Source organism: Maribacter sp. R86514 (genome assembly GCF_044597005.1).
Lineage (GTDB): Bacteria > Bacteroidota > Bacteroidia > Flavobacteriales > Flavobacteriaceae > Maribacter.
In genome coordinates this window covers 2,718,056-2,833,398 of sequence record NZ_CP138999.1, presented here as the reverse complement: position 1 = coordinate 2,833,398, position 115,343 = coordinate 2,718,056, and the positions used below count along the sequence as shown (strand labels likewise).

The following is a 115,343-nucleotide window of genomic DNA, read 5'->3' as shown; positions in this document are numbered from 1 at the left end:
TGCGAAATCTGGAATTGAAGCTTTTTTAGAATCATCATTATAGATAAAAGTAATGTATAGAAAAGATTCTAGTCATTGACTTTAACTCTGTAGGTAATTCTTTTATTTGTAATTACCGTTTTAACATTAACGGTTAGTAATGCAGAACTTGAAGCCACTGCACTACAGGATGAGGAAGAATCTGAAACTAGAACTCTATATAGAAAACCTGTCATATTTTGTTTTGTGGAAATCAGGGTAAGTGTATTGCTAAGAGTGCCTGAATATTCAGCGCCGTTAGATATATCTACAAAAGAAACACCGTCTGTACTTACCTGCCATTGGTAGCTATTAGTATTGGTTGCACTAACGGTAAATTGTGCATTGTCTCCTGCAAATACTGTTTGGTCTGGTCCAATGGTTGCCGTTGGAGCAGCATCTTCACTAACACTTATGGCAGTTCTGGTGCCGCTTATACAATTTGTTGTTGTATTTCTTGCTTCCGCAAAATAAGTGCCAGGTCCAGAAGGAGTGTAGCTTGTATTGTTGGTAAGTAATAAAGTGCCTCCACTAGATGAGTCGTACCAATCAACGGTCTCTCCGAATCCGACGCTTGCCGTAATCGTTGCAACGGTATTGCCAGCACAATAGCTTTCATCACCGCCACTAACGGGTGCATTTACAACAGGACAACGACAGTCTGGTGCTGTAACAGGTAGGTCTGCCGTACAATTGTTTGCATCGGTTACGGTCACTACGATATCAGTTCCAGAAGGTACATTCGTAATGTCCCAAACGTTTCCTGATGAATTTGTAACCGTCCCTGCTGAACTTGTTACGGTTCCAGAGCTTACCGTTACTTCTAGAGAATATTCTGTAAAGAATAGATTACATGAAGGTGAACCTGTAACGGTTATTGTAGGTTCTGATACGGTCAAGGTTACTTCATTTGATGTTTCCGTACTACAGGCATACGATGAGCTTGTAACGATTACCCGATACTCGTTACCGCTATCTGAAAGTTGTGCGTTCGTAATGGTCAAAGTAGATGTAGCGCTCCCACCATGTATTCCAGAGTCTGAAAGATCGGTCCATGTTCCACTGGATAATATTTGCCATTGATAGGTATCTGAGTTAGACGCAACAACCTCAAAAGAAGTATTTTCGCCACGGCAAACAATTTCATCAGTAGGCTCTGTTGTTATTGCTATAGCAATACCTGATTCTAAGAAATCAAAATTTCCACTGGTATCGCCATCTGCAGGGGTTGCATAGGAAGCTGCCGTAACAGAACCATCAGCATTCACAGCCGGACTGCCCGAACCGTACTTGCCATTGTTGTCCAAATCGGTATTTGAATCGCCATAAGCTTCGTCTGTATCTGTACAGCCATCATCATCACTATCTGTATCTAAATGATCATTTGTGCCATCGTTATCACTATCTGCTGCACGGCATGCTGTAAAAACGAATGCCACATCGTCGAAGATTGAATACGTTTCTGTAGTATCATCGATTTGACCATAAATATAAAACCTGAATTTATATTCGGTGTTTGCATTTAAAGAAACGGGTGCGCCTGTATGATGTTGAAAGGTATCATAAACTCCAGATCCACTATACGTATGAAAAACATCGGAAGATAACGTTTTCCATGCATTAGAACTGGCTTCGGTATAGATCGTTGTCGAATAATAAGAGTCACCTCTGTTTGGTTCGTACCATCCTGACCTTATGTTGTTTAATAAGAGCGAAGAAACTTCTGACCCTGTAGTGAAAGATACTTCTATGTAATGTTTATTGGCCAAAGCCTCATTGTAATCAACAGCATTAAAAGCGTTTATACTTACTTGAGAAGCAGAATTATCATAGGTAGCGCCTTCTCCACTCAAAAGCATCGTTCCTGTAGAATTCAAGACCCAATCTGTAATTCTAGGATCATAATTCGTGTCCATATTTAGATTGCCAGAGGGACTATTTAGTGTCCACGCAAATTCTTCACTAAATGAATCTGAAGATTCAACGCAGTCGGTAACACCATCATTATCATCATCTATATCACAACCATCGGGTACGGAATCGCCATCGGTGTCTACATTATCATCTGAATATGGGCATACATCGTTATCATTGTCGACCCCATCACCATCGTCATCACAGATGCCTGCAGTTGCTGAAAGGTCATTACTGCTGCCCTTTGCTTGTCCGCCACTAGCGCTAATTGGTACACCATCTGCATCAACACTTCCGGTTAATACACCTGTACCATCAATATCTGTAAAACCAAAACCGGCTGCGCCTTCAATAGCATCAAAACAACCATCACCGTCGCTGTCTAGGTCCAAATTGTTGGCGATGCCATCACCATCCATATCACTACAATAATTATTTACTGTTAGGCTTACATTATCTAAGAAAAATTCATCGTGGGGCTGTGCCGCTGATACGCCCTCAATACTTAAGAGTACCGAATTGGACGTCGGTGTATAGGGTAACGTAACTACTGTGGTGTTAGATAAGTTGCCTCCGCCGGTATGTGCAGTATCGCCGCCACCATCAGCGTTAATTTGATCAGAGGTTCTGGAGTAAAGTAAAACTCCGTCTATATATACATTTAAAGTACTTGAATTTGGGTAGCTAGAAACTGTTCCTACTTCAAAAGAAAAGTTATAATCCGTTCCAGAAACTACGTTCAAGGTTTGTTGTAATGCTCTTGTGCCCGTATTATATTCTTCATAAAATGCATATGCATTTGATGGGCCAGGTTCTTGCCAGTTGCTTCCATCTGGTGTCCATCCATCGAAATAAAATGATGAAAAATCCCCATTATATACCAAGTTTGGAGCAGTACTGCCGCTACATTCCTCGGTATCCAATATTCCATCATTATCATCGTCTAAATCACATACATCATTTAATCCGTCAGCATCGCTATCTAAACCAGCGGGATCGGTACAAGGGTCTGGTACTAGGGTAGCCGTAAACTGTACGTTATCAACATAAATAGCATCGTTGTTTCTCCAGGTACCACTTCCGCTGACGAAGCGTATTTCAGAATTTGCTGACATTTCTGCAGCTGTTAAAGTATAGTTTATGCTTCCGGTACCGGCTAGAGTTGCTCTCGTGTTGAATGAGGTTCCGTCGAACAATTGTACAAAGATGGTGGAGTTACCTCTAGTTGTCTCGAAATCGAGAGTTAGTGTAGCGTCTGTAGCCCTTGATAAATCTAAGCTACGGCCAATACCTTTAGTATTAAGGGTTCGAAATCGAAGTTGGTTTAGATTTATTACGACATTACCAATTAATGGGTCCGTAGTTGGATCTGTCGTTTCATTTATTTCTATCCAATTTTCAGAAAAATTACCGGTTCCGTCATTGTTGCTGTACAACTCGGTTTCAAACTCATCTAAATAAGTAGTGACTTGAGCGTAAACTGAGTTTTGTGTTAATAAGAAAACACATAAGGTAAAAAATAGTGTTTTATATAAATTGGTTGGTTTCATGAACAAAAATTTGTTCTCTTCAAAAAGATGAAAAGTTTTGAATTTATCGGTTAGAGTAAAAATAAGTCAGTAATGTTCTATTGTAGAATTTATGTTGTGTAATGCAATTATTTAAGAGCGAGATCAAATAAATGTAATATTACGTGCTTGTAGTTTGTTCAATAAACATTGAATTTATTAACTAAAAATGCTATAAACCATTCACTTATACTTCGTCAAATAACATCTATTTTGGGTTTTTTTTATAAAAATCAGAGTGTAATTTGGTGCCTTATTTAATATTCTACGTATTCCGCTTCATGATATTCAAGGTAGAAAACGTCTTTTTTATTTGCTAAAATATATCCCCAATCTTTTCAATATCTTTGGGAAATACTCATATTGTTTTATTCGATCTTATATGTCAAACTATTTAATTACCGTAAACGAAGAAGAATTAAAATTCAAAACCAGTGATGCTGATTCTTTAGATAGTATTTCTGTTAGCACTCAGAAACTTCATGTTTTAGATGTTAATACTGCTTTTGAGGTAGGGATTCTAGATACAGATTTTTTGAATAAGACGATGTCATTGTCGGTCAACGGAAATAGATACGACGTAAAGATTGAAGATGAATACGATCAGCAGGTCAAAAAAATGGGATTGCTTGCGGTTACTACTCAGAAATTAAACGAAGTAAAAGCACCAATGCCAGGTTTAATTGTAGATGTAATGGTAGAGGTAGGACAAGAGATTGTTGAGGGTACTCCTTTATTGGTTTTGTCGGCAATGAAAATGGAAAATATTATTCTTGCTCAAGGCGAGGGTATCGTAAAATCTATTGAAATTAAAAAAGACGATACCGTAGAAAAAGGACAGTTGATTATTGAAATGGAGTAGAAAAATACGATAGTGATAAGAGGAAACTCTTAAAATTTGGATGCTAAATCGTTATGTAGTTAAATCTCGATTACCGAGTAAATTAAGTTTTAATGAAGAAAATACTAATAGCCAATAGAGGTGAAATAGCTTTAAGAATAATAAAGACTGCCCAGAAAATGGGTATCAAAACAGTTGCCGTTTATTCGGAAGTCGACCGCCATTCGCCACACGTAAAATTCGCTGATGAAGCCGTTTTATTAGGTCCAGCGCCATCATCGGAATCTTATTTGGTCATGGAGAAAGTTATAGATGCCGCAAAGGTGACCGGTGCAGAAGGTGTTCACCCAGGTTACGGTTTTTTAAGCGAGAATGCCGTTTTCGCAAAAATGGTTGAAGATAACGGTATTACATTTATCGGCCCTAAGCCCCATGCGATTAAAGTGATGGGGAATAAACTAGCGGCAAAAGAAGCAGTTCGCGATTATGACATCCCCATGGTGCCAGGTATTGAAGAGGCAATAACTGACGTTGCTTTAGCTGAAAAAGTAGCTAAGCAAATTGGATTTCCTATTTTAATAAAAGCTTCTGCAGGTGGTGGTGGTAAGGGAATGCGCGTTGTAGAGAACTTAAAGGATCTTCCGGAACAAATGGATAGAGCTATCGGCGAAGCACTAGCTGCTTTTGGTGATGGTTCCGTTTTTATAGAAAAGTACGTAGGCTCACCTAGGCATATAGAAATTCAAATTTTAGCCGATACGCATGGTAATACAGTTCATTTATTTGAACGGGAATGCAGTGTGCAAAGAAGACATCAAAAAGTAGTCGAAGAAGCTCCTTCAGCAGTTCTAACGCCGGAAATTAGAAAGCGTATGGGCGAAGCTGCCATCAAAGTAGCAAGAGCATGTGACTACGTTGGTGCTGGTACGGTAGAGTTCTTACTTGATGAAAACAAGAATTTCTACTTCTTGGAAATGAATACGAGATTGCAAGTAGAGCATCCCGTGTCCGAATTGATATCTGGTATTGATTTGGTAGAGCAGCAAATAAAAGTAGCCCGAGGTGAAGAGTTAGCTTTTACCCAAGACGATTTAAAAATAACAGGTCATGCGCTTGAAGTTCGTGTATATGCAGAAGATCCGTTGGCTAATTTTATGCCTAGTATTGGCACGCTGTCAACCTACAAAACACCGGTTGGTGAAGGTATACGTGTCGATGATGGGTTTGAAGAAGGTATGGAAGTGCCCATTTACTATGATCCCATGATTTCTAAGTTGATTACCTACGGAAAGAATAGGGAAGAGGCTATACAATTAATGATCAAAGCTATTGATAATTATAAAGTAGAAGGCGTTGCCACAACCTTGTCATTTGGCAAATTTGTGTGTGAGCATGAAGCTTTTACATCAGGTAATTTTGATACGCATTTTGTCAAAAACTACTATTCTCCAGAGCATTTAGAAAAGCAATATGCAGAAGAAAGAAGAATAGCAGCTTTAACAGCTCTAAAATTGTATTTGGATAACGATAAAGTATTAAAAATTCCGTCTGAGGTATCTTCTAACTGGCAGAAGAGTAGAATATAGAAGGCAATTAAGATTTTTTGAACGATTAGAATGAAAGATAATAAAGAGATATTAGCAGAGAAACTGGCATTGGCGAAATTGGGTGGTGGTCAAGAACGTATTGACAAACAGCACGCTAAAGGAAAGTTAACTGCTTATGAACGTATTCATTTTTTGCTTGATGAAGGCTCATTTGAAGAAATGGGTGCTTTAGTTACCCACCGTACTAAAGATTTTGGTATGGAAAAGCAAGTCTTTTACGGTGATGGCGTAGTAACGGGTTATGGTACAATCAACGGTAGGCAAGTTTGTGTATTTGCACAGGATTTCACTGTTTTTGGAGGGGCTTTATCTGAAACCCATGCCGAAAAAATCTGTAAAATTATGGAAATGGCCATGAAGATTGGTGTGCCAATGATTGGTCTGAATGATAGTGGCGGAGCACGAATTCAAGAAGGGGTTCGTTCATTAGGCGGCTATGCCGATATTTTTCATAAAAATGTAATGGCATCGGGAGTGATTCCTCAGATTTCTGCCATAATGGGTCCTTGTGCCGGTGGGGCGGTATACTCTCCAGCAATGACCGATTTTACCTTAATGGTAGAGAATTCTAGTTATATGTTCGTTACCGGTCCAAATGTGGTGAAGACCGTAACCAATGAAGAAGTAACCTCAGAAGAACTCGGTGGTGCATCAACGCATGCAACTAAATCTGGTGTAACGCATTTGACTGCAGCTAACGATATTCAATGTATCAATCAGATTAAGCAGATGATCAGCTACATGCCTCAGAATTGCGAGGATAAACCAACCGATATGCCATTTGTTCCAGGTAATGAAGTTCGTGATGTACTAGAGGATATTGTTCCTGAAAATGCAAATCAGCCTTATGATATGCGCAATGTTATCAACGGAATCATAGATCAAGATTCATTCTTTGAAATTCACGAAGCGTATGCTGATAATATTGTGGTAGGTTTTGCACGGTTAGGTGGTAAAAGTATTGGTATTGTTGCCAATCAGCCAATTAGTCTTGCAGGTGTTCTTGATGTTGATAGCTCTAAAAAGGCAGCGCGTTTTACACGCTTTTGCGATTGTTTTAATATTCCGCTATTGGTTTTGGTAGATGTACCAGGATTCTTGCCGGGCACCGATCAAGAATGGAACGGTATTATCACCAACGGTGCAAAATTACTTTATGCTTTAAGTGAGGCAACAGTGCCTAAGGTAACCGTAATTACCAGAAAAGCATACGGCGGTGCATACGATGTTATGAATTCTAAACATATTGGTGCTGATTTAAATTATGCTTGGCCAGGTGCAGAAATTGCGGTAATGGGAGCCAAAGGTGCAAGTGAGATCATTTTTAGAAAAGAAATAAGTGCTGCCGATGATCCAGAAGCGAAATTGGCAGAAAAAGAAGCAGAGTATGCAAAACTATTTGCAAACCCTTACAGTGCCGCCCAAAGAGGATTTATAGATGAGGTAATTCTACCTAAGGACACAAGAAGAAAACTTATAAAAGCCTATACTTTGCTTGAGAATAAAGTAGCGGCTTTGCCGAAGAAAAAACATGGTAATATTCCATTATAACATGTTGCAATAGGTTTAAGCATTTAATGACGAATCCCGTACAATTAAACTCGTTTTGATTTCTACGGTTTTTGTCATCACATCGCTAGTGGGGTTTTCAAGTTCTTGAATTAAGAAACGAACTGCAGTGCGTCCAATTTTGTCTCCTGGTTGATCAACTGTTGTTAATGCAGGGCTCACGATGGTAGAGTTTATGGAGTTGCTGAAACCTACTACGGCAATTTCTTCCGGTATTTTAATATTAAATTTATGTAGCGCTTTTATAGCTCCTATGGCAGCATTATCGGTAATGGCAAAAATGGCATCGGGTCGTTTTTTCATGCTTATTAGAATATTTGCCAATCGTCTGCCATTGCCCAATGAGATATCTTCTGTACTTAGAATCAACTTATCGCGTACCGGTATGTCATATTGATTTAATGCCCTTAAGTAACCAGCGAATCTTTTTTCTGAATTGTATGAGTTTTCGGTTTCCTTAATAATAGCTATTCGTTTCTTACCAAGTTCTATTAAATGTTCTACAGCATTAAATGCAGCCTCTTCTTCATTGATAACTACTTGTGTGCAGGGTATTTTACTGGAAACCTTGTCGAACAAAACAATAGGGATACGATTTAAAATCTTTAAAACCTCTTCTAAATCTTTTGTTTTTCGTGCCAATGACATTAATACGCCATCAACCCCAAACTGTGTCATGGTATTCAACATTTCTACTTGCTTGGTCTCTTCATTATTAGATTCTGATATAATCACACGATAACCGCGCAGTTCGGCTTCATCTAAAATTCCCTTCAAAATAGTTGAGGTAAACAAATGAGATATGTTGGGTACGATTACCCCAAGAATATGAGTTTCACGAGAGCGAAATCCTCTGGCAAATAAATTGGGAACATAATTCATTTGCTTGGCCAATTTTTTAACCTTCTCCTTAGTTGCGGGACTGATATCTGGGTGATCGTTAAGGGCTCTTGAAACTGTTGAAATGGATAAACCAAGTTCTTTAGAAAGTTCTTTTAATGTGGTATTTCTTTTTCTGCTCATGGTTGAAAATGAGTAATTTGTGATGATATTAAGCGTGTATCAATAATACAAAATAAATTGCAAACGTTTGCGGTATCGTTTGCATAAGTATTTGATTATTTTTTTGTAATTATAATAGCATATTCGCATAATTTGGTCTCAAAATCAACGATTTGATAATTTTAAATCGACTCAACTTAAAAAATTCAAACATTATGAAGAAAATTATTTTTGCGGTAATCGGACTTCTTATCAGTGCAGGCTCCTTTGCACAGACCGATATTTCTGGAACCGTAACAGACAATTTAGGAGAACCAATTCCCGGTGCTAATATTTTAATTACAAATAGTACATCGGGTACAACATCAGATTTTGATGGTAATTTTTCTTTTTCAACAGACCTAACAGGTACTCAGGTTTTACGTGTATCATATATAGGGTTTACATCAGTTGACAAATCATTAGACTTAAACGGTACGGCACAAACTGTTAATGTTGTGTTACAAGAAGGTGGTCAGCAACTTGATGAAGTTGTATTAACAGCTTCTAGTACATTTCGTTCTCAAAAGCAGGCTCCTTTATCTATTAGCTCTGTGAAGATGAAAGAAATCACTAAGCTTTCTGCAAATAGTCAAGCAGATATTCTTAGAAGTGTACCGGGTATTACCGCTGAAGGTGGTGGTGGTGAAACTGCAAGTAACATATTCGTTAGAGGTTTGCCTTCTGGTGGTCAGTATGTGTTCAACCCTTTGCAGTACGACGGTATGCCTTTGATCAGTTCTTTCGGTCTTAACTCTTCTGCACATGATGTATATGCTAGACCAGATATAGGATTTAAAGGTGTTGAATTTGTTCGTGGTGGTGCAGCGGTATTATATGGTGCAGGTTCTGTTGCCGGTATTATTAACTACACCAGTAAAACGGGAGATACCAACCCGGGTAACATTATTAATATAGAAGTTGCCAACCAAGGTAGAATTAAAACCGATTTCTATTCTGGTGGTCAGTTGGGTGGTGAAGATTCTAATACCTACTATGCTTTTACAGGTTTTGTGCGTCATGATAGAGGTCCTATAGATGTAGGTTTACCTACAAAAGGTGTTCAATTTAGAGGTAACATCAAAAAGAAATTCGATAACGGATCTTTTACTTTAAGCGGACAGTTTATTGACGATAAGGCTCAGTTTTATCTTCCTATTCCTTTAAGTGGTGGTAGCAGAGAGCGTATAAACGGTAATGACGGTAACCCAGTTGAACAATTGCTATCTGGTGATTTAGCGAATACTTCATTCAATACACCTGGCGGAACATATAACAGTCCGATTGCTGATGGTGTTGCTACTACAGGTGGTTATATAATGGGTGATTTTAATTACAGATTTGAAGATGATCTTAAATTGACATCTAAAATTAAATATGCCAACTACAAGCACAATTTTGCACTTTATGTAGGTGGTAATGGTACTAACGGAAATCCTATCACATTAGATAATTATGTAGAAAGTATTGCTCCTGGTAATTTAGGGTATACCGCAGCTTACCAAAGTGGATCAGGCGCTCAAATTAACGGTAACGATTTGGTTATTGATAACCTTCATGTAGATCGTTTACGCCCCATGACAGATTACTCTGGCGAAATCAATTTGACAAAATCAATTGAAACAGCAAATGGTGGTAATCATAACATTACCGTAGGTTCTTATATAGCTCGTACAGAAGCAGAAGATGTTAACTATCAATATAGAGTGTTGACAGAGTTCAATAACAATCCGCAATTGGTAAACTTAAATTATACCGATGCTAGTGGCGATAATGTAGTGTATTCTCAAGGTGGATTATACAACCGTATAGGGCAAACTGCTAATAACTTTCTTTCTCAAAATAGATTAGCGTTATACGTTACCGATGAGATGATCTTGGATAAATGGCGTTTTGATGTTGGTTTCAGATGGGAACATACAGATGGTATCAACAGTCGCGGTGGTATTATGAGCGAAACGGTTTATGCTACTCCAGATATTACCACTGAACTTAGTGATGTGCAAACTGCAGATGGTACGTTCTTAAGAACAGAGGTTAACGCAAGTGCTTGGGCATTGTCTTTAGCTGGTTTGTATGAGTTAACTGAAACAACGAATTTATATGCTAACTTTTCTAAAGGATATTTCTTTCCGCAATTAAGAGGTTTTGCTCCGGTACCTGGTATTTCTGAAAGCCCGTACGATGCTGAAAATATTATACAATTTGAAGCGGGTGCCAAATTTGGAAACGAAAAATTTTCTGGTTCTGTTGCTGGTTATTATGTAGGTCTTAAAGATCGTATCTCTATTAGACAAGCCATTGTTGGTGGTCAGTTAATAGATGAAACAAGAGCAGAGCAAAATACAAGAACTATTGGTATTGAAGGAACTTGGGATTATAGTCTTGCCCAATATTTAAACCTTCGTGGTAATGTTACCTACCAAAATCATGAGATTACAAAAAATACCGATTTTGATTTGGTGAACGGTACGTCTACAGAAGCTAATGTTGGTAATGAATTGGCTAGACAACCAAACTTGTTAGGTGGTTTAGGCTTGTACTATGACAATGCTGCTTTCGATGCAAACTTCGGATTCAACTATACTGGTGCTAAGTTTACCGATGATACCAATAATATAGAATTAGATGCTATTACCATTGGCAGATTAGGTGCCGGTTACACATTCTCTAAAGAAGATAACAACAATTCGGTTCGTTTAGGGGTATCGGTCTTTAATTTATTTGATAGTGACGGAATTACAGAAGGGAACCCAAGAGCAGGTTCAGCAGGTCAAACGGAATCTCAATTCTTTGTAGGTAGACCAATTTTACCTAGAAGATTGTTCGTAACGGCTACTTTCAATTTCTAAAAAATTTGTGTTGTTAGTTTAAGTTTAAATGATGAGCACATTGGTGGTTGGAGAATTACCAATGTGTTTTTTTACTCGATAATCGAGATTTAATTGCTCCGACGCTTGAGTCGAAGTGATAATTATTTTTCAATTCAAAACCTAGTGGGGTGGCCCCAAGGTTATTTATGAGATAATATGAAGCAAGAATTATATAAAAAAGCAATTGCAGTATTAGATGCAAATTTTCAAGATGGAGGTTTTACCATACCAAGCGCAGGGCTATATCCTTTTCAATGGAAGTGGGATTCTGGGTTTATCGCTATCGGTTTTGCCCATTATGATGTTGAAAAGGCAAAAACCGAAATGAGAACATTGTTAGATTCTCAATGGGGTAACGGATTTATACCGCATATCGTTTTTCATACGGATAACGATTCATATTTTCCCGGTGCAGATTTTCATCAATCTGAATTGCACCCTTTGTCCTCTAAAAAATATAGGTCTACGGGTATGACGCAACCACCTGTTTCTGGTTTTGTGTTGCAAGAAATGCATCGTATTGCAGAAGATAAAGATGATATGTTGAGCTTTATCAAAGAAGAAATCGATAAGGTTTTTGACAATCACGTATATTTCTATGAGAATAGAGATCCCAAAGATGAAGGTTTGGTATACATCTATCACAACTGGGAATCTGGTACTGACAACTCACCTGTTTGGGATGATATTTGGGATACTATGAATCCGCCAGAATATAATTTCGTTAGAAAAGATACCACCCATGTAGATGCTTCTCAACGTCCTTCTAAAAGGGAGTATGATCACTACCTGTATATCATAGATATTGCTAAACAGAATAATTATGACGATGGTAAAATAGCGGAATTGTCTCCTTTTTTGGTACAAGATCCATTGTTCAATGCCATGCTAATTAAATCCAATCAAGCTTTAATTGAATTGTATGAATTAATTGGGGGTAATGAAGATAAGATTAAAACCTTAATAAAATGGCAATCTAAGAGTATCGCAAGTTTTAACGAGAAGTTATTTGATGTTGAACTCGGTGCCTACGTGCATTATGATCTAAGGAATGAAAAAGCTATTCGCCATATAACGTCTTCATCTTTTTCACCTTTGTTCGCAAATATTCCTTCGCCCGAAAGAGCCAATGTTTTGGTGAATACCATGATGGATAAATTTGGAGGAAACGATAGATACCTCTGTGCATCATTCGATCCAACGAACGATCGATTTAACCCAAGAAAATATTGGAGAGGTCCTGTTTGGATCAACATGAACTGGTTGCTTTTTCTTGGACTTAAAAACTATGGTTTTTCAAAAGTTGCAGAGCAAGTTAAAAACGATAGTATTGAACTGATTGAGAGATATGGGTTTTACGAATATTTTGACTGTAGAAAAGACACGGGCAGTGAAAACCCTACCGGATACGGAGGTAATAATTTCTCATGGAGCGCAGCTTTATATATTGATATGGTGAATACCGATTAAAACTGATGTGTTATGAATTATATTGATTACTTTTTAATTGTATTCTACCTATTCGGTATTGTTATGGTTGGCTTTTTAATCAAAAAAAATAGAAACTAAGGTATGAATTACGTTGACTATATCATTATTGTTGTTTATTTAGCAGGCTTTTTAGGGTTGGGCTTTATGTTCAAAGAGAACAACTCTGGTGGCGATTACTTTTTGGGTGGTCGTAAAACATCATGGCTACCGCTAAGCCTTTCGGCAATGGCAACGCAATTATCGGCTATAAGCTTTATTTCCGCACCTGCATTTGTAGGTCTTAAAGATGGTGGAGGCATGCAGTGGCTAACGTACGAGTTTGGCGTGCCCTTGGCAATGGCTTTTTTACTTATTGCAGTATTACCTACATTATATAAATCTGGCATTGTTAGCGTATATGAATATCTGGAGAAAAGATTTGACTCCTCTTCCCGTCTTTTGATAAGCTTTGTATTTCAAATTAGCAGATCGGTAGCCACAGGGGTTATGGTGTATACTATGGCTCTAATTCTACAGGCAACCATTGGACTGGATTTTTGGATTTCTATATTAATCATCGGTCTTATCACCATGGTATATTCATTTCAAGGCGGAATGAAAGCGGTTATCTGGGGAGATGTAATTCAGATGAGTATTCTATTTATAGGTATTATTATTTGTCTGTATTTTGGTTTTAGTGAGCTTGGTGGAGTAGATAATTTTCTAACTCATGTGGATACTGATAGAATTACAGCGGTAGACTTCAGTAAATGGGGCTTTAATAATGCCGATGGAAATGATGAATTTGGTTTTTGGCCCATGGTCATAGGCGGATTTTTTCTATATGCGTCCTACTACGGCACAGATCAAACCCAATCGCAACGATTGTTATCATCAAGTAGCATGTCTAACCTTAAAAAACTGATGATGGCAAACGGATTACTTCGTTTTCCGTTTACATTGACCTATTGTATTATGGGGCTTGTATTGGGTACATTATTACTACAAGATGTAACTTTTCAAGAACAGATGGAAACTGTTTATCAGGCAAATATTGGCTCTCTAGCGGGTAAGAAGGCAGATTTAATGGTGCCGGTTTTTATCATAAAATATTTACCTAACGGGGTAATAGGAATTTTGATCGTGGCTATTATGTCAGCAGCTATGTCTACATTAAGCTCAACGGTAAATTCACTTTCTGCAGTAACTATGGAAGACTTTGTTAAAAGGTTCAATCCAAATATGCCAGATAATAAATACATGACCTATTCTAAGCTCTTGTCCATATTTTGGGGGCTTGTATGCTTGTTCTTCGCCTTTTTTGCAGGTAATATAGAGGGTACGGTTATAGAGGTGATCAATAAGATAAGTTCGGTTTTCTACGGTCCAATTTTGGCAGCTTTTATTTTGGCTATCCTGACCAAGAAAACACATGCGCTTGGTGCAAATATTGGTATAGTGGCAGGTGTTTTGTTTAATGTTTATCTATGGTTGTATGTACCACAGATCTTTTGGTTCTGGTGGAATGCTCTCGGTTGTTTGGTAACTGTTTTGGTGGCACTTGCGGTTAGCTACACTGTTGAAAGAACGGTAAACGAAGGGCTAAAAGTAGAATACTATTCAGGTAAAAAAGAGGTAATGATATTGATTGCCTATTTTGTAGCTATTATAGCGTTCAGTGTTGCACTACCGAATATTTTAAATTAATCTTACAACGATGAAATTTGTAATAGCACCAGATAAGTTTAAAGGCTCCTTAACCGGTTTCGAATTTTGCGATGCCGTGGAAGAAGGACTCCGAATGGTGTTCAACGATGCCGAAATTTTGAAAAGACCTTTAGCAGATGGGGGAGATGGTACAATGGAAGTCGCTAAACATTATATAAAAGGAGAAAAGGTTGCAGTTACGGTAAAAGACCCCCTTTTTAGGCCTATCAGTGCTTCTTACTTATATTCTGATGAAACAAAAATCGCCTACATTGAAATGGCAGAAGCATCAGGATTAAAATTGCTTTCAGAAGATGAGCGAAATTGTATGGAAACCACAACTTCGGGTACAGGAGAATTGATTTATGATGCACTGGAAAAAGGTGCTATTGAAATTATTTTAGGTATTGGCGGTAGTGCTACCAACGATGGGGGTATGGGCATGGCAAATGCTTTGGGATATCGATTTTTAGATGGGGAAGGACAAGAATTGTCACCGGTAGGTAAAAATCTCTCTGAGGTTAAAACAATTGATGATTCCAATAAACACCCGCAGCTTGACAAGATAACCGTAAAAGTGGCATGTGATGTTACCAATCCTTTTTACGGGCTTCAAGGTGCCGCTTATATTTATGGTGCGCAAAAAGGTGCTTCTGAAAATGAGATTATATTTCTGAATCAAGGTCTATGTAATTTTGCCGAAATTATTGAGAATCGCTATGAAATCGATTTACAAAAAGTAAGTGGCGCCGGTGCAGCTGGCGGAGTAGGCGGTGGTGCTCTTGTTTTTCTAAATGGGGAGTTAATTTCAGGAAATAATCTAGTAAAAGAACTGGCAGATTTTGATAAGGTCATTGATGGTGCAGATTGGATCATTACTGGCGAAGGTCAATTAGACGAACAAACACTTTCCGGTAAAACAATAGATGGGGTCGTGAAATCTGCAAAACTTAAAAAAATTCCTATTGCCGCACTCTGCGGATCAGTCAGTATAACCGTGGTACAACAACAAAAATTCGGACTGGATTATGTAGCCTCAATTGTGAGAGGGGTTTCTACGTTGAATGAAGCCATAGAGCATAGTAAAGACAATCTGGTAAACGCTAGCTTTAATTTTGCTAGTCTATTAAAATGATAAGGCTACTTAAAATTTTATAACTCGAATAATTTTTTTAGCTAGCTAACCTAGCCTATTCCCACTCATAGACATTATTTTAATACTTAATTCATGTTTTATAAAAATAATTCACTTTGTAACTTCTATATACATTAAAATAGGAATTAATAAACATTGCGTTGAATTATAGAATTCTACATAGGGAAATAGAAAAATTTTCAATTCTGTAATTCTATATGATGTAATATTTTTATAGTTATATTTTTAAGTAAATTATTATTATTTTTAACGTAAATACGTGTTAAATTTAATAAGTTGAGTCAATATCCCAATAATCCGGAGTATCTGGAAAAGTATCACCAAATTTTTATAGAACAAGCCCCAACTGCCATTGCCATGTTAGATAAGAACATGATATACTTAGCAGTATCTAAATGTTGGTTAAAAGACTATAAACTTGAAGAACAAAATGTTATTGGTCAATGCCATTATGATGTTTTTCCAGAAATTGGCGATGACTGGAAAAAAGACCATCAAAATTGTTTAAAAGGTGAAATAAATGTTTGTGAGGAAGCCCCTTTTAAAAGAGCTGACGGTTCTTTACAGTGGATTTATTGGGATGTACGCCCATGGTATAATACGGAAGGTGAAGTAGGAGGGCTACTTATGCATACAGGGGATATTACAGAGCAGAAAGAACGAGAACTCGAAAAAAAGCGATTTGAAACTATTGTAAGTGACTGCAGTGAGATTGCACGCATTGGTACATGGGAAATCAATACTCATACAAATCAAATTCTTTGGAGTGATATGCTTTATGAAATTCATGATGTTTCTAAAGATTTTAACCCTAGTTTAGAAATTTTATTAGAATTAATCGAAGAAGAACAAAAAAGAGATTTTTTAGAAAAATGCATGCTCGATTTACTCGAAAAGGGTATAGAAATGAATGAGGAGTTCAAGATTAGGACTCCAAAAGGTAACCTTAAGTTTATTAAGACAATTGGAAAAGCAGAATATGTAGAGGGCTTGGTTACCAAGGTATTCGGTATTGTACAAGATATTACCGCAATTAAAGAATCTGAACGTAAACTTAGTAAAGCTAACAAAGAATTAGAAGCAATATTTAATTCAAAATCCATTGCTGTAATTACTACAGACAAAGATGGTGTTATCAACAGATTTAACAGTGGTGCAGAAAAATTACTTGGATATAGTGCCAAAGAAATGATCGGTTTAAAAAAACCAAATACATATTTACTTCAAGATGAATTAGATAAGTTTAGAGATGAAATAACCTTAAAATTCAAAGGCAATACTTTAGATAACGATTTTAATTATAGAAATGCGGACATTAATGATACTAGGCAATGGCAATTCAAAAAAAAGAATGGCGAAAAAATACCTGTATTGGCAACTATAACCGCTATTAATAATTCAAATTCAGAAAACGAGGGTTTTATTTCGGTTGCCACCAACATAACTAAAATTAAATCCATAAAAGATGAATTGAGAACAAAGAACGATTTGTTGAACCTTGCTGAGCGTATTAGTTTAATCGGTCATTGGAAATGGGATCCTATTAATGATATAGGTTCTTGGTCAGATAATTTGTATTCTATTTTTGATTATGATAAAGAGCCTATCAAAATAACGTTCAAGTTATATTTTGATATGATACTCGATGAGGATAAAGAAATGGTGTTGAAACATTTTGAAAATGCCAACGAAACAAAAATTTTCCAAAAATTAACGCATAGGGTAAAAACTTTCTCTGGAAATATAAAAACTATAGATATTTTGGCTAAAGTTTTTTGTAACGAAAAGGGCGAATTATTGGAAATGATAGGTACATGCCAAGACGTTACAGAAGCTAAAGAGGCAGAAAGAAAGCTAATTGCAGCTAAGGAAGATTTGGAAATTTTCACTCAAAAACTTTCTTTCCAAAATCAACAATTGGCAGATTTCACCCATATAACTTCTCATAATTTACGAGCTCCTGTTGCAAACCTAAACTCGCTTTTAGAAATTTACGAATATATCGAAGATGAAGAGGAGAAAAAAGAGATATTTGGTAAGTTCAGTAACGTAATAGATCACTTGACAACTACTTTGAACACTCTTGTAGAAGCCTTGAAAACCAAAGTTGGTGATGCCTCAGAGAATTTGACTGAAATTGATTTAAATTCTGTGCATACCCGAACCATACAGATATTGGGTGGCGAAATTTTAAAAAATAATGTCAATATCAAGGCAGATTTTTCAGTTGTTTCCAATATTATTTACAATCAAATTTATATTGAAAGCATTTTTCTTAATTTGATAGGTAATGCAATAAAATATAAATCTCAGGATAGAGTCCCCGAAATATCGATTACTTCTGAATATGCGAAAGGAAAAACTATTTTAAAATTCCAAGATAATGGTTTGGGTATTGACATGAAAAAGCACGGACACAAACTTTTTGGACTTAATAAGGTTTTTCACAGACATCCAGACGCTAAAGGCGTTGGGTTGTTTTTGACAAAGACCCAGGTAGAAGCTATGGGAGGTACTATAACTGCTAATAGCGAGGTCAATGTTGGAACAACTTTTACAATAATTTTATAATCAAACTTGCTATGAATAATGTTTTAAAAACCTGTATTGTCGATGATGACTTAATTTATAGGTATACCATGGTCAAAACACTTAAATCAACAAAATTGCCTATGGAAATCATGGCATTTTCAGATGGCGAAGAAGCTATAGATTTTATGCTTGACAATCTTGATCAAGACTCGGTATTTCCTGATGTAATTTTTCTTGACATTGATATGCCGGTAATGGACGGATTTCAGTTTATGGAAGAATATGTAAAAATTAAACCTAGGGTAGGTAAAAAGATTACGATTTATATGGTGTCATCTTCATTAGACCCTATAGATATCGAAAGAGCCAAAAATATAAGCGCTATATCAGATTATATTGTCAAACCTATTGGTTTGGGAAGATTAAAAGCCATTATAGAAGAATTGTTGGAAGAAAGAAAGAATTAAGCCCAGGGTAAGAACTGTATTTTATTTTTTAAGTTATCATTCATTTTAAACGGGTTAAGCTAAATGGCTTAATGACAGTAATTTTGAGTGAACCTAAAAAATAAGAAAATGTCTATACTAACAATTATTTTAAATATTTTATTACCACCATTAGCTGTATTTATGAAACACGGTGTTGGTACAACTTTATTAATAAGTATCGTATTAACTTTATTGGCTTGGTTACCAGGTGTGATCCACGCTTTTATTGTTAACTAAGAGCTTATAATCATAAATATGTCTTGCCTACTTTGTTTTGGCAGTGACATTTAAAAACCGAATTGCTATTAAAATTATGATAGTTGTTCGGTTTTTTCTTGATATAATATAATTGTAACGCTTTTTTTTCTCTTCCTATATTTCAGCCAGTTGTTAACACTTATTGTGAAGAGAGACTATAAATTCATTCAATTAAGTAATAAATTTGATACGTTAGTAACTACTTTTTCAATCGACTATTTAATTTTTAATGAATGGTTGAGGTAATTACTGATAAGTCCAACCCTAATTTATACGCTGAACAAATGATCAAGTATCTTAAAATAGTAATCGCTTTGGTGGTTTTAAACATTGTAAGTTGTAAAGAAACTTCAAAAAAAGATGAAGCCAGTTCAAAACAGAATTCTAAAGTAGAAAGCCAAGAATTAAGTGCAGAGGCTATAGTTCAAAACGCTATTGTTGCTCACGGTGGTGCCAAATATGATAAAGCAAACTATGAGTTTGTTTTTAGAGATAAAATATACATGTTCAATAATACTGATGGTGCTGCTTATCGTGTAAATTTTAAGGATAGTATTGGTAATAGAATTGAAGATAATTTAAACAATGGATCTTTTAGTAGAACTATTAATGATGAATTGGTAGACCTCTCTGAAAAAGACGTTTCAATTCATAGCAATGCTTTGAACTCGGTTATATATTTTGCAACACTGCCACATAAGTTAAACGATAAGGCGGTTCATAAAGAGCTTATTGGCGAAACGGTTATTAAAGGTGAAGATTATGATATCGTAAGAGTCACTTTTGGTAAAGAAGGCGGTGGTAAAGATCATGATGATATTTTTATGTACTGGGTACATAAACAATCTCATTTTATTGATTACTTAGCGTACAGTTATAGTACCAATAATGGCGGTGTTCGTTTTAGAAGCGCATATAATCAAAGAACTATTGATGGTATTCGTTTTCAAGATTACATCAATTGGGCAGCTCCTGTTGGTACTCCATTAAAAGATTTACCTACTATGTTCGAAAAGAACGAGCTGAAAGAACTTTCTAGAATTGAAACCGAAAATGTGCGTAATCTTAACGCGACTGAATTGATAGAATAATCTTCATTCTAGAACACAGTTTACTTATTGTATCTTTGAGAGATTGCGTTAAATTCAGTTTTAATAGTATAATCAAAAAACTCGTTATTTAATTAAACTCTGTTTTGTATGAAGGGTGAAACCTTGTTTAAAAATTTTAAGACCATTTCTGAAAAAGAATGGAAACAGAAAATTCAGTATGATTTAAAGGGAAAAGATTATAATGAAGAGGTTGTTTGGAATTCTCCTGAAGGAATAAAGGTAAAACCTTTTTATCATGCGGATGACTTAGAGAATGTAAAGGTGAAGACTTCTCAAATCTCATCATGGAATATTGGGCAAATGATATATGCCGGTAATGCCATAATGGCGAATGAGAAAGCGCTTAAAAGTATTCAAAAAGGCGCTGAAGCTATACGGTTTCTAATTCCGGATACAACCATTGATATTGCCGTAATTTTGAACAATATTGATTTTAATGTTGTAAAAGTATATCTACATATGCAATTTTTGTCTAAAGAATATATAGACAAAATACTTACTAAGGTTTCCCGATCAAAAAATGTACATCTTCAAATAGACCCAATAGGTAATTTGGCTAGGTCAGGTAATTGGTACGATACAATGTCTACAGATATCGATTTGGTTGGGGGTTTAATTTCCAATGATTTTGAAAATTTACTTTGCGTTGATGTTTCGCTTTATGAAAATGCTGGAGCGGATATGGTTCAACAATTAGCATATGCCATGTCTCATGCTAATGAATACTTGAATATATTAGAAGAGAAAGACTCCCTCTATAAATTAAAAAATATAGATTTTAAGGTAGCGGTCGGGGGTAATTACTTTTTTGAAATTGCAAAGCTTAAAGCATTGCGTAACCTTTGGGAAGTTTTATCAAATGCTTATGAAATTTCCATTCCGTGCCATATAACAACAGAGCCAAGCAAGCGTAACAAGACTATTTATGATTATAACGTAAATATGTTGAGAACTACTACAGAATGTATGTCTGCAGTTTTAGGAGGGGCGGATACGGTGTTCAATTTAAATTATAATGCCGTTTATAAAAAGGATAATGAATTTGCCGATCGAATAGCTTTAAACCAGCTTATTTTGTTGAAAGAAGAAAGTTATTTTGATAAGGTAGAAAATCCTTCAGAGGGTAGTTATTATATTGAAACCATAACCAGTCAATTGGCAGAAAAAGCATTGATTTTATTCAAATCGATTGAAAAAGATGGCGGATTCTTAAAACAATTAAAGAATCATACCATTCAGAATAGAATTGCTGATGGTGCACGTAAACAACAAGAAAAGTTCAATGAAAAAAAGATTGTTCTGGTAGGTACGAATGTATTTCTAAACGAAGAGGATAAAATGAATCAGGAGTTAGAATTATATCCATTTGTAAAAAAGAATCCAAGGAAAACACTGATTACACCTATTATAGTAAAACGATTGGCAGAAGAACTTGAGCAAAACCGTTTGTCACATGAGTAGAAGAGACTTACAACATATTAATTTAGCTAATTCGGTATCGCTTAGCAAAGAGGAAAAAAGTAATAATAGAGAATCTGACGACGCTCCGTTTATTACTGCGGAATCTATTCCGTTGAAAAAAAGCTATACAAAAGAGGATATCAATGATATTGAGCATCTAAATTTTGCAGCAGGTATACCACCGTTTCTACGCGGTCCTTATTCAACAATGTATGTGTTGAGACCGTGGACTATTAGACAGTATGCAGGATTTTCAACTGCTAAAGAAAGCAACGAATTTTACAGAAAGAATTTAAAAGCAGGGCAGAAAGGTTTGTCCGTTGCTTTTGATTTACCTACGCACAGAGGTTATGATAGTGATCATGAACGTGTGGTTGGTGATGTTGGTAAGGCAGGCGTTGCCATAGATACCGTTGAAGATATGAAAGTACTCTTTGACGGTATTCCTTTAAATGAAATGTCGGTTTCTATGACTATGAACGGTGCAGTACTTCCTATCATGGCATTTTATATAGTTGCGGCAGAAGAACAAGGTGTACCGTTAGATAAGTTATCTGGAACCATACAGAATGATATTCTTAAGGAATTTATGGTGCGTAATACCTATATCTATCCGCCAAAACCTTCTATGCAACTGGTAGCGGATATTTTTGAGTACACGAGTAAACATATGCCTAAGTTCAATAGTATAAGTATTTCAGGATATCATATGCACGAAGCCGGTGCGCCTGCACATTTAGAATTGGCGTATACATTATCTGACGGCTTGGAATATATTAGAACGGGCATAAAAGCGGGATTACAAATTGATGATTTTGCACCGCGACTTTCCTTTTTCTGGGGCATAGGGATGAACCACTTTATGGAGATTGCCAAAATGCGTGCTGCAAGAATGTTATGGGCTAAAGTGGTGAAAGAATTTAATCCACAGAACGAGAAATCGTTAATGTTGAGAACACATTGCCAAACTAGCGGATGGAGCCTTACAGAACAGGATCCGTTCAATAATGTAGCAAGAACTACTATAGAGGCTGCTGCTGCCGTATTTGGAGGTACACAGAGTTTGCATACCAATGCATTAGATGAGGCTATAGCGCTGCCTACAGATTTCTCTGCGCGTATTGCTAGGGAAACACAGATATACCTGCAACAAGAAACCAACATGACCAAAACTGTAGATCCGTGGGCAGGTAGTTATTATGTAGAGAAACTAACGCATGATTTGGTGCATAAAGCTTGGGAGTTGATGCAAGAGGTGGAGAATCTTGGGGGAATGACAAAGGCTATTGAAACCGGTATCCCAAAAACTAGAATTGAAGAAGCCGCCGCTAGAAAACAGGCAAGAATAGATAGTCAGCAAGATGTAATTGTAGGCGTCAATAAATATCAATTGAGTGAAGAAGATGAACTTCAGATCTTAGAGGTCGATAATAAAGAAGTGCGCAGGCAGCAATTAAAACGACTAAAAGAAGTAAAAGCAAATAGAAATACAGCTGTAGTTGTCCAAAAACTGAAAGAACTTACCATTGCTGCTAAAAATAAATTGGACGATAGCGATTCGGAAGAAAATTTACTAGCTTTAGCAGTAGACGCGGCAAGAGAGAGAGCAACTTTAGGAGAAATTAGTAGTGCTTTAGAAGAAGCATTTGGCAGACATAAAGCAATTATAAATTCATTTACAGGGGTGTATTCAAGAGAAATTAAAGAAGATAGTAGTTTTAAGAAAGCACAGGAACTCGCAGATCAATTTGCAGAGCAAGACGGGCGTAGACCACGTATTATGGTTGCCAAAATGGGACAAGATGGTCATGATCGTGGAGCTAAGGTTATTGCTACAGGTTATGCTGATCTAGGGTTTGATGTTGATATAGGTCCGCTTTTTCAAACGCCAAAGGAAACAGCTAAGCAGGCAGTAGAAAATGACGTCCATATTTTAGGCATTTCATCTTTAGCTGGCGGACATAAAACCTTGGTACCTGAAGTAGTTAAAGAACTTAAAAGCTACGGTCGTGAAGATATTATGGTCATTGTTGGCGGAGTAATACCGAAACAAGATTATGATTTTCTAAAGGAAGCTGGCGCAACTGCTGTATTCGGTCCGGGAACAAAGATCAGTGATGCGGCGATTCACTTGTTGGAAATACTTTTAGAATAAATTGAGAATACGATAAACTAAAAATGCCCGAGCAATGAAATTGCGCGGGCATTTTTTATGTCATAAAAAGAAATTACGCTGTAGCAATTTCACCATTTGCTTCTTTGTTCTTCAACCAGAAATATAAAATGGTAAATAGCACTATAAGTATAGCTGGGAAAAGTACCATAGTACCTAAAGTTTCTTGACCAGATACTAGCTCTAATTCATCACCTGTAAAGCCTTGTGCTTCTGCAGCTGCTCTGTCAGCATCGATCCAACCACCAATAATAGGTTGAAAAATTGAAGATGAAAACATCCCTATTGCTCCAATTATTGACATACCCAATGCACCTGTTTTCGGTGTTTTTGTAGCAGCTAGACCAATCATGTTTGGCCAGAAGTAAGCAACACCCAATGCAAATATTACAGCGGCAACATAAGCCATTGCCCCTGTTTGCGTGCTAAACAAATAGACACCTAAAGTTGCTAGAATTGCAGATCCTAATAACACTCCCGTTTGGTTGAATTTCGCTACCATGCTGCCTCCAAAGAAACGTGCTACAGCCATTAAGCCTGCCGTCAGTGCTAAAATTAAAGTTGGTTCAGCTCCACTTTTAGAAAGAATAAGTCCAACCCATTGGTTAGGTCCAAATTCAGAAATTGCTGTTAGTGCCATACATATTGCAATGAACAAAAATAACGGAGTAAACATACCTTTTAAGTTTCCGCTAATGGTTGCAGCTTCTTCAATTTTAGCTTTAGGCCACGTTTGACCAAAGAATAAAAATGCATAAATAACCGCTGGTATTAGTAACAACCATACTTGGCTCTGACCAATGATTCCCATATCTGTCATAAAACCAGATAATAAGCTTCCTACAGCAATACCTCCTGGGAACCACATATGAAACCTATTTAGCATCGTACTCATTCTATTACCCTTGTACGCATCTGCGATCATAGGGTTACAAGCAGCTTCGGTACAGCCATTACCAAGTCCAATTAAGAGGTTGGCAACCAAAAGACCCATATAACTTCCTGAAAAAATTAAAAGTAAAATACCAATGGCATGTGCAAAGAATGCAAATTGCATAATGACTTTGCCACCTACTTTATGATAGATCAAACCACCGATTACCATAGCAATTGGAAAACCTAAAAACCACATAGAGGTTATAAGTCCCGCTTGACTTGCGCTTAGATCTAATTCCGTTTTTAATTGGTCTAATATACCTGCTGCAATGGCAAAAGAGAATGCCGTGGTAATTAAAGCGAAACAGCTGGCGTAAAAGAGCCTATTCGCATTTACTTTAGAAGTTACTGTAGAACTTTCCATATTTAAATTGATTTAGTTGTTGTTTTGTTAATTTGCTAAACTAATAAAAATGAAATAATATCAACGCTTTTTTAGTAAAATGATACCTTAACTACGACATAAAGCACAAAAAATAGCATTTGTATAATTTTTAATGTCTTTTATGCAATGAGCGGTTTGTAGGTTTGAACAGTATAGTGCTGATTATGAACTATTAGCTAACTTGTAGTCTAAATAACCACCTTTAATTATACAATATGAAATACGCTATTTATGTTCTTTTTGCTTTTATTTTCACAAGTTGTGCCGATGTAAATACAAGAACCGAAAATGATAAAAGCTCTAATGTAATTGCCAATGCAGATTATAACCCAGAGGCTATGCTTGATAGTTTAGATGTAAAGCTTAGGAATCAAGGAACGCCTGTTGCAAATTATGTACACGCTGCAAGAGCGGGCAATCTATTATTTTTGGCGGGTAAAGGACCAAAGCAAGCTAATGGTGAAAATATTGTTGGTAAGTTGGGCGATAGTTTAACAGTAGAACAAGGTTACCAAGCTGCACGCGAAGTTGGTATTAACCAGTTATCGGTTTTAAAAGCTGAATTAGGCAATCTTAATAAAGTAAAAAGGATTGTTAGTGTGCACGGTATGGTGAACGCTTCGCCAGATTTCAAAGATCATTCTAAAGTCATCAATGGCTATTCAGACTTGATGGTTGCTGTTTTTGGTGATAATGGAAAGCATGCACGCGCTGCGGTAGGCATGGGTTCTTTGCCAGGAAACATGGCAGTGGAGGTAGAAATGGTTGTTGAGGTGTACGAGTAGTAGCTTTGATAATATGTACGCGTTTTAAACCTAAATATCAATTTAATAACAAACGCTTGATGTTTACATCGCTTTTCAGCAGACTTGGAACTATAATTTTGCTGTGCCTCTAAAGAGAATACGTTCTTAGTTTGAGTTAGTTTGGTAAAGCCGATTTAGTCAATCGGCTTTTCTATTTCTATATAGTAATGAACAATCTCTTAATATGGTATTAGACTTTTGATTTAATGCTTGTTTTCACTAAAAAAGAATACCAATAAAAAGGCAACGATTAAACAAATGGCGAAAAATCCGAAAAGGTTAATGTAGTTAGACATATGTAGGAGTTTTCTACTAATCTATAAAAAGCAAGGCAGGCTAATGTTTTAGCAATGTTATTTTCGATGAACGGTAGCGTTTTTATAATCTCCTTCTAATATTCATGCCATCAGAATTTATATCAAACGTGTTTTTATAAATGTTTGTTGGCTGACCTTGCTTATTCTGTCAATAATCTTTTACTCCAAATTTCATACATGGGTTCGCCTTTGCTGTTTTTTCCTGTATGATGCCAGTCATCTCCTTCTAGCTTATAATTGAATTCTAATTGTGCTCCAACTCTAGTATTGTCTTTAGAGAAAAATGCTATGTGTTCTTTATAGATACCATTTACTGATGAGTAGGTGCCGCCACCAGTTCCTGAAAATCGGAAAGATTCGGTGTTATAGGCTATCCATTGAAATGTATTTTCCATTAAAAGCTTCATTGTTTTTCTTGAATTTTCTTCACCTCTTCTTTCTTGCCCGGTATCCGGTCCTCTAGTTGCAAAAAGCCAAGCACCTTCTAAATCTTGTGTTGTAGCATCAAGTGGTGTTAATGTCAGTTTTTGATTCCAATTCATTTTTAGATTTTCACCGTCCATTTCTATTGGTATTGATAATTGTCTTAAAGTATCATTCTTAAAATTAGAATTGAATTCTAACAATGCAACCAAAAGGGTATTTGATGCTGTATTTTCAATTTGAAAAAATCCGCCAACAGTCTTTATGAATTTTGCGGGTTCAATTTCATATGTATTATAGATGAAATAATCATCGTTTACCTTTACCTGATGCACCGTTTTTGAACCATTATTTTGAATAGTATCTATATAGACTCCGGACGGAATTTGATCGTATGAAACTAAACTAACGGCGAAAAATAAAAATAGAGACGATTGTAGCAATTTTAAGTAAGATTTTTTCATTTTTATGAGTTGCTAGTGAGTTGAATAATCAATTGAAAATAAGTTATTTATATTTTATTTTATACTATTCTAGGGTTGATTTACTTAAAAAACGTTAATTATCGTAAAAAAAATAAAAATGCTTGTTTTTTCATTTTTTTTGATTTCATTTGTCCTGTCCTAAGATACAACTTTGTATGTTGGATATTTCAGGCTTTTAGCTGAACATTATGTATCGTTATTCTATGTTCGGGTTTGAGGGAAATTGGAAGTATTTTTCTCAAATGGCTTATAAGATAGGTTGCCGATTAGTTAAGCAAACTTCCAACTCATATTCTACTATCATGCAAAGTCAGCATGATTACTTCTTTATTCCTACTACTCAGAAGCAAATTCTGGTGTGATGTCTTAACTTAAAATAGTTACGTTTTCTTAACTTTAAGTCTATAGGCTAGTTACTACATTTATCATAATCATATTTCATTATTATTTAATATTCAATTCATGAATACCAAATACATTGATCTTATTGATCAAACTTACTATTTCCCTCAGGAAGAGTTTAATTTAGATGGTGAGAACTTACAATTTCACGGCATTCCGTTGAACGATTTGGTTCAACAATATGGTAGTCCGTTGAAATTTACATACCTCCCCAAAATATCAGAGAATATTTTGAGAGCCAAAAACTGGTTCGCAAATGCTATAGAAAAGAATAACTATAAAGGTAAGTACCATTATTGTTATTGTACAAAGAGTTCGCATTTTCAACATGTAATGCATGAAGCTCTTAAAAATGAGATTCATATGGAAACCTCTTCTGCTTTTGATATTAATATTATTGAAAAACTAAAAGCAGATGGTAAATTAACGGATCAAACGTATGTCATCTGTAACGGATTCAAACGTGAAAAATACATTGATAATATTGCTCGATTAATTAATAACGGTCACCAAAACTGCGTGCCCATTATCGATAATTATGAGGAGATAGATTTACTTTCAGATGCCATCAATGATACTTTTAAAGTGGGTATTCGTATAGCATCGGAAGAAGAACCAAAATTTGAGTTCTATACTTCTCGTTTAGGCATTGGTTACAAGAACATTGTTCCGTTTTATGAGAACCAAATAAAGGATAATGATAAGGTAGAACTTAAAATGCTTCACTTCTTTATTAACACTGGTATTCGTGACAATGCGTACTACTGGAACGAGCTTGTAAAGTGTTTAAAGGTATACGTGCGTTTAAAGAAAATGTGCCCTTCATTAGATAGTTTAAATATTGGTGGTGGCTTCCCTATAAAAAACACATTGGCATTCGACTATGATTACCAATACATGATCAATGAGATTTTAAACCAGATCAATATTACGTGTTCAGAAGCAGATGTACCCGTGCCACATATTTTTACTGAATTTGGCAGCTTTACGGTAGGCGAAAGTGGCGGTGCTATTTATGAGATTTTATATCAGAAACAACAGAACGATAGGGAGAAATGGAATATGATAGATTCTTCTTTCATTACTACGTTACCAGATACATGGGCAATCAACAAAAGATTTATCATGCTGCCTATTAACCGTTGGAACGATGAGTACGAGCGAGTGCTGTTGGGCGGATTGACATGTGATAGCGATGATTACTACAATAGCGAACAGAATATGAATGCTATTTATTTGCCAAAATATAAGCGAGAAAAGCCATTGTATATCGGTTTTTTCAATACGGGAGCGTATCAAGAATCTATTGGTGGGTATGGCGGTTTGCAGCACTGTTTAATTCCGCAGCCAAAACATATATTAATCGATAAAGACGAGAACGGCAATTTCACTTATAAGCAATTTAGAGCCCAACAAAAAGCAGAAGATTTATTGGATATTTTGGGCTACGATGTAGCTTCTGATACTGAATAAAATTAATTTGATTACAAAGATTTACACTACAAAACCACTTAATAATAGCTAATATATCATGAGTACATCTAAGAATTATGCCGGTATTTCCGATGAATTCGCACAACTAGAGAAGTCCAAAATTATCTTGATACCTGTTCCGTATGACGGAACCAGTACTTGGGGTAAAGGAGCGGACAAAGGCCCGGAAGCTTTCTTGGAAGCTTCTGAAAACATGGAACTGTATGACATTGAAACCGACTCAGAGGTTTACAAACAGGGGATTCATTTAACCGAACCTATAACCGAAAACAGTTCGCCAGAGGCAATGGTCAATGAAGTACATGCTATAACCAAAGACTTTATTAAGCGTAATAAGTTCGTAACCTTATTTGGAGGGGAACATTCTATTTCCATAGGATCAATTCGTGCCTTTAATGAATGTTTTGACAACCTAACCGTGTTGCAGATAGATGCACATGCAGATCTTAGGGAGTCTTATGATGGTACCAAGTATAACCACGCTTGTGCCGTATATGAAGCTAGCCAGACCACCAATTTGGTACAAGTTGGTATTCGTTCTATGGATGTTATCGAAAAAACCGTAATGGATGAAGAAAAAACATTCTTCGCTCACGAAATGGTAGCCGATGAGTATTGGTCGGATAAAGTGATAGAGGCTATGACAGAAAATGTATTTATCACATTAGATCTAGATGCTTTTGACCCCTCTATTATGCCATCTACAGGAACTCCAGAGCCAGGCGGATTGCTATGGTACGAGACTTTAGAATTCTTAAAACAGGTTTTTGAAGATAAGAACGTAGTAGGTTTTGACATCGTAGAACTATGCCCTAACAAAAATGATAAATCGTCAGATTTTTTGGCGGCTAAATTATATTACAAAATGCTCAGCTATAAGTTTGCAGGGCAAGATATTGATCAAGAGTATGACAATACTTTTGATGTTGATTATAAAGCAAACACAAATTCAAGATTCGAAGATGACGAAGACTAAAGGTGCAATCACCAATTTTATAGAAAAATACTATTTACATTTTAATGCAGCTGCTTTGGTAGATGCTGCAAAAGGCTACGAAGAGCAGTTGGAAAATGGTGCCAAAATGTTGGTTTCATTGGCAGGTGCTATGTCTACTGCAGAATTAGGTAAAATCTTTGCAGAGGTTATACGCCAAGATAAGGTGCAGATCATTTCTTGTACAGGTGCAAACCTAGAAGAAGATATCATGAACTTGGTAGCACATTCGCATTACAAGCGTGTTCCAAATTACAGAGATTTGACTCCGCAAGACGAGTGGGATCTATTGGAAAAAGGCTTGAACCGAGTTACGGATACTTGTATTCCAGAAGAAGAAGCTTTTAGAAGATTACAAGAACATATTTTCAAAATTTGGAAAGATGCCGATGATAAAGGGGAACGTTTTCTACCTCATGAGTTTATGTACAAAATGTTGCTTTCTGGCGTGCTAGAGGAATATTATGAGATAGACCTTAAAGATTCTTGGATGTATGCAGCTGCAGAAAAGAACCTGCCTATCATTTGCCCAGGTTGGGAAGATAGTACAATGGGGAACATTTTTGCATCATATGTAATGAAGGGCGAATTGAAAGCGAGTACCATGAAATCTGGTATCGAATACATGACGTTCTTGGCAGATTGGTATACTCAAAATTCAGAAAACGGAATCGGATTCTTCCAAATCGGTGGTGGTATCGCAGGTGATTTTCCAATCTGTGTAGTGCCAATGTTGTATCAAGATATGGAGCGTACAGATACGCCTTTCTGGAGCTATTTCTGCCAAATTAGTGATAGTACAACCAGTTATGGTTCGTATTCAGGTGCAGTGCCCAATGAAAAAATTACCTGGGGAAAATTAGATATCAATACACCTAAATATATTATTGAAAGTGATGCGACAATTGTTGCGCCCTTAATTTTTGCTTACCTATTAGACATGTAATTATGGATAAGAACGCACATTTAAAAAGAGTGATCGTGGACTTTAAAAAGTTGACGCCCGAGGTATTAAAACTATTAGTAGAAAGATATCCAGATGGGTATGATGACCGTAACATTATCTCTTTCAGAAACGGACAAGGAGAACGTATAGAAGCTGTTGAGGTATTGACCGAAGACACTAAGTACTTAGTGAAAATCAGTGCCAAGCTTGAATATACGATGGAGAATTATGATGAGGATGATTATGAGGATTTTGATGATGATGATCCAAAAGCAGTAGTTGAGCCAGACCCTGAGGATATGGTTGATAGTGAAGATGAAGACTAGTTTACCTAGTTTCTAATAAATAGTACATTTTAAAATACCGGTTTGCTTCTTGTAAACCGGAAAATGAATCACATAAAAATTAAAATAAATAGCGTTGTACTTACAACAGATAAATGAAAATCGACGAAATTGAAAATATTGAATTAAAGTTTTTAGATCTTGATGATTATCAAGAACTGAAAACTGCTATGATTTCTGCTTACACCAACATGCCTGGTTCATATTGGAAAGAGGAACATATAAAATCTTTGATCGATAAATTTCCAGAAGGACAGGTCGTTATCAAGATCAATGGGCAACTGGCAGGAGTAGCCTTGTCCATTGTGGTAGATTATGATGCTTTTGATGATACCCATACCTACGAACAAATTACCGGTAAGTACAGTTTTGATACTCATAATGATGAAGGTGATGTGCTTTACGGTATTGAAGTGTTTATAAAACCGAGCTTTAGAGGTTTGCGCCTAGGGAGACGTTTATATGATTATAGAAAAGAACTTTGTGAGAAGTTGAACTTAAAGAGTATTGTATTTGGTGGTCGTATGCCTAATTATCATTCATACGCATCAGAATTGTCTCCAAAGGAATATATCGATAAGGTGCGTAGAAAAGAGATTCAAGATCCGGTCCTAAATTTTCAAATTAGTAATGATTTTCATCCTGCAAAAGTGATGAAAGGCTATTTAGATGGTGATAAGGCGTCTCAAGATTTCGCTATTTTGATGGAGTGGGATAATATTTATTACCAAAAACCCTCTAAGAAAGCTGCCACTAAGAAAACCGTAATTCGTTTAGGGTTGATCCAGTGGCAAATGAGACCTTATAAAGATTTGGACGAGCTATTGGAGCAGGCAGAATATTTTATAGATGCGGTTTCTGGCTATCGTTCCGATTTTGCATTGTTTCCAGAGTTTTTTAATGCGCCATTAATGGCTGTAAACAATCATATGTCTACGCCAGATGCTATTAGAGAGTTGGCAAAACATACACAGGCAATCGCTCAGAAATTCTCTGAGTTTTCCATATCGTATAACATCAATATTATAACAGGCAGTATGCCAGAAATGATAGATGGACGTTTGTATAATGTGGGGTATCTATGCCGGAGAGATGGAAGCATGGAGCGTTATGAAAAACTGCATGTAACTCCGGATGAGGCTAAGGTCTGGGGTATGCAAGGTGGAAATCAATTAAAAGCTTTTGATACCGATTGTGGTAAAATAGGCGTGTTGGTTTGCTATGATTCAGAATTTCCGGAGTTAAGCCGATTATTGGCTGATGAAGGTATGGATATCTTGTTCGTTCCTTTCTTGACCGATACGCAAAATGGCTATTCTAGAGTTCGTAATTGTGCACAGGCAAGAGCTATTGAGAATGAATGTTATGTGGCAATTGCCGGTAGTGTTGGTAATTTGCCTAATGTGCAAAATATGGATATTCAGTTTGCACAATCTATGGTATTTACTCCGTGTGATTTCTCTTTTCCAACCAATGGAATTAAAGCAGAGGCAACACCGAATACCGAAATGATTTTAATTGCCGATGTTGATATTAGTTTACTTAGAGAACTAAATCAGTTTGGGGCAGTACGTAATCTTCGCGATAGAAGAACAGATTTATTTGAGTTAAAAAAGAAATAAGAAAGCTTGTATATTTAGGGGTCAAAAACAAACAAAATTGGATAATTTAAAGATAGTAGGTAGTGAAGAGTGGTGTGTGTTTAATGATTTGGGTATCCCAGCGATTAAGGCTAGGGTTGATTCCGGAGCAAAAACATCTTCCATACAAGCTACCAATTTAAAGATTGTTACGAGAAACGGACAAGAATGGGTAAAGTTTGAGGTGAGCCCTTTGCAAGAAAATCGCAGTATTGCCATTGAATGTCAAGCAAGATTGGTTGCTCGCCGTATGGTAAAAAGTTCATCGGGTATTTCTGAAGAGCGATTGGTTATTAAAACACCGGTGACTATTGGTGAAGATACTTTTGATATTGAACTGACGCTTGCCAATAGAGATACGATGGAGTTTCGTATGCTGTTGGGTAGAGAAGCTTTAAACGAGCGTTTTGTTGTTAACCCTGCCGTAAATTATCAACTACAAGAATTTGATGATAAGGAAATTAATACTTTGTACGCTCCTTACTACAAGGAAAAAACGGGATTGAAAATTGCCCTTTTGGCAAGTAATCCAAACTTATACAGTAATAAAAGAATAGTAGAAGCTGCAGAGGCAAGAGGGCACGAAATACATTTTTTAAATGTAGAACAAGCCTATATGAAGCTCGATGCTCATTCGCCTGAAATTAGATATCGTGGTGGTATTATTTTGAAGGATTATGATGCCGTTATTCCTAGAATTAAGCCATCTGTTACTTTTTATGGTTGTGCATTGATTCGTCAGTTTAATAATTTGGGAGTTTACTGCCAAAACTCAGCGGAGGCAATTACACAGTCAAGGGATAAATTGTTCGCATCTCAGTTATTTTCTAATCATGATATTCATATACCCATAACCGGATTTGCAAAATCACCGATGGACACCAAAGACTTGATCAAAATGGTGAACGGTGCACCATTAATTATTAAACTTCTGGAGAGTACGCAAGGTAAAGGTGTTGTTCTAGCAGAAACCAATAAGGCAGCAGAAAGTGTTATTAACGCTTTTAAAAGTGTTAATACCAATATATTGGTACAAGAGTTTATCAAAGAAGCAAACGGACAAGATATTCGTTGTTTCGTAGTAAATGGTAGAGTAGTTGCAAGCATGCAGCGCCAAGCTCAAAAAGGAGAGTTTAGAGCTAATATTCACCAAGGTGGCAAAGCATCGATTATCAAAATCACTACAGACGAAAAGAAATTGGCTTTGAAGGCAGCCAAGGTATTGAACCTTGCCGTGGCAGGTGTAGATATTATACGTTCCAATAAAGGACCTTTATTGTTAGAGGTAAACTCTTCACCAGGTTTAGAAGGTATTGAAAACGCTACAGGTAAAGACATCGCCAATGCTATGATCATGGCAATTGAAAAACGATTGAAGTTTGTAGGGTAAAAAAAATTTGAAGAACAGGCTAAATCCTGTTCTTCAAATTTTCTAACATTACTTTTGTTGTTTTTTCAAGATCAAATTCTGCTTTCCAATTCCAATCTTGTTGCGCATTGCTATCATCAATACTGCTTGGCCATGAGTTAGCGATCTCTTGCCTAAAGTCTGGCTCGTAGGCTATGTTGAATTCAGGAATTACAGCTTTAATACTTTCCGCCATTTCTTTTGGAGTAAAACTCATTGCCGCTAAATTGTAGGCAGAACGTTCTTTAATGCTCTCTTCAGGTGCTTCCATGATCTGTAAAGTGGCACGTATGGCATCGTCCATGAACATCATAGGCAAGTTTGTGTCTTCTTTTAGAAAGCAAGTATATGAGCCTTCAGAAAGTGCTTTATGGTAGATTTCCACTGCATAGTCCGTAGTCCCGCCACCTGGCATGGTTTTCCAGCTGATCAGTCCTGGGTAACGAATGCTTCGCACATCCACATTAAATTTATTGAAATAATATTCGCACCAACGTTCTCCACTTTGCTTACTTATACCGTAAACCGTACTTGGTTCCATAATGGTATTTTGCGGGGTATCGTCTTTGGGTGTATTCGGTCCAAAAACTGCAATACTGGATGGCCAGAAAATTTTATCTATTTTTTTCTCTTTTGCCAGATTCAATACATTGAACAACGTATTCATGTTCAAATTCCACGCACGCATGGGGAATTTCTCTGCCGTAGCACTTAACATGGCCGCCATTAAATACACCTCAGATATTTCGTAGTATGCAATAACTTCTTCTAAGGCATCATAATTGGTAGCATCTAAGATTTCAAAAGGTCCAGAGGCCATTAATTCATCATTACCTTCTCTAATATCACTGGCAATAATATGTTCACCGCCATGCTTTTCTCTAAGCGTTAAGGTCAATTCTGTTCCTATTTGCCCACAGGCTCCAATAATCAATATATATTTTGGCATTAAAATTTGCGTTAAATGAATTTGAGATAAAGATACCTTTTCTTAAAATTTGTACATTCGCTTATGTCCAAAATTATCCTTTTTTTATCAATAGTGGTGTTGGCGGTATCTTGTAAAGATGCGGCGCAAGATAAATCGAGTATTCGTGAAATTCGTTGGGAAGAAACCACGGATAGCTTGCCACAGAAATCTCGTGTCGATGCCAAAGCGAAGACCATTTTAAATGATTGGCTGGAGTACAATGCTTTAGATAAGAGTTTTGATAAAATCTACACTTCAGAAAATATAGAAGATTTTCAGTTCTTAGTAGATGAGTTGATAGAGAATCAGAAAAAAATGGAAGAAGGTACGTATCCAGAGAAATTCAATATTCCCCAGGTGAAAGGACGTCAAAAGCTATTTAAGACCTATATTTTAAAAACCAAGGGAGATTTGGAATATCAACAAAACCCAAGAGAATCCATTCTTCAAATGATTACCGCTTTCAATGATTTAAGAAATCAATTTAATGTAGTAGTGAATAATACCTTGCCAGATGAATTAATCAAAAATGAAGATAATTAGCGTATTTCTAATTTAGATAAACTGCTGATTAAAGCCCAAGTGAAGGACAAGGATAAACCTGATAGAAGGAATTTAAAATAAAGAAAATAAGAAAGGCGAATCATATGATTCGCCTTTTCTATTTTCAATAACATTTCGCTATTATTTTTTCTCCTCAGGAGCTTCTCTTCTAGAAGTTAGCGCTTGCTTACTCATACTTGCCAAGTTGAAATTGGGGTCGATTGCCAAAGCTTCGTCTAGTGTAGCGATCGCTTGGTCAATATTACCTTTGTCCATATTATATTGAATAAGAGCCTTTACGTGAATAAAAGCCGCTTTTAAAGGAACTTCGTATGGTTGCTGACGTTCATAAAACGCATATTTCATGTCATCTTTGGCGTTTGCAATACCATATTCTACATGTTTTAAAGCACCTACATTATCGCCTGTTTGTACCTTAAGATCTGCCAATTCATATGCAAGGTATGCATTAGGTTCTCTGGCATACAAAGCTTCAAATTGTTCTAAAGCTCTTTTTGGTTGGTTTAACGCTTTTAAAGAAACCGCTTTTACTTGAATGGCTAAATTAGAATCAGAATCTACTTTCTCGATTCCTATAATGTTTAAAGCTTGTAAGTGTTGATTGTCATTTGCATAAATATATGCTAAAGTATCATTTCTTTGTTGTGACGGTGATAATACATTTAAGTGCGTTAAGGCATTAATTACGCCATCAACATCGCCTTGTAATCGCATTTGGTCATAAAATGCTTCGTAATGTTTTAGTAATTCTGATTTGGTCTGTGAATATCCATAACTACAAGATAATAATACAGCAGCTACTACTATTAAAAGTGATTTTTTCATCTTTCTTGTTCTTTTTAAAGTGCGCTAAACTATTAAAATAATCTGTATGATCTTGTTAAGGAAAGGTTTAAATGTTAGAAATGAAAAAAGGTGACCTACATACAGGTCACCTTTTTTTAACTTCAACAGTTTTTAACTTCTTAAGCTAATTCCAATCTCTTATTAGATTTTTTAAAAGAATTTAAAAGCTGTGTATAAAAGCCAATACTCTTATTGTCTTTCTCAACACATGAAATTAGAAACTTACATAAGTTGTTAAATAGTAAGTTCGTATAAAATGTTGGTAAATAAGTATTTACCGTTTTAGGGTCATATAGGCTATCGTCTTCTATTACCTCCATTTTAATTCTATGGCGATGATAGTCTATAGTTACGCTTGTTGCATTATAGTATTTTTTCAATAACGCAATATGTAATTCTTCGTACTTTTTAGAACCGTTTGGGTTCTTGCAACTTAAGGAGATGAGCTTCTCTAATTCAACTAAAACCCTCTCCCGTAATTTATCTTTCTTCATAATAATATGGTTTTATATTGTTAGACAAAGGTATGTCATACGTCGATAAGTAGTTGAAAACCAATAATATATTAACGCTGTTTTTGGGTATTTGTTGTGAAAGGGAAGCTAAGTGTTGTGTAGTGTTAGTTTATAGGTGTAAGAAAGTTATATTTATTAATAAGAAAAATACTACAAAATAATACTGTTTTTTGATTTTTGCCGGTAGCATCGTATTGTGGTGCTGGTATACCTCTTTTTGTAGCTTGTTTGGTATAATATTCTTTTTTCGTTGGATGCTCAGGATAAACGGCATTCATCACATCATTGTAATGGTCACATTCAATAATTCTTTTTATTATTCCGATACAATCATTCAAATGAATTAAGTTTACGGGAGCGTTACCACCTTTAAGGTTTTCTCTACCTGATAACATAGTTACTGGGTGTCGGTTCGGACCAATTAATCCTCCAAAACGGATAATGGTCGTATTTAAATCATTATCGTTTTTTAAAAGGTCTTCGCATTGTACCAGTTGTTTGCCAGATTCCGTAGTGGGGTTAGGTGGGGTTTTCTCGGTAACTGTACCTTCTGTATCACCATAAACTGCCGTGCTACTAGCGAATATGATATTCTTTACTGCCGATTTTTTAATAGCCTCGTGCAATAATGTAATCTTTGCAATATAACTTTCTTTAGGACCTTTTCCTCTTAACTTGGGCGGAATGTTTATAACTAGCACTGATACCGAATCAAGAAATGCATCGATATCAGCATTGATATCATTCTCGGATAAAGCTATTTTGAACGGTGTAATGCCTCTCTCTTTTAAGATCGATATTTTCTCATCAGATGTAGAAGTTCCATTGACTTTATAACCGCTTGCTATTAAACTTTCAGCCAATGGTAAGCCCAACCATCCACAACCTATTACGCCTATTTTCTTATTCAAATTTCACTTTTTGTATGGTTAATATGGCGTCGTTCAATACAAATGGCATTGGTATTTCATTTTCTTTTCGCTTTGGTATCGTGAATAATCCATTTGTTAGTAAATCATTAGAAGCTTCATATATGGTAAGTTCCAATTCTTGTTCTACTGGTACTTCTAGCATAATGTCGGTGTAATTTTTATCACTGATGTAATGTGTAATCAGTCTACCTCCATATCTATTTTTAAGAAAATGCTCGGACAATTCTATTCCGTTTACGTCTGCCTTTACTATATCAACAGCATTGGTAAAAACTTCCAAACGGTTTATAGGTCTGTTCGGAGTAATACATAAATGTACTGAACGAATATTATTTACTACAGTATCTAGTTGGACCTCAATAGTTGGTTTTGGCACATTCTTTAATGGAGCTTCATTTGTAAACGTAAAATTAGAGCCGTATTTGCTACTTATGGTCTTTTTTGAAAGAAGGGTATCTGTAACTTTTTTAGTGATGTATTGCGAAGTCCAGTCAGATGGACGGTGCTCATAAGTTGCCCACTTCGCTTTATTTTCATCGGTATCTAAAACATATAATAGGCTAGTTGGTTTCGGTCTATCGTTGGTAAAGCCCGAGTTCATATGCGCAGATGCCATAAAGCCTGCAAACAACAAGAAACTTAGAAATGCCAATGCACCTTTTTTTCTGTATTTGGTAACTAAAGGAAGTAATAAAAAGAAGATTAATGTCGTCAATAGGGTAGTAGCTACCAACATTTTAAGACCTAAGCCAACCGGAAACATTTTCACGAAAGGTGCGAAAATGAACAATGCCGGAATACCAAGAAATACCAGTAAAAACGGATTCGGTTTTTTTTGATTTATATGCACGTACAAGGCAACTAAAAAGCTATATAAAGGTATAATGAAAAATGCGGCACCTTGTAAATACACGGAAACTAGTCCACAAATGATAATCCAAATTATGAACGGGGCTGCCAATAAATTTGCGGTTTTAATTACCTTGAATTTATAGTATGCATAAAAGCAAGTGCTTAATGAAAATAGGGTAAACGCAAAGATATAAGCATGGCCGTTATAAGTGAAGCCATGTAAAATATCTTTATAGCTTGGGTATAGCCATTTTAAAAACTGCCAACTGAAGTACCCTACAACTCCATTAACTATTAAGGTGAAGAGTACGGGGATAAAGCCTTTTAAAATATCTTTTGCATTTAGGACTTTTTTGCGAAATCCAGATACTAATAATAGTATGAAAAAGAGAAGAGCAATGACAAGCATGGGCATAATCCAACTAAATGGATAGGAAACCATTTTAAAGAAAGGTACATTGAAATATACGTTATCGTCAAGGCTTTTTAAGTTGCTGATGTCAGCATTACTGAAATAGGTTAATAATGGCATTAGATAGCTACCTTGGTGTGCCAGCGTGTTTCTATCTAATCTTTCATAATTGTCTATTTGGGTATGGTAATCGAAGTGATCATCAATAAATGCAAAGTTGAACCCTTCTACATCTCCATCTTCTCTAAATACGGTTAGATCGGTATCATTGGGTAACATCTTATAAATACTATAGGCAAGTGAATTTGCTACTGGAAAATCAGGATTTGCAGCAATAAATTCAGTAATTAATTTACTATTTCCTCTATTGGTCTCCATTAACATATAACTTGGTCCGCCACTTCCACGAGCTTCAAAATTTAAAACCAAACCAACATCTTTCAGCCATTCATGTTTATCTACAAATAGATCGGCACCGTTAAGACCTAATTCTTCAGCATCGGATATGAGAATGATGATATCGTTTTTAGGTGTGGTATTAGTCTTTAAAAAAGCCCTTACGCCCTCTAGAATTGTAGCAACACCACTACCTGCATCACTAGCGCCTAATGAAGAATGCGGATTACTATCATAATGACTTAGCAGTAATAAGGCCTTACCAGATTCACTTCCCTTAATTCTAGCCAATACATTTTCTGCTTTGCTTAAATTACCCCAATCACCAGCGGTATACCCTTCTTGTAAGGAAGTTTCCAAACCTAACTTTTGAAGTTCTGCAGTAATATAATTACGGACAGTCTTATGTGCAGGAAACCCGACACCATGTGGTTCTTTTGATATTTCTTTTACATGTTGCAAGGCTCTATCGGTAGAAAATTCGGTGTCTACCACTGTTTCATCCGCATTATATTGTGGTAGAAGTACCCTAAAACTCCAATATGTGGCAAGAATGACTAGAAGTAAAGTTAATACGGTCGGTGTTTTTCTCATGATTATGATATTCTTTTAAAAAGTCCTAAAATACTGAGTATGTGTAGGTATTCATCGAAAATTATTAGTAAAATTCGTTTTATTTGTTATCTTTAGTAATCAACCTCTAAATAAACTATCATGGGAATCAAAAGCTTTCAAGGCGTTAGAAAAGTATTTAAAAAGGAATTTGAAGCCCCAATATTGGTCGCTGATTACATGACCACTAAGTTAATCACTTTTTCGCCAGATGATTCAATTTTAACCGTAATGGAAAAATTTGCAAAACATCATATCTCTGGTGGACCTGTTTTAGATAAAAATGGATTTCTTGTAGGTATCATTTCTGAGGCCGATTGTATGAAGCAGATTTCTGAAAGTAGGTACTTCAATCAACCTATTTTAGATAAGAGTGTAGAAAATTTTATGACCAAGTCAGTTGAAACCATTCCTCATGATATTTCAATTTTTGATGCAGCAGGTATTTTTGCCCAACACAATAGAAGAAGATTACCCGTAATGAAAAATGACATTTTAGTTGGTCAAATTAGTAGAAAGGATATAGTCGTGGCCGCACTTAAATTAAGTGGGCATAATTGGAAATAGAGCCAGCCCCCAACCCCAAAGGGGAGCTTAAAGTACATGAAGGTTTCCTAATAGGAAACCTTTTTTCATAACAATAATATTCCCCCTTTGGGGGCTAGGGGGCTTGCTATTCTCTCTTCACAATCATATAGAAATCATTGTCTAGAGGTAAATACCCTAAATCATATAGAAAGTAATAGGTAGTGCCTTTTTTTGTGGTGTATAGGTTAGTAATAAAGTCGAAATCGAAACCTTTATCTATTAGCCGCATACGTGTGGTTTTCGTTTTGCCGTCTTTTAATTTATAACTATCAAGAATGCGGTAGTTTTTGCGTAGCTTATTATTGATGTTTCTAATAAGGTTTTTGCTGTCTGGGTTTACTTTATTGTTAAAGGTATTGCGACAGTAATCATTGCAGAACTTTTTGTCGGCTCTGCCTAAGACCTCTTTGCCGCATTCTAAACATTCCTTTTTCATCTATTGTCTGTGATAATTAAAGGTGACTTCGTTAGATGTTCCGTGTTCTTGCCCTACCTCAACATACATGTTTATTTCTTTGTCAGATATGCGTTCTATAGTAAGGTCATCGAAGTAAAATTTATTATCTTCTATTTTTACTAACCTGAAATCTATGTTTTCATCTTTTTCTTCCCACCCACTTAAATTTGGGTCAAAATGTTTGAGTTGAAGAAGTAAAGTGCCGTCTATTTCAATAAGATGACCGAATTCATAAAAACTGACTATACCCTGATCTAACAGTCTAAATGAGAACATCATTGAACCATCTGCAGGCGGACTCCATATTTCTTCTGCAATTCCTCCAAAGGCTTCACCTTTCCAATGTCCCGCAAGCCAATCTATGCTGCTAATAGTCGCATTAGGACTCGTCATGCCTTCTTCAAAAGAAACTGTATTTTGTGCCTGAAGTAAACACATTGATGATAGTAAAAAAAGCAGTAAAAATTTCATGTTCTAGTATTTTCAACAAGATACAAATTAAACGTTTACAAACGGCTTCGTTTACTTTTCATAAAACTCTATTGGTAAGTCATCTGGGTCGGTAATAAAGGTGAATCGTTTATTGGTAAACTCATCTACACGAATAGGTTCTGCTATTACATCATGTTTTTTACAATGAGCAATTGTCTTTTCTATATCATCAACTTCAAATGCAACATGCCGCAAACCACATGACTCTGGTCTAGATGGTCTTTTTGGCGGATTAGGGAAAGAGAACAATTCAATAACATACTCCCCTTTTAATGCCAAATCTAATTTGTAAGATTGTCGCTTTTCTCTATAAACTTCACGAATAACTTCTAAGCCTAAAACTTCGGTATAAAATTGCTTAGAAACTTCGTAATTGGAGCAGATGATGGCGGTGTGGTGTACTTTGTTCATTGGTTTCAATTTAGAACTATTTTTATAAAAGCTGGTTAGCTAGAAAATTTACAAAACAAAAAAAGGGTGGCTTACATCGTTGTAAACCACCCCTGTAATATTATAAAAAGTGTTCTTATAATTTATAAGTAATTCCGATTCTACCTCCACTTACAACATTTCCGCCACCAACTTGAAGGTTGATTGCAAAGTTGTCATCGAAGAAATAGCGACCTCCAATTTGTAAACCTATACCGAAACTATCTGCACCACCATAATCAACGGTACTTCCATTAATTTTAGAAGACCAGCTATAGTAAGATAAATTAGCACCTGCATATAGATCCCACTGACTTGGAATTTCAAATACTTCATTAAAGTGATAATTACCATTACCAGTAACACCGAAGATGGTGCTTTTGAAATCACTACCTAAACCACTACTGTGATTGTAAGTTTGGTAAGATAATTCACCACCTACAGAAATATTCGGTGCTACACCATATTCTAATCCTGCATAGATAGGAACTCCCCATCCAGAGAAACCAACTCCTGCATTTGCTTGTAGAGCTCCTTCTTCTAATGGTGATTGTGCGTACGTAAAGCCAATTGTAAATAAGGCTACTAATAAAATGATTTTTTTCATGGTTAATGTTCTGACTAACAATTAGTTAATTAATGTTGTTTGATGTTTGAATTGTAAATATCTGCGAAAGATAATTAAATAATTTAATTGTCAATGTTTATTAATAGTCTAATTATATAGGTTGAAATTTTTGCTAGTCGTTAGTGAGGTTATTATCTAAATATCCTTTTATTAGGCTTGTAATAGCATCATACTTAAACTTTAACTATTCCCGACCCTCATATAGTTCAATTGCCTTCAAATAATTCATTGCTCCAGTCATGGTCATATTATTAACAAAGCCATCTAAATCAGGATGATTTGTTTTGATATAATTTACTAAAGAATCTTTCTGCTGATTCCAATTTTTCCAATTTACACCAATGTAATCGAGCTCTTCAAGTTTTGTGATTTTACCTGCAGTAAAAGAGACTTTTACATTAAACTTTAGCGGATTGTTCTTTAAAAAGGTATTGCGAATATTCTTTTGACTGATAGTCGCAATAAGGTGATCATTATCTTCAACCAGTTCAAGTATTTCATATGACGGCTTAAAAATGGAATCCCATTTGTAAAACTCATTAAAACTATCCTTATCAAACGGCATTACAAAATCACCGGAGATTAATGTAATACTATCATGAATTACTGTTTTTAGCTTTTCGAAGTCGCCAGAATCAAAAGCTTTATAATATATAGTAACAGTTTCTTTACGACTTAACTTCTTATTGCCGCAACCGAACAACAATCCTGTTACGAATAGAATTAGAAATGTGTTTTTCATTTCTTTAGTTTAACGATTCTACCATCTCTTTAATCTTCACCGCTTTTTCAAAATGGTCTAATTTGTGTTCTAAAATCCACCATTGAGCAACTTTCATCAAAAGTTCAGGATTGTCATTTTTGTTTTTGAAGAATGCATAGAACGATAGTCCTACATTTTCTCCTTTAGCTGCGATTTTAGCATCACAGACTTCAATGATTTTTGCTTTAATTGCTTTTTCCATCCAACTGAGTTAAAAAATGAAGGTACTTATTTAAAATTTAGATACAAATTTGAATCACTTAATACTCATTTTAATCTAGTTTGATTAATCATAAAAGTTTGAATTTTGTCTGTTTAACTATAAAAAATCCTGTTTTCTAAATTTTATGCACAACTCTGTTAAAGTATTTATAAACAGTATGTTGTGGTAATTTTTTGTTGCTTGATAGTATAACTTTGAGATAAACCTTTACTATGAAAACAATACTATATCTACTTGTGTCAACCACTTTGTTTGTTAGTTGTAAAAGCAAAAAAAGTGTATCTGAAAATTCTAAAGAAAAATGGCGCAATACGGGTTCATCGGTTATTGAAACTGCCATTGGTCCTTTAGAATTGGTAGCTCCTTATTCTTCTGAATCTGTTACGAAAAACAGCAAGGTGATTTCTTGGCCTTCTAATAAACTACCTAAGGCTCCAGAGGGATTTGAAGTACAGCGATTTGCTAATGATTTGGAGCATCCACGGTGGACATACGTAGCACCTAACAATGCTATTTTTGTAGCGGAATCTAACACTAAAAATAGTGCCAATAGAATTACTTTGTTAAGAGATACTGATATGGATGGTGAAGTTGATAAACGGCATGTGTTCAAAGAGGGACTCAACCAAAACTTAGGTATGTTGGTATTAAACGATTTCTTTTACATTGCCAATACCGATGGTATTTATCGTTATGCTTATGAGGAAGGTCAAACTACCTTAGAAGGAGAAGGTGAAAAAATAGTAGCATTGTCTGCAAGTGGTTATAATAATCATTGGACGCGTAATGTGATCACGAATAAAGAAGAAAATAAACTATATATATCGGTGGGATCTGCAAGTAATGTTGGTGAGCAAGGTATGGAGAAAGAAAAAAGACGGGCAGCTATTTTAGAGGTAAATGTAGATGGGTCGGGTGAGGTTATTTACGCAAGCGGAATTCGAAATCCGGTGGGTATGGACTGGAACCCGATTACTGGTGAGTTGTGGACAGCGGTTAATGAACGTGATAAAATTGGCAATAATCTAGTGCCAGATTATCTGACCAGTGTAAAAAAAGGTGGTTGGTACGGATGGCCTTATAGCTATTATGGAAGTATAAATGATCCAAGGTGGGAAGATGATCCTCATCAAAATCTTGTGGATATGAGTATTGTACCCGATGTTCCTTTAGGAAGCCATACCGCATCTCTTGGTCTAACTTTTTATACCGATTCTCAATTTCCAGAGGAGTATAAGAACGGAGCCTTTGTTGGTCAACATGGGTCATGGAACCGAGCTGTTTTTTCAGGATATAAAGTGGTGTTTGTTCCTTTTCGAGACGGGAAGCCCCAAAAACCCGTTGATTTTTTAACAGGTTTTATTGCAGATGAAGAAGCAGGAGAAGTTTACGGTCGCCCTGTAGGGGTAACCGTTGCTCCAGATGGGGCTTTGTTAGTCAATGATGATGATGGCGGCGTAATTTGGAGGGTTTCTGCTATTAAATAGTTTTAAAACCCATTAATAATAACTTAAGTAAAACCGGCAGATATTATCCTGCCTGTTTATTATTTTAACTCACTTTTTTCTCAAAAATCAATTCAAAATAAGATGCTGAGCCGTAAGTGGATGTGCCAGGTGCGAAAATTTGAACAAATCGCCATCCTTCTTTAGCTTTAGCAGCAATAATTTCTTTATAGTTTGATTTTGGCTTAGAATTAAATAATCCTCCTAAGGATAATTTTACATATTGATATTCGTACATAGTTTAATTTTTATTTTAAAATCTTCAATTTGTGTTTTTGTAACAACCCCGCTAAATTATCTTTCGAGAATATGGCTCCTGACATGGAATTATTATCAGGGTCAATACTGAAATTTATTGCCGAACTAAAATCCGCTTTTTCAAGATTGGTTCTTGAGAAAATAGCACGTTCCAGATTGCATTCATCAAATTTTGATTTGCTTAAGTCGCAATCTCCAAAATCTACTTCTTCCATTTTACAAGAGACAAAAACCTGACTCACCAGTTTTAAATCGGTAAAAATGGAGAAACTCAAATTGCAGTCAAAAAAGGAAAAGTCCATTAAAAAAGTATTGCAGGTATTAAAAGCTAACCCCATAAGTTTACAGTGCGAAAATTTCACATCTTTGAACGTGGTATTTACAACATTTGCATTGCTCAAATTACAATCTATAAACTCACACTCTAAGAAGGTTTGGTTGTCTACATATCCCTTAGAAAAATCGCAACTTTCAAAGGTGCAATTCTCATACTCCGCTCTGGGTAGTCTGCTGGCTGTATAGTTTTGACCTTTAAAAGTTTAATCTAGTATTAATTTTTCCAATTCAATTTTAGTTTTGTGCTTGTGGTAAAATGATAGCTGGTATTTCTAAGCTCTGAAACATCCTATTATACGCTTTCATTTCGGTATTGATAATCGCATTATGTTCTGTTTTAAAGGTATTCCACATTGCTAATAGGTCTCTTAATCGCTCCTTTGCACCAGCGGTAACCTTTGGTTCTGCAGCATCAATATAACCTCTTAAATTCAATAATTGTGAATTCAGTTTATTTTCAAAATTAATCACATCTTGAAAGGTTTTTTGGTTAGGCTGAATCAGGTTTTCTTGCCAAGCAGTAATGCGTTTTGTTAAAGAATCACCTTGCGTTAATAAGGCTTCTGCTTTCTCATTATCTGTAAGTAATTTATCATATTGTTTTAATTGCGATTTTGCCGACTGCATATCGTTTACAGCATTATGTATTTCTACTACGGTAGCTTCAATGGTTTTCATCATTGTTTGTTGTTCTGCATAGTCTGCCATGCTTGCCTTTACTTTTGGGTGCGGTAAAATGGTTACGGTAGTTTCTGCTGTTTGCTCGCCTAAGGTCAATTTTAACTTGTAATCGCCAGGGCCAACAGTAGACCCGTTTAATCCGCCAAGAACAAAAACCTTATCCACTGCAGGTAAAGGCTCTCTTTTAAAATCCCAAGTAAAACGGTTATATCCTTTTTTAGAAGCTAGAATAGCTGGCTTTGCCGGACCGCCTGGCCAAGATTTAAATTTTTTGTCTTTTTGGTTGGTTATGGTTCTAATTACCTCACCGTCTTTCAGTACTTCTAATTTTAATTGGGTACTGTCTTGTGCTTCGCTTAAATAATAATCGAAAGTTACTCCGCTTTTTGGATTGCTACCCAAACCAGGAACTGGTTTTTCACTAGACCCTCCAATGAACAAATAGGTGTCTTTTGGTTTAAAAATATGTAGCTCTTGTTTTGGAGAAGAGCTATTCTGTATAGCAGCTAAGTCATCTAATATCCAAAATGCACGACCAGCCGTTGCAGCAACTAAATCATTATCTTGAATAACTAAATCATTAATAGGAGTTAAGGGTAAATTTAATTGCAATGGTTGCCAATGCATACCGTCATCTAACGAAATAAATAAGCCAGTTTCTGTACCTGCGTAAAGCAATCCTTTTACTTTTTTGTCTGCACGAACCACTCTCGTGAATGTATTATCGCCTGTTATGCCATTGGTGATTTTTGTCCATGTAGTTCCGTAGTCCGTTGTTTTGTAGATGTAGTTGGCAAAATCCATCGACTTATAACGCATTAACACAATGTAAGCTGTCGCTGGGTCATGAGGAGAGACTTCAATACTGTTTATGATACCTTCTTTTGCACCTGCGGGAGTGACATTTGCCCAGTTCGCTCCGCCGTCTTTGGTTACATGAACTAGTCCATCATCACTACCAGACCAAATTACTCCCTCTTCATGTGGAGATTCTGTTAAGTAGGTTAGGGTGTTGTATATTTCACCACCAGCAGCTTCATTGGTAAACGGACCACCACCAAGTCCGTGTTTGTCTTTTTCGTCTCTAGTTAAATCCGGGCTAATAACTTTCCAACTTTGACCTTCATCCGTAGATTTGAAAACAACGTTACCACCATGATAAATGGTTTTTCTGTCATGGAGCGAGGTGATAATCGGGGCATTCCAATTGTAACGGTACTTTGCATTTTCTGGTGATATACTTAAGCCTAATTCAGGGTATTCTTTAATTGGTTTAGATTCTTTGGTATTTGCATCCCACTTATCAATATTACCTTGGTAAGTTCCACCATATATCAATTCTGGATTATCTGGGTCAAAGGCTAAAAATGCGCTTTCGCCACCAGCAACGGCATACCAATCTTTCCAATCGATACCGCGATCATTTGTTCTAGAGGCTATTGCTACGGTAGAATTATCTTGTTGACCACCGTATACATTATAGGGTACTAGATTATCTGTAATTACCCTGTAGAATTGTGCTGTATTTTGGTTCACTTGTGTACTCCAACTTTTTCCACCGTTATTGGATACATTCGATCCTCCATCATTAGAATTTATCATGCGTTGATTGTTCAAAGGGTCTATCCATAAATCATGATTATCACCGTGTGGTGTTGGTAGTGGTGAAAAAGATTTTCCACCATCTATTGATTTTGTTACAGGTGCATTTAATACGTAAACGATATCTTCATTCTGGGTATCGGCAAAAATCTCCATGTAATACCAAGAACGTGTAATATTGATACGGTCTTTATTGATTAAGGTCCATTTTTTACCGGCATCATCTGACCGGTATACGCCGCCTTTTTCTCCTTCCGCTTCTATTACAGCAAATACACGCTCTGGGTTGGCTCTAGAAACGGAAATGCCCGCTTTACCCATTTCTTTAGGTAAGCCTTCTTTTAATTGATCCCATGTTTCTCCACTATCGGTAGATTTGTAAATGCCCGAGTTTTTTCCGCCAGATTCCATCGTCCATGGAAAACGTCTGTGTTGCCACATAGCTGCATATAAAATGGTAGGGTTGTTCATATCCATAGATAAAGCAGATGCCCCGGTAATGTTATCTATAAAAAGTACATTTTTCCATGTTTCGCCACCATCGGTAGACTTATAAATACCTCGTTGAGAAGAAGGTCCGTATTGGGCACCTTGTGCGGATACTAAAATGATATCGGGATTTGTAGGGTCTATAATAATATCAGATATATGTCTAGTTTTATCAAGTCCCATATGTTTCCAGGTTTTACCTGCATCGGTAGATTTGTATACGCCGTCGCCCATAGAAGTCATTACACCACGGGCTGCATGTTCGCCCATACCTGCTATTACAATGTTATGGTTGCTTTCAGATACGGAAATGGCACCTACAGTAGCGGTTTTTAAGAATCCGTCAGAAATATTCTTCCATGTAATTCCGTCATCCGTAGTTTTCCAGATTCCACCACCAACGGTTCCCATATAATAGACCATAGGTTGACCTAAAACACCGGTTGAAGCTACACTTCTACCACCTCTAAACGGACCAATATTTCGCCATTTTAATCCTGTAAAAAGAGAGTCTTCTAGTTTAACGGTGGGTTGGGTGATTTTACTTTTTCTTCGTTGAGATTTTAATGCTAACGGTGCCATAATGACAAGCACGAGCAAAAGTCTGATGATTTTCATGGTGTGGTCTGTATTAGTTGTTGAAAAGGGAAGATAATAAAAGGCTGTGTAAAATGATAGTCTATAAATTGAATTTGGTTATTCTAAGTTTAAGAGGGTGAATTTTATGGTTTTAACCAATATCAATTTGTTAAAATGATAAATTGGTTTTAATGTTGGCAGTCCTTTTTTTTTCGCTTTTATCTGGTTAAGTTAGGAGGAGTATGATACACCAAAATAGAGTTTTAAAGCAAGAAATAACTACTGAAAAATTAAAAGAATATTTTCCGAACGGAGCGTTAAAAACATACGCCAAAGGATACGCCATCAGTTATATTCATAAAAAAGTAAGAACGTTTAGATGGCTTATAGAAGGTAGTGTCAACTATTACATTTCACTTGATAATCCTGAAAGTGATATTCTCGTTTGTCAAAACTCAGAACCTTTTTCTACTATTGGTTTAAACGGATTCAATACGCCCAAAAGATTTACCTATAAAGCTACGGTTGCTTCACCAAAAGCATCATTTTTTGAAATTCCATTTCATGAGCTAGACACGTATTTAAAAAAAGGACATCAGAATATTTTACTGAAAAATATTGGTTCAAAATTGTACCGTGTATTGCATACTGCCCTAACGAAGCAAACCGAATTATTGAGTCCCGTAAGGTTTCAGCCTTTTGTTGAAGACCGACAGTTTTTTATTTCTCCCGTTTCTGAACAAGAAGAGATTGTTTCATTAATGCGACGCTCTCCATTTCTGGATTATTTTGAAGAGAAAAATTTAATGGCTTTAGCTGCGTTGGCAGAACGTAGGGAATATGAACCCGATGAGGTTTTATATGTACAAGACGGTTCTAGTAATGGGTTGTTTATTCTCATTCACGGAGAAGTTACCATTAAGCGAATAGAGAATACAATTGAAATTAAACAGCGCTCCATTAAAAACTCCGGCTTTGTATTTGGGTGGTCATGCCTATTGAAGGAGAAAGATATTTGCTCTGCTATTACAAACACAAAGACCTCTGCCTATTTTATTCCTGAAGGCGATTTAATGAAATTGTTTCAAATTGATGATGCTTTTGAAGGTCAATTTTATCAGCGATTATTGTGGCTTATGGGCAATCAGCTAAATGCTGCTTTTGTACGTTATGTTGGCTTGTTGGGCAAGCACAATCTGCAGGCTGTTTATCAATTGATAAAGAATAATAAATCGCGCCTATTATTATCATCGCCTTTACACCAAGTGCCACATCTATTAAAAAGTAATACCACCAAGCAGTTTGCTTATGATGCCTTAACAGGTTTGATTAAAAATGGTACTGCTCTAGAACGCCATATTGCCTCATTAAGTTTAGAACTGCTGGGCGAAGATCAAAAGGAGCATGAGTTTATAAACGGCTTACAGCAGATTTATGAGAATGTTGCAGAAAAGAACAGTGAAGATGCCAAGCAAAACAGAAAGGTTTGTGCTGAGTTGACCATGAAGGTGTTTAAAAATGTACCCTATATTATTGAAGGTTGGGATAATTTGCCTAATGATACCGGTAACATTTTTATTTATAACCACTTGATTAATGACCCGCATTATACACTAAATAATAATTTTCAGATTACCCTAGATTCTCATTTTCTAAGTGCCATGGTTTTGTATAAAAAATACGAAGAACCCGGTATTAGAACAGTTAGAATAGGGCAGGGACAGGAATACGGTCATCAGAATTACTATGACAACCTGGGCTATATAAATGTGTATACCAAAGAATCTGATGAAACTTCTTCTAACAGAAAAGAAGAGGCAAGAAGTATATTTTACAGTGAAGCATCTAAACATTTAAAACAGAAATACAATTTAATTATAAGCCCTGAAGGCACCTCTTACAGAACAGACGAATCTCCCGGTCCTTTTAAAATGGGCGCTTTTAAATTGGCATTGCATACGGATCCAGAGCCGTATATAATACCTATAGTTATGGTGAATTTTGATCATAGAATTGGCAAATCTTTATACTACTGTGCCATTAAAGAACCTTTTTTGCTCAGTGAAAAAGTACCTTCTAAAAGCAATAAAGATTTATATGCTTTTATGGAGCAATACCAATTGGAATACCAAGGCTATGTCAAAGAAGCTATTGAAAGAGCTGAACAGTTGAATGTATCTAGTTCGGGTGCTGATAATTTAGAAGAGCCACCTGCCATTTGGTGCAATGAAATAAAACGACTTAAAAGACGAGTAGCTAAATTACCTACCCAAGAAAACTTGATAGCTTTCTACGGAAGTTCATCGGTACGTTTATGGGTAAATATGAAGCGAGATCTTAGTCCTTTTAATGTGGTAAATCTTGGTTTTGGTGGATCTACATTTGCATGGTGTATTCATTATTTTGATGAGATATTTACAGAAGCTAATCCGTCTAAAATTGTGTTATATGCTGGAGAGAACGATTTGAATAGTGGTAAAACTCCCCAAGAGGTACTTTCTGGATGTATGGAATTAGTAGGATTGATACAAGATAAATATCCTGATGTAGAATTGGCATTGATTAGTCTTAAACCTAGTGTAGAGCGTGAAGCTTTAATTCCGTTAATAATGGAAACTAATTTAATGCTGTCCAAGTATTTTATTACCGAATTAAATGCACAATACATTAATGTATTCGCGCAAATGATTTCTACCGATAATAGACCGATACCGGAATTGTATCTTTCTGACGGATTGCATTTAAACAAGCAAGGCTATGCACTGTGGAGTACTGCAATTAAGAAAGCACTACAAGCAGCAGATAGCCTTGAGCTTGAAAATCAATTATAATTATTATTCGTCTTGCCCACCTTTGCGTTGTGGTGTTCTTGATGTTGGCCATTTTCCTTTTTCACCAGATCTAGGGTTAATACCTAACACAGCTTTTTCGCGCGATGTTTTCTCTGGATCTTCACAAGCCATATACGTAAGAATAGCTGTTAGAATAGCATTGTTACGTACGTCATCAAATACTATCTTGTCATACGTATCTAGATTGGTGTGCCATGTGTAATTCCAATAATCCCAACTAAGAGAGCTTAAAGAAAAAGCAGGTGCACCAGCAGCAACAAAAGAAGCGTAGTCAGAACCACCACGACCAGGTGATCCCGGGAAGGTAGTTTCTATTTCATTTTTATACGTTTCTGGTACGGCTTCTAACCAACGCCCTAAATAATCATAGGCATGTAGAAAACCTTGTCCCGATAAGCGAACAACACGACCGGTACCATTATCTTGATTGAAAACGGCTTGTACGCCAGCTACAATTTCTGGGTGGTCTTCAACAAATGAACGAGAACCGTTTAAACCTTGTTCTTCACTTCCCCAATGTCCAATTAATATCGTTCTTTTTGGATTCGGATATACTTTTTTAAGAATTCGAGCAGCTTCTAACATGGTAATTGTGCCAGTACCGTTATCAGTTGCTCCCGTTCCACCATCCCAAGAATCGAAATGGGCAGAAAGTATTACATATTCATCGGGGAACTCGGTTCCGGGTATGGTTGCTATGGTATTGAATGTTGGTACCACGCCTAGGTCTTTAGATTCGGCTACTATTTTAATTTTAGTGTCTGCACCATGTTCAACCATTCTGTACAGCATTCCATAATCCTCTAAAGAAATATCCACTGCAGGAATTTTTTCGGTATTTGCACTAAATATTTTGTTGGCGCCAAAACCTTCAGACCATCTTGACTGTGCAATACCTACGGCACCTGCTCTTTCAAATGCCGAATTGATATTTCTACTCGTGTAGCCTGTATTGTTAATATTCTGTCTCCATATTTTTTCGATAGAATCGCGCTCCGTTTTCATTTTCTCGAAGGATGATTTTGTTGCGTATTCTTCCCAGTTTTCATCTGGTCTACCTGTAGGTTGCAGCATGCTCACCATAACTATTTTTCCTTTCACATTAGGAAGCCATTTTACAAATGATAAGGAATCTTTGAAACTTGGCAATGTTATTAAAGATGCGGTAACACCTTTAGAACTTGTACCTGGGTTCCATGCCAATTGTGTGGCGTGAAGCGAAGCTACACGCGGCGATACCAAATCTACGTGCGTGATGCCTCTCTGCCAACCTTTCCAAGTTCCCCATTGTTGGTTTTCGGCAGCAATACCCCATTTTTTATAGGTATTTATTGCCCAGTCATGTGCTGTTTTCATTTCTGGTGTTCCCACTAAACGTGGTCCATTGAGGTCCATTAATTCGTAAGCTAATTGCTCTAATTGCGAGTTTTCAATGCCTTCTTTTTCAATGGCATTGACAATGTCTTCTGTAGTTTGTGAAATTGCGATGGTCGTGCATAGAAAGTATGCACAAATGAGTAGTCCTTTTTTCATGTTCAAGATAGTTTGTTAGTTGAACTAAGGTACTCATTTAAGGGTAGAAGATTACTGTTAAAATTTGTCTGATTTTTCTAAGAATTAGACAGACTGTCTTAACATGAGGGTGATTAAACTAAAGGTATTTATTCTTTTTAATTTATAAGAATTATTTCAACTTCTTATCCAATGCCAAAATAGTCTGCAATAGTACATTAGCACCATTTGCCATGTCAACCGCAGAAGTAAATTCTTTCGGAGAATGACTTATTCCGTTTTTACTTGGTACGAATATCATACCCGTTGGTGCAATAAGTGCCATGTCTTGGGCATCATGACCCGCGCCACTTGCCATTGATTTGTAACTCAATTCAAGAGATTGAACACTTTTTTCAATTTCAGATTGTATGGTTGAATCCATAATTGCAGGGTCTGCTGTGGTATCCAATTTGTTAAAAGTGATTTCTACGCCAGATTCCTTACTAATTTCTTTCGCTCTTTTTTCAATAGCAGTATATAATTTTTCTATTACCTCAGAAGATAAATCTCTAATTTCAAGACTCGTAACTACATGACCTGGAATTACATTAGGTGCTCCTGGTTCTGATTTTATTCTACCAACAGTTGCAACTTGTGATCCATCAAAACTTGTGGCAACTTCATTGACTGCTATAATGAATTTTGAGGCTGCTAATAATGCATCTTTTCTGGCATTCATTGGTGTTGTACCTGCATGATTGGCAAAACCGTTGAATTCAACATTCCACCATTTTAACCCCACAATACCTTTTACAATACCAATCTCTAAATTTTCTTTTTCAAGAGTACCCCCTTGTTCTATATGTAGTTCTAAAAAGGCAGCAACTTCTCCTTTTTTACGAGCCACTTCTGCAAGCCTAGTGGTGTCTCCACCTAATCTCATCATACCTTCGCCAATGGTGTACCCTGTTGAATTTTTAACCCCAAAAGCACTTTTATTCAAATGTCCGGCGATTGCTCTGCTACCTACAACACCACCTTCTTCATTAGAAAATATGATAATTTCTAAAGGATGTTTGGTTTTTACCTTATTTTCATCAAGCACTTTAAGAACTTCCAAAGAAGCCATACTGCCCACACAGCCATCATAATTACCACCATGCGGAACGCGGTCTATATGTGAGCCAAATGAAATAGGTTTCATATTTGGTTTTGTCCCTTTTCGTATCCCAATTACGTTACCTGCATAATCGATATGGGTTTGAATGCCCATGGCATTTAATTGCTCAATAACCCATTGCTGGGCAGCAACATCGGCATCACTAAAAGCAACACGTTCGGTTTCGCCATTTTCTTGAATGCCAAACTGGGCAAGATCTAGAATACGCTTTTCTAATCGGTCTTGATTCACGGAGATTTGAGCGATACCTAATAAAGGACTAATAATTAAAAGTAAAGTAATTATATTCTTATATTTTTTCATGATCCTATATGGTAAAGCGTTTTTATCTCTCTATAAATATTTCAAAAATGGTGTATACTTTTGAGATGTAGTATACACCTAATAATTTATGTATTAGAATTTTGATAAGTTAACCTATCCATTCTATTTTTCTGTGCGATCCATCGCAAAATGGTTTGTTTTCTGAGACTCCACAACGGCAAAAACCCGTAGTTCCTTCTTTTGTAACAATTTCGCCCGATGCCAATTGAATTTTTAGATTCCCTTTTATCTTTAGCGGTCCGTTATTAGCTACAATAATATCCGTAGTGCATTGGTCTTTGTTTTCTTCCATAGTTTTTAATGTATTATAATAATTTGTAAAAAGTGAAATAACACCCTTTATTTGAAAAGTACAAGTTATCACAATTTTAATTTGAAATTTGAGGTTGTATATTTATTGCTGAATAAAACTGATTTTAAGCTAAAATCAAGGTCAATAAATAGATGAAAAAAGAATTAAATATAGCGGATTGGAATAGGGCAGGTCATTTCAAATTCTTTTCACAGTTCAGTGAGCCTTTTCATGGGGTAACCGTAAAGGTAAATTGTTCTAAAGCTTATGATTATGCGAAACAATCTGGCAACTCATTTTTCTTGGTTTATTTATATAGAACATTAAAGGCGGCAAATACCATAACTCCGTTTAAATACCGAATTGAAGATGGTAAGGTGTTCGAGTATGATTATGTGCATGCATCGCCAACCATTGGTAGAGATAATGGTACATTCGGTTTTTCTTATATTGAATATAAGGAGTCGTTCAATGAATTTAGAGACGCTGCCAATAAGGTAATCGAAGAGGTGAAAAAATCAACAGGATTAGAATTGCCAGTATGCGATATTAACGTATTACATTGCTCTAGCATGCCGTGGCTAGATTTTACTTCGGTTTCCCATGCGCGACATTTTGAATTTGCAGATAGCTGCCCCAAGATTTCATTTGGTAAAATGACGGGTGAGGGTGAACATAGGTCTATGCCAATATCAATACATGTGCACCATGCGTTGATGGATGGGTACGAAGTTGGTTTGTTCGTTGCCGAATTTCAACGATTAATGTCTATCGCCGGTGATGTTTAGTTTTAAATAACATGTTGGTAAATTAGATGTGAGGTTTTACTTGTTCATTTGTCGAGTTTTTAAAGCTTAAAATAAACTCGGTACCTTTATTTATTTCACTCTTACAAATGATTTCTCCACCGTTCATTTCTACAAAATCTTTAGTTATCATTAACCCGAATCCGGTTCCTTTTTCACCACTTGTGCCTTCACGAACCCTAGCGCTGTGGTTATTGTTATTTTTTGATGCATCATGCCAATCAGTATTCATACCCAGTCCAAAATCTTTGACACTTATTTTCACTCTGTTAGAAATGATTTGTGAAGACAATATTACTTTTTGACCTTTTTTACTGAATTTTATGGCATTTGAAAGTAAATTACGGAGCATAACCTTAAGCATGTTTTCGTCAATTAATAAGTCTCTGCAAGAAATATTAAGCTCTATTGTAATAGATTTTTCATCTGCTGCTCTTTTAAATTCTCTTTTTATAGCTGTTATTACAGTTTCTAAATCGCACATTTGTTGATCTAAAGTCACTCCCTCTAGTTGTTTGTAAGACCAATCAAGTAAAACGTTGACCATAGAAATTCTTTCCGTTACTTCATTTTTTAATTTTTTGGTAATCTCTTTTAATTCACTTTCCTCTAACTGACTCTCGATCATCGAAACAATTGTGCCTACATTGTTAAGAGGACCTCTAACATCATGCGTAAGTAGTGAGAATAATTTATTTTTAAGCTTATTCACTTTTTCAAGTTCCTCGTTTTTATATTCTAAATCTTGCTTTGCTATTTGTAAATGTTCGGTTTGTTTTTCAACTTCTGTATTGAGTCTGTCATTGGCTTCAACCTGCATTTTTATCGTATAATCTTCAATAGATTTGTACTTGTAACTAATTAAAAGAGAGAAAAGAATCAATTGAAAAGTTACAAGAATTGAAGTCGATAGTATAACGAGGTCAGTATCTACATTGTAATATTTTTGAGAAAACCATGATGCTATATAAAGAATTGAGCCAAGCAGGTAAGGTGAATACGAATAAAGATAGTACTTATTGAATTTTTTAGCGTTGTATAAACGTATACCTGAAAATAGGCTGAGAAGTGCTGTTGATAAGGCCATGATGGCAGCTAACAACACTAGAGAACTGTTTAACCAATCAATTTTAGTTATTATGTTATTTAGAATATGCAAACCAGGCAAACAAATCATGATTATTGCAAATACTCTATAAATAGTAGCTAATGTCGGATGGTTGTTTTGAGAAATGTTCAGGTAGCTTTTGGTAAACATTAATAATCCAAAAGTTGAAATCATTGCTGTGGTAAGTGAGGTTTTGTTGGCGATTAAAATAATCTGTTCGCTAAAAGAACCGTCGATGATGAGAGATAAACTCCAATGTACAGTCAGTCCGAAGATTAGTATAATATAGTACAGTAGAATTTTATGTCTCAAAACCAGAAAAGACAATAGATGGTATATGCCAAAAACGCCAAAAATTGACGTAAATACAATAGTTGTTAAATACCTAAAATCAATATTATCCATACTTAAACTATTAATTTGTTAAGCGACGAGATATGAATCTGAAATGCCCTTTGTCATCTCTGCTCCTTGAAGTTATAATTTTTTGTTGAGAACGAGCCAATGTTAGGCAAGCTTCTTTTTGTTAAGTGTTAAATTCATTTTTTTATTTAGTAAGATGTGATATTGTTTTAAGATTGAATAATTTGCGCAAGATTTGATCCACAATAGAATGGTAAAGTTAGAAGAGCAGCTTAAAAACCCGGTTTGGTATTCCTTAAATGAAACACACAAAAAATTTGTTGTTGCATATGACGGCGTTCAATTTTATGATCAAGAAGTATGTACTTTTGGGGCTTTTTTCGATGAGTCAAAAACCGAAAAAGCTTCTAGTCAATATATAAAAACGACAGATAGTTTCTTCTTCGTGTCAGAGGATCAAATTCCGTTAATAGATGAAACTAAGATTGTTCTAGAGAAGAAAATTGATGGTTGCCAAATGTTGTTAAAAGAACTTCCAGAAGTTTCAATAACAGAAGATATTGTTTTGTTGACCGATAAGCATATTGATGAAGTGTATGACTTAATCTGGTTGGTAATGCCTGGTTATTATCGTAGAAGGACTTTTGAAATGGGTAATTATTACGGAATTTTTAAAGACGGAAAATTGGTTTCAATAACTGGTCAGCGAATGCAAACCAATCTTTTCATAGAAGTAAGTGCGGTGGTAACACATCCAGATTATACCAGAAAAGGATTAGCAAAACAACTTATCGCTCATACTACAAAAGAGATTTTAAAAGTAAATAAAACACCTATTCTACATACCAATAAAGGAAACCTGGCTATACCTCTTTATCAGAGATTGGGATACGAATTAACCAGAGATATGAATTGGTGGTTGTATCGTAAAATTGATTAATCCCATTTTTTACGTTTAATATTTTTGGTTTTATTCTACATTCTATTATGATTCAATAATTTAATTCCTTTTTATTTCCATTTCAAATAATTTTTAAATGCCTGTATATAAGTATTATAAAAGTTTATAAACGACTGTAAACGATAACAAACGATAGTAAGTGTTTACATACCGATTAATATTTCAATGCTGTTCTAGGTTTGCAGTGTCGAGTCGAAAGGGCTTGATAGTATGAACTGTTAAACCATAAAAATTAGTAAGATGAACGCATTAAAAAACAAAGTACAGTTGATTGGAAATTTAGGGCAAGACCCAGAAATCGTAAACTTAGAAGGTGGTACAAAATTGGCAAAATTTTCTATTGCCACTACAGATAGTTACAAAAACGCGAAAGGTGAAAAAGTTGATGATACGCAGTGGCATAATATTGTAGCGTGGGGGAAAACAGCTGAAATTGTAGAAAACTATTTAATAAAAGGAAAACAAGTTGCCGTTGAAGGTAAACTTACCCATCGTTCTTATGAAACAAAGGAAGGCGAGAAAAGATACATCACAGAAGTTAGGTGTAATGAGTTGTTGATGTTGGGGAAGTAAGTTGATACGTTTTCACGAGGAGGTACGACGAAGTGATCTGTAAGTATGGAAAATGAATTTTACAGATTGCTTCTTACCTCATAAAAATCTAATCCTGTGATAAGACCTGCTAAAGACATTTTCAAACACTATTTTTGCAAAACATGACTGCAACAGAAAAAGACTTAATACCATTATTAAAAAAGCATTTTGGTTACGATTCATTTAAGCCGAATCAATTATCAATAATTGAAGATGCACTTAGTAAAAAAGATGTGTTGGCGATTATGCCAACTGGTGGAGGAAAGTCTCTTTGTTATCAGCTGACGGCGTTAGCTTTAGAGGGAACTGCGATTGTGATTTCGCCTCTAATTGCCTTAATGAAGGACCAAGTAGATGTGTTGAAGGCTAACGGAATTGCTGCCGAATATTACAATAGTTCTCAATCAGTAGAAACCCAACAAGAAATTCTTGGGAAACTGGAAAGAGGTGAATTAAAATTATTTTATGTAGCTCCAGAGAGTTTAGGCTTTTTTAATAACATTCTTGGCAATCTAAAAATAAGTCTATTTGCGGTTGATGAAGCGCATTGTATTTCTTCTTGGGGCCATGATTTTAGACCTGCATATACTCAGTTGGGCGGATTAAAAAGAAGGTTTCCGAATATTCCAGTAATGGCTCTTACGGCTACTGCCGATAAAACTACTCAAGATGATATTGCAGAGCAATTGCAAATTGGTAACGCCGAACGTCACTTAGCTTCTTTTAATAGACCTAATTTATATCTTGATGTAAAACCTGCTCAAGATCGAATAAAACATATTCTCGATTTCTTGGATGACAGACCAAACGAAAGCGGAATCATATATTGCCTTAGTCGTAAAAGTACGGAGTCTATTGCGGAGAAATTGCGCAATTCGGGTTTTAATGCAAAGGCATATCATGCGGGAATGTCTTCAGATGAACGTTCTACTGTTCAAGAAGAATTCATTACAGACAAGGTACCTATTATAGCCGCAACAATCGCTTTTGGTATGGGTATCGATAAAAGTAATGTGCGTTGGGTAATTCATTATAATCTACCAAAGAACATAGAAGGGTATTACCAAGAAATTGGTCGTGGTGGTCGTGACGGTCTCCCAGCTCACGCCTTATTATTTTACAGTTTTGCAGATGTGGCTCAGTTACGTCGGTTTATTACGCAAAGTGAAAATGCAGATGTAGAATATGCGAAATTAGAGCGTATGCAACAATTTGCAGAGGCATTAAGTTGTCGTAGAATTGCACTATTAAATTACTTTGGTGAGCAGGTAACTGAAGGTTGTGGCAATTGTGATATCTGTAATGCTCCACCTGCTTATTTTGACGCAACATTACTGGCGCAAAAGGTATGCTCTGGTGTGGCTAGGTTAAAAGAACGCGAGCCAATGGGTATGGTTATCGATGTCTTAAGAGGTGCACAAAATGCTCAAGTTTTAGAAAAAGGCTACCAGAATATTAAAACATATGGTGCCGTAAAAGATGTCTCTTGGTTAGACCTGCAACAATATGTCATTCAATTATTGAATCAAGGGATACTGGATATTAATTTTCGGGAAGGGGCAAGACTCGGTTTAACACCGCAAGCCAAAGAAGTATTGTTTTCTGGTAAAAAAGTGCAGCTTGCAGTGCTTCAAAAAGAAACGGAAAAGAAAAAGGCAACTACTAAATCAAGAGTCAAAAAGACTGATTTGTTTGAAAAACTACGTCTGCTTAGACAGCAAATTGCAACAGAGCAGAATGTGCCTGCTTATGTCGTTTTCGGTGATGCCAGTTTAAAGGATATGGAAGCTAAATTACCTAAGAATGAAACCGAATTTATGGAAATTTCTGGAGTAGGGCAGGCGAAATTGGAGAAATATGCCGAAGTGTTCTTAAAAGAAATAAATGGGCATGTAGGTACTAAAAAGTCTAAAAAGAAAACCCATGACCAATCTTTTGAATTGTTTTCTCAAGGTTTGACGGTTTCTGAAATTGCTACTTCAAGAAATTTGTCCGAGAATACGATATACGGACATTTAATGAAAAAGCATGCCGAAGGTGAAGACCTAGATTTAAATCAGTTCGTAGACGCAAAGGAAATAGTGGAAATAGAGAAAGCAAAATCAGAATTAACCGATGCAACTGGTCTTAAAGACTATTTTGAATATTTTGAAGAGAAAGTTCCTTACTGGAAAATAAAATTCGCACTGTATATGTTAGACGCCTAGGGCAGTTGAGTATAGTACATTAAAAATTGACCGTTACACCCATTTGCCCAGGACCAAAATTCAGATTCCAACTTACCATTTTCTTTTGGTCGTTGTATTTTTCGTTATATTTTTTATCAAGATATTTATCAATGGATTCTACTGTGGCAATACTAATGGCGAAAGCAAAAACCATATCACTTAACCAATGTTGACCATCCCATACACGAGAGATGCCAGGTATGGCACCAACAGTGTAAATACCCGCCTTTACCCACGGATTTTTAAATTGTTTACCAATTGCATATGCATTTGTAAAGGCAAGTAATGCATGCCCCGATGGGAAAGAATGAAAATTTCTACTAGAATTAAACGGGTCAAAAGTATCTTTGCCCAAATTTGCCAATGGTCTGGCCCTGCCCACCACAGATTTTAATACCTGTTGTAATAAGCCAGCTGAAGTAGCCGACGAGATAAGTAAAACTCCTGTTCTTCTTAATTTTTCGTTCTTGGTGATTAAACCAACCGCGTATACGCCAGAGGTGGCCATATAGTTGTTTGAAGGACTACCATAAAACTCACCATAATCGCGTATAAATTGAGGAACTCCCTCTCTATTGTTTCTAATAAATCTAGAGGTATTGTCATCCGCTAAATAAACAAGGCCGGTACCACCGACTACAGCTCCAAATTGTGCCCATTGATTTCCTTGCCAATGTAAAGGTCTTGAGTAAGAATGACCAACTCCTTTGAAAATTGTCGCAATGTCATATTTAAACATATTCCAACGTGTTTCGGTAGAATCTTTAACGGAATCCTGAGCGTTTAATGAAATACAAAATGTTATGCCTAAGAGGATTATTAGTTTTTTCATGGCGTAAATTTAAAGTTATGACTGTTCAGAATATACACTAATCCGATTAATTTTTTAAAAAATAAAATTGATTAGGTTAATAAATTACTTTAAAAAGAACGTAACGTGTAGGTCTTGTTAAATGCTACATAATTACCAAGAATAATAGTATCATTTAATTTGAACACTGTTCTTCCATTAGGAGATATGTTATTTTCCTCTTCAAATAGCTCTATTTTATCAAAAACATTTTCATTAACAACTCCTTCTTGGTGTTCAAAATTTGAATTAAAAAGTGCGTCTACTTTAAGGGCTTTTGTATGCGTGTAAGATTCATAAGCAAAAAATGTAGGGTTGATAAAAACAGTTATGGCTCCTAAGGCTGCCACAGGAAGACCAAAACCAGGTGCGGGCATAACGAAGGTTGATGAGTTTTGCTGTATAACACCACCATATGAAATAAGTTTTAAATCACCTTGAGTTTGAACCGCTATACCGGGATATCCTTTGTTAAGTTTTCTTAATAATTTACTGGTATCTTCAAACTCTCTATGATTGTCGAAAGTGCCACCTGTTTGTACGATTGAAGAATTTTTAAATTTTATTTTCTCATGTTCATGAGCACTATATTCGTTTATCAATTCTCCTGTTCGGAAATTTTGAGCGCTAAGATGAAAAGCACTTCTTGTACTTACTATCTGGTATAAAGTGCTTTTGTCAAGAAATGAGTTGCTGTTCTTTGTTTTATACGGCCAATTATTCATGACTTTGTCAATATTATGAACTTCACCTTTTAGTCTAGCTAAATCTATATCTACAATTTGGGTAGTATTTTGGTTACTGTCAAATGTTAAGGTAATGTAATTATTGTCTTGGTATATTTTAGTTGGATTACATGCAATTTCTAAAGTAGTAGGATTTTCAGTTTCTATCTTCACTACATCAACAGATTTGTTTAAACCATAAAATCCACTATTAACAGTAACCATATCGTATAGATTTTCTGGTTTCTGCTTGTGATTTTGGAATGTATTATTTGAAAAATCAATAGAATGCTTATTATAATTTATAGCATTGTCAAATCGATAAATATTAATTATTCCTGTTTTTGGGACTATAGTTATTAGATGAAATTTATTATCATAATCAGCTGTCTGTAGTATTTTTTCATTTTCAAGATCTAGATTTATCTCCATAAATTCTATTTTATTTGTTTCAAATGAAAAGCGTGATGAGGCAAATTTTCGTCTATTTTTAGTAGTGAGAAAAACAACAAAATCTTGATTGGCGAGAATGGTTTGTCCAAGTATTTGCTTATACTCTCTTTCTTTGTCTTCAGAGTTTAGTTCTCCAATTAATTCATTCATTTCATTGAATAAATATCCTTTTATGTCCTTGCCATTTAACATTACAAGTGCAAAGCGATTATTTTTTTTATCAACTAAAGGTATAACCTCGTCTGGGGTAGTTACTCTATTCTTATATATTTCTGAAATATTAGCAATTTCACTTTGGGCAAAACTTAAGTTAATGAATGATAATAGAATAATTAATATTAGGTTTTTACTATACATTTTAGGTTATTTAGAAATGGTAAGATACGCTTTTGAAGCGCTTTTAGAAATATAGTTTTTGTGCTAATCGAAAGGTATTTGCATGAGCTTCAACTATAATTTTGATATCTGGGGAGTAGCCACCGCCCATACTACATTGTACAGGTATATTTAGATTATGGCATGTGGTCAAAACAAATTCATCCCGCTTTTTGCAACCTTCTAATGTTAGAGCAAGAGTGCCTAATTTATCACTTTCTAAAATGTCAACACCACTGAGGTAAAAGATGAATTCGGGCTTAACGGTATCTATTAGTTTTGGTAAATTTTCTTTTAATATAGAAAGATAGGTGTCATCAGTAGTTCCCTTTGGCAAAGGAATATCTAAGTCAGACTTTTCTTTTTTAAACGGATAATTACTTTCTCCATGCATGGAGAATGTAAATACTGCATCATTCTTTTCAAATATTTCTGCAGTTCCGTTTCCTTGATGTACGTCTAAATCTACAATGAGAATCTTTTTCGCAAAACCTTTGTTTAATAAATATTGAGCGCCAATTGCTTGGTCGTTCAACATACAAAATGCTTCACCATGATCGCTATAGGCGTGGTGTGTTCCACCGGCAATGTTCATGGCAATTCCATATTCTATGGCAAAATCGCATCCTTTTATCGTTCCATCGGCAATAATACGTTCTCGCTCTACTAAATCTTCTGAGAGGGGAAAGCCTATTTTGCGCGCCATTTTGGGCGAAATCATCATATTCAGCAAATCATAGAAATACTCAGGGTCGTGAACAGCTACAATATGTTTGTCATTTGGTATTTCTGGCTCAAAGAAATTTTCTTCTGTGTAGGTGCCTTCATGAATTAATTGCTGGGGTAATAGCTCATATTTTTCCATAGGGAAACGATGCCCCTCTGGTAACGGATGTTTATATATAGGATGATTTGCTATTTTCAGCATCAGTTCAATTATTTATGCAATTTTAATTGAATACGTTTTCTCGTAACATCCACATCTAAAACCTTTACAATAATCTGCTGATGTAAATGCACATGTTCATTTACATCTTTTACAAAAGAATCAGAAAGGTTGGAAACATGAATTAGTCCGCTTTCTTTTATACCTATATCTACAAAACAACCGAAGTTGGTAATGTTATTTACAATGCCAGGCAGCAATTGGCCGCTATGTAAATCAGTAATAGATTTTATGGTTTGATCAAAGGTGAACACTTTTGCTTTCTCACGACGGTCTAATCCTGGTTTTTCAAGCTCAGAACGAATATCCTCTAAAGTTGGCAGTCCAACATCATTGGTACAATATTTTTGAAGATCAATTTCTTTGAGTAACGTTTTATTTCCTATCAATGATAGAATTTCTGTTCCTTTGTCTTTCGCCATTTGCTTCACTATACCATAACTTTCTGGATGTACGGCAGAATCATCTAGCGGATTTTTAGCATCTTTAATACGTAAAAAAGCTGCACCTTGCTCAAATGCCTTACCGCCTAATCTAGGGACATCCTTTATGTCTTTTCTGCTTTTAAAAGCTCCTTTTTCTTTTCGTTGAATAACAATATTCTCTGCTAATTTAGGACCAATACCAGATACATAACTCAATAAAGGAACGCTAGCTGTATTGATGTTCACACCCACAGAATTCACACAACTTTCAACAACCGTATCTAATGAAGTCTTTAATTTACTCTGGTCCACATCATGTTGATATTGCCCTACACCAATAGATTTTGGGTCTATTTTCACGAGCTCGGCAAGTGGGTCAGCCAAACGCCTGCCTATAGAAACGGCACCACGAACGGTAACATCATAATTTGGGAATTCATCTCGGGCAATTTTAGAGGCAGAGTAAATAGATGCTCCGGCTTCACTTACGATAAACACTTCAACAGGATTATTAAAAAGTACCTTCTTTACTACGTGTTCTGTTTCTCTAGATGCTGTACCGTTACCAATAGCAATTGCTTCTATTTTATATGCATTTGCCAATGAACTCAGTTTCTTTATCGCCCCAGCAACATCATTTTGTGGTGCATGTGGATAAATTGTTTCATTATGTACTAAATTGCCTTGTGCATCTAAGCAAACCACTTTACAACCCGTTCTAAAACCTGGATCTATGGCAAGAATACGTTTTTCGCCTAGAGGTGCGCCGAGTAATAATTGTCTTAGATTATTGGAGAAAACAGCAATAGCTTCATCATCCGCTTTTTCTTTTGCTCCCTTAAGTAATTCGTTCGATAAGGATGGAAATAACAATCTTTTATAGGCATCTGCGAGGGCTAGTTCAATTTGCTGTCCACAGGCATTATGTGTTTTTATGATTCTATTTTCAATTCTATCTAATAAACGTTCATCATCCAATTCAATTTTAACCCTTATGAATTTTTCTGATTCTGCACGTAAAATGGCTAGAAGTCTGTGCGACGGACATTTATTTAAAGGCTCGCTCCAATCAAAATAATCTCGGAACTTCTGTGCCTTTTCATCATCCTTTTTAGTGCCTATTATTTTGGTAGAAATGATAGCAAATCGTGCTAATTGAGATCTTATGGAACTTCTTATATCTGTGCGTTCATTGATCCATTCAGAAATAATCTGTCGAGCACCTTCTAAAGCATCATCTTCATTTTCTACCTCTTTGCTGAGGTATTTAGATGCCGTAAATTCAATGTCATCATTACGCTGCGCCATAATGATTTTTGCTAAAGGCTCTAATCCGTTTTTACGCGCAACTTCTGCTTTGGTCTTTTTGCTTTTTTTGAATGGGAGGTATAAATCTTCTAACTGGGTGAGGTCTTCAGAATTTTCGAACTTTTGTTTTAGCTCAGCCGTTAATACGCCTTGTTCGTCAACAGCCTTTATAATGGCTTTTTTTCTCTTTTCTAATGCTTCAAACTGTTCTTTAAATTGAACGATAGCACCAACTTGTACTTCATCTAAATTGCCCGTACGTTCTTTACGATACCTAGAGATGAAAGGTATTGTACAATCTGCATTTAAAAGCTCAATAGTATTTTGAATCCCCTTCTCTGATAGTTGGGTGTATTTTATAATGTAAGCGGTAAGGTTCATTAGTTAATCTTAGATAATTAAAATTCAAATTTTACGAGCGTCAATTCGTGATCTTTTTCATCAAAATAACTAAAAATGAAGCTATTTTCATTTTTAATAATACACCCAAAGTTGGTTCTTTTTAGTTCATGTTTTTGAATGTAATCCTGAATTTTATCAAAAGGATTCTTTGAGGTATCTCCATTAATATTTTTTAACGAATCTGCTGAAAATAGACTTTTTATATATACTGATTTTGAATTTGCGTAGATATCATAGGTTCGAGATGTAGAAGATATACTTGCATAAATAGCGGCACCGATGGCACCAAAAAGAATTCCTGCTGTCGCAATACCATCTGTATTGGCGTTTAACTCTTTCGTGCCCCCTATACTGATGTTCAATATGTCATTTGTTTGATAAACGGCAATACCCAGGTCAGTGTTAGAAATCTTACGTAAGAATGTTTTCGTTTTTTCTATTTCTTTCGTTTTACCATTAGTTAGTAAGTTGTATTCCTGATAAATTGGAGAGTTTTTAAACGGAATAGGCTCGTCTTCATTAAATGAGTATTGACTATTTATTTCTAAAGTCTCTATGTCAGTAATTTCGAAAGACATGCCTTTTGGTGCTGTAGAAACTTGAAATAATTTGTTATAGAATAAGAACGAATTGGCTCTGCTGGCACTACCTTCTATAAGTTTTAAATTGGGCATTAGTATGGTCTTGACCTTGCTTGATGAATCAGTAAGATTGAGCATTAAGATTTTAGTTTCTTCACGTCTATGGTTTAGTGTTAAAATTAATTTATCTCCGTTTAGATAAATTTTTATAGGAGAAGAAGTTTGTTCTATGGGCAAGGGAATATTGGGTTCGATAAACTCAATATTTTGTTTTGTAATTACGCTTGATAAGGGTAGCGCATAATTGTCCCAATTTAAAAAAATCTCTGTGTTAAATGGGTAATCTTTTTTTGACACCTTTTTTCCATCAAATTCGTAAACATGAATGGTTGATGAACCTCTACCTACAGTTAATAGATAAAAATTGTTATTATAATTAATAATCTTGATGAGTTTTTCTTTCTTTAGTTTTAAGTCAATTTCAGTACTGCTTAAAGTGTTATCAAAAAGTGTTAAAATAGAAAATTTTCGATTATTATTTGCGGAAACAAACAGCCTAATTTCCCCTTTGTCAGTTGTTTGATAACCGATGATTTTTTGTTGAGACATACTCAAGTCATCATACTCAGAATCATTTATCAAAGTGAATTTTTCATCAAATTCTAAATGACGAATATGGTCGTAAACTTTATACACATGGTGAATATGCCCAGACTTATCAATCAACGAAATATTTTCTGTTAGAGAATGTTCTGGTATATCAAGCTCAAGCGTATTTGAAAACTCTTGCGAATATATTTTTGAAAAGAGTAATGAAAAACACAGTATTGTAAAAAAAAGTAATTGACCTTTTATTTTCATAGGGTACTAGGTTTAAAGGTGAAAACTAGTTTTTTTTAAATATGTCTTTAAATTAACTTATTCCCTCCCCATTACCAACGCCATCCTCATCTGGGTTGACAAATACCAATTTACCATTGGCATTTTCGGTCATTAGAATCATACCTTCACTATCAACACCACGTAATGCTCTTGGTGCTAGGTTGACCAATACGGTTACTTTCTTACCTACAATGTCTTCTGGTTTAAAGCTTTCTGCAATACCAGACACAATAGTTCTAACATCTAAACCTGTATCTACTTTTAAAACTAAAAGTTTTTTGGCTTTTGCCATTTTTTCAGCTTCGATAATAGTACCTACACGCATATCTAGTTTAGAAAAATCATCGAATGTAATGGTATCTTTTTGTGGCATTACTTGTTTGTTTTCGTATTCGTTCGCTTTTTTTGTTGCCTCTAGTTTGTCTAGTTGCGCTTGAATTTCACTATCCTCTATTTTTCTAAAGAGCAATTCTCCTTTGTTTATCTGATGGTCTGCATCAAGCAAATCTTCCTTTGAAGAAACATCATCCCAATTTAGACTTTGACTACGCTCAGTCTCCGAAAAAGTTAGATTTAAGATGTTCTTTAGTTTATTAGATGTGAATGGTAAAAATGGCTCACTTAAAACAGCTAAACCTGCTGCTATTTGTAAAGCAACGTTCATAATGGTTTTTACACGATCTTCATCTACCTTAATTACCTTCCAAGGTTCTGCATCTGCTAAGTACTTATTACCTAAACGGGCAAGGTTCATTAATTCTTGACCTGCTTCTCTAAAGCGGTAACGCTCAATAGAACTTGAAATGATTCCTGGATATTTTGATAATTGTTCAAGTGTCTCGGTATCAACATCGGTTAGGCTTCCTGCAGTTGGTACTTTACCTTCGTAATACTTGTTGGTCAATACTACCACTCGGTTAATAAAATTACCTAAAATGGCAACTAGTTCATTATTGTTACGTGCTTGAAAATCTTTCCAAGTGAAATCATTATCCTTTGTTTCTGGTGCGTTTGCTGTTAACGTGTAACGTAACGAATCTTGCATTTCAGGAAAATCTACCAAATACTCATGTAACCAAACTGCCCAATTTTTTGAGGTAGAAAGTTTGTTGCCTTCTAAATTCAAGAATTCGTTTGCCGGTACATTTTCCGGTAAAATATAGCTTCCTTCCGCTTTTAGCATAGATGGGAAAATAATACAGTGAAAAACAATATTATCTTTTCCTATAAAGTGGACTAATTTGGTTTCTTCATCTTTCCAATAAGGCTCCCAATCTTTACCTTCTCGTGCTGCCCATTCTTTAGTAGAGGAGATATATCCAATAGGTGCATCAAACCAAACATATAACACTTTGCCTTCTCCACCTTCTACAGGTACGGGTATTCCCCAATCTAAATCTCTGGTCACCGCTCTTGGCTCTAAGCCGCCATCGATCCAAGACTTACATTGCCCGTATACATTGGGTTTCCAGTCATCTTTATGTCCTTTTAAGATCCATTCTCTTAGAAAATCCTCATATCTGTCTAGAGGTAAAAACCAATGTTTTGTTTCTTTAGTTGTTGGTACAGTTCCGGTGATTGTTGATTTCGGATTAATTAAATCCGTCGCATTTAAACTAGATCCACAATTTTCACATTGATCTCCGTATGCCTCTTCATTACCACATTTAGGGCAAGTACCTATTACAAAGCGATCTGCCAAAAATTGCTGTGCTTCTTCATCATATAATTGAGCAGTAGTTTCTTCAATAAAATCTCCTTTTTCATAAAGATTCACAAAGAATTCTGATGCAGTGTCATGATGTACCTGCGCAGAGGTTCTTGAATAATTATCGAACGTAATACCGAAATCGACAAAAGACTGCTTAATAATCGCATGGTATTTATCAATAATATCTTTGGGTGTTACCCCTTCTTTTTTAGCCTTCATTGATATGGCAACACCATGTTCGTCGCTACCACAAACAAAAGCAACGTCTTTACCTGTTAATCTTAAGTAACGAGCATAAATATCTGCTGGAACATATACTCCGGCCAAATGACCTATATGTATTGGGCCATTTGTGTATGGTAATGCTGCAGTTATGGTATATCTAGAAGGTGTTTTAATATCGGACATCAAAATAAATTAGGCTGCAAAAATACAGAATTTGCGGGGAGAATTACTAATTACTTCGCAATTGTGGTCTTGTAGAAAAGTGAATTTGTTTCGGTTTTTTTTAGAAATGAAGCTTAAAGTTAAATTACAGCTGAAAAAATATAATAAAACGTATCAATTTCAGTTCTATTGTAAGAAAAAACTTATTTATTAACTAAAGCATATGAGATATGGGTGTTGGTAATTCTAAAAAAATTATGTTGGATAATGGTCTAGACGAGATAGAAAAGGCTATAGAAAACGCTAGTACTAATAAAGAAGATGTCGTTAGACTTTATAAAGATAAGAACCATAGGGTCAAAAAAGAGCTGCGGTTTGAATCTAAAATGAACAATTCTAAATTAACATAAATAAAAAGCCCTATTCAAAATATTGAATAGGGCTTTTTACATTTGGGAAACAAATTAAGCTACCATCACTGATTTACTCATTTTTTGGTTTTGTACATTGATACGATAAATGTACTTACCTGTTGATAGCTGTTCGGGCATGCGCTCTCGTATATTTATTTCGGTAGAACCTTCAAACATCATTTCGTTAAATACGGTGCCTACTTTCTGACCAAGAATATTATAAAGTTGAATATCTACATGTGCCGAAAATGGCATCTCTAAATAGATATATGGTGTACTATCCGTTGGATAAAATGGTTTATGAACAACGGCATTCAATAAATCTGGATTAAACGGTGTTTCTGCTTCTTCGTCTGGGTATACCGGCGGAGTAACTTCGCCATCGCTATATACAATATCCGGAAAAGCCTCACCACTACAACTAAAGCCTAAGTCTACCGGTACATAAGGTTTATAATTCAATAAATGAGCTTCTACCAAAGGTACGTCTACACATAACCATTCTGCTAAAACTGTTGCATACAGGTCTCTAAAATCCATAGTGTATTCTAGATTACCTCTACCATCTGGATCGTCTAGCGTTGGGTGATCACCAACAAAGGCGCTACCATTTAGACCAGAACCAAAGAATAACGTTGGCGTTGCTTTACCATGGTCTGTACCATTAGATCCATTCTCGAAAATACGTCTACCGAATTCAGAAAACGTCATGCTCAAAACTTTGTCATCTTGCTGGGTAAAAGCTACATCTTCATAGAAATTGTTTACCGCTACAGATAATTTTGTCATAAGTTCAGCATGTGCCTGTGGTTGATTACCATGTGTGTCAAAACCACCCATTGATATCATATATACTTTAGTGCCTAGATTACCTTTTATCAATCTTGCTATAAGTGCCAATTGGCGTGCAAAGCTATTATCTTGATATTCAACTTGGTTTTGACCACGTGTATAAGCATCATGTATAATACCGGAATATTCATATGTTGTATTGGCAACCCCTCTTAAAAATTTAAGTTGGTCACCATACATACAGTCGTTAAATAAACTATCTTCTAAACCATATACTACACCAGATTCTGCAATTTCCTCTAACTGATCTACATTTGAGGTTACAAATGCATAGTTTGTTTCATCACCCTGAAAAACCAAACTACCAAACTGCCCAATTTGTATGGCCGCCGGTGCCGCCGGGGGATTTACTAAATAATCTGGATACATGTTTTCAAAGTGCCTACCCATCCATCCGGTGTTTAAGCCACTAAAACCTGTAGTTTCTATATCTGTATTTGCAAAAATATCTGACCCTGTAAAGTGAGATAAACTCTGACCTTCATAACCTACACCATGTACCGCTTTAAATTGACCTTCTTCCCACATTGGCGCTAAGGCACTCATGTAGGATGGTACGCCAAATTCATCGGTTAATTTTAAGACCTTACTTTCTGGGACATAAATATTAGGTCTTGCATTGGCATAACTATCATATTGTTCAATAGGTATTACCGTGCTTAAACCGTCATTACCGCCGGATAGGCGAATTAGTATAAGAATATTATCTGTTTCTGCTCCTGAAATTGCCGCAGATAAAGGCGATGGCGCAGATGCCGATAGCATATTTGATCCTAGCATCATAGAGCCAGATCCAGCAATGCCCATGGCTTGTAAAAACGAGCGTCTGCTCCATGTTTTATGTTCTTCATCATGGCCTTCGTGTTGTAAGCCTTTAAATGGGGTATGGTGTGTATTGCACATAGAAGTAGGTGTTATTTTAATTGAAACTCAGGTTGTCTTGCTAAATATTGAAAAAGTAGATATACTTGAAACGGACCTTTTGGCCAAGTAGCCAATGTCCATGATTCTTGATTACCACCTTCGTAGTAAACATCTTCTACATCACTTCGGAATATGGCAAATGCTTTGGCATATTCCTCTTCATTTAGAAGTCCCTTCGTTAAAATGAAATCTATAATTAGTCTTGCAACAACATCCGGATTTGGATTGGTTAACCCTTCATTACCTGATATTTCAAGACCAAATGAGCGAAATTGCTCATTGTCTGCCATATAGAATTCTTCTAGAATACTTTCAATGGTCAGCCAACGGCCGATCATAAAGTTTGTGTTGATCCAAGATCGGTCTCTTTGCCAACCGGCAACGTCGAATGGTTCAAATATTTCTTGACTTAATAATGCACTGTAGTTGACCATTTCGGCAACATTCGTGTCAGTATAGCTAAAGTTAGATTCTTTCAGTGTATTAAAATAAAAATCTACCGGACTTTTTATAATTACCCCAATGGCTTCGTCATCAAAAAAGTGTTGACTCTTAAATAAAAGTCTTAATACTGGTGCCAATTCAAAATCATTGGTTACAAATGTGGCTGCCATGCCGTCAATAATCATTTGTGCGTTATTGGCGTCATCTCTAGAATCTGGATGAACGAAAAACTCATATAATTTTCGACAAATGAATTCTGCTATCTCTGGAGCTCTTTGCTCAAAAAGTATATTGATGACATCGTCATAACCCCAATTACCTGTTTGACCTAGTATGGTTTTAGGTCCCGCATCATGTTTTGTAGCATCAAAAGCGACAGGAGAACAACCAACTTCGCCACGTTCTACGTAACCACTTAAGGCTTTGGCTGTTTCAATAATATCTTCTTCTGTATAGGCGTTGCCTTCTCCTAAGGTAAAAAGTTCATATAATTCTCTAGCGTAGTTTTCATTTGGATTATTACCATTGTTATAAACACCATCAAGGTAATACAACATGGCATTGGTCAACCCAATTTCACTAGTAAAAGTTTTAAAATTACCAATACAGTGGCGTTGTAGACAATCTATATAATCATATAAATAAGCGTTACAATTATATACGTCTAATTCAGTAACGAAATGATTGCTCCAGAAAAAGCTTAATCGATCTCTTAGATTGTTGTTCAGAAGACTGTTTGCATAGGCCAACTGAAACTCATTTTTTTGTTCTCTCTTTAGTTGATTGCTTGCGTCGCTATCTGCTGGGTAATTGTCATTGTTCCAATTTGCCCAGGCAGGGGTAGCTATTTCCGGCATACTTAGTGCTTCATCTATCAAGCTATCTACCAGTGCACCGGCAGATTGACCCGTTGCTTGGTTAATAGTAGCCACAGAGGCACTAAATCCTAGTCGGCGGTATAAATGAGCTGCTCTTAGCTGATCTAAATTAGCTGTGTACGGAGCAAGAGTAGAAGTATTACAATTAATGAAATATTCCATATCTTAAATAGGCATTTGTATTACGTTCGTAGAGTTGGGGCTTCTATGCTAAACGCTAGGAAATTAGGTATAGTATTTAAAACTATCTATTTTCGGTTATTAGATTTCAAATAACGAAATTTATTGATAAAAAGGCGTTGTAATTCCTATATTTTCGATGAATTGCATAATCTATTAACTATATCATGGGAAAACACAATGAATTTGGAAAAGAAGGGGAAAAGATAGCAGTAGATTATCTTAAAAAGAAAGGATATGCTATCAACTATAAAAACTATAGATATCTTAAAGCTGAAATAGATATTATCGCAAGAAAAGATGATGTTCTTGCCATTGTTGAAGTGCGGTCTAGAAGTTCAGATTTCATAGAGAACATTGCGGAAACAGTTACACCTAAAAAAATTAAGCTTTTGGTTATGGCTGCTGACCACTATGTAACCGATAATAATCTTGATGTAGAAGTGCGGTTTGATATCATTACAATACTAAAGAACAAGAGCAAATTTGAGTTAGAACATTTAGAATCTGCCTTTTATCATTTCTAGGTATTCTACTAGATTGGTAGATTTATTAAAAAACATTTTGTTTTATTTGTAACAAGTTGTTATATTTGCACAACAACCATACAGTAAAATGAAAACAATATCATCAGTCGTTGAAGAGTACATCAAGAAAAAGCCATTTTTACAAAGTGCTCTAGCACAAGGCATCATCAATCTTACATCACTATCTAGAATAGTAAAACCAGAGATTGAACATGAATTAGGTAAAGACATACGTAATGGCGCAATTGTTATGGCGTTGAAACGTCTTTCTGACGACCTAGAGTTTAGAGCTACACATAAAATTCTAAAAGTGTTAAAGAATATAGGTGAGATAACCGTACGGTCTTCTTTAACCGACTACACTTTTTTAGCTTCAGATAAAATATTGGTACACCAAGCTAAATTGCTTGAAGAAATCAATAACAACCAAGATGTTTTCTATACCTCTAGTCGTGGTGTAAACGAAATTAATATTGTAATTAGTAATATTATGGATAAAACAGTTGAAAGACTGTTTAAAGATGAAAAGTGTACTCAAAAAGCTGAGGAGCTTTCATCTATCACCGTAAAGTTACCTGCTGAGAATGTTTCAGTACCAGGTATCTATTACTTTATCTTTCAAAGGTTAGCTTGGGAAGGTATCGTTCTATATGAAGTTATTTCTACAACCAATGAGTTCACCATTTTAGTAAATGATGAGCAAGTAGATATGGCGTTTAAAACGATAAAAGATTTAAAGTCGCTTTAGTTTTCTAGAAATTCTACAACTTCTTTATCAGATTCCGGTTTAGCTAAAAATCGTTTTTCGCTATCTAGTATAAAATAGGTAGGTGTGCTTTGTATGCCAAATGTACGTGCATAATCACTTTCCCATCTACCTAATGCTATGGCGTGGTTAAAGACTGGCAAAGTTTTAGAAACTTCTTTCCAATTTACGTCATCATCTTCTAGACCTACAGCTATTACTTTTAGGTTTTCGTAATCTTGTACTTCTTTATGAAGTTGAGGAAGTTCTTTTAAACAGTGAGAGCATGTACTGCTCCAAAAAACCAGAAGATAATTTTCTGCTGGCTCGATGGTTAAAAGAGAATGCTTTTTGCCATTTGCCTGCCATGTAATATCTGGAGAAATGGCTCCAATTCTCAATCGTGATGCCATTTCTATTTCATCAACCAATTTTTGATTATTGTTGGTTATTGCTAATTTCTTCAAATGGTTTTTAAAAATATAATCTTGAACATTGAGCATGTTATTTACATCAGCTATTTTCCATAACTGGTGCATGGCCCTTTCTTGAAAACCTAATGGAGTAGTTTTTATAAATTCTGCCGTAGTTTTTACATTTTTATTAACCTCAATTGCTAATTGTTCCTTTGTGGTAATATCTGTTGGTAATGCAGAAAAAACATAACTAGAGAATTTATCTATTAAGAAATTAGAGCCTTGGAGAACAGGGTCGGTAATTGCTAGATAGTCAAAATGATGTTGCTTTTTATTTTTTAGAAATGTTTCTAAATCTTCAAATTCTGAAGGTATATAGCTTCTGTTCGCTTTAATAAATTTGTGGGCAATGGTAGTAGCGTGTTTTTCTTCAAAAGAAGTTTGTATCGTATTTAGCTCTTTTATAATACCATTGTATTCCCTATTAGGTTTATTTTGGGTTTCGTAGAATTCTATAAGCTTATCCTGCGCAGTGGTTATTTTAGAGAAGTACTCGTGGTACCATTTATTCTCTTCAGAATTGGTAATGGTCAAGCCATCTTGAAGATTGAAATTGAATTTTACATCTTCTTTCTTATTGTAAATAACATCGATATAAAACTCATCCTGAGGTACGGCATATACCAATCTATACATACCTGCTTGTGCGGTTAAAGGCATTTCCAGTTCAAATGAACCGTCTCTAACGGCGGTGTCAACGCTATAACGTTCACCATTGGGTGTTAGCTCATAGGCAATCAACCATTTAAAATCTTTAGGAGGAGAAAAGTTTCCGGCGATGGAGACTTGGGCTATAGAACTTAATGAAATAAATAAGAGGCAAATACTAAAGATAACTTTCATATAATTTTAAAAACAATTATCGGACCAATATGAATAGTATCCTTTATAAAGTATTGATGTTATGAAGAATACTATAAAGACAATAAAAGTAATATTCAGAAAGCAATTGAGTGCTTTATTTTTGAAAAGCTTATGAAAATTCTTTTTTAATTTCCATATGGCCTAGGGCTTCTGCTATTTTTAGAAGCTCTTTGTCGTGTACAAATCCGTCAGAAATAGCAACTTCGTCTAAAAGTTTGGCAAGTTCTCTTTTTTTAGGCAAAGACATTAAACTAAGAATTTTAAAAGCTTTTTCCTTATTTAAATTTCTTGCTTGACCTATAAAGAAACTATCAAAAGAAAAACGGTCCATTAGTTGCGTTAAATAACGCATTTCTGCAGGGTCTACTTTGCTATCCGCTAGAATAACATAGTCTACCATTTTCACTACAGCTAATTTCTCTTCTTTTGTATACTCTATCATACTTTTGCTTACTCTGTTTCTTCCCCTAGTCCTATATTTATATAGGTTTCTATAATAAGATCCATTTCTTTTTTATGAATAGCACCATCAGAAATGGCAACTTCATCAAGAATGTCTGCTAAAGCTTTTTTTTGCTCATGAGGTAAGTTGTAAAGTGTAACTATTGCATTGTCATACGCCAACAACTTTGCACGTTCTAAAAAGGCATCGTCAAAACCAAGTATATCTTTTAATTTGTTTAAAACTTCTATTTCCCCAGGGTGAACTTCACCATCTGCTTCTATAACTTCATAAATCATCTTTACAAAGGCTGCTTTTACAAATTCTTCAAACTCCATGCTATAATTTTAGGAGCTGAAAGATATAAAAAACAATAGTATATAACATGGATTTTAACGTCTACTTATTCACTATAATAGAATACCTCAACTTTTAAATTTTGTAGAATGTGCGCTATATACAGCCTTGTTTGATTTTTTGTAAGTCCTTTCTTAATTTATATAAATAAAATCAAGAACTGTTCAATAGATTTTACACAATTTTCGGGTATAGTTGGTCTTTATGATTTTGTTTCATCTAATAACCTGAGGATTTCTTCCCAGATTTTATTATTTACTTTCATACCTTCTAGTCTAGATTTTTTTCTAGTCGTCAATGTGCGCTCACCTGGGTAAAATGTGCTTTCTCCTTTACTCATTGAAGGACCATCATGTGTAAATTGAATAATTTCATTTAGCAGATTTTCTTGAAGCCCTTGGTCAGAAAACGTTCTTGGGTCAATACACATACATACTTGTGAAAGTGCTGTTTCATTTTTCTTGAGTCCAATTTTGTAGCTTGAATTCCCTGCGGATAATAAAGTAGCCAGCATATCCAATACCATAGAGAGGGCAGACCCTTTCCAATACCCAACCGGTAATGCGCGACCAGTTTCTATAATATCTTTAGGGTGCTTGGTCAGTGCATTGTTTTTATCCCAGCCCCCATGAAATGGAAGTTCTTCATTTTTCAAATCCAAGCTTTGCATTTTTCCAAAAGAGAACTGTGAGAGTGCCATATCTAAAACAACGTGACCTTCTTTTCTAGGGATGGAGATGACTAACGGATTGTTACCTAATCTGTTCTCTTTTCCTCCCCAAGCTGGCATATTGGGTATGGTGTTGGTAAATAGTATTGAGATACAACCTTGTTCCGCTGCTCGCCAACCATATGTTCCGCCACGCATCCAATGATTGGTGTTTTTAAGGGCAACCAAACCCATTCCGTGAGTTTTTGCCAAGGTTATTGCTTGGTCTGTACATTTTAGGGCGTTCAATACTCCTGATCCTAGATTACCGTCCCATCTTTCCATGCTTCCCATTGAAGCTGTTTTGGTTGCTATGACGTCTGTCTTGATTAAGCCTTTATTGACATAATCTATAAATACGGGTACTCTATTTATTCCGTGGGAGTAAATACCATCTAAAGTGCTTTCGGTATGAATTTTAGCCAGTAGTGCGGCTTGATCTTTTGAGAAAGAGTGTTTAATGAACAAAGACTCTAAAACAGATGTCATTTCTTTAGAAGAAACTATTATTTCGCTCAAAACAGTATGTTTAAATTCAACCGTTAAGATACAGAAGTTGTTTAGCTTGGTAAACTTTATGAAGAACAATGTAGCAGGACTGCCACAATTAAGAAAAAACTACGCTTTTTTAGATACTCCTATTTCAGAGAATACATGACGTATTACATCACTTTCTTTTTGGTGTCTATACCCGTCGGATATCGCTACATCTTCTAGAATTTCTGCTAGTCTAATTTTTTTAGCCTCGGACATTCCCTTAAGTATATGTACACTTTGGTCAATATCAATGGTACGCGCTTGAATCAAAAAATTACTGTCAAAATCAATAATAGGCATCAATTTGCTTAAGGCATTTATTTCGCCTGTATGAACCTCGCCATCAGCTACAATTACTGAATCAATAAGATGTACAATCGCTAATTTTTCCGGTATATCGAACTCCATATTATGCAGTTGTTTTTTCTTTAATTTCAAATGGTTTCAATGCCAAATATGCCCTGTCTACCGATCGTATATTTTCAAATACTAATAACAATCTTAAACCGTTACGGGTCTTTTTTTCTTTTATTTTACATTGCTGTGCATGTGACTGCACGTATTGTAATACTCTTGTAAATGTTGCAGTTTGATAAAATGCCGATTGTTGATCGCTTATAAAGTACCCGATCATTTTACCTTGCTTCATTATTATTTTCTCTAGACCAATACTGTTTGCTATCCATTTTATGCGGACGGAATTCAATAGATCTTGAGCTTCTTCCGGTAATTCGCCGAAACGATCCACCAATTGAGCCTCGAATTTTTGAAGCGCTGCTTCGTCTTTTACTTGATTCAACTCTGTATATAACGTTAGTCTTTCGGTAATATTATTGATGTAGTCATCAGGGAAGAGCAACTCAAAGTCAGAATCTATCTGTGTTTCCTTTACAAAGACCTTCTCATGTTTGCCTTCTACCTCTTCGTATAGGTCCTTAAATTCATTTTCTTTTAACTCATCTATGGCTTCGGCAAGTATTTTTTGATATGTTTCAAATCCAATTTCGTTGATGAATCCGCTTTGTTCTCCACCCAATAAATCTCCCGCACCACGAATCTCTAGATCTTTCATGGCTATATTGAATCCGCTGCCCAATTCCGTAAACTGCTCTAGTGCTTCAATTCTTTTACGGGCATCGCTTGTCATTACTTCGTACGGCGGAGTAATAAAGTAACAAAATGCCTTTTTATTTCCACGGCCCACACGCCCGCGCATTTGGTGTAAATCACTCAATCCAAAATTATTCGCATTGTTAATGAAGATAGTATTCGCATTGGTAACATCCAGTCCACTTTCTATAATGGTGGTTGAAACTAGAACATCAAACTCGCTATTCATAAAGCCAAGCATTAAAGCTTCTAGTTTTTTACCTTCCATTTGACCGTGACCAATACCTACTTTGGCATCTGGCACCAATCTTTGGATCATACCGGCAACTTCCTTAATATTTTCAATACGATTGTGAATAAAGAAAACCTGACCGCCACGTTCAATTTCATAACTGACCGCATCTCTTATGACTTCTTCATTAAAACGCACTACCTGACTTTCTATAGGGTATCTATTTGGTGGGGCAGTAGTAATTGTAGAAAGGTCACGAGCCGCCATTAAACTAAACTGAAGTGTTCTTGGTATAGGTGTTGCCGTTAAGGTCAATACATCTACATTTTCTTTAATGGACTTTAATTTGTCTTTTACCGCAACCCCAAATTTTTGCTCCTCATCAACAATTAAAAGTCCAAGATCTTTAAACTTAACATTTTTATTGACCAATTGATGGGTGCCAATAATAATATCGACTTTACCTTCACTTAATCGCTGTATGGTGTCTTTTTTCTCTTTTGCCGTTCTAAATCTGTTCAGATAATCTACCGTTACCGGCATGTCCTTTAATCGCTCGGCAAAAGTACGATGGTGCTGAAATGCCAATATGGTTGTAGGTACTAAAACTACTACTTGCTTACCGTTGTCTACAGCTTTGAATGCTGCACGAATGGCAATCTCTGTTTTTCCAAAACCTACATCGCCACATATTAAACGATCCATTGGTCGCTCACTCTCCATGTCTCTTTTTACATCTTCGGTAGCGGTACTTTGGTCTGGGGTGTCCTCATAAATAAAAGAAGCCTCTAGTTCATTTTGCAAGTAACTGTCCGGACTATATTGAAAACCCTTTTCCAGTCTACGTTTTGCGTAAATTTTAATAAGGTTAAAGGCAATTTTTTTGACGCGTGACTTGGTCTTGTCCTTAATTTTCTTCCATGCACCTGAGCCCAATTTGTAAATTTTTGGAGGTGCACCGTCTTTACCATTGAATTTGGAAATTTTGTGTAATGAATGTATGCTTACATACAGAATATCACGTTCGCCATACATTAATTTTATGGCTTCCTGTTTTTTACCTTCAACGTCTATTTTTTGTAAGCCGCCAAATTTACCTATACCGTGATCAATGTGGGTAACGTAATCACCAATTTCAAGCTTGTTTAGCTCTTTTAAAGTTATGGCCTGCTTTTTTGCATAGCCGTTCTTTAAATGGAACTTATGATAACGCTCAAAAATTTGGTGATCGGTATAGCAAACCAATTTTTGGTCATCATCAATAAAACCTTGAAATAACGGAGACACTATGATTTGATAGTGAACCTGTTTGTTTACCTCTTCAAAAATGTCATGAAAACGTTTGGCTTGCTGTTCACTGGCACAAAAGATATAATTGGTGTAGCCTTTATCTTTATAACCGTTTAAATTATCGATTAATAAATCGAACTTTTTATTGAAAGATGGTTGAGGTTTTGAATGAAATTCAACTAGGTTGGGAGCGTCGCGCTTGGCATCTTGTGTTAAAAGTGTAAAGCCAGATAATTGCTCGTTAAACTCTTTGCCGCCCATGAACAATTCTTCAGGCTCGGCATGTTTAATGTCTTTTGACAATTTTGTAAAAGCTTCTTTCGCCTTTTCAAAGAAATCATCTAACCTATCAAATAAAAAGTCTGTATTCTTAGCGAAAACTAAGGTGTTAGACGATACATAGGTTAAAAAGCTCTGTCTTTTGTCAATTAAAAATTTATCTGCCATGTTGGGCACAATGGTAATTGACTTTACCTTTTCTTTAGATAGCTGTGTTTCTACGTCAAAAGTTCTAATACTATCAATTTCATCACCAAAAAACTCAATTCTATAGGGTTCGTCATGAGAGAAAGAATATACATCTACAATACCCCCACGAACAGAAAACTCACCTGGTTCGGTAATAAAATCGACACGCTTAAATTTATATTCGAATAAAATCTCGTTCAAAAAATCTAATGAAAGTGTATCCCCCAATTTCATTTTCAGGGTATTCTTATCCAACTCTTTTCTGGTAACTACTTTTTCAAAAAGTGCATCTGGGTAAGTGACTATTACCGCGGGTTTTTTTCTTGAATTTATTCTGTTCAACACCTCTGCACGTAATAGTACATTGGCATTGTCTGTCTCTTCAATTTGATAAGGTCTTCTATAACTACCTGGATAAAAAAGAACTTTATCTTCACCAATTAGTCGTTCTAAATCGTTTAAATAATACGCAGCCTCTTCTTTATCATTGAAGATTGCCAAAAACGGGCGATCTTCTGATTGAAAGATGGTTGAGAGTACAAAGGATAACGACGACCCTACAAGACCTTTTAATTGAACGTTTTTAGTGCCTGAATTTTCAGAATCGGAAATAGCGTTTTGCAGTTTCCCTATTTGGGGAGACTGGCTATACCGTTGTTGTATTGAAGAATGACTCAACAGTTTAAGTTTTTGCAAATATACGGATACCTAAGAAATGGATACCACTCATTATTATCACAAATGGGCTACATATTGCCCGTAAAAAGTCGCAAATTGTGTAGTATTATAAAAAGTACTGTTTTATGGATGATAAGGAGTTTGATGTTTTTGTAATAGGAAGCGGAATTGCGGGGCAAACCGTTGCGAAAGCTTGTGTAAAAGCCGGTATGAAAGTAGCAATAACGGATAACCGTGAGTTTGGTGGTACCTGTGCCAATAGAGGATGCGATCCAAAGAAAATTTTGTTGGGTGCCATGGAAGCATACGAATTAAGTGAAAATTTAAAAGGAAAGGGAATTAGTAAAACTGCTAAAATCAATTGGAAACAACTACAGAAATATAAGCGAAATTTTACGACCAATATTCCCGTTTCTACCGAGCGTATTTTAAAAGAAAAGGGGATAGTTCTATTTCATCAATCTCCAAAATTTATAGACAAAAACAGTCTGTTAGTAGAAGGTAAAAAAATTACTGCAAAAAAGATCGTGATTGCAACGGGGCAAATACCAAGAACACTAACAATACCCGGGGCAAAGCATTTTAAGAATAGTGACGATTTTTTAAATCTCAAGAAGCTTCCTTCTAAAGTTGTATTTGTGGGTGCAGGGTATATAGGAATGGAGTTCGCTCACATGGCGGCAAGAGCTGGAGCCGAAGTAACTGTTATAGATACCGGTAAAAGACCTTTACATGCGTTTGATGAAGATTTAGTAAAAGAGCTTAGAAAATATTCTGAGTCATTAGGTATAAAATTCATTTTTGAAGCAACACCGATTTCTTTGAAAAAGAAGCGAAAATTACGTACGCTGACGTATAAAATTAAAGGTGTAGAAAAGACGATAGAAGCTAATGTATTTTATAATACTGCCGGTCGTGTACCAGCATTAGCGGCTTTAGATCTTGAAAAAGGCAATGTTGATTTTAGCGATAAAGGTGTTGAAACCAATAGCTTTTTGCAAAGTAAAAGTAACCCTAATGTATATGCTTGTGGCGATGTATCTGATAAGAATTTACCGCTAACTCCGCTCTCGGGTAGGCAAGGTTATGTGGTGGCTGAAAATATTTTAAACGGGAATAAGAAAGAATTGGAAGTCCCTGTGATACCTTCAGTGGTATTTACATTACCAAATTTGGCAACCGTAGGTTATTCTGAAGATGAGGCAAGAGCTAGATATAAAAATGTACATGTCAAATTTGAAATAGCGACAGATTGGTTCAATACCAAAAGAATAAACACACCTTTATACGCCTATAAAGTTATTTTGAATGCACGTACCAATGAGATTGTTGGTGCTCATTTATTAGGACCAGATGCCGGTGAGACCATAAATATCTTTACCATGGCAATTAACAATGGAATGACGGATAGTGATATAAAGTCCACTATTTTCTCATATCCATCTTGGGTAAATGATATAAAAAGTATGGTCTAGGATTTTTCCTGTAACCGTTCTTGAAGTTTTTTAAACGGGCTAGTTTTGTGATTTTTTATTCCATGTGCTGCAATGGTGATAAAAAGAATAATAGCACCTGCCATTGCTGAATAGGCAATGTATATATTAGAACCATTATGTCTTACAAAAATGGCTGCCAATGCCCAAACACCTACAAGAGCAAATTCTCGCATGTTTCTCTTCCATATCATTAATAGGTTAATGATTATGGCCGCTACTATCATATTTATCGTCCAGGCTTGTTCAGATAAAATACCCCCGTTCCAATCTAGCTTGCTTAAATATGCTGATATATTGGCTATGGTGGCAACAGATATCCATCCACTATAAAAACAAATAGGCCACCAAACAAAAGCCAATACTTCTATAGGTGCATCCCATCTTTCCATATTTGTGTTCAGAATAATTTTGATGAGCGACAGCAGAATACCTAACATAATTATAACTGAAAGTCCTGTGTAATTGTACATAAATGCAATTACCCAACAACAGTTTAAAACATTCGCTAAGACAAACCAGTAACCTGTTTGTTCAATAAAATCACTTGGTTTATCACTGAAAAAAGCTCTTTTTACTTGAAAAATACCATATGCGAGTAGACTCAAAAATATAACACCCCAAATGGCGAAAGCATATCCTGCAGGAGTAAACAAATTAGCGTACTTGGCGCTCATTTCACCTATTGTAGTATCGTTTAAAGAAAATGCCTGTGAAATGTAATTCACTAGAATGACCAAAATAACGGAGACTAAGTTGAGAACGGATAGCTTCTTTTTCATAATGTAAAACTATAGCGGTTATCTTATAAAGTTATGCTCTTTAGCACATTAAACGAACTATTTTCGGTATTTACGCTTCTTTTTCACCTCTTTTATTGGAACAGGTAGTACTGCATCGCCTAAAAGGGCATAGACTTCACAACCATCAGAAGGTTCTAAAGTGTAGGTGCCTGTAAATTCACCAAATGCAGGCACTATCATTTGATGCTTGGTTTTATAAAAACATGGTAGTCTTACCGATTGCCTGCCTAATCCACTTAATTTAATGGCGGGGTGTATGTGTCCCGAAAAATTAAAAAGACCTTCTCGTGCTTCTGGGTGGTGGGTCAAAAGAAAAGAATCGACTATCAACTCGGGAATTACCTTTATTGATAAAGCTTCATATTTTAAGGGCGATATGATATCATGATTGCCGCTTACAAGAATAATTTCAGCTGATATGGTTTTTACCCATTTTTCGAAAATTGCCCATTCTATATTTAATGAGGAATGGAATAAATCACCTAAAAAAATAATTGTTTTAGGTTTAAAATAGTCTACAACTTCAGTTAAAGCATCAAAATTTTGCTGTACAGCTTGTTGCGGTACTGCAGCGCCATATTTTCTAAAATGAGAAACCTTGCCTAAATGAACATCACTGATCAATAGCATTGAATTTTCTGACCAGAATAATGCGCCAGAGAAATGCATTTCAAAAGTTTGATTATGAAGGATGATGGAATGGGTCATTGATGCAAAATTACAAGAAAGTCCGGATTTAAAATTCATGTTGACCTCAAGAACAGAAATTCCCTCTTTGGTGGTTAAAGGGCAAGGTTTTTTATTTCTTCATCAATAGTGCAGCCATCTTTTTAATTCGATCAGCCAATTTTTCGCTTGATAATTTTTCACGTCCCACACGTTCGGTAATTAAAGGGAAAGAAAATGGTGTGGGTTGATCGCACGCCTTCCAAACGATTTCTTGTGTTGCAATTCGCTCTAAGGACAATCGTAAACGACCTTCTTCTAATTGGTGTTCAAAAGTCTCGGTAAAGGCTTGTTGAAATAACAAATTGTCAGGCTCATAATCTCTAAATACATCGAATAGCAATTGAGAACTGCTTTGCAAATGCTTCATTTTAATTCCCTTTTTAGGGTAGCCAGTAAAGACCATTCCGCTAATAATGGCAACATCCCTAAACCTGCGGCGCGCCATTTCGGTAGCATTTAAGCTTTTTTGCAAATCATCTAACATATAATCTGTCGTAAACAGATAATTATCCAAAACTTGTTGAATATCTATGGGCTGGTCTGATAACAGTTCAAAACCGTAATCATTGAATGCTAATGAAAAAGTAATAGGGGAGAGCAAACTAATGCGATAGCCCAGTAAGCTGCCCATGGCTTCGTGAACAAAACGACCTTCAAAAGGGTAGAAGAGGTGATGGTAGCCATCGCGAGTTTTAAAGGTTTCAATTAAAAATTCCGATGGTTTGGGTACAATACTATCTCTTTGCTGTCGGTCAAAAAGAGGTTTCAATGCCCGTATTTCTGCAGATTGATTTTTTATAGGTTCACCAGAACTGTATAATTCGTTTCTAAGTAACTCGGACATTTGAGCGGATAGTGTTAGTCGGCTCCCCATCCAACTAGAAATCTTATTGGTTTTTTTGTTAGAGTTTTTTACCTGAACGGTCATTTCTTTTATCCGAATGAATTCTAGGTTTCTGCCCGCAAACGTAAATACATCACCTCTATTTAGTTTAGAAATAAAGAACTCTTCAATAGATCCAATGTAGCCTCCTTTTTGGTACTTGACAGATAAATTTACATCACCTACAATAGTGCCTATTTGAAAACGGTGACGCATCGCAACACCGCGATTATTCACCTTGAACTTGCCATCTTCTTCAATTTCTACTTTTTTATACTCGTCATAACTCTGTAAACTTTGGCTGCCCATCACCAAAAAATTCAATAACCATTGCCACTTTTCTTCAGTAAGTGCTTGGTAGCAAAATGTCTGCTTTATTTCTTGATAAATTTCTTTAGGATAGAATCCGTCAGAAATCGCCAAAGTGGTTAAGTATTGCAAGAGCACATCATAACTGTTGAGGTAAGGTATGCGGTCTTCAACGGTATTCTGCTTTACTGCTTTTTGCAATGCCGATGCTTCTATAAGTTCAATGGCATGCGTGGGCAGAAAATAGATAACACTTTCCTTACCAGGTCTGTGACCGCTACGCCCAGCACGTTGTAAAAAACGGGCAACCCCTTTTGGACCGCCAATTTGTATCACCGTTTCTACCGGAGCAAAATCTACGCCTAAGTCTAAACTAGAGGTGCAAACAACCGCTTTTAGCTGCTCATTTCGAATGGCATTTTCTACCCAAACCCGTGTTTCTTTATTTATACTACCATGGTGCATTGCCATTTCACCTGCATATTCAGGGTGTTTTTCCAGTATTTTCTGAAACCAAATTTCGCACTGACTTCTAGTATTTGTAAAAAGTAGAGTGGTTTTGCTATTATTGATAATAGGTATTACATCTTCTAACAAATGCAGCCCTAAATGCCCACGCCAAGGAAAGGTTTCCATCTTTTTAGGAATGATACTTTTTACCGAAATCTTTTTATTGATTTTGGCTTTTATGAGAACGGAATTTTCAAGAGTTTGAGATTCAATACCTAGTAGCACATCTCGTGCTTGTTCTAAATTACCTATAGTTGCAGAGATTCCCCAAATTCGTAATTGTGGCGATACATTTTTTAAGCGAGATAGTGCAAGCTCCATTTGTACACCCCGTTTGGTTCCAAGAATCTCGTGCCACTCATCAACGACAATTGCCGAACAGTCTTTAAAAATTTTCTCATAACCTTTTGATGCTAAAAGTAGCTGTAGGCTTTCGGGAGTGGTAATCAGCAAATCTGGCATTTGCTTTTTTTGCTTAGCGCGTTCTTTCGTGGTGGTATCACCAGACCGAATACCAACGGTCATTTGGGTGCCTAAATCTAAGGTAATACGTTCTGCGGATTGTTTTATTTCTTGGGATAATGCACGTAGTGGCGTAATCCAAATAGCCTTTAATCCCTTTTTATGCTTTGTCTTATAGTTGGGATTTTTTTTAATGTAATTCAGTACAATAGGAAACCACAATGCATATGTTTTACCACTACCTGTTGGTGCATTTAGGAGTCCGTTTTTACCCTGTAGAAATGCTTTCCAAGTGTCTTTTTGGAATTTAAATGGTTTCCAATCTTGTTCTTGAAACCAATTTTCGGCGATATCGTATAGTTCTTGTCTTTTTACCATTGCGAGCAAAGCGAAGCAATCTGTTTAATTTATTCTTGAATTTTATTTTTTGTTCCGAAGTTGAAAATTATCGTCTAACCAATTAATAGAAAGATCACCCCATTCAGGATTCATTGAGTTTATTAACTCTTCCTTTTTTTTCCGATTGCCAGCTTTTAATTTCAATTCTCTTTTAAATGCACCTTCCACATTTTCAAATTCCTCAAAATAAACTAGTATATCGCAATTGTATTTCTTGGTGAAAGCATTTGGGTATATTCTGTTTTTATGTTCATTCATTCTTCTTTTAATGTCATCTGTAGCTCCAACATAAACAACTGTTTTATTTTTATTGGTTGTTATATAGACATATCCTTTCATTTTATTTGGGTTTGTGAAATTAACAGATGTAGATTAACTATTAGTTTTTTATTCAACAGATTCCTTCGCTTCGCTCGGAATTAAGTTCTTCAAATCCTCAAGCGTATTCGCTTCATGAATATTCTTGTCTTTTCGCCATCGTAACATTCTTGGGAAACGAGTGGCTATTCCACTTTTATGTCGCTTAGATAACGCGATACCTTCAAAAGCTATTTCGAAGACGTGATGCGGAGTTACACTTCTTACAGGTCCAAATCTTTCTAGGGTATTTTTCTTTATCCAGGCATCAAGCTTTCTGAATTCCGCATCTGTTAATCCGGAATAAGCCTTTGCAAAAGTTACCAGTTCTTTTTCTCCTTCCTCGTTGTCTTTCCAAAGGGCAAAGGTATAATCTGTAAAGAGATTACTGCGCCTTCCATGCCCTCTCATGGCATAGGTAAGTACGGCGTCAATAGTTAACGGGTCAACTTTCCATTTCCACCAGTCACCCTTTTTTCGTCCTACTAAATAAGGAGAATCTTTTCTTTTTAGCATCAATCCCTCGCTATGCATTTCACGAGAGCGATCTCTTTCTTGTGCCAACTCATCCCATGATTTAAAATGCATTGTTTCAGAAATGTGAAGCGGTATTTCGTTTTGGCTACGTTCGGTGATATCGTTAAACATTTTCTCTAAAATCTCCCTGCGCTCCATAAAAGGTAACTGTCGAATGTCTTTTCCTTCCCATTCTAAAATGTCATAGACTTTTAAAATAACAGGCACTTTTTTCATAAGCGCCGCGGTTACATTCTTACGCCCAATACGGGTTTGTAAATCGTTAAATGTTCCAATTGTTCCATTAGGATAAGGAAGAATTTCGCCATCTATAACAGTACCATTGGGAATTACGCTGATAAATTTTTCAAACTCAGGATATTTATCCGTCACCAATTCTTCACCACGGCTCCAAACAAAAAGTTCATCATTTCTAAGGATAACTTGTGAGCGGATGCCATCCCATTTATGTTCTGCTGACCAGTCATGAATATCGCCTAAGTCAGAAGCTTCACCTTCTATTGCATAGGCTAAATAAAATGGGTAGGGTTTCGATAAATAATCACTTTCATTTTCTTCAAGTACCAATTGCTGAAACGAAATAGTGTTGGGGTCCCAATTTCCCATTAGTTTATACGCTAGTATATCTTCATCTATTTCGGTAGCTTTGGCTAATGCCCGGGTCATAAGTTTTTGACTAACTCCAATTCTGAATCCGCCAGTTATCAATTTTGTAAATACAAAACGTTCATAGTAGTTTAATACTTTCCAGTTTTCATATAAATACGTTTTCTTTTTTTCATCTGTCTTCTTTTTTAATGCGATCATTTCTTGTAAGAAGACTGTTAAGCTTTTATCTGATGACTGATTTGCTGCGGGAATGACCAATGCTATGGTCTCGGCTAAATCACCTACAATATGATAACTCTCTTCAAATAACCACAGGGGTATATTTGCCAATTCTGATGCCCAAGTTCTTAAAAGGGTGGTATTGACAGGTCTTGGTGGTCTTCTATGAGATAAAATAGCTATTGTCCATACCTTATCGGCATCGTTCGCTTTTAAAAAGTAATCGGTCAATGCTTGTACCTTAACCGTCGTTTTATTGGTGCTATCTAGTGTCTTTATGAGCTGGGCGAAATTTTTCATATGGCTGCAGTAGATTTTGAAGCCAGTGCGGTTTCGTTTTCTTCTTCACCGTATTGTGTAGCTTCAGTTCGTGCATCATAACCTTGTTCTCGCAAATATTTGGAGAATATATCTGTGTACCCGTGTGTGCATATAATTTTTTCCGCTCCTGTTGCTTCAATACTTTGTAGAAGTCCAGGCCAATCGCAATGATCGCTTAATACAAAACCTTTATCAATGGCTCTTCTTCTGCGAGCTCCTCTAAAGGTCATCCATCCGCTTGCGGAAGCAGTTACATAAGGGACCATTTTTCTGATCCACGTACTGCCATGTGCACTCGGCGGTGCTAATACAATATTGCCCAGTAATTGCTCTTTTTTTGTTTCTCTGGTAATCAAAGTCGTTTTTGGAAAATCTACAAGAGGGCGCAATACCTCTGTCATATTTTCAATGGCGCCATGGGTGTAAATTTCACCAATGTCCGTATTTAAATATTTTAATAGACGCTGCGCCTTACCTAAACTATAGCCAAAAAGTATAGAGGTTTTGCCTTCAGCTTTATTTTCTGCCCACCAATTATTTATGTTCTCTAGCACTTCTGTTTGTGGCGTCCATTTAAATGCAGGAAGTCCAAAAGTACATTCGGTTATAAATGTGTTGCATTTTATAGGTTCGTACGGAGTAGAAATGCCATCATGTTCAGTTTTGTAATCGCCTGTAAACACCCAAACCTCACCTTTATGTTCTACACGTATTTGCGATGAACCAATAATATGACCAGCTGGGTGCAAACTAAAAGTTACATTGTTGATGACGAATGTTTCTCCCCATTCTTTTCCTGTAACATTGATTTCACCTAATCTGTGAAGAATAATAGGAACATTTCTATGATGTGTTATATACTTTTTATGACCATATCTACTATGGTCTGCATGACCGTGCGATATTATGGCATGGTCAACGGGTTTCCATGGATCTAAATATACATTGGCTTCTTCACAATAAATGCCATTGTTTGTAAATTGTAATAGCGGAGTTTTCATAGCAATGTCAAGTTACACATTTAGATTACAAACAAAGTTGATGACAAACGAAACTATGACCTCTAAAAAAATTATATTTGCTCAAATAATTAAAAAATAAAATATGTCTTTTGCAGATTTATATACAAGTGGGGAGCATAGAAGAAATTTGGCTCACTTTGCCGCTTTAGCAACTTTAGCGTCTATTGATGGTGAAATTAGTACAGAAGAAAAAAAATTATTAGACCGTTTCGCTAGTAAGTTAGATATTACCGAGTCTGAATATAAAGAGGTATTTAAGAAAGAAAATAAATACCCAATAGATTCTACACCAAATTCTGAAAAAAGATTAGAGCGTTTATATGACTTATTTAGAATTGTATACTCTGATCACGAAATTGATGATGAAGAGAGAATTTTAATTAAGAGATATGCTATTGGTCTTGGTTTTACAGGAGAGAAAGCTGATGATATTATTGAGCGTTCTGTAGCAATATTTGGAGGTAAGTTCGATTTTGAAGATTATTTATATCTTCTAAATAAATAAATACCGAAAGTATAAAATAAAAAAAAAGGGAGCGTTTAGCTCCCTTTTTTTATTAATGATATTTATCTAAAAATTCTTGTAGTTTCTCTACCATGTTTTTGCTTCCACAGAAAAACGGAACCCGTTGATGAAGCTCTGTTGGTTCAATATCCATGATTCGGTTTTTACCGCCAATGGCTAAACCGTTTGCTTGTTCGGCTAAAAAAGCCATTGGGTTACACTCATACAATAACCTAAGTTTACCACTCTCTGTAACACTACTCTTTGGGTACATGTAAATACCTCCTTTGATCATGTTTCTATGAAAGTCAGATACTAAAGATCCTATGTACCTAGAAGTATAAGGTCTGTCATCTTCCTCCATTTGGCAATACTTGATATAATCTTTTACACCTTGATGAAAATGCACGTAATTACCTTCATTTACAGAATAGATTCTACCATTTTCAGGGAATTGCATGTTAGGGTGAGATAGATAGAACGTACCTAATGCCGGGTTCAATGTAAAGCCGTTTACACCATCACCTGTTGTATAAACCAACATGGTAGAGGTGCCATAAACAACATACCCTGCCGCAACTTGTTTGTTGCCAGGTTGAAGAAAATCTTCCATAGTTACTGGTGTACCTACCGGAGTTACACGTCTGTAAATAGAAAAAATAGTACCTACGGAAACGTTCACATCAATATTAGAAGAACCATCTAAAGGATCTATAAGAACTACATATTTGTTTTGATGGTTTTCATCATTACTGTTAATACTGATGAAGCTATCTTCTTCTTCAGAGGCTATACCACAGACAATTTCTCTATTTTTTAATGTTTGAATGAATTTGTCATTCGCGAATAAATCAAGTTTCTGCTGGTCTTCGCCTTGTACGTTGGTTTCACCAACTCCGCCTAAAATATCGATTAGCCCTGCTTTGCTAACTTCGTGGTTAACTACTTTAGCGGCTAATCTAATAGCATTGATAAGTTTTGATAATTCACCTGAAGAGTATTGAAATGAATCTTGATTTTCAATAATAAACTCGCCTAGGGTCTGATTTCTTTTTGGAGACATTTTTTAGTTTATGGTTATATACAAATATCGTGTATTTTGTTAAACGTTTCATTTTCATTTTAATTACATTTTTTAAATTTATAACTTTGTGTTTTATTTGTAACAATTATGAATTATACGATTAGAGTTGCCCAGAGAGAAGATATGAAGCAAGTGCTTCAATTAATTCAAGAATTAGCCATTTTTGAGAAGGAAGATGATGCAGTAGAGGTAAGTGTGCAAGATTTGGAGGAAGACGGATTTGGTAAACAGAAGTTGTTTCATTGTTTTGTTGCAGAAAAGAGTGATAAAATTGTTGGGATGGCTTTAGTATACCCAAGATATTCTACTTGGAAAGGACCTGTAATACATTTAGAGGATTTAATCGTCACTAAAGAAATGCGTGGTTCAGGTTTAGGTACGGCACTGCTAAACGAGGTGGTTAAATATGGTAATGATTTAGGGGTGAAGAGAATATGTTGGGAGGTATTGGATTGGAACGAGCCTGCCATTGGTTTCTATGAAAGTAAAGGGGCTAACGTTATGAGAGATTGGGATGTGGTTCAATTGGATGAAACCGGTATAAAGGAGTACTTAAGCGCATTGGCTTAATTAAAAAAGAACAAAAAAATTTAGATAGATATTGAGTATGAGGGTTTTTAAATTTGGAGGAGCATCTGTTAAAGATGCAGATGCTGTTAAAAATGTAGTGAAGGTTTTGCAAGAAGTAGGGTATGAAAATACGCTATTGGTTGTTTCGGCAATGGGGAAAACAACCAATGCCATGGAAGATATCATAAACGCTTATTTTAACGATAAACAAGAAATACCATCTAAAGTAGCAGAGTTGGTAGATTACCATCATAATATTGTTTCAGAATTATTTCCTAATGCACAGCATGCTATTTATAAAGAAATAAAGATTCTAATTGATGAAATAAACGGATTTTTAGTTTGGAACAAATCCCCCAACTATAACTTTGTTTACGATCAAATTGTTGGTTACGGAGAATTACTTTCTACCACCATAATTAGCGCATACTTTAAAGAAGTTGGTATTACAAATAATTGGTTAGATGTACGAAACTTCATTAAAACCGATAGTAATTATAGAGATACCACTGTAGACTGGGAGCGTACACAAGATAACGTTACTAAAATTGACCAAAAGGTGTTGAACATAACACAGGGTTTCTTAGGTAGTGATGATAATAACTTTACTACGACATTAGGTCGTGAAGGATCGGATTACTCTGCAGCTATATTGGCGTATTGTTTAAATGCGGATTCTGTAACCATTTGGAAAGATGTACCTGGCGTTTTAAATGCAGATCCAAGATATTTTGAGGAAACACAATTGCTTAATAATATCTCTTACAGAGAAGCTATTGAATTGGCATTCTACGGTGCATCGGTAATTCACCCAAAAACATTACAACCGTTGCAACGTAAAGAGATTCCGCTTCATGTAAAATCTTTCGTTAATCCTAAAGGAAAAGGAACAACGGTAGGTAAGGGTGTTGGTATAGAACCAAAAGTTCCTTGTTTCATCGTTAAGAAGAATCAGGTATTAATGAAATTATCTTCGCTAGATTTCTCTTTCATAGTTGAAGATAGTATTAGCGAACTTTTTAAATTGTTTCATCAACATAAAATTAAGGTAGACTTAATCCAGAATTCCGCTATTAGTTTTTCTGTATGTATCGACAATAAATTTGGAGGCTTGGAAAAACTTTTACAACAATTGAAAAGTAAGTTTAAAGTTGCTCATCATGAAAATGTATCCTTGTATACCATTAGGCACTTTAATACTAAAGCGTTAGAATCATTACAGAACGGACATGAGTTGTTATTGGAGCAGCGCGGTACGGAAACTGTTCAGCTGGTAGTGAAGTAATTTCAAGTTCATTTCAATAATTTTTAATAGGTACCTACAAGGGCTATTTTCCTATATTTACAGTCTAATCGATGATGATTTATGGGTTTAGTTACCGCAAAGGAAATTGCCAAGGCTATCAATATCTCCAAATACGGAGTGTTTGGTACTTTTATTGGTAGGGTGTTGTTGAAGGTTACGAGATTATCTGGTATTAATAGATATTATGATACTATTGCCCACTTAAAAGGCGAGGACTATGCTAATGCAATTTTAGAACACTTTGAAATTGATTACGAAATTCCTGAAGAAGACTTTAGACGTTTGCCAAAAGAAGGACCGTACGTTACTATTAGTAATCACCCGTTAGGAGCTATTGACGGTATTTTACTATTTAAATTAATGGTAAAGCAACGCCCGGACTATAAGATTATGGCTAACTTTCTGTTGCAAAGAATGGTGCCGTTAGAGCCTTATGTACTACCAGTTAATCCTTTTACTGAACATAAAAATACGAGAAGTAATTTAGCCGGGTTCAAAAAAACGTTAGAACATTTAAATAATGGTCATGTATTAGGGGTTTTTCCTGCTGGTGAAGTCTCTACTTATAAAGACGGTAAACTCATTGTAGATAAACCTTGGGAAGAAGCAGCTATAAAATTGATCAGAAAGGCAAATGTACCTGTAGTTCCTATTTATTTTCATGCGAAGAATAGTTCTTTGTTTTATCGCATTTCTAAATTAGGCGATTCTTTACGTACGGCAATGATTCCGTCACAAGTATTCTCTCAAAGAAATAGACCTATTAAAGTGAGAATAGGGCAGCCAATTTCTGTAAATGCCCAAAAAGAGATTGAAAGTTTAGAGGAGTATACAGACCTGTTGCGTCGTAAAACCTACATGTTGTCTAATGCATACGAGAAAGAGCGTTTAATAGATCAAATACCTACATCGCTTAAAATACCTAAACAGCCCAAAAAGATTGCCGAGGCTGTACGTAAAGAGGTGATGGAAGGGGAAATAGAAAAACTTAGGGAAAAAGATTGCCGCTTACTTCAAAGTAAGAACTACGAGGTTTTTTTAGCGAAAGAAAAAGACATGCCGTTCATCTTAAAAGAAATTGGGAGACAGCGCGAAGTAACTTTTAGAGCAATAGGTGAAGGAACTAATAAAGCTATTGATCTTGATAGCTTTGATAGTTATTACCACCATCTTTTTCTTTGGGATAATCAAGCAAAATGTATTGTTGGCGCCTATAGGATGGGTATGGGATCAGAGATTTTTCCTGAACACGGTATAAACGGTTTTTATGTTCAAGACCTCTTTAGGGTAGAGCCAGAATTGTACGGTATGATGCAAAATTCCATAGAAATGGGTCGTGCTTATATTACCAAAGAATACCAACAAAAACCAATGCCTTTATTTTTACTTTGGAAAGGGATTGTGCATACTACATTGCGGTTTCCTGAGCATAAGTATTTAATTGGGGGTGTTAGTATCAGCAACCAATTTTCTAACTTCTCTAAATCATTGATGATCGAGTTTATGAAGTCTAACTATTGGGATCCATATGTTGCTCAGTATATTAGACCTAAAAAGGAATTTAAAGTGAAACTTAATGATGCGGATAAGGAGTTCGTTTTTGATGAAACACAAGCCGATTTAAATAAGTTTGATAGATTAATAGATGAGGTAGAACCAGGAAGTCTTCGCTTACCGGTTTTAATCAAAAAGTATATCAAGCAAAATGCAAAAGTAGTCGCGTTCAACGTTGATCCATTATTCAATAATTCGGTAGACGGATTAATGTATATTAAGATTTCCGATTTACCGGAGAGTACTGTAAAACCTGTCATGGAAGAGTTTCAGGCAGAATTGGAACGGAAGTTATTGGAATCTCAAAATTCAGAGATAGAAGGGCAAATTTAATCGACACCAACAATACTACTACGTCGTTCAAAAAGCACATTGTCTACCCACTTTCCGTGTAGTTTTCCAATACGTTCACGTTTGCCGATCATCCTAAATCCTGTTGCTTCGTGGACTTTGATACTGCCATAGTTGGTAGGGAATATGCCAGATTGTAGTGTCCAAATACCTTCTTGTTCGCTTGCGCTTATTACATGTTGTAATAATAATTTACCCAAACCTTTACCTCTGCTTTTTTTAGAAATATAGACGCTTATTTCTGCCACCCCGCCATACACGCATCTGTTGGAAACAGGGGAGAGTGCAACCCAACCTAATATTTCATTATCACTTTCAGCTACAAAACGGCAGTTGCTCATATGTGCTTTGTCCCAAGTTTCAAAAGTGGGGACTTTGGTTTCAAAAGTGGCTATGCCAGTATCAATGCCTTCTTTGTAGATATTAGCAACGAATTCCCAATCTGTGGGCAGCATTGTTCTTATTGTTATATCATTCATATAAAGTTTTTTTAACAACAATTACTTTTGGTGGCATCGAAGAAAGTATTTAATAGTGCTTGTACCGCTGTCCATTTTTGTAAATTAATACAATAACATACTTTTTTACCTTCAATTTCACCTCTAATTAAATCTATACTTTTTAATTCTTTTAAATGCTGTGAAATAGTAGGTTGTGCTAAACCTATTTCATCAACGATGTCATTGCAAATACATGCATCTTGCTGGCTTATGTATTGTAGAATTGCAATACGTGCAGGGTTGGACAGTACCTTGAAAATGACCGCTAACTTATTCTGCTCTGTATTAAAAATTTGCGTTTTGGTAATTCCCATTTTGTATTTATATATTGCTATATTACGATAATGAAATATATAAAAAAAGCCAGATAAGGTTTTATCTGGCTTAAGTTATTTAGAACCAAGGTTTTCTGCCTACTTGGTATGTATTGTAAAATTCCTCGTCTGATTTTGTTAGGTATATAATACCTTCTATTAACCCTACTATAGCAGTAGCAGTTAAAATGAATCCTCCAATTACAAAGCAAACAGTAATATAACCTATTACAGTAGCTCCTAATAAAATAAACCCTTCTTTCTGGTATCCCAATATGAATTTGTGCACACCTAGTGATCCTAAGATTATAGCCAATATCCCGACTAATACTTTTTTGTTTTCTCCTCCAGCTCCACTGAAGGCTTCTCTTGCCCCTGCAGTAAATTCGTCTGCGGTCTTTTTAGCTCCTTCGCTAAATTCTCTTGCAGATTCTTCTGCCTTATCTCCGAAATCTTTGTTTTCTTCTGACATTCTCTTGTTGTTTGGTGGTTATTATTAAGGGTTAAATGTAGCGATTATTTAAACATCATAGAAATGCTTTATCAATTGGTTCCCAAAGTTCTAGCTTATTTCCGTCTGGGTCCAAAATCCATCCAAATTTTCCATATTCAAATTCTTGGATATCACCAACAACAGTAACTCCTTCTTTCTTGAGAACTTCCAATAGCTCAACTAGGTTTTCAACCCTAAAGTTCATCATGAAACTTGATTGGCTAGGCTTGAAATATTCTGTGTCTGCATTCATTGGGCTCCATTGTGTTGAGCAGTCGTTGCCTTCTTTGTCTTTCCACCAAAAAGTACAGCCATATTGATCTGTATTTAGCCCTAAATGCTTGTTGTACCAATTTTTAGAATGGTCAGGGTCTTTTGTTTTAAAGAAGAATCCGCCTAAGCCTGTTACTCTATTTTGCATAGCTATCTATTTTTTGATATTATTCTCGTATAAACTAATCCATTCTTGGGGAGTCATTTTAGTGCATAGTTCTGCAATGAGCTTGTACGGAATATCATCCATACTTTTAAAACGAACACAACTTTTGCCCATATCTAGCTTGCGTTTGCAATGAATAGGGTATTCGTTCTTGAACCAGTTCATTAAAGCAGGGTCTGCATATATGCCGGAGTGATAAAGTGCGATAAAATTCTTCTGTGAAGCTAAATTAATAAAAGGCAACGGTAGTTCTGCTTGTACATGATACCCTGCCGGATATAAAGAATGTGGCACTACATAGCCCAACATGCCATAACTTAATTGCTCTTCAAAACCATTTGGTAAATTTTGTAAAATAATACCTCTTATCTTTTCAATAACCTCTTTGCGTTCTAGTGGTAATTGGGCAATATATTCGTCTGGTGTGTTGGCTTTGTATTTCATATCACTCTAAAAATTTTGCTTTCACTTTGTCTACTACCGTTTGGGCCAGTTTTATTTTGCTTTCTACCGTCCAACCTGCTACGTGTGGTGTTAGAATCACTTGGTCAGAATCAATTAGATATTGAAATGCTTCAGGTAAATTGTTATCTGTAAACATATTTTCAAAAGAGGCTTTTTCATACTCCAGTACATCTAAACCTGCACCAAGAACTTTTCCTGATTTTAAGGCATCAACCAGATCCGTAGTTACAATGCATTTGCCTCTGGCCGTATTTATAATCCAAATAGGATTATTGAATTTTTCTAGAAACTCAGCATCGACCATACCAATGGTCAATTCGGTTTGTGGTACATGTAGACTAACAACATCAACTCTATTTTGGAATTCCATAATGCCTACTTGGCGTGCGTTTTCATCTTCTACACCTCCTTGTATGTCATAGCAAATAACCTCTTCTACATCAAAACCTTTTAGTTTTTTAGCAAAGGCTTTTCCCATATTACCATAACCAATGATACCTACTACTTTGCCTTCTAGCTCTATACCACGGTTACCTTCACGATCCCATTTGCCATTTCTAACTTCCTTGTCGGCGGTATTTAATTTATTAAATAGTGATAAAAGCATGCCTAAGGTATGTTCACCAACGGCATTACGATTGCCTTCTGGTGCAGCAGCTAGAAAAATACCTAAAGATTTTGCGTGTTTTGTGTCGATATTTTCTAAACCTGCGCCTAGTCTACCTATAAATTTCAAGTTTTTGGCTTTTTCTAAAAATGCAGCATCTATAGAAAATCTACTTCTAATTATGAGTCCGTCATAGTCTTCGATTTTGGCTTCGATCTGTTCTTTGGTCGAGTTATAATCTTCATCGTTCTGAAAACCTAATTCAGCGAATTGTTCAATAATCAATGGGTGATTTATATCTACGTGTAATACTTTCATTTATGCTTAATTATATTTCGGGGTAATCTGTTTTTGTTTTTTCGTCTGCAACGTTGCCCGTATGGGCAGTACTTAACTTTTCAAAAAGCATGACGTGTACTTCTTCATCGTTCTTCGTTATTGGGCAATGTTCAATGCCTTTGGGGACTATAATAATCTCTCCTTGTTGTACTATTTCCGTACGGTCTCTAAATTGCATGTGCAAAGTACCTTTTACTACTTGAAAAAGCTCATCTTCATTGTCGTGTGAATGCCATACAAATTCACCTTTCAGCTTTGCCAATAAAACCTGCATATTATCTACAACACCTATTTGATGTGGATGCCAATGCCCATTTACCAAATCATATTTTTCTTTAAGATTAATGCTTTTCATGGGCGTATATATTTGATTCTAAATTTGCATTGAAAGGAATTTAATAGAGTAATATACGGAAAGCCACAGTATTCTAAAAAGAAGAGTAGTAGTTTATTATATGCCCAAAATTAATTTGGCGATAGAAAAGTAGATTAAAATACCGAAAATGTCATTGCTTGTGGTAATGAATGGTCCGGTTGCAATTGCGGGATCGATACCTCTTTTGTCTAAAAATAATGGCACGAAAGTACCTATGAATCCGGCAACAACAATCACTGCAATAAGTGAAATGGAAATTGCCAATGAGGTAAGGAAATCTCCCTTCCAAATCCATGTAAAAATCAATAATAAACAAGAAAGTATAACGCCGTTCAACAATGCCAAAAGCATTTCTTTGATTAATCTGCTACTTATACTTCCTTTAATATCGTCATTTGCCAAACCTTGTACTATTATGGCGCTAGATTGCACACCAACGTTACCTGCCATTGCAGCTATTAATGGTGTAAATAGAAAGAGTACCGTGTATTCACGAAACATTTCTTCAAAACCACCCATGATCAGAGCGGCACCTGCACCACCAAATAGACCTAAGATCAACCATGGTAAACGCGCCCTTGTAAGATCCCAAATACTATCATCAGCTTCTACATCTTGAGATATACCGGCTGCCATTTGGTAATCTCGCTCAGCTTCTTCTTTGATGACATCAACAATATCATCAATAGTAATACGACCTACCAATCTGCCAATTTCATCAACTACAGGTATGGCTTCTAAATCATACTTACTCATGATTCTAGCAACTTCTTCTGGGTCTTCATTAACGTTGACAGAATCTACATTTTTTATAAAAACATCTTTAATATGTGTTTTGGTTGAAGTGGTCAATAGATCTTTTAACGATAACCGGCCTTTTAGCTTGTCTTCGTCATCTACCACATAAATAGAATGTACGCGGGTTACATTTTCTGCCTGCGTGCGCATTTCTTTAACGCAAGTAAGCACATTCCAGTTTTCATTGACCTTTACGAGCTCTTTTGCCATAAGACCACCTGCGGAATCATCTGCATATCTTAAAAGATCAACGATATCTTTTGCGTGTTCTCTATCTTCAATTTTAGAGATAACGTCTTGTATTTGGTCTTTAGGTAACTCGCCAATAATATCTGCGGCATCATCGGTGTCTAGCTCCTCTAATTCGCCGGCAATTTCTTTTGTAGATAGACTGCTTAATATAGCTTCACGAACATCTTCATCTAACTCTGTAAGAACATCGGAAGTTTTATCGCTGTCCAATAATTTAATTAGATAGGTAGCTTTGTCCTTATCCAATTCATTAATGATTTCAGCAACATCGGCATAATGCACAGTACTCAACATAGCGTTTAGTTCAGTATCATTGCTTTGTTCAATGAGCTGTTCTATCTCTACTACAAGTTCTTCTGTAAGCTTAAAGGGTGTCATCCGCTATTTTGTTCGTCAATGCTATAAAATCGTCAACCGCCAACTGTTCAGGTCTAAGGTCAAATATAGTATCTTCTCTTAGATTATCTGATAATGAAAATGTTTTTAAACTGTTACGTAATGTCTTTCTGCGTTGATTGAAAGCGGTTTTTACTACTCTATATAATAATTGCTCGTCACAAGAAAGTTCAAAGTTGGTTTTACGTGTTAATCTTAAAACACCTGACTGTACTTTTGGTGGTGGGTCAAAAACATCTGGTTCTACCGTAAAAAGGTATTCGGCATCGTAAAAAGCTTGAACTAAAACTGATAAAATGCCATATGCTTTACTGCCTTCTGCTGAACAAATACGCTGCGCAACTTCTTTCTGAAACATCCCTGAAAATTCAGGTATTTGATTTCGAAGCTCCAACATTTTAAAGACGATCTGTGTAGATATATTGTATGGAAAGTTACCGGTAATACCAAATTGCTCATCACCGAACAAAGTAGAAATATCAAAGTTTAGAAAATCTGCTTCTATCACTTTAAAAGAACCATCGCCCTCAAATGCCTTTGGGTGTTCTAACGGGAAAGTTTCGTTTAAGTACGTAATGGACTCCGTATCCAAATCCATTGCTACTAAATTGCTATCTCGCAAAAGTAGGTATTTGGTTAAAACGCCTGTTCCCGGACCTATTTCTATGACATTTTTATAATCTTGCTGTAATAGTGTTTCGGCAATTTGTCTGGCAATGTCTTCATCTTTTAAAAAATGCTGACCTAAGTGTTTCTTCGCTTTTACAGGACCTTTTTCATGATGCTTTTTATGAGCATACTTATCACCTTTGTTCTTCTTTCTTTTCGTTCCCATAAATCTCTTTTAGCGATAGTTTATTTTGCTATATACGCCCAAGCTTTTTTCCCCGATGCCAATTGAATCTCAATTCTTTCGTATGCTTCACCTTCGTATCTATCTGCTTTATGTAATTCTTGATGAGATAGTGTATAAACTTGACCTTTGATTGAATCTTCTTTTGATCCTGTGTGTTGCAGTGTAGGGTAGAGGTCGGCTACTTTTATATCTGATATTGTATATAATGGTAATTCGTCTTCAAATCCGTTTAAAGGTCTTGCGAATACCCCCAATTGTACTTCTCTTTCCTGTAAAGTTCCATAGGTAAATAAATAGTGCGTTGCTGTGGCTCTTTGTACAAAGAACTCATCTACTACTTCTAATTCTGTTTTAAAAGAAACCAACTGACCTGCAAATTTCTTTTGAATACTTTCTATTAGCGCCGGTGCATCCTCTTCATAATATCTGTCTAAAGTAGCTTTGTCTGGTACGGTGTATTGAACTGAATAGGTATAGCCACCCATATCTTCTTCTACCAAAACTTTAGTGAATTTTGCGCTTAAGAATTTACCAGTTGAAAGAACTTGTGGTATGTGCGTTTCTTTCATCCATTGCAGCCAAGTATCATGGGCCGTTTCTTCTATATTGGTGGTAACGTTATATATGTACATGTATTATTTCAAGTTCTATTTGAATTGCAAAGTTAGTTCAACTAGGGCTTAAAACGAATTAGATAGGTAGCGATTTTAATTTATGGCGTCTCCCCTTAAAATTCTAAAGTTTTTTCGTGCTTCAGGAAAGTAATAGCTGTCTTGATAATTGTAGATGATTTTCTCGTACTGCTCTTTTGCCTTTATGGGGTCATTGAATTCTTTACGGTAAAGTTCGCCCAGTGCATAATAAGCGTCATCGGCAAGAATACAATTGCCATAAAATGTGATGATTTTTTGATAGTTTAATTGGGCGTCTTCGTATTTCTTTTGTTTTTCAAATAGTCGTGCTTGTTTTAAAAGTGCCTCGTCTTCAATTTTTTCACCCTTATGATTTTCTAATATATCTCCCAAAGCGGTAATGGCTTCATCGGTTTTATTTTGATAGGCCAAGAAATCTGCTCTCGCATATTTTTTTAAGGCAGTTTGCGTGGAATCTTCCAACGAATTGTCCGATATCAAAAGGCTCAACTGCATAGCGTCATTTGCGATGAGCTGAGAAGTAGAACTTCGTAGTACTTTTAATTGGGTTAATGCCCAATCGAAATCTCCTTTGTAAAAACTTGTTTGTGCTACTTTATAACGTGCGTCTTGACCAAGTACATCGTTTTTTAATTTTTGCTGAATCTGAGAAAAATAGATAAGTGCTTCATTAAACTTTTTGTCATACACCAAAATATCGCCTAGTGCCAGTTTTAAATATGCAGTACCTCTATCGCTTAATGGTAATTCCAAACTATTCTTTAGCAGTTTTTCTGCTGGTGCGGGATCGTTCTTTTTAAACGTAAGAAAATTTGCATAGGCAACTTGCAGCTGTAATGATTGCGATTTATATCCGTAAACATCTACAAGAGCGTCGTACTTTTTATGAATAGCATCTAACTGTCCGTTTGTAGCATTTCTTAAATCAATATCAATAAGGTTTAGTTCTGCATCTAATTGCGTAATCTTATTACTGGTGTTCTCAATGATGTAACCGTAGATATCTTTTGCGGTGTCATATTCTTCATTATCCAAGGCATCGTTGCCTAAATTCTCCAATCTTGTGGTAGAGCTGCCGTTCATGCGTTTAAAAATGGCTTTTTCTTGCCTAAACGCACTACCGTATTGCTTTTGCTGAACAAATAACCAACTTAAAAGTTCATTCCAAAGAACATCTGGGTTTTTCTGTGCACGCTCTAGTAATACCTTTTTTAATAGGATGTTATTTTTATCCGTTGCATCTTCAGAGATAAAATCATCTATACTTCTTAAAATATTAGATTTAGAGGTTTTGCCATCAATAACAAGATTGAGGTATGAGTTGTACATGGCTTCAACATTACCTTGCTCTCCATATATTCTGGCAAGTTGAAAATTGAAGTTTAAAGCAGGATTCAATTCCATTGAATTTTTAAAAGCTTTAATCGCTAAGTCCAGCAGACTGTATTTTTGAAAATGAAGACCTAAGGCGTAACCGTAATTAGGGTTTTTAGGGATAACATCTAACGCCTTATCATAATACGTTTGTGCCATTTGTTCATTATCCTGTAACTTGTAGTTATAACCTAGATCAATTAATAATGTGGGATAGGGGTTTCGGTCTTTTAAACGCTGATTTAAAAAATCTTCAGCATCTTGGTAGCGTTCTAATTGCTGGTAGCAAGCAACTAAATCTTGAACGTATTCCGTTCTTCTAGGGCTTTTTTCTACTAGTTTTTCATAAAAAACTACGGCTTTTTCAAAATCACCATCAGCAAAATATTGCTTCGCCAAGAAATCATCCTGGGCAAAGCCGAATGTTGACAGAGCTAAAAATGTAATTATGAAAAAGGTAAGGCGCATAATCAAAGATACATAGAATGCAGTAAGTTGTTGTTAAGACTATCGTAACTAGCCTTGTATTTCAAAGGAGATTCAACAACTTCAGTATTTAGCAATATTATTTAATTGGACTTTGAATTTTTGAGTACAGGTTTTTTTCTGTGTTTGGTGCCCTGTTCATAAGAATAGGTAAGGCCTATTAAAACAGGCTCATCATACATTCTGCCTAAAAACTGAAGTCCCGTAGGTAAATTTTTACTTGTAAAACCCATAGGGACGGTAAAAGCTGGCTGTCCTGTATGCGGACTAATAATTTGACTATTGTCTCCCTTATATTCTTCTTGGAATTGATTAATTGGTGCTGGGGGGTTGTTCCATGATGGATATACTATTGCATCTAGTTGTAAAGAATCCATCATATTTTCAATTGCCTCTCTAAAAGCAACTCTGCGTATATCTGTGTAGGCATCTAAACAGGGAATATCTGAATCTTCCCATCTTCCATTGTGGGCGGCATTTCTAATTAATCTTTCTCTCGCAAAATCAGACTTGCTTCCTGCTTCAATAATATCTTCAATAGTTTTTAGTGAATCATTTTTAACGTAATCTGATAAAAAAGTCTCGACATCTGTTCTGAATGTTGCACACCATTGGTTCTGTCTTAAATTTTGAAAATCAGGTACGTTCACCGAATCGATGACCGAAGCTCCTAAAGAGTCTAATTGGACAAGTGAATTATTAAATAATTGATTTATTTCAGGATGCGGATTGTCATCACTTAAGGTTCTTAGAACACCTATTCTAGAACCTTTCAGGGCATCTTTTTTAAGAAATTGTGTGTAATCTGTTGGTGTCTTCCCTTCTGAATATGTTGTAAGTGGGTCTTTAGGATCTATACCAGCAATAACTTCTAAAACTTTAGTTGCATCTTCAACAGAACGGCACATAGGGCCGACTACATCATTTCTCAAATAAAGCGGAACAATTGCGCTTCTACTTACTAACCCTAGGGTGGTTCTAAACCCTACTAATGCATTATGCGAAGACGGACCTCTAATGGAATTTCCAGTATCTGTTCCTAGTCCTATAGTTCCAAAATTAGCAGCGATCGAAGCACCGGTGCCACCACTAGATCCAGCAGGTACATAATTGGTGTTATATGGATTTCTAGTTGTACCAGCTGTTGAACTTTCGCTATGCATAGGGCTAAATGCCCATTCTGCCATGTTAGATTTTGCAATAATTATAGCACCGGCTTCAACAAGTTTTTTAATGATAAACGCATCTTCTTCAGGTATATAGTTTTGCAGTGCTAGTGAACCTGCAGTAGTAGGTAAACCTTCTGTATTGATATTATCCTTAACAATTAGCGGTATGCCGTGTAAAGGACGTAAAATGCCTGTTCGCTGGTATTCTTCATCAAGTTCTTTTGCTATTTTTAGCGCTTTTGGGTTGATCACAGTAATTGCGTTTAAAGTGCTATCATAATTTTTAATTCTTTCAAGATAGGTATTCACTAGCTGTTCACTATTGAAGGTCTTATCTTGATATGACATATGTATATCGGAAATGGTTAATTCTTCAATATTTATCTCTTTTTCTTTTATACTTTTTTCATCAGAGCAGCCAAGAAAAATTATACTTATAAGTAATAAACAGCAATTGAATTTGAAATTCATAATGAAGAAGGTTTTAAAATTTTGTCAATTTATGTTTCTAATGAAAATTGAACCTTCTACTAAAATAGTGAATATAGATGTGGTTAGGCGGTAGCATTAGTAATGAAAAGTTGATTTTATCATTTCCATATTTTTAGCTATATTTTTTTAATATAAAACGCCGTACAACAGAGGTTGTACGGCGTTTTATTCAATACTATATATTAGCAAAATCTCTCCGTTACTAAAAAGCAACACTTTTAGAAATTAATCAATCATATCAAAACCACAATAAGGTACTAATACATCCGGTATTTTAATGCCGTCTGCAGTTTGATAATTCTCTAGAATCCCCGCCAAAACACGTGGTAAGGCTAAAGAGCTACCATTTAATGTATGAGCTAGTTGATTTTTTCCGTTTTCATCTTTAAAACGTAATTTTAATCTATTAGCCTGGTATGTTTCAAAGTTAGAAACAGAGCTTATTTCTAACCATCTGTCTTGTGCAGTTGAGAATACTTCAAAGTCAAACGTAAGTGCGGCTGTAAAGCCTAAATCACCACCACATAGTCTTAGAATTCGGTATGGTAATTTTAATTCTCGTAGAATGTTCTTTACGTGATCAACCATACCATCTAAGGCATCGTATGATTTAGTAGGGTGTTCTACACGTACAATTTCTACTTTATCGAATTGGTGCAGACGATTTAAACCACGCACATGTGCGCCATAACTACCTGCTTCTCTTCTAAAACATGGAGTATACCCCGTATAGGTAATAGGGAAATCACTTTCCTTTACAATAACGTCTCTAAATATGTTAGTTACAGGAACCTCTGCCGTTGGTATCAAATAAAGGTCGTCTGCTGTTACATGGTACATTTGACCTTCCTTGTCTGGCAATTGACCTGTGCCATAACCAGATAGTTCGTTTACCAAATGTGGCACCTGAATTTCAGTATAACCTGCTTCGGTATTTTTATCCAAGAAATAAGTGATTAAAGCGCGTTGCAAACGGGCACCCTTACCTTTGTAAACCGGAAAACCGGCTCCAGCGATTTTAACACCTAATTCAAAATCTATGATATCATATTTCTTCGCCAACTCCCAATGCGGTAGGGCATCTTCAACCAATTTAGGAATATCACCTTCGCTGAAAATTTCCTCATTGTCCTCTTCAGTAGAACCTTTTTTTACAGAAGCATGAGGTGCATTCGGTAATTGGTAAAGAAGGTTTTGTAGCTCTTCTTCTGCGGAGTTTAAATCCTCTCCTAATTGTTTAGATTCTTCTTTTAGCTTTACTGTCTGTTCTTTTAATAAATTTGCTTCTTGAACTTTTCCAGTTTTGTACAAAACACCGATTTCTTTGGAAATTTTATTCGATTCTGCCAAAACGTTGTCCAAACTTGTTTGGGCAGCACGTCTGTTTTCATCTAATTGAAGCACTTTTTCAATTAAGGGTTGTGCATCAATATTTCTTTTTCCAAGGGCAAGGATAATATCTTCTTGATTATCTCTTATGGTCTGTATTTGTAACATTATTAAATTGTATTTGACTGCAAATTTACGTTAATCTTATATTTATAGCAGATACTTTTGGGGACTAAACACGTTTTAGTTAGTTTTTAGAGTTCCCGATGTTAGAGGGGAGAATCCAGTCGTGATGTTTTGTTTGGTACCATGTCTCTGCCGCCAAATCAGTTTTAGCGTCTATAAAGGGAACATATGGTTTGCGATTGATACTGATTTTAGAGTTTTCTAGGTATACCGAAACGTTTCTATCTTCTTGTTTAAACTCCTTTTTTAAGTATTGGGCAAACTGCCAAGCAAAATCCGGGTAGGCAAATATTTTGCGTTCTTGACCTCTAGACACATAATCTTTAGGTTTTATGATGAACTCTTCTTTAGTGTCATTGTCAACTACTTTATATCTGCCTTTACCCTGTCTACTACGTAGCATCATTCGCCAGCTCATTCTATGACCTTCTTCACTCCACAGCACATCATCTTTAATGGCATGGTGTCTTACAGGTAATACTAATTGAATTATGAAGTAGATAGTTGCTGTTACTAGCATTGTGTTGCTGTAAATTGGTGTTGTAGAATAGGATGATACAAATGCCGGTTTCGTCTTGAAGAAAATCTTACGAATGGTTTCTGGCTCAAAAAAGAAAACACTGAAGGCAATGGATAAATAAGGGAATATGCCAATCTGAAATATGATGGAATTGAATAGATGAAAGAAAAGTGAGATGAAGAAAGCCGCTTTCCTTGTTGGTTTCCAGAGTAGGGCGGGTACAATAAGTAAATCAAACAGAATGCCAACGGATCCAATAATACTATGTATCCAAGGTTCTTGTAAAATAGCACCAACTAACCAATAACTTTTTTTAGAATGCATTAATACAGCTATGGTACTAAAATCAAGCCAATCTCCATACATTTTAGCAATTGAGGCGTATACGTAGACGATAAACAATTGAAGCACTACTACCCATTTTACATAGGCGTACATTGAATTGCTTTCTAGTTCGGGTTTCATTTTTACATCATAGGACCGGCTTCTTTCCGCAGGAAAAAAACACATTATCAATGCTATTAATATGAGTAAGTAGTAATGATTGTTATAAGCCGTTTTTTGCATTAAATATGTTGCAGTCCACAGCACGGTAAATGATATGATACTTAATCGATATTTGAACCCTACGGCAATGAAAAGACCTAGTAACCCCATTAATACAAAATAGAAATACATGCCGTTACCGGGCAGTGGCTGTAGAAATTCAAAATCTATAAAAGGGAAAGTGTACTTGGGGGAGATTAAATTCCGCTTTACCCAACCAGTAGCAATAGCGCCAAAGCATTCAAGAGAAACGAGTATGCCAAAAAATATGCGAAAGATAATTAATGGGCTATTATCTATACGTTGAAATAATAACCTGTTGAGCATATTTACCGATTAATGTATTGAAGCGATTTTTCTTTGTCTTTTGCTAATTGTGCTTTGAGAGCATCAACAGATTCAAATTTATGCTCATCTCGTAAACGAACCAAAATATTAACTTGAATTTTTAAGTCGTACAAATCACTATCAAAATCGAAATAATTAATTTCTATGGATTTTTCCGTGCCATTTACGGTTGGGTTATACCCTATATTCATCATACCATAAATAACTTTATCGTTCAAGATACTGTTTACAATGTATGCACCGTTTTTAGGTATTAGCTTGTAATCTTCAGCTATTGAAAGGTTCGCTGTTGGGTATCCCAATTGTTTACCAATCCCTTTACCCTTAATGATTGTTCCGGTAAGCATATATTCATAGCCTAGGTAGCTATTCGCAGTTTCAATATCACCGTCTTCTAATGCTTTTCTGATTTTTGTTGAACTTACAGATACATCGTCAATTTCTTGGGCAGGTATCTCATCTACCGTAAAATCATAAGTGCTTCCAAATGTAATCAAATCAGTGATGTTGGCATTTCTATTGCGACCAAATCTATGGTCATACCCTATAATTACTTTTTTGATCTTTAATGTATTTACGAGCATATCGCGAACAAATTCGGTTGCTGTAAGTCTAGAGAATTCTTTGGTAAAAGGATGAATAATAAGTATGTCAAGACCAAGTTTCTCCAAGATGCGTATTTTTTCCTCTATGGTATTCAATAATTTTATATTGGTGTCTTTTTGTAACACCATTCTTGGGTGCGGAAAAAATGTAAGTACCGAAGATTTTAATTCGGTATTCTTGGCATGGTTTATGATTTTATTAAGTATTTTCAAGTGACCTATATGCACGCCGTCAAAGGTGCCTATGGTAATGACCGTAGGGTGTTCTTCTTTGTATTTAGAAATGTTGCGGACTGTAATCACCTGTGATAGAAAATAAAAAGACTTATATTTGATTTTGAGTTAAAAGCCTCTTAATGATTGCAAAATTACGCCTTGTTTTTACAATTACCATAGTATTTCTTTCCTTTTCCGGTTTGGCTCAAACTGCATATTGGAAAAATACGGAATTAAACAATACGGCTAAACAATTCACTAAGCAGCAGTTACGAGTAAATAAAGGAACTGCGTTTACCCTTGATCAGCAACAGTTTTTACGGGCACTTACAAAGAACGAATCTTCTATAATTATTGATTTTCCAGATGAAACCGGTAAATTAATTCCGTTTTTAGTGGAAGATGCACACCTTTTTTCAAAAGGACTTTCCCTTAAATACCCATCTATAAAATCTTATAAAGGTATTGCCTTGCACGATGCTACTAAACAGATTCGATTTAGTATTTCGGATAGGGGGATACAAAGTACCATGATGACTTCTGGGGAAAACGGAGCTTTGTTTATGCAAAAATCTGCTGATGACACCTATGTTTTGTATCGTAGAACAGATCAAGATGAACGCGATGTGGATTTTGTATGTAAGACTGTACCCGAGATCAAAGAATATTCGCAAAATCTTACGGCTAAACTGGTAGATGATCAAACGTTAAGAAAATTTAGGGTCGCTATCTCGGCTTCAGGGGAGTATACGGAGTTTCATGGTGGCACAAAGGCAGATGCTCTTGCAGCAATTAATGCTACGCTAACAAGAATCAATGCCGTATTTGAACGCGATTTGGCGATTACCCTTGAGTTGATAGATAATACCGATCTTGTAATTTATACAGATCCAGATACAGATCCTTATACGGGTAGTTTAAGTAGTCAAGTACAAAATACATTAACAAGTGTAATTGGTGAGGCCAATTACGACATCGGGCATCTTTTTAATCAGCAGGATAATACATTAGACGGTAATTCAGGTTTTATTGGTGCCGTTTGTACAGATAGTAGAAAGGGTAGTGGTTATACCACTTTATCCTCACCTGTGGGTGATGCTTTTGATATTGATTTGGTTGCGCATGAAATGGGACACCAGTTTGGGGCAAATCACTCTTTTTCACATATTTCAGAAGGTACTAATGTACAAGTAGAGCCTGCTAGTGGTACTACGATTATGGGGTATGCAGGTATTACCGGTGTAAATAATGTCGATTCTAACAGTGATGATTATTTTCACTACGTCAGTATAGTTCAGATAAGGGATTACCTTGAAACTATTTCATGTGGAGAGACAGAGATTCTTACCAATAACCCTCCAACAATTACTCCTTTAACAGATTACGTGATACCAAAAGGTACACCATTTGTGCTTACAGGTGAGGCCACCGATGTTGATGCCACAGACGTATTAAGCTATACTTGGGAACAGATCGATAACGGTATAGTTACACAAGCTACATTTGGACCGGATAATCCTGCAGGGGCTAATTTTAGATCATTGCCGCCTAAACTAACCTCAGAACGATATTTTCCTAATTTAAATAGAATTTTAAATGGTGAATTAACGCAAACAGTACCGACCTCGGGCTCTGCTTGGGAAACGCTGTCTAATGTTGGTCGTGATTTAAACTTTTCATTGACCGTTAGAGATAATGCCTTAAATGGCGGACAGTCAGATTCTGATGAAATGACGGTAACTGTAAGTAACGAAGCAGGTCCTTTTTTAATAAGTTCGCAAGCTACAGAAGAGTCTTTTGAAGCTGGCTCTATACAAACCATTACTTGGGATGTTGCCAATACAGATATATCACCCGTAAACACTGAAACTGTTTCCATATTTTTATCTACTGATAGCGGTGTCACTTTTCCTGTTGTGCTAGAAGAAAATACTTTGAACGATGGTAGTCAGACTATTATCATACCAAATATAACTACTAGTACAGGGCGTATTATGATCAAGGCAGATGATAATATTTTCTTTGCTGTCAATGATGCTAATTTTTCTATTACTCCATCAGAAGTCGTGCTTAATTTTGACGAGTTGGTTTTTGATATTTGTAAGCCCGATGATTTAAGTATTGATTTCACTTATGAAACTGATTTGGGTTTCGATGAAGAAAGTACGTTTAGTGTGCTTGATTTACCTATAGGTATCACGGCAACTTTTACACCTGCAGTTGCTGATGCTGACGATACGTTGGTTACTGTTGATTTTGAAGGTATTTCTACCGTAGACGCCGGTATTTACCCTATTAGGGTTGTGTCTAGCTCAGATACGGTTACAAAAGAAATCACATTACAGTTAAGAATTTATGACGATGAATTTGAAGAAGTAGTTCTGGTTTCTCCTATAGATGGTTTTGAGAATGCCTCTACAGACGTGATGCTGGAATGGGAAACATCTATAGGGAATACACTATACGATGTTGAAATTGCAGCTGATGCTAGTTTTACAACTATTATAGAATCAAATACTGTTAACGGTAGTTCGTTCTTACCAACGCTAGTGGATAACAATAGCACTTATTTTTGGAGGGTAAAACCAAAAAACGATTGTGGGGAAGGTGTTTTTAGTGCTCCTTTTAGCTTCTCTACGGTACAATTTAATTGCACTACAAAAAGTGCTACAGGTACGCCGATCGCGATATCAAGTAGCGGTACACCGGTGATTACATCTAAAATCGTGTTTTTTGAGGATTTACCTGTTGCGGACATCAATGTGCAGCTTGATATAGAACATACCTTTTTGGCTGATTTAGTAATTAGTCTTACTTCACCTACTGGTACTACGGTAACCTTGGTTTCTAATTCTTGTGGAGATTCACGTGATATCAATGCGACTTTTGATGATGATAGTGCGGCATTTAACTGTTCTGTAAGTCCGGGGATTAGTAGTTCGGTAAAACCATTGGGAAGTTTAAGTTCATTTAATGGTGAATCGATTCTTGGCGAGTGGACATTAGAGGTTAAAGATAACGCCCCTTCTGATGGTGGGAGTTTAAATTCATTTGTTCTTGAAGCTTGTGTAGAGGGTGAATTTAGACCAGATGCAGATAATGATGGAGTATTCGATGATGGTGATGATTTGTGTTTAGGTACTCCGGCTGGTCAAGAGGTAGATGCTTCTGGTTGTGCTATTTACCGTTTTCCGGAAGAGAACTTTATTGTTAGCTTAGAAAGTGAAACCTGTAGAGATAATAATGACGGTTCTTTATCTATAGTTCCCAAATTGGCACTTGATTATCAAGTAGTAGTTGTTGGTAACGGATTAAATCTAACCCAGAACTTTTTAAATGCGTTCAATTTGGCTAATCTGGAATCTGGGACATATACTTTGTGTATAACCGGAACTGATGGTGTAATAGCGTACCAAGAATATTGTGTTGAGGTGCAGATTACAGAACCTTCAGCGTTAAGTGTAACTTCCAAAGTTGCAGTAGATGGCTCTCAGGTAACGCTTGAAATGAATGGTTCTTCTTTTTATACAGTTGAATTGAACGGTGTAGCTGTGCAAACGGAAGAATCAACGATAGCATTGGATTTGAATAAAGGATTGAATACATTGAAAGTGTACACCGATATACCTTGCCAAGGTGTTTATGAAGAACAGATTGGTTTTTATGTAGAACCGGTAGTGTATCCAAATCCCGTGAGAGATATTGTTGAGGTGTATTTAGGTGCGCAACAGGAAGAAGTAATTGTAAGTGTTTTTAGTGCGGATGGAAGGTATATTTTTAATAAGAAGATTATGGTGATCGGTGGGGTAATGCAGCTTGATTTGAGTTCGCTTTCTACGGGTATTTATTATTTGAAGTATGAGGGTAGAACTATTAAAGGAACTTCTAAAGTAATTAAAGAATGATGCGTTTTTTAGTGCTTATAATATGTTTGTTTATGGCTGTGACCAGCTGTAAAAAGAAAAGTGCGGCGAACCCACCAGAAGCGGTTCTTTTGGTGTTTCCTGAGGAAAACTCTGAGTGCACTACAGGTGTCAGCTTAGGAGAGGAGACCAGTCAAGTAGAGTTTAGGTGGAATTTAGCTGATAATACGGAGACCTATGAATTGCGTGTTACCAATATAGAAACAAGTACTGTACAGACAATTGTATCAGCTTCTAGTTCGGCTAAACTACCCTTGGCTAAAGGAGCACAATTTTCTTGGTTTGTACGTTCTAGAAATAGTGAAGTAGCAGAAACTGTTTCTAGTCAAGAATGGTATTTTTATAATTCCGGATCCAGATCCACATTTGCACCATTTCCTGCAACTATAATAAGTCCCGCTTCTTCAGATAACGTATTCAAGGATATTAATAACGAGGTGGAGCTATCGTGGTCTGCGTCTGATTTAGACGATGATATTGCTAGCTATGAAGTATATTTCTCTGTAGAAACACCGCCAATAGATCTAATTAGGGAAGTATCTGCCACCGTAACAAGTGTAAACGTTTCAGTAACATCAGATACTGTCTATTACTGGAAAGTCATTGTAATTGACGAAGAGGGTAATAGATCGGATACCGGGGTGTATTCCTTTAAAGTACTTTAAGAATTGTTAAATTGATTCATGGTTCTTGCTATTCCGGCAAGTGCGAACGAATTAATAATTTCTGTAGATTTTTTTAAACGTTCAGGCATTAAAGCTTTTTCCT

The 115,343-nt window shown here is 35.9% G+C and carries 97 protein-coding genes and 1 pseudogene (1 of these 98 cut by a window edge); 38 read left to right on the top strand and 60 right to left on the bottom strand.

From position 1 onward, the window contains the following. Positions 1 to 68: 68 nt before the first annotated feature. Positions 69 to 3,482: a hypothetical protein gene (locus SJY30_RS12350; protein WP_396632481.1), complete on the bottom strand. Its 3,414-nt coding sequence runs from the start codon at positions 3,480 to 3,482 to the stop codon at positions 69 to 71. Positions 3,483 to 3,882: 400 nt separating this feature from the next. On the opposite strand from SJY30_RS12350, the gene SJY30_RS12345 reads away from it, so the two are divergent. From SJY30_RS12345 to SJY30_RS12335, 3 genes are all read left to right on the top strand, one after another. Then, entirely contained in the window at positions 3,883 to 4,362 is a 480-nt protein-coding gene (locus SJY30_RS12345) for a biotin/lipoyl-containing protein (protein WP_396632480.1), read from the top strand. A 92-nt stretch (positions 4,363 to 4,454) separates the two neighbouring features. Next, complete coding sequence (gene accC / locus SJY30_RS12340) at positions 4,455 to 5,927, top strand: acetyl-CoA carboxylase biotin carboxylase subunit (RefSeq protein ID WP_396632479.1); 1,473 nt, start codon at positions 4,455 to 4,457, stop codon at positions 5,925 to 5,927. Positions 5,928 to 5,957: 30 nt separating this feature from the next. After that, positions 5,958 to 7,499 (top strand): acyl-CoA carboxylase subunit beta, encoded by a 1,542-nt coding sequence (locus SJY30_RS12335; RefSeq protein WP_396632478.1) that lies wholly within the window; start codon positions 5,958 to 5,960, stop codon positions 7,497 to 7,499. Positions 7,500 to 7,514: 15 nt separating this feature from the next. Here SJY30_RS12335 and SJY30_RS12330 read toward each other — a convergent pair whose 3' ends face one another. After that, positions 7,515 to 8,540 carry a LacI family DNA-binding transcriptional regulator gene (locus SJY30_RS12330; RefSeq protein WP_396632477.1) on the bottom strand — a complete coding sequence of 342 codons (1,026 nt, stop codon included), beginning with the start codon at positions 8,538 to 8,540 and terminating at the stop codon, positions 7,515 to 7,517. A gap of 194 nt (positions 8,541 to 8,734) precedes the next feature. Here SJY30_RS12330 and SJY30_RS12325 point away from each other — a divergent pair, with 194 nt between their 5' ends. The 10 genes from SJY30_RS12325 to scpA all read left to right on the top strand — a co-directional run bounded on the left by SJY30_RS12325 (position 8,735) and on the right by scpA (position 23,770). After that, positions 8,735 to 11,410, top strand: coding sequence for a TonB-dependent receptor domain-containing protein (locus SJY30_RS12325; protein WP_396632476.1), 2,676 nt, complete (start codon positions 8,735 to 8,737; stop codon positions 11,408 to 11,410). 177 nt (positions 11,411 to 11,587) lie between these two features. Beyond that, a complete protein-coding gene (locus SJY30_RS12320) occupies positions 11,588 to 12,901 on the top strand; it encodes an MGH1-like glycoside hydrolase domain-containing protein (RefSeq protein WP_396632475.1) in 1,314 nt (437 codons plus the stop codon). A 102-nt stretch (positions 12,902 to 13,003) separates the two neighbouring features. Then, positions 13,004 to 14,608 carry a sodium:solute symporter gene (locus SJY30_RS12315; protein WP_396632474.1) on the top strand — a complete coding sequence of 535 codons (1,605 nt, stop codon included), beginning with the start codon at positions 13,004 to 13,006 and terminating at the stop codon, positions 14,606 to 14,608. 10 nt (positions 14,609 to 14,618) lie between these two features. Continuing rightward, on the top strand, positions 14,619 to 15,743 hold the full coding sequence (locus SJY30_RS12310; protein WP_396632473.1) for a glycerate kinase: 1,125 nt from the start codon (positions 14,619 to 14,621) through the stop codon (positions 15,741 to 15,743). A 297-nt stretch (positions 15,744 to 16,040) separates the two neighbouring features. Continuing rightward, on the top strand, positions 16,041 to 18,335 hold the full coding sequence (locus SJY30_RS12305) for a PAS domain S-box protein (protein WP_396632472.1): 2,295 nt from the start codon (positions 16,041 to 16,043) through the stop codon (positions 18,333 to 18,335). An 11-nt stretch (positions 18,336 to 18,346) separates the two neighbouring features. Beyond that, entirely contained in the window at positions 18,347 to 18,763 is a 417-nt protein-coding gene (locus SJY30_RS12300) for a response regulator (protein WP_396632471.1), read from the top strand. 108 nt (positions 18,764 to 18,871) lie between these two features. Beyond that, positions 18,872 to 19,021 carry a YqaE/Pmp3 family membrane protein gene (locus SJY30_RS12295; protein WP_396632470.1) on the top strand — a complete coding sequence of 50 codons (150 nt, stop codon included), beginning with the start codon at positions 18,872 to 18,874 and terminating at the stop codon, positions 19,019 to 19,021. A 254-nt stretch (positions 19,022 to 19,275) separates the two neighbouring features. Continuing rightward, positions 19,276 to 20,133 carry a DUF6503 family protein gene (locus SJY30_RS12290; RefSeq protein WP_396632469.1) on the top strand — a complete coding sequence of 286 codons (858 nt, stop codon included), beginning with the start codon at positions 19,276 to 19,278 and terminating at the stop codon, positions 20,131 to 20,133. 108 nt (positions 20,134 to 20,241) lie between these two features. Continuing rightward, complete coding sequence (locus SJY30_RS12285; protein WP_396632468.1) at positions 20,242 to 21,615, top strand: methylmalonyl-CoA mutase subunit beta; 1,374 nt, start codon at positions 20,242 to 20,244, stop codon at positions 21,613 to 21,615. Then, entirely contained in the window at positions 21,608 to 23,770 is a 2,163-nt protein-coding gene (scpA, locus tag SJY30_RS12280) for a methylmalonyl-CoA mutase (protein WP_396632467.1), read from the top strand. The genes SJY30_RS12285 and scpA overlap by 8 nt, the downstream gene beginning before the upstream one ends. A 73-nt stretch (positions 23,771 to 23,843) precedes the next feature. On the opposite strand, the gene SJY30_RS12275 is transcribed toward scpA, so the two are convergent. Further along, positions 23,844 to 25,088, bottom strand: coding sequence for an MFS transporter (locus SJY30_RS12275; protein ID WP_396632466.1), 1,245 nt, complete (start codon positions 25,086 to 25,088; stop codon positions 23,844 to 23,846). Between the two features lie 236 nt (positions 25,089 to 25,324). On the opposite strand from SJY30_RS12275, the gene SJY30_RS12270 reads away from it, so the two are divergent. Further along, positions 25,325 to 25,894 (top strand): RidA family protein, encoded by a 570-nt coding sequence (locus SJY30_RS12270; protein ID WP_396632465.1) that lies wholly within the window; start codon positions 25,325 to 25,327, stop codon positions 25,892 to 25,894. A gap of 478 nt (positions 25,895 to 26,372) precedes the next feature. On the opposite strand, the gene SJY30_RS12265 is transcribed toward SJY30_RS12270, so the two are convergent. Continuing rightward, entirely contained in the window at positions 26,373 to 27,119 is a 747-nt protein-coding gene (locus SJY30_RS12265; RefSeq protein WP_396632464.1) for a hypothetical protein, read from the bottom strand. 483 nt (positions 27,120 to 27,602) lie between these two features. Between SJY30_RS12265 and SJY30_RS12260 the strand changes: the two genes are divergently transcribed. The 6 genes from SJY30_RS12260 to rimK all read left to right on the top strand — a co-directional run bounded on the left by SJY30_RS12260 (position 27,603) and on the right by rimK (position 34,350). Next, positions 27,603 to 29,015, top strand: coding sequence for an arginine decarboxylase (locus SJY30_RS12260; RefSeq protein WP_396632463.1), 1,413 nt, complete (start codon positions 27,603 to 27,605; stop codon positions 29,013 to 29,015). A 58-nt stretch (positions 29,016 to 29,073) separates the two neighbouring features. Beyond that, positions 29,074 to 30,012 carry an agmatinase gene (gene speB, locus SJY30_RS12255; RefSeq protein ID WP_396632462.1) on the top strand — a complete coding sequence of 313 codons (939 nt, stop codon included), beginning with the start codon at positions 29,074 to 29,076 and terminating at the stop codon, positions 30,010 to 30,012. Then, a complete protein-coding gene (locus tag SJY30_RS12250) occupies positions 29,999 to 30,976 on the top strand; it encodes a deoxyhypusine synthase family protein (protein WP_396632461.1) in 978 nt (325 codons plus the stop codon). The genes speB and SJY30_RS12250 overlap by 14 nt, the downstream gene beginning before the upstream one ends. A gap of 2 nt (positions 30,977 to 30,978) precedes the next feature. After that, entirely contained in the window at positions 30,979 to 31,302 is a 324-nt protein-coding gene (locus tag SJY30_RS12245; protein WP_396632460.1) for a hypothetical protein, read from the top strand. Positions 31,303 to 31,415: 113 nt separating this feature from the next. Next, positions 31,416 to 32,942, top strand: a complete 1,527-nt coding sequence (locus tag SJY30_RS12240; protein WP_396632459.1) for a bifunctional GNAT family N-acetyltransferase/carbon-nitrogen hydrolase family protein — start codon at positions 31,416 to 31,418, stop codon at positions 32,940 to 32,942. A 37-nt stretch (positions 32,943 to 32,979) separates the two neighbouring features. Beyond that, positions 32,980 to 34,350 carry a 30S ribosomal protein S6--L-glutamate ligase gene (rimK, locus tag SJY30_RS12235; RefSeq protein ID WP_396632458.1) on the top strand — a complete coding sequence of 457 codons (1,371 nt, stop codon included), beginning with the start codon at positions 32,980 to 32,982 and terminating at the stop codon, positions 34,348 to 34,350. Positions 34,351 to 34,369: 19 nt separating this feature from the next. Here rimK and SJY30_RS12230 read toward each other — a convergent pair whose 3' ends face one another. Then, positions 34,370 to 35,317, bottom strand: a complete 948-nt coding sequence (locus SJY30_RS12230; protein WP_396632457.1) for an NAD-dependent epimerase/dehydratase family protein — start codon at positions 35,315 to 35,317, stop codon at positions 34,370 to 34,372. Between the two features lie 63 nt (positions 35,318 to 35,380). On the opposite strand from SJY30_RS12230, the gene SJY30_RS12225 reads away from it, so the two are divergent. Beyond that, positions 35,381 to 35,881 carry a hypothetical protein gene (locus SJY30_RS12225; protein ID WP_396632456.1) on the top strand — a complete coding sequence of 167 codons (501 nt, stop codon included), beginning with the start codon at positions 35,381 to 35,383 and terminating at the stop codon, positions 35,879 to 35,881. 141 nt (positions 35,882 to 36,022) lie between these two features. Here SJY30_RS12225 and SJY30_RS12220 read toward each other — a convergent pair whose 3' ends face one another. From SJY30_RS12220 to SJY30_RS12205, 4 genes are all read right to left on the bottom strand, one after another. Further along, a complete protein-coding gene (locus SJY30_RS12220; RefSeq protein WP_396632455.1) occupies positions 36,023 to 36,727 on the bottom strand; it encodes a tetratricopeptide repeat protein in 705 nt (234 codons plus the stop codon). A gap of 140 nt (positions 36,728 to 36,867) precedes the next feature. Then, complete coding sequence (locus SJY30_RS12215) at positions 36,868 to 37,242, bottom strand: hypothetical protein (RefSeq protein WP_396632454.1); 375 nt, start codon at positions 37,240 to 37,242, stop codon at positions 36,868 to 36,870. A gap of 125 nt (positions 37,243 to 37,367) precedes the next feature. After that, positions 37,368 to 38,174, bottom strand: a complete 807-nt coding sequence (locus tag SJY30_RS12210; protein WP_396632453.1) for an SDR family oxidoreductase — start codon at positions 38,172 to 38,174, stop codon at positions 37,368 to 37,370. Continuing rightward, positions 38,167 to 40,449, bottom strand: coding sequence for a M28 family peptidase (locus SJY30_RS12205; RefSeq protein ID WP_396632452.1), 2,283 nt, complete (start codon positions 40,447 to 40,449; stop codon positions 38,167 to 38,169). Before SJY30_RS12205 ends, SJY30_RS12210 begins: the two co-directional genes overlap by 8 nt. Before the next feature lie 120 nt (positions 40,450 to 40,569). Here SJY30_RS12205 and SJY30_RS12200 point away from each other — a divergent pair, with 120 nt between their 5' ends. After that, complete coding sequence (locus SJY30_RS12200; protein WP_299319281.1) at positions 40,570 to 41,034, top strand: CBS domain-containing protein; 465 nt, start codon at positions 40,570 to 40,572, stop codon at positions 41,032 to 41,034. Positions 41,035 to 41,140: 106 nt separating this feature from the next. Here SJY30_RS12200 and SJY30_RS12195 read toward each other — a convergent pair whose 3' ends face one another. The 6 genes from SJY30_RS12195 to SJY30_RS12170 form a co-directional block, all read right to left on the bottom strand. Then, positions 41,141 to 41,491 carry a hypothetical protein gene (locus SJY30_RS12195; protein WP_396632451.1) on the bottom strand — a complete coding sequence of 117 codons (351 nt, stop codon included), beginning with the start codon at positions 41,489 to 41,491 and terminating at the stop codon, positions 41,141 to 41,143. Further along, positions 41,492 to 41,983: a DUF6265 family protein gene (locus SJY30_RS12190; RefSeq protein ID WP_396632450.1), complete on the bottom strand. Its 492-nt coding sequence runs from the start codon at positions 41,981 to 41,983 to the stop codon at positions 41,492 to 41,494. A 51-nt stretch (positions 41,984 to 42,034) separates the two neighbouring features. Next, the gene (locus SJY30_RS12185; RefSeq protein WP_396632449.1) at positions 42,035 to 42,415 is read right to left on the bottom strand and encodes a VOC family protein; all 381 of its coding nucleotides are present in this window, start codon (positions 42,413 to 42,415) and stop codon (positions 42,035 to 42,037) included. A gap of 115 nt (positions 42,416 to 42,530) precedes the next feature. Next, a complete protein-coding gene (locus SJY30_RS12180; RefSeq protein WP_396632448.1) occupies positions 42,531 to 43,040 on the bottom strand; it encodes an outer membrane beta-barrel protein in 510 nt (169 codons plus the stop codon). Positions 43,041 to 43,245: 205 nt separating this feature from the next. Then, on the bottom strand, positions 43,246 to 43,803 hold the full coding sequence (locus tag SJY30_RS12175) for a hypothetical protein (protein WP_396632447.1): 558 nt from the start codon (positions 43,801 to 43,803) through the stop codon (positions 43,246 to 43,248). 4 nt (positions 43,804 to 43,807) lie between these two features. Beyond that, on the bottom strand, positions 43,808 to 44,026 hold the full coding sequence (locus tag SJY30_RS12170) for a DUF6500 family protein (RefSeq protein ID WP_396632446.1): 219 nt from the start codon (positions 44,024 to 44,026) through the stop codon (positions 43,808 to 43,810). Between the two features lie 233 nt (positions 44,027 to 44,259). Between SJY30_RS12170 and SJY30_RS12165 the strand changes: the two genes are divergently transcribed. Continuing rightward, the gene (locus SJY30_RS12165; RefSeq protein WP_396632445.1) at positions 44,260 to 45,534 is read left to right on the top strand and encodes a PQQ-dependent sugar dehydrogenase; all 1,275 of its coding nucleotides are present in this window, start codon (positions 44,260 to 44,262) and stop codon (positions 45,532 to 45,534) included. 64 nt (positions 45,535 to 45,598) lie between these two features. On the opposite strand, the gene SJY30_RS12160 is transcribed toward SJY30_RS12165, so the two are convergent. The 4 genes and pseudogenes from SJY30_RS12160 to SJY30_RS12145 form a co-directional block, all read right to left on the bottom strand. Continuing rightward, positions 45,599 to 45,790 (bottom strand): DUF4177 domain-containing protein, encoded by a 192-nt coding sequence (locus tag SJY30_RS12160; RefSeq protein WP_396632444.1) that lies wholly within the window; start codon positions 45,788 to 45,790, stop codon positions 45,599 to 45,601. A gap of 10 nt (positions 45,791 to 45,800) precedes the next feature. Next, positions 45,801 to 46,112: a pentapeptide repeat-containing protein gene (locus SJY30_RS12155; protein WP_396632443.1), complete on the bottom strand. Its 312-nt coding sequence runs from the start codon at positions 46,110 to 46,112 to the stop codon at positions 45,801 to 45,803. 21 nt (positions 46,113 to 46,133) lie between these two features. Then, positions 46,134 to 46,292: pseudogene (locus SJY30_RS12150) on the bottom strand (pentapeptide repeat-containing protein); the annotation flags it as partial. A gap of 88 nt (positions 46,293 to 46,380) precedes the next feature. Further along, positions 46,381 to 49,536, bottom strand: coding sequence for a WD40/YVTN/BNR-like repeat-containing protein (locus SJY30_RS12145; protein ID WP_396632442.1), 3,156 nt, complete (start codon positions 49,534 to 49,536; stop codon positions 46,381 to 46,383). Positions 49,537 to 49,739: 203 nt separating this feature from the next. Between SJY30_RS12145 and SJY30_RS12140 the strand changes: the two genes are divergently transcribed. Then, positions 49,740 to 52,328: a cyclic nucleotide-binding domain-containing protein gene (locus SJY30_RS12140; RefSeq protein WP_396632441.1), complete on the top strand. Its 2,589-nt coding sequence runs from the start codon at positions 49,740 to 49,742 to the stop codon at positions 52,326 to 52,328. Positions 52,329 to 52,331: 3 nt separating this feature from the next. Here SJY30_RS12140 and SJY30_RS12135 read toward each other — a convergent pair whose 3' ends face one another. From SJY30_RS12135 to SJY30_RS12125, 3 genes are all read right to left on the bottom strand, one after another. Beyond that, positions 52,332 to 53,882 (bottom strand): M20/M25/M40 family metallo-hydrolase, encoded by a 1,551-nt coding sequence (locus SJY30_RS12135; protein WP_396632440.1) that lies wholly within the window; start codon positions 53,880 to 53,882, stop codon positions 52,332 to 52,334. A 151-nt stretch (positions 53,883 to 54,033) separates the two neighbouring features. Next, positions 54,034 to 55,326 (bottom strand): Zn-dependent hydrolase, encoded by a 1,293-nt coding sequence (locus SJY30_RS12130; RefSeq protein ID WP_396632439.1) that lies wholly within the window; start codon positions 55,324 to 55,326, stop codon positions 54,034 to 54,036. Between the two features lie 109 nt (positions 55,327 to 55,435). Continuing rightward, entirely contained in the window at positions 55,436 to 55,639 is a 204-nt protein-coding gene (locus SJY30_RS12125) for a CDGSH iron-sulfur domain-containing protein (RefSeq protein ID WP_051941682.1), read from the bottom strand. A 152-nt stretch (positions 55,640 to 55,791) separates the two neighbouring features. On the opposite strand from SJY30_RS12125, the gene SJY30_RS12120 reads away from it, so the two are divergent. Beyond that, positions 55,792 to 56,427 carry a CatA-like O-acetyltransferase gene (locus SJY30_RS12120; protein WP_396632438.1) on the top strand — a complete coding sequence of 212 codons (636 nt, stop codon included), beginning with the start codon at positions 55,792 to 55,794 and terminating at the stop codon, positions 56,425 to 56,427. 22 nt (positions 56,428 to 56,449) lie between these two features. Here SJY30_RS12120 and SJY30_RS12115 read toward each other — a convergent pair whose 3' ends face one another. Next, the gene (locus SJY30_RS12115; RefSeq protein ID WP_396632437.1) at positions 56,450 to 57,958 is read right to left on the bottom strand and encodes an ATP-binding protein; all 1,509 of its coding nucleotides are present in this window, start codon (positions 57,956 to 57,958) and stop codon (positions 56,450 to 56,452) included. Positions 57,959 to 58,166: 208 nt separating this feature from the next. Here SJY30_RS12115 and SJY30_RS12110 point away from each other — a divergent pair, with 208 nt between their 5' ends. The 3 genes from SJY30_RS12110 (at position 58,167) to recQ (ending at position 61,678) form a co-directional block, all read left to right on the top strand. Next, positions 58,167 to 58,856: a GNAT family N-acetyltransferase gene (locus SJY30_RS12110; protein WP_396632436.1), complete on the top strand. Its 690-nt coding sequence runs from the start codon at positions 58,167 to 58,169 to the stop codon at positions 58,854 to 58,856. A gap of 261 nt (positions 58,857 to 59,117) precedes the next feature. Next, a complete protein-coding gene (locus tag SJY30_RS12105; protein ID WP_396632435.1) occupies positions 59,118 to 59,450 on the top strand; it encodes a single-stranded DNA-binding protein in 333 nt (110 codons plus the stop codon). A gap of 143 nt (positions 59,451 to 59,593) precedes the next feature. After that, complete coding sequence (recQ, locus tag SJY30_RS12100) at positions 59,594 to 61,678, top strand: DNA helicase RecQ (RefSeq protein WP_396632434.1); 2,085 nt, start codon at positions 59,594 to 59,596, stop codon at positions 61,676 to 61,678. Between the two features lie 19 nt (positions 61,679 to 61,697). Here recQ and SJY30_RS12095 read toward each other — a convergent pair whose 3' ends face one another. The 6 genes from SJY30_RS12095 to metG form a co-directional block, all read right to left on the bottom strand. Beyond that, positions 61,698 to 62,531 (bottom strand): phosphatase PAP2 family protein, encoded by an 834-nt coding sequence (locus tag SJY30_RS12095; RefSeq protein WP_396632433.1) that lies wholly within the window; start codon positions 62,529 to 62,531, stop codon positions 61,698 to 61,700. An 89-nt stretch (positions 62,532 to 62,620) separates the two neighbouring features. After that, positions 62,621 to 64,084, bottom strand: coding sequence for a hypothetical protein (locus SJY30_RS12090; RefSeq protein ID WP_396632432.1), 1,464 nt, complete (start codon positions 64,082 to 64,084; stop codon positions 62,621 to 62,623). Positions 64,085 to 64,127: 43 nt separating this feature from the next. Further along, a complete protein-coding gene (locus SJY30_RS12085; RefSeq protein ID WP_396632431.1) occupies positions 64,128 to 65,030 on the bottom strand; it encodes a histone deacetylase in 903 nt (300 codons plus the stop codon). 8 nt (positions 65,031 to 65,038) lie between these two features. Continuing rightward, positions 65,039 to 67,162: a Tex family protein gene (locus SJY30_RS12080; protein ID WP_396632430.1), complete on the bottom strand. Its 2,124-nt coding sequence runs from the start codon at positions 67,160 to 67,162 to the stop codon at positions 65,039 to 65,041. Positions 67,163 to 67,179: 17 nt separating this feature from the next. Then, entirely contained in the window at positions 67,180 to 68,625 is a 1,446-nt protein-coding gene (locus SJY30_RS12075; RefSeq protein WP_396632429.1) for a hypothetical protein, read from the bottom strand. 52 nt (positions 68,626 to 68,677) lie between these two features. Continuing rightward, positions 68,678 to 70,765 (bottom strand): methionine--tRNA ligase, encoded by a 2,088-nt coding sequence (gene metG, locus SJY30_RS12070; protein ID WP_396632428.1) that lies wholly within the window; start codon positions 70,763 to 70,765, stop codon positions 68,678 to 68,680. A 209-nt stretch (positions 70,766 to 70,974) separates the two neighbouring features. On the opposite strand from metG, the gene SJY30_RS12065 reads away from it, so the two are divergent. Then, positions 70,975 to 71,154 carry a hypothetical protein gene (locus SJY30_RS12065; protein ID WP_396632427.1) on the top strand — a complete coding sequence of 60 codons (180 nt, stop codon included), beginning with the start codon at positions 70,975 to 70,977 and terminating at the stop codon, positions 71,152 to 71,154. Positions 71,155 to 71,208: 54 nt separating this feature from the next. On the opposite strand, the gene SJY30_RS12060 is transcribed toward SJY30_RS12065, so the two are convergent. Beyond that, complete coding sequence (locus SJY30_RS12060) at positions 71,209 to 72,912, bottom strand: DUF1501 domain-containing protein (RefSeq protein WP_396632426.1); 1,704 nt, start codon at positions 72,910 to 72,912, stop codon at positions 71,209 to 71,211. Positions 72,913 to 72,923: 11 nt separating this feature from the next. Then, positions 72,924 to 74,417 (bottom strand): DUF1800 family protein, encoded by a 1,494-nt coding sequence (locus SJY30_RS12055; protein ID WP_396632425.1) that lies wholly within the window; start codon positions 74,415 to 74,417, stop codon positions 72,924 to 72,926. A gap of 185 nt (positions 74,418 to 74,602) precedes the next feature. Here SJY30_RS12055 and SJY30_RS12050 point away from each other — a divergent pair, with 185 nt between their 5' ends. Together SJY30_RS12050 and SJY30_RS12045 are read left to right on the top strand one after the other, a co-directional pair. Beyond that, complete coding sequence (locus tag SJY30_RS12050) at positions 74,603 to 74,962, top strand: YraN family protein (RefSeq protein WP_396632424.1); 360 nt, start codon at positions 74,603 to 74,605, stop codon at positions 74,960 to 74,962. An 88-nt stretch (positions 74,963 to 75,050) separates the two neighbouring features. Next, on the top strand, positions 75,051 to 75,710 hold the full coding sequence (locus SJY30_RS12045; RefSeq protein ID WP_036151486.1) for an aspartate kinase: 660 nt from the start codon (positions 75,051 to 75,053) through the stop codon (positions 75,708 to 75,710). Here SJY30_RS12045 and SJY30_RS12040 read toward each other — a convergent pair. From SJY30_RS12040 to mfd, 6 genes are all read right to left on the bottom strand, one after another. Then, the gene (locus SJY30_RS12040) at positions 75,707 to 77,026 is read right to left on the bottom strand and encodes a TlpA family protein disulfide reductase (protein WP_396632423.1); all 1,320 of its coding nucleotides are present in this window, start codon (positions 77,024 to 77,026) and stop codon (positions 75,707 to 75,709) included. The genes SJY30_RS12045 and SJY30_RS12040 overlap by 4 nt on opposite strands. 130 nt (positions 77,027 to 77,156) lie before the next feature. Further along, positions 77,157 to 77,489: a hypothetical protein gene (locus SJY30_RS12035; RefSeq protein WP_396632422.1), complete on the bottom strand. Its 333-nt coding sequence runs from the start codon at positions 77,487 to 77,489 to the stop codon at positions 77,157 to 77,159. An 8-nt stretch (positions 77,490 to 77,497) separates the two neighbouring features. After that, positions 77,498 to 77,827 carry a TerB family tellurite resistance protein gene (locus SJY30_RS12030; RefSeq protein WP_396632421.1) on the bottom strand — a complete coding sequence of 110 codons (330 nt, stop codon included), beginning with the start codon at positions 77,825 to 77,827 and terminating at the stop codon, positions 77,498 to 77,500. A gap of 221 nt (positions 77,828 to 78,048) precedes the next feature. Next, the gene (yiaK, locus tag SJY30_RS12025; RefSeq protein WP_396632420.1) at positions 78,049 to 79,074 is read right to left on the bottom strand and encodes a 3-dehydro-L-gulonate 2-dehydrogenase; all 1,026 of its coding nucleotides are present in this window, start codon (positions 79,072 to 79,074) and stop codon (positions 78,049 to 78,051) included. Positions 79,075 to 79,173: 99 nt separating this feature from the next. Continuing rightward, a complete protein-coding gene (locus SJY30_RS12020; RefSeq protein WP_396632419.1) occupies positions 79,174 to 79,500 on the bottom strand; it encodes a TerB family tellurite resistance protein in 327 nt (108 codons plus the stop codon). A 1-nt stretch (position 79,501) separates the two neighbouring features. Beyond that, positions 79,502 to 82,870, bottom strand: a complete 3,369-nt coding sequence (mfd, locus tag SJY30_RS12015; RefSeq protein WP_396632418.1) for a transcription-repair coupling factor — start codon at positions 82,868 to 82,870, stop codon at positions 79,502 to 79,504. Positions 82,871 to 82,995: 125 nt separating this feature from the next. Between mfd and SJY30_RS12010 the strand changes: the two genes are divergently transcribed. Next, on the top strand, positions 82,996 to 84,345 hold the full coding sequence (locus SJY30_RS12010) for a dihydrolipoyl dehydrogenase family protein (RefSeq protein ID WP_396632417.1): 1,350 nt from the start codon (positions 82,996 to 82,998) through the stop codon (positions 84,343 to 84,345). Here the strand turns inward: SJY30_RS12010 and SJY30_RS12005 are convergent. The 6 genes from SJY30_RS12005 to SJY30_RS11980 are packed head-to-tail and all read right to left on the bottom strand — an operon-like array spanning position 84,342 to position 91,502. Further along, complete coding sequence (locus SJY30_RS12005; protein WP_396632416.1) at positions 84,342 to 85,145, bottom strand: tryptophan-rich sensory protein; 804 nt, start codon at positions 85,143 to 85,145, stop codon at positions 84,342 to 84,344. The two genes, SJY30_RS12010 and SJY30_RS12005, sit on opposite strands and share 4 nt — an antisense overlap. A gap of 57 nt (positions 85,146 to 85,202) precedes the next feature. Beyond that, entirely contained in the window at positions 85,203 to 85,913 is a 711-nt protein-coding gene (gene pdeM, locus SJY30_RS12000) for a ligase-associated DNA damage response endonuclease PdeM (protein WP_396632415.1), read from the bottom strand. A gap of 52 nt (positions 85,914 to 85,965) precedes the next feature. Further along, entirely contained in the window at positions 85,966 to 88,437 is a 2,472-nt protein-coding gene (locus SJY30_RS11995) for a ligase-associated DNA damage response DEXH box helicase (protein WP_396632414.1), read from the bottom strand. 42 nt (positions 88,438 to 88,479) lie between these two features. Next, on the bottom strand, positions 88,480 to 88,797 hold the full coding sequence (locus tag SJY30_RS11990) for a GIY-YIG nuclease family protein (protein WP_396632413.1): 318 nt from the start codon (positions 88,795 to 88,797) through the stop codon (positions 88,480 to 88,482). Positions 88,798 to 88,845: 48 nt separating this feature from the next. Beyond that, complete coding sequence (locus tag SJY30_RS11985; RefSeq protein ID WP_396632412.1) at positions 88,846 to 90,480, bottom strand: ATP-dependent DNA ligase; 1,635 nt, start codon at positions 90,478 to 90,480, stop codon at positions 88,846 to 88,848. Further along, positions 90,477 to 91,502: a ligase-associated DNA damage response exonuclease gene (locus SJY30_RS11980; protein ID WP_396632411.1), complete on the bottom strand. Its 1,026-nt coding sequence runs from the start codon at positions 91,500 to 91,502 to the stop codon at positions 90,477 to 90,479. Before SJY30_RS11980 ends, SJY30_RS11985 begins: the two co-directional genes overlap by 4 nt. Before the next feature lie 103 nt (positions 91,503 to 91,605). Here SJY30_RS11980 and SJY30_RS11975 point away from each other — a divergent pair, with 103 nt between their 5' ends. Then, complete coding sequence (locus tag SJY30_RS11975; RefSeq protein ID WP_396632410.1) at positions 91,606 to 92,028, top strand: TerB family tellurite resistance protein; 423 nt, start codon at positions 91,606 to 91,608, stop codon at positions 92,026 to 92,028. Positions 92,029 to 92,080: 52 nt separating this feature from the next. Here the strand turns inward: SJY30_RS11975 and fbp are convergent, their stop codons facing one another. After that, a complete protein-coding gene (gene fbp, locus SJY30_RS11970; protein WP_396632409.1) occupies positions 92,081 to 93,091 on the bottom strand; it encodes a class 1 fructose-bisphosphatase in 1,011 nt (336 codons plus the stop codon). Between the two features lie 108 nt (positions 93,092 to 93,199). Here fbp and SJY30_RS11965 point away from each other — a divergent pair, with 108 nt between their 5' ends. The 3 genes from SJY30_RS11965 to SJY30_RS11955 all read left to right on the top strand — a co-directional run bounded on the left by SJY30_RS11965 (position 93,200) and on the right by SJY30_RS11955 (position 96,875). After that, positions 93,200 to 93,682: a GNAT family N-acetyltransferase gene (locus tag SJY30_RS11965; RefSeq protein WP_396632408.1), complete on the top strand. Its 483-nt coding sequence runs from the start codon at positions 93,200 to 93,202 to the stop codon at positions 93,680 to 93,682. Between the two features lie 37 nt (positions 93,683 to 93,719). Then, complete coding sequence (locus SJY30_RS11960; protein ID WP_396632407.1) at positions 93,720 to 94,967, top strand: aspartate kinase; 1,248 nt, start codon at positions 93,720 to 93,722, stop codon at positions 94,965 to 94,967. A gap of 81 nt (positions 94,968 to 95,048) precedes the next feature. Continuing rightward, complete coding sequence (locus SJY30_RS11955; protein ID WP_396632406.1) at positions 95,049 to 96,875, top strand: GNAT family N-acyltransferase; 1,827 nt, start codon at positions 95,049 to 95,051, stop codon at positions 96,873 to 96,875. Here the strand turns inward: SJY30_RS11955 and SJY30_RS11950 are convergent. The 15 genes from SJY30_RS11950 to SJY30_RS11880 form a co-directional block, all read right to left on the bottom strand. Then, positions 96,872 to 97,372, bottom strand: a complete 501-nt coding sequence (locus SJY30_RS11950) for a GNAT family N-acetyltransferase (RefSeq protein WP_396632405.1) — start codon at positions 97,370 to 97,372, stop codon at positions 96,872 to 96,874. The genes SJY30_RS11955 and SJY30_RS11950 overlap by 4 nt on opposite strands. Before the next feature lie 11 nt (positions 97,373 to 97,383). Next, positions 97,384 to 97,707: an ArsR/SmtB family transcription factor gene (locus SJY30_RS11945; protein ID WP_396632404.1), complete on the bottom strand. Its 324-nt coding sequence runs from the start codon at positions 97,705 to 97,707 to the stop codon at positions 97,384 to 97,386. Positions 97,708 to 97,786: 79 nt separating this feature from the next. Beyond that, positions 97,787 to 98,179 carry a TM2 domain-containing protein gene (locus tag SJY30_RS11940; protein ID WP_396632403.1) on the bottom strand — a complete coding sequence of 131 codons (393 nt, stop codon included), beginning with the start codon at positions 98,177 to 98,179 and terminating at the stop codon, positions 97,787 to 97,789. Between the two features lie 55 nt (positions 98,180 to 98,234). After that, the gene (locus tag SJY30_RS11935) at positions 98,235 to 98,621 is read right to left on the bottom strand and encodes a VOC family protein (RefSeq protein WP_396632402.1); all 387 of its coding nucleotides are present in this window, start codon (positions 98,619 to 98,621) and stop codon (positions 98,235 to 98,237) included. Positions 98,622 to 98,627: 6 nt separating this feature from the next. Next, positions 98,628 to 99,083, bottom strand: coding sequence for a DUF1801 domain-containing protein (locus tag SJY30_RS11930; protein WP_396632401.1), 456 nt, complete (start codon positions 99,081 to 99,083; stop codon positions 98,628 to 98,630). A 1-nt stretch (position 99,084) separates the two neighbouring features. After that, a complete protein-coding gene (locus SJY30_RS11925; protein WP_396632400.1) occupies positions 99,085 to 100,029 on the bottom strand; it encodes a 2-hydroxyacid dehydrogenase in 945 nt (314 codons plus the stop codon). Positions 100,030 to 100,039: 10 nt separating this feature from the next. Then, positions 100,040 to 100,405, bottom strand: coding sequence for a cupin domain-containing protein (locus tag SJY30_RS11920; protein WP_396632399.1), 366 nt, complete (start codon positions 100,403 to 100,405; stop codon positions 100,040 to 100,042). A 96-nt stretch (positions 100,406 to 100,501) separates the two neighbouring features. Next, positions 100,502 to 101,854, bottom strand: a complete 1,353-nt coding sequence (gene mgtE, locus SJY30_RS11915) for a magnesium transporter (RefSeq protein WP_036151544.1) — start codon at positions 101,852 to 101,854, stop codon at positions 100,502 to 100,504. Next, positions 101,841 to 102,707, bottom strand: a complete 867-nt coding sequence (gene rsmA, locus SJY30_RS11910; RefSeq protein ID WP_396632398.1) for a 16S rRNA (adenine(1518)-N(6)/adenine(1519)-N(6))-dimethyltransferase RsmA — start codon at positions 102,705 to 102,707, stop codon at positions 101,841 to 101,843. Before rsmA ends, mgtE begins: the two co-directional genes overlap by 14 nt. A 20-nt stretch (positions 102,708 to 102,727) precedes the next feature. Continuing rightward, entirely contained in the window at positions 102,728 to 103,360 is a 633-nt protein-coding gene (locus SJY30_RS11905; RefSeq protein ID WP_396632397.1) for a DUF4286 family protein, read from the bottom strand. Positions 103,361 to 103,435: 75 nt separating this feature from the next. After that, positions 103,436 to 105,223 (bottom strand): tetratricopeptide repeat protein, encoded by a 1,788-nt coding sequence (locus SJY30_RS11900; protein WP_396632396.1) that lies wholly within the window; start codon positions 105,221 to 105,223, stop codon positions 103,436 to 103,438. A gap of 101 nt (positions 105,224 to 105,324) precedes the next feature. Continuing rightward, entirely contained in the window at positions 105,325 to 106,881 is a 1,557-nt protein-coding gene (locus SJY30_RS11895; protein ID WP_396632395.1) for an amidase, read from the bottom strand. A gap of 246 nt (positions 106,882 to 107,127) precedes the next feature. After that, positions 107,128 to 108,399, bottom strand: coding sequence for a serine--tRNA ligase (gene serS / locus SJY30_RS11890; RefSeq protein ID WP_396632394.1), 1,272 nt, complete (start codon positions 108,397 to 108,399; stop codon positions 107,128 to 107,130). 79 nt (positions 108,400 to 108,478) lie between these two features. Continuing rightward, on the bottom strand, positions 108,479 to 109,810 hold the full coding sequence (locus tag SJY30_RS11885; RefSeq protein ID WP_396632393.1) for an HTTM domain-containing protein: 1,332 nt from the start codon (positions 109,808 to 109,810) through the stop codon (positions 108,479 to 108,481). 2 nt (positions 109,811 to 109,812) lie between these two features. Then, positions 109,813 to 110,739, bottom strand: coding sequence for a bifunctional riboflavin kinase/FAD synthetase (locus tag SJY30_RS11880; protein ID WP_396632392.1), 927 nt, complete (start codon positions 110,737 to 110,739; stop codon positions 109,813 to 109,815). 53 nt (positions 110,740 to 110,792) lie between these two features. Here SJY30_RS11880 and SJY30_RS11875 point away from each other — a divergent pair, with 53 nt between their 5' ends. Further along, the gene (locus tag SJY30_RS11875) at positions 110,793 to 114,557 is read left to right on the top strand and encodes a reprolysin-like metallopeptidase (protein WP_396632391.1); all 3,765 of its coding nucleotides are present in this window, start codon (positions 110,793 to 110,795) and stop codon (positions 114,555 to 114,557) included. A 32-nt stretch (positions 114,558 to 114,589) separates the two neighbouring features. Beyond that, positions 114,590 to 115,240: a hypothetical protein gene (locus SJY30_RS11870; RefSeq protein ID WP_396632390.1), complete on the top strand. Its 651-nt coding sequence runs from the start codon at positions 114,590 to 114,592 to the stop codon at positions 115,238 to 115,240. Here the strand turns inward: SJY30_RS11870 and pth are convergent. Further along, positions 115,237 to 115,343, bottom strand: partial view of an aminoacyl-tRNA hydrolase gene (gene pth, locus SJY30_RS11865; protein WP_396632389.1) — the end only. 523 nt of this gene lie beyond the right edge of the window; only the last 107 of its 630 coding nucleotides appear in the window; the start codon falls outside the window, past its right edge — the gene reads right to left on this strand; it ends in the stop codon at positions 115,237 to 115,239. The genes SJY30_RS11870 and pth overlap by 4 nt on opposite strands.

Excerpts from the sequence above, each read along its gene's own strand:
- SJY30_RS12350 (WP_396632481.1), bottom strand. The coding sequence starts at position 3,482 with ATGAAACCAACCAATTTATATAAAACACTATTTTTTACCTTATGTGTT.
- SJY30_RS12345 (WP_396632480.1), top strand. The coding sequence starts at position 3,883 with ATGTCAAACTATTTAATTACCGTAAACGAAGAAGAATTAAAATTCAAA.
- accC (WP_396632479.1), top strand. The coding sequence starts at position 4,455 with ATGAAGAAAATACTAATAGCCAATAGAGGTGAAATAGCTTTAAGAATA.
- SJY30_RS12335 (WP_396632478.1), top strand. The coding sequence starts at position 5,958 with ATGAAAGATAATAAAGAGATATTAGCAGAGAAACTGGCATTGGCGAAA.
- SJY30_RS12330 (WP_396632477.1), bottom strand. The coding sequence starts at position 8,540 with ATGAGCAGAAAAAGAAATACCACATTAAAAGAACTTTCTAAAGAACTT.
- SJY30_RS12325 (WP_396632476.1), top strand. The coding sequence starts at position 8,735 with ATGAAGAAAATTATTTTTGCGGTAATCGGACTTCTTATCAGTGCAGGC.
- SJY30_RS12320 (WP_396632475.1), top strand. The coding sequence starts at position 11,588 with ATGAAGCAAGAATTATATAAAAAAGCAATTGCAGTATTAGATGCAAAT.
- SJY30_RS12315 (WP_396632474.1), top strand. The coding sequence starts at position 13,004 with ATGAATTACGTTGACTATATCATTATTGTTGTTTATTTAGCAGGCTTT.
- SJY30_RS12310 (WP_396632473.1), top strand. The coding sequence starts at position 14,619 with ATGAAATTTGTAATAGCACCAGATAAGTTTAAAGGCTCCTTAACCGGT.
- SJY30_RS12300 (WP_396632471.1), top strand. The coding sequence starts at position 18,347 with ATGAATAATGTTTTAAAAACCTGTATTGTCGATGATGACTTAATTTAT.
- SJY30_RS12295 (WP_396632470.1), top strand. The coding sequence starts at position 18,872 with ATGTCTATACTAACAATTATTTTAAATATTTTATTACCACCATTAGCT.
- SJY30_RS12290 (WP_396632469.1), top strand. The coding sequence starts at position 19,276 with ATGGTTGAGGTAATTACTGATAAGTCCAACCCTAATTTATACGCTGAA.
- SJY30_RS12285 (WP_396632468.1), top strand. The coding sequence starts at position 20,242 with ATGAAGGGTGAAACCTTGTTTAAAAATTTTAAGACCATTTCTGAAAAA.
- scpA (WP_396632467.1), top strand. The coding sequence starts at position 21,608 with ATGAGTAGAAGAGACTTACAACATATTAATTTAGCTAATTCGGTATCG.
- SJY30_RS12275 (WP_396632466.1), bottom strand. The coding sequence starts at position 25,088 with ATGGAAAGTTCTACAGTAACTTCTAAAGTAAATGCGAATAGGCTCTTT.
- SJY30_RS12270 (WP_396632465.1), top strand. The coding sequence starts at position 25,325 with ATGAAATACGCTATTTATGTTCTTTTTGCTTTTATTTTCACAAGTTGT.
- SJY30_RS12265 (WP_396632464.1), bottom strand. The coding sequence starts at position 27,119 with ATGAAAAAATCTTACTTAAAATTGCTACAATCGTCTCTATTTTTATTT.
- SJY30_RS12260 (WP_396632463.1), top strand. The coding sequence starts at position 27,603 with ATGAATACCAAATACATTGATCTTATTGATCAAACTTACTATTTCCCT.
- speB (WP_396632462.1), top strand. The coding sequence starts at position 29,074 with ATGAGTACATCTAAGAATTATGCCGGTATTTCCGATGAATTCGCACAA.
- SJY30_RS12250 (WP_396632461.1), top strand. The coding sequence starts at position 29,999 with ATGACGAAGACTAAAGGTGCAATCACCAATTTTATAGAAAAATACTAT.
- SJY30_RS12245 (WP_396632460.1), top strand. The coding sequence starts at position 30,979 with ATGGATAAGAACGCACATTTAAAAAGAGTGATCGTGGACTTTAAAAAG.
- SJY30_RS12240 (WP_396632459.1), top strand. The coding sequence starts at position 31,416 with ATGAAAATCGACGAAATTGAAAATATTGAATTAAAGTTTTTAGATCTT.
- SJY30_RS12230 (WP_396632457.1), bottom strand. The coding sequence starts at position 35,317 with ATGCCAAAATATATATTGATTATTGGAGCCTGTGGGCAAATAGGAACA.
- SJY30_RS12225 (WP_396632456.1), top strand. The coding sequence starts at position 35,381 with ATGTCCAAAATTATCCTTTTTTTATCAATAGTGGTGTTGGCGGTATCT.
- SJY30_RS12220 (WP_396632455.1), bottom strand. The coding sequence starts at position 36,727 with ATGAAAAAATCACTTTTAATAGTAGTAGCTGCTGTATTATTATCTTGT.
- SJY30_RS12215 (WP_396632454.1), bottom strand. The coding sequence starts at position 37,242 with ATGAAGAAAGATAAATTACGGGAGAGGGTTTTAGTTGAATTAGAGAAG.
- SJY30_RS12205 (WP_396632452.1), bottom strand. The coding sequence starts at position 40,449 with ATGAGAAAAACACCGACCGTATTAACTTTACTTCTAGTCATTCTTGCC.
- SJY30_RS12200 (WP_299319281.1), top strand. The coding sequence starts at position 40,570 with ATGGGAATCAAAAGCTTTCAAGGCGTTAGAAAAGTATTTAAAAAGGAA.
- SJY30_RS12195 (WP_396632451.1), bottom strand. The coding sequence starts at position 41,491 with ATGAAAAAGGAATGTTTAGAATGCGGCAAAGAGGTCTTAGGCAGAGCC.
- SJY30_RS12190 (WP_396632450.1), bottom strand. The coding sequence starts at position 41,983 with ATGAAATTTTTACTGCTTTTTTTACTATCATCAATGTGTTTACTTCAG.
- SJY30_RS12185 (WP_396632449.1), bottom strand. The coding sequence starts at position 42,415 with ATGAACAAAGTACACCACACCGCCATCATCTGCTCCAATTACGAAGTT.
- SJY30_RS12180 (WP_396632448.1), bottom strand. The coding sequence starts at position 43,040 with ATGAAAAAAATCATTTTATTAGTAGCCTTATTTACAATTGGCTTTACG.
- SJY30_RS12175 (WP_396632447.1), bottom strand. The coding sequence starts at position 43,803 with ATGAAAAACACATTTCTAATTCTATTCGTAACAGGATTGTTGTTCGGT.
- SJY30_RS12170 (WP_396632446.1), bottom strand. The coding sequence starts at position 44,026 with ATGGAAAAAGCAATTAAAGCAAAAATCATTGAAGTCTGTGATGCTAAA.
- SJY30_RS12165 (WP_396632445.1), top strand. The coding sequence starts at position 44,260 with ATGAAAACAATACTATATCTACTTGTGTCAACCACTTTGTTTGTTAGT.
- SJY30_RS12160 (WP_396632444.1), bottom strand. The coding sequence starts at position 45,790 with ATGTACGAATATCAATATGTAAAATTATCCTTAGGAGGATTATTTAAT.
- SJY30_RS12155 (WP_396632443.1), bottom strand. The coding sequence starts at position 46,112 with ATGGACTTTTCCTTTTTTGACTGCAATTTGAGTTTCTCCATTTTTACC.
- SJY30_RS12145 (WP_396632442.1), bottom strand. The coding sequence starts at position 49,536 with ATGAAAATCATCAGACTTTTGCTCGTGCTTGTCATTATGGCACCGTTA.
- SJY30_RS12140 (WP_396632441.1), top strand. The coding sequence starts at position 49,740 with ATGATACACCAAAATAGAGTTTTAAAGCAAGAAATAACTACTGAAAAA.
- SJY30_RS12135 (WP_396632440.1), bottom strand. The coding sequence starts at position 53,882 with ATGAAAAAAGGACTACTCATTTGTGCATACTTTCTATGCACGACCATC.
- SJY30_RS12130 (WP_396632439.1), bottom strand. The coding sequence starts at position 55,326 with ATGAAAAAATATAAGAATATAATTACTTTACTTTTAATTATTAGTCCT.
- SJY30_RS12125 (WP_051941682.1), bottom strand. The coding sequence starts at position 55,639 with ATGGAAGAAAACAAAGACCAATGCACTACGGATATTATTGTAGCTAAT.
- SJY30_RS12120 (WP_396632438.1), top strand. The coding sequence starts at position 55,792 with ATGAAAAAAGAATTAAATATAGCGGATTGGAATAGGGCAGGTCATTTC.
- SJY30_RS12115 (WP_396632437.1), bottom strand. The coding sequence starts at position 57,958 with ATGGATAATATTGATTTTAGGTATTTAACAACTATTGTATTTACGTCA.
- SJY30_RS12110 (WP_396632436.1), top strand. The coding sequence starts at position 58,167 with ATGGTAAAGTTAGAAGAGCAGCTTAAAAACCCGGTTTGGTATTCCTTA.
- SJY30_RS12105 (WP_396632435.1), top strand. The coding sequence starts at position 59,118 with ATGAACGCATTAAAAAACAAAGTACAGTTGATTGGAAATTTAGGGCAA.
- recQ (WP_396632434.1), top strand. The coding sequence starts at position 59,594 with ATGACTGCAACAGAAAAAGACTTAATACCATTATTAAAAAAGCATTTT.
- SJY30_RS12095 (WP_396632433.1), bottom strand. The coding sequence starts at position 62,531 with ATGAAAAAACTAATAATCCTCTTAGGCATAACATTTTGTATTTCATTA.
- SJY30_RS12090 (WP_396632432.1), bottom strand. The coding sequence starts at position 64,084 with ATGTATAGTAAAAACCTAATATTAATTATTCTATTATCATTCATTAAC.
- SJY30_RS12085 (WP_396632431.1), bottom strand. The coding sequence starts at position 65,030 with ATGCTGAAAATAGCAAATCATCCTATATATAAACATCCGTTACCAGAG.
- SJY30_RS12080 (WP_396632430.1), bottom strand. The coding sequence starts at position 67,162 with ATGAACCTTACCGCTTACATTATAAAATACACCCAACTATCAGAGAAG.
- SJY30_RS12075 (WP_396632429.1), bottom strand. The coding sequence starts at position 68,625 with ATGAAAATAAAAGGTCAATTACTTTTTTTTACAATACTGTGTTTTTCA.
- metG (WP_396632428.1), bottom strand. The coding sequence starts at position 70,765 with ATGTCCGATATTAAAACACCTTCTAGATATACCATAACTGCAGCATTA.
- SJY30_RS12065 (WP_396632427.1), top strand. The coding sequence starts at position 70,975 with ATGGGTGTTGGTAATTCTAAAAAAATTATGTTGGATAATGGTCTAGAC.
- SJY30_RS12060 (WP_396632426.1), bottom strand. The coding sequence starts at position 72,912 with ATGTGCAATACACACCATACCCCATTTAAAGGCTTACAACACGAAGGC.
- SJY30_RS12055 (WP_396632425.1), bottom strand. The coding sequence starts at position 74,417 with ATGGAATATTTCATTAATTGTAATACTTCTACTCTTGCTCCGTACACA.
- SJY30_RS12050 (WP_396632424.1), top strand. The coding sequence starts at position 74,603 with ATGGGAAAACACAATGAATTTGGAAAAGAAGGGGAAAAGATAGCAGTA.
- SJY30_RS12045 (WP_036151486.1), top strand. The coding sequence starts at position 75,051 with ATGAAAACAATATCATCAGTCGTTGAAGAGTACATCAAGAAAAAGCCA.
- SJY30_RS12040 (WP_396632423.1), bottom strand. The coding sequence starts at position 77,026 with ATGAAAGTTATCTTTAGTATTTGCCTCTTATTTATTTCATTAAGTTCT.
- SJY30_RS12035 (WP_396632422.1), bottom strand. The coding sequence starts at position 77,489 with ATGATAGAGTATACAAAAGAAGAGAAATTAGCTGTAGTGAAAATGGTA.
- SJY30_RS12030 (WP_396632421.1), bottom strand. The coding sequence starts at position 77,827 with ATGGAGTTTGAAGAATTTGTAAAAGCAGCCTTTGTAAAGATGATTTAT.
- SJY30_RS12020 (WP_396632419.1), bottom strand. The coding sequence starts at position 79,500 with ATGGAGTTCGATATACCGGAAAAATTAGCGATTGTACATCTTATTGAT.
- SJY30_RS12010 (WP_396632417.1), top strand. The coding sequence starts at position 82,996 with ATGGATGATAAGGAGTTTGATGTTTTTGTAATAGGAAGCGGAATTGCG.
- SJY30_RS12005 (WP_396632416.1), bottom strand. The coding sequence starts at position 85,145 with ATGAAAAAGAAGCTATCCGTTCTCAACTTAGTCTCCGTTATTTTGGTC.
- pdeM (WP_396632415.1), bottom strand. The coding sequence starts at position 85,913 with ATGAATTTTAAATCCGGACTTTCTTGTAATTTTGCATCAATGACCCAT.
- SJY30_RS11995 (WP_396632414.1), bottom strand. The coding sequence starts at position 88,437 with ATGGTAAAAAGACAAGAACTATACGATATCGCCGAAAATTGGTTTCAA.
- SJY30_RS11990 (WP_396632413.1), bottom strand. The coding sequence starts at position 88,797 with ATGAAAGGATATGTCTATATAACAACCAATAAAAATAAAACAGTTGTT.
- SJY30_RS11985 (WP_396632412.1), bottom strand. The coding sequence starts at position 90,480 with ATGAAAAATTTCGCCCAGCTCATAAAGACACTAGATAGCACCAATAAA.
- SJY30_RS11980 (WP_396632411.1), bottom strand. The coding sequence starts at position 91,502 with ATGAAAACTCCGCTATTACAATTTACAAACAATGGCATTTATTGTGAA.
- SJY30_RS11975 (WP_396632410.1), top strand. The coding sequence starts at position 91,606 with ATGTCTTTTGCAGATTTATATACAAGTGGGGAGCATAGAAGAAATTTG.
- fbp (WP_396632409.1), bottom strand. The coding sequence starts at position 93,091 with ATGTCTCCAAAAAGAAATCAGACCCTAGGCGAGTTTATTATTGAAAAT.
- SJY30_RS11965 (WP_396632408.1), top strand. The coding sequence starts at position 93,200 with ATGAATTATACGATTAGAGTTGCCCAGAGAGAAGATATGAAGCAAGTG.
- SJY30_RS11960 (WP_396632407.1), top strand. The coding sequence starts at position 93,720 with ATGAGGGTTTTTAAATTTGGAGGAGCATCTGTTAAAGATGCAGATGCT.
- SJY30_RS11955 (WP_396632406.1), top strand. The coding sequence starts at position 95,049 with ATGGGTTTAGTTACCGCAAAGGAAATTGCCAAGGCTATCAATATCTCC.
- SJY30_RS11950 (WP_396632405.1), bottom strand. The coding sequence starts at position 97,372 with ATGAATGATATAACAATAAGAACAATGCTGCCCACAGATTGGGAATTC.
- SJY30_RS11945 (WP_396632404.1), bottom strand. The coding sequence starts at position 97,707 with ATGGGAATTACCAAAACGCAAATTTTTAATACAGAGCAGAATAAGTTA.
- SJY30_RS11940 (WP_396632403.1), bottom strand. The coding sequence starts at position 98,179 with ATGTCAGAAGAAAACAAAGATTTCGGAGATAAGGCAGAAGAATCTGCA.
- SJY30_RS11935 (WP_396632402.1), bottom strand. The coding sequence starts at position 98,621 with ATGCAAAATAGAGTAACAGGCTTAGGCGGATTCTTCTTTAAAACAAAA.
- SJY30_RS11930 (WP_396632401.1), bottom strand. The coding sequence starts at position 99,083 with ATGAAATACAAAGCCAACACACCAGACGAATATATTGCCCAATTACCA.
- SJY30_RS11925 (WP_396632400.1), bottom strand. The coding sequence starts at position 100,029 with ATGAAAGTATTACACGTAGATATAAATCACCCATTGATTATTGAACAA.
- SJY30_RS11920 (WP_396632399.1), bottom strand. The coding sequence starts at position 100,405 with ATGAAAAGCATTAATCTTAAAGAAAAATATGATTTGGTAAATGGGCAT.
- mgtE (WP_036151544.1), bottom strand. The coding sequence starts at position 101,854 with ATGACACCCTTTAAGCTTACAGAAGAACTTGTAGTAGAGATAGAACAG.
- rsmA (WP_396632398.1), bottom strand. The coding sequence starts at position 102,707 with ATGGGAACGAAAAGAAAGAAGAACAAAGGTGATAAGTATGCTCATAAA.
- SJY30_RS11905 (WP_396632397.1), bottom strand. The coding sequence starts at position 103,360 with ATGTACATATATAACGTTACCACCAATATAGAAGAAACGGCCCATGAT.
- SJY30_RS11900 (WP_396632396.1), bottom strand. The coding sequence starts at position 105,223 with ATGCGCCTTACCTTTTTCATAATTACATTTTTAGCTCTGTCAACATTC.
- SJY30_RS11895 (WP_396632395.1), bottom strand. The coding sequence starts at position 106,881 with ATGAATTTCAAATTCAATTGCTGTTTATTACTTATAAGTATAATTTTT.
- serS (WP_396632394.1), bottom strand. The coding sequence starts at position 108,399 with ATGTTACAAATACAGACCATAAGAGATAATCAAGAAGATATTATCCTT.
- SJY30_RS11885 (WP_396632393.1), bottom strand. The coding sequence starts at position 109,810 with ATGCTCAACAGGTTATTATTTCAACGTATAGATAATAGCCCATTAATT.
- SJY30_RS11875 (WP_396632391.1), top strand. The coding sequence starts at position 110,793 with ATGATTGCAAAATTACGCCTTGTTTTTACAATTACCATAGTATTTCTT.
- SJY30_RS11870 (WP_396632390.1), top strand. The coding sequence starts at position 114,590 with ATGGCTGTGACCAGCTGTAAAAAGAAAAGTGCGGCGAACCCACCAGAA.